The 115,343-nt window shown below is 42.2% G+C and carries 87 protein-coding genes (2 of these 87 running past the window's edge); 36 read left to right on the top strand and 51 right to left on the bottom strand.

Going from position 1 to position 115,343, the window contains the following annotated elements:
• From AACU33_RS13545 to AACU33_RS13520, 6 genes are all read right to left on the bottom strand, one after another.
• Positions 1-695, bottom strand: partial view of an O-antigen ligase family protein gene (locus AACU33_RS13545; protein ID WP_339375989.1) — the 5' portion only. The gene continues 472 nt to the left of window position 1, outside the view; only the first 695 of its 1,167 coding nucleotides appear in the window; the start codon lies at positions 693-695; its stop codon lies beyond the left edge, outside the window.
• Positions 696-924: 229 nt separating this feature from the next.
• The gene (locus AACU33_RS13540; protein WP_096589192.1) at positions 925-1,953 is read right to left on the bottom strand and encodes a glycosyltransferase family 2 protein; all 1,029 of its coding nucleotides are present in this window, start codon (positions 1,951-1,953) and stop codon (positions 925-927) included.
• Positions 1,954-2,124: 171 nt separating this feature from the next.
• Entirely contained in the window at positions 2,125-3,564 is a 1,440-nt protein-coding gene (locus tag AACU33_RS13535) for a sugar transferase (protein WP_096589191.1), read from the bottom strand.
• An 835-nt stretch (positions 3,565-4,399) separates the two neighbouring features.
• Positions 4,400-5,638 (bottom strand): aminoacetone oxidase family FAD-binding enzyme, encoded by a 1,239-nt coding sequence (locus tag AACU33_RS13530; RefSeq protein WP_096595248.1) that lies wholly within the window; start codon positions 5,636-5,638, stop codon positions 4,400-4,402.
• 49 nt (positions 5,639-5,687) lie between these two features.
• Positions 5,688-5,852, bottom strand: coding sequence for a rubredoxin (rd, locus tag AACU33_RS13525; RefSeq protein ID WP_086683410.1), 165 nt, complete (start codon positions 5,850-5,852; stop codon positions 5,688-5,690).
• 194 nt (positions 5,853-6,046) lie between these two features.
• Positions 6,047-6,241: a hypothetical protein gene (locus AACU33_RS13520; protein ID WP_096589190.1), complete on the bottom strand. Its 195-nt coding sequence runs from the start codon at positions 6,239-6,241 to the stop codon at positions 6,047-6,049.
• A 321-nt stretch (positions 6,242-6,562) separates the two neighbouring features.
• Between AACU33_RS13520 and AACU33_RS13515 the strand changes: the two genes are divergently transcribed.
• The gene (locus tag AACU33_RS13515) at positions 6,563-7,120 is read left to right on the top strand and encodes an SRPBCC family protein (RefSeq protein WP_096589189.1); all 558 of its coding nucleotides are present in this window, start codon (positions 6,563-6,565) and stop codon (positions 7,118-7,120) included.
• A 5-nt stretch (positions 7,121-7,125) separates the two neighbouring features.
• Positions 7,126-7,701 (top strand): DUF924 family protein, encoded by a 576-nt coding sequence (locus AACU33_RS13510; RefSeq protein WP_096589188.1) that lies wholly within the window; start codon positions 7,126-7,128, stop codon positions 7,699-7,701.
• Between the two features lie 269 nt (positions 7,702-7,970).
• Here the strand turns inward: AACU33_RS13510 and AACU33_RS13505 are convergent, their stop codons facing one another.
• Both AACU33_RS13505 and clpB read right to left on the bottom strand, forming a co-directional pair.
• Positions 7,971-8,207 (bottom strand): Nif11-like leader peptide family natural product precursor, encoded by a 237-nt coding sequence (locus AACU33_RS13505; RefSeq protein ID WP_096589186.1) that lies wholly within the window; start codon positions 8,205-8,207, stop codon positions 7,971-7,973.
• Between the two features lie 519 nt (positions 8,208-8,726).
• Positions 8,727-11,345 carry an ATP-dependent chaperone ClpB gene (gene clpB, locus AACU33_RS13500; protein ID WP_096589184.1) on the bottom strand — a complete coding sequence of 873 codons (2,619 nt, stop codon included), beginning with the start codon at positions 11,343-11,345 and terminating at the stop codon, positions 8,727-8,729.
• Between the two features lie 818 nt (positions 11,346-12,163).
• Between clpB and AACU33_RS13495 the strand changes: the two genes are divergently transcribed.
• Entirely contained in the window at positions 12,164-13,291 is a 1,128-nt protein-coding gene (locus AACU33_RS13495) for an acyltransferase family protein (RefSeq protein WP_096589182.1), read from the top strand.
• Between the two features lie 95 nt (positions 13,292-13,386).
• Here the strand turns inward: AACU33_RS13495 and AACU33_RS13490 are convergent, their stop codons facing one another.
• From AACU33_RS13490 to AACU33_RS13470, 5 genes are all read right to left on the bottom strand, one after another.
• Entirely contained in the window at positions 13,387-19,236 is a 5,850-nt protein-coding gene (locus AACU33_RS13490; protein ID WP_096589180.1) for an ATP-binding sensor histidine kinase, read from the bottom strand.
• 363 nt (positions 19,237-19,599) lie between these two features.
• Complete coding sequence (locus tag AACU33_RS13485) at positions 19,600-20,187, bottom strand: Uma2 family endonuclease (RefSeq protein ID WP_096589178.1); 588 nt, start codon at positions 20,185-20,187, stop codon at positions 19,600-19,602.
• Between the two features lie 10 nt (positions 20,188-20,197).
• Positions 20,198-21,226: a GTPase ObgE gene (obgE, locus tag AACU33_RS13480; RefSeq protein ID WP_096589176.1), complete on the bottom strand. Its 1,029-nt coding sequence runs from the start codon at positions 21,224-21,226 to the stop codon at positions 20,198-20,200.
• Positions 21,227-21,309: 83 nt separating this feature from the next.
• Positions 21,310-22,026 (bottom strand): Mo-dependent nitrogenase C-terminal domain-containing protein, encoded by a 717-nt coding sequence (locus tag AACU33_RS13475; RefSeq protein ID WP_096589174.1) that lies wholly within the window; start codon positions 22,024-22,026, stop codon positions 21,310-21,312.
• Positions 22,027-22,195: 169 nt separating this feature from the next.
• Entirely contained in the window at positions 22,196-23,332 is a 1,137-nt protein-coding gene (locus AACU33_RS13470; RefSeq protein ID WP_096589172.1) for a sulfate ABC transporter substrate-binding protein, read from the bottom strand.
• A 533-nt stretch (positions 23,333-23,865) separates the two neighbouring features.
• Here AACU33_RS13470 and AACU33_RS13465 point away from each other — a divergent pair.
• Positions 23,866-24,972 carry a glutamate--cysteine ligase gene (locus AACU33_RS13465; protein WP_339375987.1) on the top strand — a complete coding sequence of 369 codons (1,107 nt, stop codon included), beginning with the start codon at positions 23,866-23,868 and terminating at the stop codon, positions 24,970-24,972.
• 70 nt (positions 24,973-25,042) lie between these two features.
• Positions 25,043-25,678 carry a class I SAM-dependent methyltransferase gene (locus tag AACU33_RS13460; RefSeq protein WP_339375986.1) on the top strand — a complete coding sequence of 212 codons (636 nt, stop codon included), beginning with the start codon at positions 25,043-25,045 and terminating at the stop codon, positions 25,676-25,678.
• A gap of 5 nt (positions 25,679-25,683) precedes the next feature.
• Here the strand turns inward: AACU33_RS13460 and AACU33_RS13455 are convergent, their stop codons facing one another.
• The 5 genes from AACU33_RS13455 to AACU33_RS13435 form a co-directional block, all read right to left on the bottom strand.
• Positions 25,684-26,379 (bottom strand): class I SAM-dependent methyltransferase, encoded by a 696-nt coding sequence (locus AACU33_RS13455; RefSeq protein ID WP_096589168.1) that lies wholly within the window; start codon positions 26,377-26,379, stop codon positions 25,684-25,686.
• Between the two features lie 177 nt (positions 26,380-26,556).
• On the bottom strand, positions 26,557-27,681 hold the full coding sequence (locus tag AACU33_RS13450; RefSeq protein WP_096589166.1) for an iron-containing redox enzyme family protein: 1,125 nt from the start codon (positions 27,679-27,681) through the stop codon (positions 26,557-26,559).
• A gap of 338 nt (positions 27,682-28,019) precedes the next feature.
• Positions 28,020-29,843 (bottom strand): peptidoglycan D,D-transpeptidase FtsI family protein, encoded by a 1,824-nt coding sequence (locus tag AACU33_RS13445; protein ID WP_096589164.1) that lies wholly within the window; start codon positions 29,841-29,843, stop codon positions 28,020-28,022.
• A gap of 46 nt (positions 29,844-29,889) precedes the next feature.
• Positions 29,890-30,066 carry a hypothetical protein gene (locus tag AACU33_RS13440; protein ID WP_339375985.1) on the bottom strand — a complete coding sequence of 59 codons (177 nt, stop codon included), beginning with the start codon at positions 30,064-30,066 and terminating at the stop codon, positions 29,890-29,892.
• Positions 30,067-30,204: 138 nt separating this feature from the next.
• The gene (locus AACU33_RS13435; RefSeq protein WP_096589160.1) at positions 30,205-30,876 is read right to left on the bottom strand and encodes a hypothetical protein; all 672 of its coding nucleotides are present in this window, start codon (positions 30,874-30,876) and stop codon (positions 30,205-30,207) included.
• Positions 30,877-31,047: 171 nt separating this feature from the next.
• Here AACU33_RS13435 and AACU33_RS13430 point away from each other — a divergent pair, with 171 nt between their 5' ends.
• From AACU33_RS13430 to AACU33_RS13410, 5 genes are all read left to right on the top strand, one after another.
• Positions 31,048-31,308 (top strand): hypothetical protein, encoded by a 261-nt coding sequence (locus tag AACU33_RS13430; protein WP_339375984.1) that lies wholly within the window; start codon positions 31,048-31,050, stop codon positions 31,306-31,308.
• A 358-nt stretch (positions 31,309-31,666) separates the two neighbouring features.
• On the top strand, positions 31,667-31,957 hold the full coding sequence (locus tag AACU33_RS13425; protein ID WP_096589154.1) for a hypothetical protein: 291 nt from the start codon (positions 31,667-31,669) through the stop codon (positions 31,955-31,957).
• A gap of 828 nt (positions 31,958-32,785) precedes the next feature.
• Positions 32,786-33,100: a hypothetical protein gene (locus AACU33_RS13420; protein ID WP_096589150.1), complete on the top strand. Its 315-nt coding sequence runs from the start codon at positions 32,786-32,788 to the stop codon at positions 33,098-33,100.
• 193 nt (positions 33,101-33,293) lie between these two features.
• A complete protein-coding gene (glgB, locus tag AACU33_RS13415) occupies positions 33,294-35,582 on the top strand; it encodes a 1,4-alpha-glucan branching enzyme (protein WP_096589148.1) in 2,289 nt (762 codons plus the stop codon).
• Positions 35,583-35,978: 396 nt separating this feature from the next.
• On the top strand, positions 35,979-36,176 hold the full coding sequence (locus AACU33_RS13410; protein ID WP_339375983.1) for a DUF2795 domain-containing protein: 198 nt from the start codon (positions 35,979-35,981) through the stop codon (positions 36,174-36,176).
• 32 nt (positions 36,177-36,208) lie between these two features.
• On the opposite strand, the gene AACU33_RS13405 is transcribed toward AACU33_RS13410, so the two are convergent.
• From AACU33_RS13405 to AACU33_RS13390, 4 genes are all read right to left on the bottom strand, one after another.
• Complete coding sequence (locus AACU33_RS13405; RefSeq protein ID WP_096589146.1) at positions 36,209-37,312, bottom strand: Kelch repeat-containing protein; 1,104 nt, start codon at positions 37,310-37,312, stop codon at positions 36,209-36,211.
• 124 nt (positions 37,313-37,436) lie between these two features.
• Positions 37,437-37,982: a hypothetical protein gene (locus AACU33_RS13400; RefSeq protein WP_096589144.1), complete on the bottom strand. Its 546-nt coding sequence runs from the start codon at positions 37,980-37,982 to the stop codon at positions 37,437-37,439.
• A 65-nt stretch (positions 37,983-38,047) separates the two neighbouring features.
• On the bottom strand, positions 38,048-39,400 hold the full coding sequence (locus AACU33_RS13395) for a selenium-binding family protein (RefSeq protein ID WP_096589142.1): 1,353 nt from the start codon (positions 39,398-39,400) through the stop codon (positions 38,048-38,050).
• Between the two features lie 114 nt (positions 39,401-39,514).
• A complete protein-coding gene (locus tag AACU33_RS13390) occupies positions 39,515-40,114 on the bottom strand; it encodes an NIL domain-containing protein (RefSeq protein ID WP_096589140.1) in 600 nt (199 codons plus the stop codon).
• Positions 40,115-40,484: 370 nt separating this feature from the next.
• Here AACU33_RS13390 and AACU33_RS13385 point away from each other — a divergent pair, with 370 nt between their 5' ends.
• From AACU33_RS13385 to katG, 3 genes are all read left to right on the top strand, one after another.
• On the top strand, positions 40,485-41,837 hold the full coding sequence (locus tag AACU33_RS13385) for a histidine phosphatase family protein (RefSeq protein ID WP_096589138.1): 1,353 nt from the start codon (positions 40,485-40,487) through the stop codon (positions 41,835-41,837).
• Between the two features lie 84 nt (positions 41,838-41,921).
• Positions 41,922-43,232, top strand: a complete 1,311-nt coding sequence (locus tag AACU33_RS13380) for a dihydroorotase (RefSeq protein ID WP_096589136.1) — start codon at positions 41,922-41,924, stop codon at positions 43,230-43,232.
• 1,056 nt (positions 43,233-44,288) lie between these two features.
• Positions 44,289-46,517, top strand: coding sequence for a catalase/peroxidase HPI (gene katG, locus AACU33_RS13375; RefSeq protein WP_096589132.1), 2,229 nt, complete (start codon positions 44,289-44,291; stop codon positions 46,515-46,517).
• Between the two features lie 12 nt (positions 46,518-46,529).
• Here katG and AACU33_RS13370 read toward each other — a convergent pair whose 3' ends face one another.
• Positions 46,530-46,736 (bottom strand): hypothetical protein, encoded by a 207-nt coding sequence (locus AACU33_RS13370; protein ID WP_339375982.1) that lies wholly within the window; start codon positions 46,734-46,736, stop codon positions 46,530-46,532.
• Between the two features lie 80 nt (positions 46,737-46,816).
• Positions 46,817-48,730, bottom strand: a complete 1,914-nt coding sequence (locus AACU33_RS13365; RefSeq protein ID WP_096589130.1) for a transketolase C-terminal domain-containing protein — start codon at positions 48,728-48,730, stop codon at positions 46,817-46,819.
• 401 nt (positions 48,731-49,131) lie between these two features.
• On the opposite strand from AACU33_RS13365, the gene AACU33_RS13360 reads away from it, so the two are divergent.
• Positions 49,132-49,896 carry a DeoR/GlpR family DNA-binding transcription regulator gene (locus AACU33_RS13360; protein ID WP_096589128.1) on the top strand — a complete coding sequence of 255 codons (765 nt, stop codon included), beginning with the start codon at positions 49,132-49,134 and terminating at the stop codon, positions 49,894-49,896.
• Between the two features lie 132 nt (positions 49,897-50,028).
• On the opposite strand, the gene AACU33_RS13355 is transcribed toward AACU33_RS13360, so the two are convergent.
• Positions 50,029-50,400 carry a hypothetical protein gene (locus AACU33_RS13355; protein ID WP_096589126.1) on the bottom strand — a complete coding sequence of 124 codons (372 nt, stop codon included), beginning with the start codon at positions 50,398-50,400 and terminating at the stop codon, positions 50,029-50,031.
• A 511-nt stretch (positions 50,401-50,911) separates the two neighbouring features.
• On the opposite strand from AACU33_RS13355, the gene AACU33_RS13350 reads away from it, so the two are divergent.
• Complete coding sequence (locus AACU33_RS13350) at positions 50,912-52,045, top strand: serine/threonine-protein kinase (protein WP_096589124.1); 1,134 nt, start codon at positions 50,912-50,914, stop codon at positions 52,043-52,045.
• Here AACU33_RS13350 and AACU33_RS13345 read toward each other — a convergent pair.
• From AACU33_RS13345 to AACU33_RS13335, 3 genes are all read right to left on the bottom strand, one after another.
• Positions 52,039-52,443, bottom strand: a complete 405-nt coding sequence (locus AACU33_RS13345; RefSeq protein WP_339375981.1) for a hypothetical protein — start codon at positions 52,441-52,443, stop codon at positions 52,039-52,041. The genes AACU33_RS13350 and AACU33_RS13345 overlap by 7 nt on opposite strands.
• 115 nt (positions 52,444-52,558) lie before the next feature.
• Positions 52,559-55,885, bottom strand: a complete 3,327-nt coding sequence (locus AACU33_RS13340) for a HEAT repeat domain-containing protein (protein WP_096589121.1) — start codon at positions 55,883-55,885, stop codon at positions 52,559-52,561.
• Between the two features lie 97 nt (positions 55,886-55,982).
• Complete coding sequence (locus tag AACU33_RS13335) at positions 55,983-56,321, bottom strand: hypothetical protein (protein ID WP_096589119.1); 339 nt, start codon at positions 56,319-56,321, stop codon at positions 55,983-55,985.
• 564 nt (positions 56,322-56,885) lie between these two features.
• On the opposite strand from AACU33_RS13335, the gene AACU33_RS13330 reads away from it, so the two are divergent.
• Positions 56,886-57,746 (top strand): DUF4351 domain-containing protein, encoded by an 861-nt coding sequence (locus AACU33_RS13330; RefSeq protein WP_096589115.1) that lies wholly within the window; start codon positions 56,886-56,888, stop codon positions 57,744-57,746.
• On the opposite strand, the gene AACU33_RS13325 is transcribed toward AACU33_RS13330, so the two are convergent.
• A complete protein-coding gene (locus AACU33_RS13325; protein ID WP_096589113.1) occupies positions 57,733-60,255 on the bottom strand; it encodes a sigma 54-interacting transcriptional regulator in 2,523 nt (840 codons plus the stop codon). The two genes, AACU33_RS13330 and AACU33_RS13325, sit on opposite strands and share 14 nt — an antisense overlap.
• 190 nt (positions 60,256-60,445) lie before the next feature.
• Here AACU33_RS13325 and AACU33_RS13320 point away from each other — a divergent pair, with 190 nt between their 5' ends.
• A complete protein-coding gene (locus tag AACU33_RS13320) occupies positions 60,446-60,781 on the top strand; it encodes a XisI protein (RefSeq protein WP_096589111.1) in 336 nt (111 codons plus the stop codon).
• An 81-nt stretch (positions 60,782-60,862) separates the two neighbouring features.
• Here the strand turns inward: AACU33_RS13320 and AACU33_RS13315 are convergent, their stop codons facing one another.
• On the bottom strand, positions 60,863-61,765 hold the full coding sequence (locus tag AACU33_RS13315; protein WP_096589109.1) for an alpha/beta fold hydrolase: 903 nt from the start codon (positions 61,763-61,765) through the stop codon (positions 60,863-60,865).
• A gap of 249 nt (positions 61,766-62,014) precedes the next feature.
• Between AACU33_RS13315 and AACU33_RS13310 the strand changes: the two genes are divergently transcribed.
• Positions 62,015-62,965 carry a class I SAM-dependent methyltransferase gene (locus tag AACU33_RS13310; protein ID WP_096589107.1) on the top strand — a complete coding sequence of 317 codons (951 nt, stop codon included), beginning with the start codon at positions 62,015-62,017 and terminating at the stop codon, positions 62,963-62,965.
• A gap of 196 nt (positions 62,966-63,161) precedes the next feature.
• On the top strand, positions 63,162-63,590 hold the full coding sequence (locus tag AACU33_RS13305; RefSeq protein ID WP_096589105.1) for a hypothetical protein: 429 nt from the start codon (positions 63,162-63,164) through the stop codon (positions 63,588-63,590).
• Between the two features lie 41 nt (positions 63,591-63,631).
• Here AACU33_RS13305 and AACU33_RS13300 read toward each other — a convergent pair whose 3' ends face one another.
• Positions 63,632-64,192, bottom strand: coding sequence for a hypothetical protein (locus AACU33_RS13300; protein ID WP_096589103.1), 561 nt, complete (start codon positions 64,190-64,192; stop codon positions 63,632-63,634).
• The gene (locus AACU33_RS13295; RefSeq protein ID WP_096589101.1) at positions 64,179-64,394 is read right to left on the bottom strand and encodes a hypothetical protein; all 216 of its coding nucleotides are present in this window, start codon (positions 64,392-64,394) and stop codon (positions 64,179-64,181) included. The genes AACU33_RS13300 and AACU33_RS13295 overlap by 14 nt, the downstream gene beginning before the upstream one ends.
• Before the next feature lie 503 nt (positions 64,395-64,897).
• Between AACU33_RS13295 and AACU33_RS13290 the strand changes: the two genes are divergently transcribed.
• Positions 64,898-66,100 carry a serine hydrolase domain-containing protein gene (locus tag AACU33_RS13290; protein WP_096589099.1) on the top strand — a complete coding sequence of 401 codons (1,203 nt, stop codon included), beginning with the start codon at positions 64,898-64,900 and terminating at the stop codon, positions 66,098-66,100.
• A gap of 185 nt (positions 66,101-66,285) precedes the next feature.
• On the opposite strand, the gene AACU33_RS13285 is transcribed toward AACU33_RS13290, so the two are convergent.
• From AACU33_RS13285 to AACU33_RS13275, 3 genes are all read right to left on the bottom strand, one after another.
• Positions 66,286-66,591: a hypothetical protein gene (locus AACU33_RS13285; protein WP_096589097.1), complete on the bottom strand. Its 306-nt coding sequence runs from the start codon at positions 66,589-66,591 to the stop codon at positions 66,286-66,288.
• A gap of 102 nt (positions 66,592-66,693) precedes the next feature.
• Positions 66,694-67,134 carry a hypothetical protein gene (locus AACU33_RS13280; RefSeq protein ID WP_096589095.1) on the bottom strand — a complete coding sequence of 147 codons (441 nt, stop codon included), beginning with the start codon at positions 67,132-67,134 and terminating at the stop codon, positions 66,694-66,696.
• A 400-nt stretch (positions 67,135-67,534) separates the two neighbouring features.
• Positions 67,535-68,389: a DUF72 domain-containing protein gene (locus AACU33_RS13275; RefSeq protein WP_096589093.1), complete on the bottom strand. Its 855-nt coding sequence runs from the start codon at positions 68,387-68,389 to the stop codon at positions 67,535-67,537.
• Positions 68,390-68,610: 221 nt separating this feature from the next.
• Here AACU33_RS13275 and AACU33_RS13270 point away from each other — a divergent pair, with 221 nt between their 5' ends.
• Complete coding sequence (locus AACU33_RS13270; protein WP_096589091.1) at positions 68,611-68,916, top strand: PadR family transcriptional regulator; 306 nt, start codon at positions 68,611-68,613, stop codon at positions 68,914-68,916.
• 87 nt (positions 68,917-69,003) lie between these two features.
• Positions 69,004-70,224: a chromate transporter gene (locus tag AACU33_RS13265; RefSeq protein ID WP_096589089.1), complete on the top strand. Its 1,221-nt coding sequence runs from the start codon at positions 69,004-69,006 to the stop codon at positions 70,222-70,224.
• Here AACU33_RS13265 and AACU33_RS13260 read toward each other — a convergent pair.
• The 11 genes from AACU33_RS13260 to AACU33_RS13210 form a co-directional block, all read right to left on the bottom strand.
• Complete coding sequence (locus tag AACU33_RS13260; RefSeq protein WP_096589087.1) at positions 70,221-72,209, bottom strand: NAD-binding protein; 1,989 nt, start codon at positions 72,207-72,209, stop codon at positions 70,221-70,223. The two genes, AACU33_RS13265 and AACU33_RS13260, sit on opposite strands and share 4 nt — an antisense overlap.
• A gap of 705 nt (positions 72,210-72,914) precedes the next feature.
• On the bottom strand, positions 72,915-73,841 hold the full coding sequence (locus AACU33_RS13255) for a formylglycine-generating enzyme family protein (RefSeq protein WP_445291755.1): 927 nt from the start codon (positions 73,839-73,841) through the stop codon (positions 72,915-72,917).
• A gap of 192 nt (positions 73,842-74,033) precedes the next feature.
• Positions 74,034-76,154 carry a caspase, EACC1-associated type gene (locus AACU33_RS13250; RefSeq protein WP_096589085.1) on the bottom strand — a complete coding sequence of 707 codons (2,121 nt, stop codon included), beginning with the start codon at positions 76,152-76,154 and terminating at the stop codon, positions 74,034-74,036.
• A 1-nt stretch (position 76,155) separates the two neighbouring features.
• Positions 76,156-76,557 (bottom strand): sugar ABC transporter permease, encoded by a 402-nt coding sequence (locus AACU33_RS13245; protein WP_096589083.1) that lies wholly within the window; start codon positions 76,555-76,557, stop codon positions 76,156-76,158.
• Between the two features lie 398 nt (positions 76,558-76,955).
• Positions 76,956-78,221, bottom strand: a complete 1,266-nt coding sequence (locus AACU33_RS13240) for a glycosyltransferase (RefSeq protein ID WP_096589081.1) — start codon at positions 78,219-78,221, stop codon at positions 76,956-76,958.
• Positions 78,222-78,367: 146 nt separating this feature from the next.
• Positions 78,368-79,627, bottom strand: a complete 1,260-nt coding sequence (locus tag AACU33_RS13235) for a glycosyltransferase (RefSeq protein ID WP_096589079.1) — start codon at positions 79,625-79,627, stop codon at positions 78,368-78,370.
• Positions 79,628-79,815: 188 nt separating this feature from the next.
• Positions 79,816-81,045 carry a glycosyltransferase gene (locus tag AACU33_RS13230; protein ID WP_096589077.1) on the bottom strand — a complete coding sequence of 410 codons (1,230 nt, stop codon included), beginning with the start codon at positions 81,043-81,045 and terminating at the stop codon, positions 79,816-79,818.
• Between the two features lie 49 nt (positions 81,046-81,094).
• The gene (locus AACU33_RS13225) at positions 81,095-81,568 is read right to left on the bottom strand and encodes a DUF2141 domain-containing protein (protein ID WP_096589075.1); all 474 of its coding nucleotides are present in this window, start codon (positions 81,566-81,568) and stop codon (positions 81,095-81,097) included.
• Positions 81,569-81,686: 118 nt separating this feature from the next.
• Positions 81,687-82,691, bottom strand: coding sequence for an NAD-dependent epimerase/dehydratase family protein (locus tag AACU33_RS13220; protein ID WP_096589073.1), 1,005 nt, complete (start codon positions 82,689-82,691; stop codon positions 81,687-81,689).
• Between the two features lie 75 nt (positions 82,692-82,766).
• Positions 82,767-83,945: an ABC transporter permease DevC gene (devC, locus tag AACU33_RS13215; RefSeq protein ID WP_096589071.1), complete on the bottom strand. Its 1,179-nt coding sequence runs from the start codon at positions 83,943-83,945 to the stop codon at positions 82,767-82,769.
• Positions 83,946-84,011: 66 nt separating this feature from the next.
• On the bottom strand, positions 84,012-85,211 hold the full coding sequence (locus tag AACU33_RS13210) for an ABC exporter membrane fusion protein (protein ID WP_096589069.1): 1,200 nt from the start codon (positions 85,209-85,211) through the stop codon (positions 84,012-84,014).
• A 764-nt stretch (positions 85,212-85,975) separates the two neighbouring features.
• On the opposite strand from AACU33_RS13210, the gene AACU33_RS13205 reads away from it, so the two are divergent.
• On the top strand, positions 85,976-87,286 hold the full coding sequence (locus tag AACU33_RS13205; RefSeq protein ID WP_096589067.1) for a ParB/RepB/Spo0J family partition protein: 1,311 nt from the start codon (positions 85,976-85,978) through the stop codon (positions 87,284-87,286).
• Between the two features lie 100 nt (positions 87,287-87,386).
• Here the strand turns inward: AACU33_RS13205 and AACU33_RS13200 are convergent, their stop codons facing one another.
• Both AACU33_RS13200 and AACU33_RS13195 read right to left on the bottom strand, forming a co-directional pair.
• Positions 87,387-87,899 (bottom strand): endonuclease domain-containing protein, encoded by a 513-nt coding sequence (locus AACU33_RS13200; RefSeq protein WP_339375980.1) that lies wholly within the window; start codon positions 87,897-87,899, stop codon positions 87,387-87,389.
• A gap of 94 nt (positions 87,900-87,993) precedes the next feature.
• Positions 87,994-88,398 (bottom strand): hypothetical protein, encoded by a 405-nt coding sequence (locus AACU33_RS13195; RefSeq protein WP_096589065.1) that lies wholly within the window; start codon positions 88,396-88,398, stop codon positions 87,994-87,996.
• A 193-nt stretch (positions 88,399-88,591) separates the two neighbouring features.
• Here AACU33_RS13195 and AACU33_RS13190 point away from each other — a divergent pair, with 193 nt between their 5' ends.
• Both AACU33_RS13190 and AACU33_RS13185 read left to right on the top strand, forming a co-directional pair.
• Positions 88,592-88,768, top strand: a complete 177-nt coding sequence (locus tag AACU33_RS13190) for a hypothetical protein (RefSeq protein ID WP_339375979.1) — start codon at positions 88,592-88,594, stop codon at positions 88,766-88,768.
• Between the two features lie 368 nt (positions 88,769-89,136).
• Positions 89,137-92,889, top strand: a complete 3,753-nt coding sequence (locus AACU33_RS13185) for a CHAT domain-containing protein (protein ID WP_096589063.1) — start codon at positions 89,137-89,139, stop codon at positions 92,887-92,889.
• A gap of 610 nt (positions 92,890-93,499) precedes the next feature.
• Here the strand turns inward: AACU33_RS13185 and AACU33_RS13180 are convergent.
• Positions 93,500-93,808 carry a hypothetical protein gene (locus AACU33_RS13180; RefSeq protein WP_339375978.1) on the bottom strand — a complete coding sequence of 103 codons (309 nt, stop codon included), beginning with the start codon at positions 93,806-93,808 and terminating at the stop codon, positions 93,500-93,502.
• Positions 93,809-94,824: 1,016 nt separating this feature from the next.
• Between AACU33_RS13180 and AACU33_RS13175 the strand changes: the two genes are divergently transcribed.
• From AACU33_RS13175 to AACU33_RS13130, 10 genes are all read left to right on the top strand, one after another.
• Positions 94,825-95,103 carry a hypothetical protein gene (locus tag AACU33_RS13175; protein ID WP_096589059.1) on the top strand — a complete coding sequence of 93 codons (279 nt, stop codon included), beginning with the start codon at positions 94,825-94,827 and terminating at the stop codon, positions 95,101-95,103.
• Between the two features lie 236 nt (positions 95,104-95,339).
• Entirely contained in the window at positions 95,340-100,865 is a 5,526-nt protein-coding gene (locus tag AACU33_RS13170; RefSeq protein ID WP_096589057.1) for a type I polyketide synthase, read from the top strand.
• 316 nt (positions 100,866-101,181) lie between these two features.
• Complete coding sequence (locus AACU33_RS13165) at positions 101,182-102,915, top strand: SDR family NAD(P)-dependent oxidoreductase (RefSeq protein ID WP_096589055.1); 1,734 nt, start codon at positions 101,182-101,184, stop codon at positions 102,913-102,915.
• 279 nt (positions 102,916-103,194) lie between these two features.
• Entirely contained in the window at positions 103,195-104,556 is a 1,362-nt protein-coding gene (locus tag AACU33_RS13160) for a beta-ketoacyl [acyl carrier protein] synthase domain-containing protein (protein WP_096589053.1), read from the top strand.
• Between the two features lie 253 nt (positions 104,557-104,809).
• Positions 104,810-108,181, top strand: a complete 3,372-nt coding sequence (locus AACU33_RS13155; protein ID WP_096589051.1) for a PfaB family protein — start codon at positions 104,810-104,812, stop codon at positions 108,179-108,181.
• Positions 108,182-108,474: 293 nt separating this feature from the next.
• The gene (locus AACU33_RS13150; RefSeq protein ID WP_096589049.1) at positions 108,475-110,145 is read left to right on the top strand and encodes a PfaD family polyunsaturated fatty acid/polyketide biosynthesis protein; all 1,671 of its coding nucleotides are present in this window, start codon (positions 108,475-108,477) and stop codon (positions 110,143-110,145) included.
• A 4-nt stretch (positions 110,146-110,149) separates the two neighbouring features.
• The gene (locus AACU33_RS13145) at positions 110,150-111,658 is read left to right on the top strand and encodes a thioester reductase domain-containing protein (RefSeq protein ID WP_096589047.1); all 1,509 of its coding nucleotides are present in this window, start codon (positions 110,150-110,152) and stop codon (positions 111,656-111,658) included.
• A gap of 224 nt (positions 111,659-111,882) precedes the next feature.
• A complete protein-coding gene (locus AACU33_RS13140) occupies positions 111,883-112,149 on the top strand; it encodes a type II toxin-antitoxin system ParD family antitoxin (protein ID WP_096589046.1) in 267 nt (88 codons plus the stop codon).
• The gene (locus AACU33_RS13135; RefSeq protein WP_096589044.1) at positions 112,146-112,445 is read left to right on the top strand and encodes a type II toxin-antitoxin system RelE/ParE family toxin; all 300 of its coding nucleotides are present in this window, start codon (positions 112,146-112,148) and stop codon (positions 112,443-112,445) included. The genes AACU33_RS13140 and AACU33_RS13135 overlap by 4 nt, the downstream gene beginning before the upstream one ends.
• Positions 112,446-112,469: 24 nt before the next feature.
• A complete protein-coding gene (locus tag AACU33_RS13130) occupies positions 112,470-113,258 on the top strand; it encodes a hypothetical protein (protein ID WP_096589042.1) in 789 nt (262 codons plus the stop codon).
• Here the strand turns inward: AACU33_RS13130 and hetI are convergent.
• Positions 113,255-113,974, bottom strand: a complete 720-nt coding sequence (gene hetI / locus AACU33_RS13125; RefSeq protein ID WP_096589040.1) for a 4'-phosphopantetheinyl transferase HetI — start codon at positions 113,972-113,974, stop codon at positions 113,255-113,257. The two genes, AACU33_RS13130 and hetI, sit on opposite strands and share 4 nt — an antisense overlap.
• 45 nt (positions 113,975-114,019) lie before the next feature.
• A complete protein-coding gene (locus tag AACU33_RS13120) occupies positions 114,020-115,084 on the bottom strand; it encodes a YheT family hydrolase (protein WP_096589038.1) in 1,065 nt (354 codons plus the stop codon).
• Positions 115,085-115,237: 153 nt separating this feature from the next.
• Here AACU33_RS13120 and AACU33_RS13115 point away from each other — a divergent pair, with 153 nt between their 5' ends.
• On the top strand, positions 115,238-115,343 hold the start of the coding sequence (locus AACU33_RS13115; protein ID WP_096589036.1) for a response regulator transcription factor. It continues 638 nt past the right edge of the window; only the first 106 of its 744 coding nucleotides appear in the window; its start codon is at positions 115,238-115,240; its stop codon lies off the right edge, out of view.

Here is a 115,343-nt window from a genome sequence, read left to right as displayed (position 1 = left end):
AAAGTGCCTAGTAGAGTCGCTGCATTAGAAGTTATCCACAGAGACAGGCTGCTACTAAAGGTAACTATAGCAATCACAGCAGGAATCATTAGATGATAACGCCAGCGCAAAGTTTGATAAATGGGTATTAAAGTAAAAAGCGTGACTATGTTTATTAGGGATGTTGTTGACTTTGCCAGCAATAAAAAGCAAACCGATAAGCCTAAACCTAGCCAGGGAAACCAACGCTTTTGTTTGGTGCTTGAAGCCTGAAGCCAAAATATTAATGCACTAAGTACCATCATTTTTCCGAAAATATTTTTGTGGACGTAAATTCCGCGCCAAGCACCTGCGTGAATCCCACCCATGATCCCATATTTGGGTAAAGCGACTGCAAATAATAGGCTTAATGTTAGTACTGTGCCAAAAGTCCACATCAGTAACTTTAACTGCTCTTTGATGCTGTATCGAGAAGCTAGGTAAAGCCCGAATAAGCTGCTTCCAACTAAGGCGAGACTGCGCATTCTAGTTATTGCCGGAGTAAAAGACCAAAGAATGGAGACTACAGAAATCCCGATTAACAACCAGATGACAGTCGCTTTATTAAAGACATAAATCGCCTTTTTCCATCGCAAAGTTAGGAGAAAGAGCGTTACTAAATAATTTAACAAGAAGAGCAGCTGAATTTGGGGAAAATCAGGTGGACCTGATATCATATCTCCTTCACTAACACCTCCAGAAAGAATGACAACTAGAGGCCCACCTGAAAAAAGTACCAATGACAAGATTGTGAATACCTGTTCCGCAAGTACTAGAACTTTAAGCATTTGCGCCTCTTAAATGGGAACATTCGATTTAACAGTTAAAAAACTTAACCAAGATTTACTGTTTAGGATTTTCATCGGTTTCGGCATGATTTATTGGACTATATCAGGCGATTTTTGCTCAGTAACGCTCGTGATAACTCAAGCGACGTTTTTGAGCAGCAGAAACAGTCTCGAAAGCCAAGGTTTGCATCTGGCAGTAGAGAGTTTTAGGTAATAGAAAGAGTAAACAGGCAGCAGATAAAGTTAGCATTGTGCGGCGCGGCTCCTCAAGTAGGATACGCCAGTAGGTAGCTAAAGCTCGATAGCTCAGTTTTAGCGCCATTGAACCGTTTCCTTGATTAACTGCCCTCCGAGCTATGGCGGTTAACTGATAGGCTCTCGCAGCGTTCTCCCATTGCGCTATTAGGTCTGGTGCGTAGAAATGGGCTTTTTCTAAGAACTTCTCCCAAGATGTTGCCTTCTTCTCAAACTGGTGAGAATATCCTCCTGAGTGCAAGCGATACTGAATTAGGACTTCTGGAATTCCCTCAAATTTCAGATCGGACTTTAGAGAAATGCGCAGCCAACATTCAGTGTCTTCTGAGGGGTGCAATTGTCGATCTTCGTCAAAATAAAATTTTTCGACTGTGCCATCAATATTGTCTTCAAATCTAATTGCTTCAAAAACTTCTCTACGAGCAACCAAATTGGAGCCGCTGCCGATGGGATCGCGCAATAGGAAGTGAACAGGGGTAATATTGTTGGTCTTAGGTAGCTGATAAAGACCGAGAGGCTTCCCTGTAGCATCAATAAAAGAGGAGTAACTGTAGCTAATTCCTACAGATGTGCAGTTTTCCAGATGATTGACGTGCTTTTCTAGCTTGGTTGGAGCCCAGAGATCGTCAGCATCTAAAAAAGCTATATATTCACCTTGGGATTCTCGAATTCCTTGGTTCCTGGCTGCTGCTACTCCTCGATTGTCTTGACGAATAATTTTAATTCTGGGATCTGTAAATTGCTGACAAATTTCTACGCTTTGATCGGGGGAGCCATCATCAATAATTAGAAGCTCAAAATTTTTATATGTTTGAGCTAGTACAGATTGCACGGTAGCTGCAATATATTTTTCTGCTTTGTAAAGTGGGATAATTACAGAAACTAATTTCATTTTAAAGAATCAGTAGCAGATAGGATTTTTATATAACATATGAACGACAATCATAAATATTCATGCAGGCACAAAATAGATAGATAATTTACGACTAAGAATCATAAAATCTCTGGAATATCTGTTAACAACTTTTGAAAATCCCTGTAATTAGTTAGATTTACAATTTTGCTAGTATGCCCCTTCTTTTGCTAAAACTACCTTGACTGTTTTGAGTAAAATTTCAAAATCTAGCCAAAGTGACCAATTTTCAATGTAGTTAAGATCTAGCTTGATCACTTGTTCAAAGTCTAAGATGTCGGATCTGCCTGAAACCTGCCAAAGTCCTGTAATACCAGGTAAAACTTCATGACGAATAAAATGATGCTCGGAAAATTTATCTACATCTCTGGTAGGTAAGGGACGAGGCCCAACCAAACTCATTTCTCCACATAGCACATTAAAAAGTTGAGGTAATTCATCTAAACTATATCGGCGAAGAAACGAACCAACACGTGTAATTCGAGGGTCATTTTTAATTTTGAAAATAATGCCATCTTTGGTTTCATTTAATGCTTCTAATTCTTTCTGCAACTTATCTGCATCAGACCTCATAGTGCGGAATTTCCAAACTTGAAAAGGTTTACCACGTAAACCTATACGCGTTTGCCTGTAAAATACTGAACCAGGAGAATCTAGCTTGATTGCTATAGCGATCGCTATGTAGACAGGAAGTAATAAAAGTACTACTGTCGCAGCTAGGCAAAAATCCAGACTTCTCTTGATCCAAAAATCTTTACTGGTGAGAATTGGGCAATCTAAGCTGAGACAAGTTATGCCGCCAATTTGATTAAATTCTACATTTCTATAAATATTTTTTATTTCTACCGATAAAAGATGAACTGTGATGCCAGATGCCTGAAATAACCATCTAATAAACATTCGGTTTTTGATAGCACTCCAAGCAATAAAAACTTCTGTTACTCCTAACTGATTGAGCTTTTCTAAAGTTTCCTGGCGATAATATCTATCTAAGCATCTAGCACTTGCTGTTCCACAAATTATGTAACGCTTTTCTTTTTTAATAAAGCTAATAATTTTTTCAGTTTCTTCAGGCTCACAAATAATAAAAACAGCTGACTGTCCTAAAATTTGCCGATGACGAAGATATTCAAGTGCCATGTTTGCTGCTGCTCTTCCAGCACAAACAAAAGATGTACTGAGCAACCAAGACCAGATTAATGTTGAGCGTGTAATATTAATAGGAGGTTGATATAAAAAGCCGACAATTAAGATTAGTCCTTGAGCAAAAGTCAGCGTTTTGATAATGTTCAAATAGTCATAACGCTTTTTACCAGGCTGATAGTTACCTTGTAGTGCTAGCGCGGCTATTTGAATAACAACAGTCATCATTATGACGGAAAAACTACTTGGTGTTTGCCAAGAAAAATCTACAGCATTAGTGTGATATTTTGCTAATATCCAAGCTGCGAATAGAACAGCACAGTCTACTGAAACCAGTGTTGTCAGTCGTAGCCACCATAAACCCTTTCTTACTTGTATAGATACAGATGCTCTTAAATCAAGGGGGACATCTCTTAAGCGGGTATTTGTTACAGTCTTAATCGTCATAAATTTTACTGTGATTATTTAGTCATGAATAATTTTTCTTTTACCTGATTGCTAACTGCGGGTGGCGCGATCGCACTCGATCGCCAAACTAGTAAAGCACTTCAATAGACTCGTTTTTTCCGTCGTACTTTTGAACATCCACAGGTTATATCTGCACAAAGTCCTATATTACTCCCACTGAGCGAGGCTTTACAGCTAGAGAGCTTTTCATACTTTATGCCTATTAGCTTTCTATTTAAACTTCAGTAATGGCAAGACTTAGGTAAGAACTTAAGTGTTTCCTCTTAATTCCAGTGCTTGACTGGACGGTGTATCTGCCGTAGTAATTACGCTTAATGACCAATCTGCCTGTTGATTCCAGTTGTAGCGGTTTTAAGGTATTAAATATAGCGCTACTTTCCTGGTAAGAGGTGACATCGATTCGGATGTTTCAATGTAAATTCAACACAATAGCCTCCGAACAACTGCTTTAATACGTCTTACTAAGCATGACTTCCCCAAATGTAAATACTACTTAGAGATTTTCTCAACAAATAAGAATTAATGAATCTATCTCAAGAGAGGGATGAACTTTAGACGGTAGATACTTCAATGGTTTTAGGGCTACTAGTCTCATCTAACTTAAATTTTGGCTTCACGTAGAATAGCATTGGCTAGTTAGAACTTAGCATTTCTTGCTCCCAGAGCTACAGATTTCATCGCATCTTTACGGAGTATTTAATTTTTCTGTCCTACTCAATTTAGTTTGTGTTGATAATATGAAGAAAAATCTGGCTTACATATTTATGCTAGAGTTCCGTCGGCGCAAGTACTGAGATAGAAGATCTGGTTTTAGTTAATTACTAATTCCCATAGCATTACCAGCTATGTGGGCAGTAGTCCAAGCACTCTGGAAGTTAAATCCACCAGTAACGCCATCTATATCTAAGACTTCTCCAGCAAAGTATAAACCTGAAACCAACTTACTTTCCATTGTTTTGAAGTTGATTTCTTTAAGATTCACACCTCCACAGGTGACAAATTCTTCTTTGAAGGCTCCTTTGCCGTTAATTGAGTATTCTCCCTGAATGAGTTCTCCTACTAACCTATTTAAGGTTTTGTTAGATAGGCCAGCCCAACGCTCTTCTGTATTTATACCAATACGGGTGAGAATGTATTGCCACAGGCGGTGGGGTAAGTCAACTCCGCGATGGAGGGCAATTGGCCGCCTTGCCCATTCAGTCTTAACGGCTAAAATTTTTTGCCGCACTTCTTCTTGCTGCAAATTGGGCAGCCAGTTGATCGATAATTTGCCTTGATAGCGGCTTTCATGTAAAAATCTGGCTCCCCAGGCAGAAAGTTTTAAAACAGATGGGCCGCTTACACCCCAATGAGTAATTAACAATGGCCCGGTTTGTTCTAATAGGGGTTTGTTATTAATAGACAAACGCAACCTTACAGGGTTCACACCGATCCCAGCCAATGCTCTCAGTTTTTGATCTGGAATGTTGAAGGTAAATAAAGAGGGTACAGGCGGTTCAATTTGATGACCTAATTCTTGAGCGATTTTATAACCAGCAAGACTACTTCCGGTTGCCAGCAGTAAGCGATCGCACTTTAGCATCTCTCCCGACTTCAGGACAATCTCAAATCCTGTAGTCTCGGTTTGTTGCTTCACTGCTACTACAGGTGTACCAACACGAAGTTTTACCCCAGCTGCTTGAGCTGCGTTCATTAGACAGTCAACAATAGTTTCGGAATTATCGGTGATGGGAAACATTCTGCCATCGGCTTCAGTTTTAAGCTGAACTCCGCGGGCAGCAAACCAAGCTATTGTATCTTGAGGTTGAAAGCGAGTGAAAGCACCGAGGAGGGCTTTGCCACCTCTTGGGTAATTTTGCACCAACCTCTGCGCCTCAAAGCAAGCATGAGTGACATTACAGCGTCCCCCACCCGAAATCAGAACTTTCGCCAATGGTTGACGGCTGGCTTCGAGTAAAGTAACTTGGGCATGAGGGTTGATATTAGCACAAGCGATCGCACCAAAAAATCCCGCAGCCCCACCTCCAATCACAACAATTTTTAATGGCAACAAGTTCAAAAATCTCTCAACAGTACCTACTTTACTAGGCTAGCTGTTAACTTTACTCTTCTACTAATTCAAATTCATCTTTTGTCGCCCCACAAGCTGGACATACCCAATCCTCTGGGATATCTTCAAAGGCTGTTCCTGGTTCTATCCCACCGTCAGGATCGCCTACTTCTGGATCGTATTCATAGCCGCAAATAGTACATATATACTTTGCCATTGTGCTTCCCCCAGAGAATTGCTGAATTTGCTTGACTATATATATACTGCTGGCAGCACTGTATCATAACTTGGGGGCATTGGTCATAGGGCAAAGAGGAGAGATAGCTAAGAGGGAGAAGAAAACTCCCCGCACTCTTTTGTCTCCCCCTGCTTTTTCTGCCTCATCGTGTTTAATTGATGAAGGAGTAAATGTTAAAAACGCCACCAGATTTTTTGCACGTAGCTGAGAATTCCAATGGCGATCGCTCCTAGTAATAATAGCCAAATAATGCCACCAGGAATAAAAGTCAGCAGACCGAATCCTCTCAGTAGCCACACGGCTATGCCTATGCCTAATAGGATACCAAAAATTTGCGTTAATCTACGATTTAAAGAAGACTGACTCATTTATTCTGCCTATGACCTAAATATTTACTGAATTGAACTTGCATATTTAATGATGTTTGTGCCATTCTATCCTGTAGAATTTTATTTTTGAGCTAAATTTCTTACTGGCGTAAAATTAGCTCTATTTTTTCTTTAATTTGTTTTCATAATAAGTACATATTTTTAAGTATATTCACTAAATATTTACCGAGAAATTACTATTTCCGGAAATTTTATCTGGTTGAGTGGAACTAGAATTGAAGCGGTTAGACTCGATCCAGTCAGATGGCTCGGAGTTTAAACCATGTAAGGTGGTTGATTTGAGGAGTAACTAAAATCAATATGTCTGCGTCTCCTATCTCAGACTCAATTATTATAGGTTCGGATATGCCTTTGAGCCAAAACGAGCAAAAGTTGCTCATGCAGGGTGAAATCTTTGTTAGAACAGAATCGCACACGGCCTGGGGTGGTGCTGTCACAGCTTGGATGTACGTGCCACTAGTGCGATCGCAAGTATGGCAGCAATTAACTGACTACCCCCGTTGGGTACATTATTTTCCAGATATTACTAAAAGTGAGGTTCTGTCTAAAGGCGAGGTGAAACGCCTGTATCAAGCAGCACAAAAAGCTTTTTTATTTTTTACAGCACAGGTAGAAATCTACCTCAATGTTGTAGAAGTATTGGGGCAACAAATCCAATTTCGGATGGAAAAAGGGACTTTTGAAGACTTTAAAGCCAATTTAGAACTGCAAGATTGCGGTAATGGTACATTGCTAGCTTATAATGTCCGAGCTACGCCTAATCTGCTGATCCCATCTATTATTATTCAGCAAGCAATGAACTTTGAGTTGCCTGCGAATATGCGTAAAATGCGACAAGTGCTTTGTAAGGGTCAATAACAGCAATGTCACAGGCAAAAGCTATTTTGGAATTCTGGTTTGGCCATCCTGATGAACCGAGTTACGGCAAACCTAGGGATTTTTGGTTTCGTACAACAACGGATTTCGATCGGGAATTGACCAGCCGTTTTCTTGAAGATTACCGAAAAGCAGCAGCAGGATTTTTAGACGATTGGGTAGATTGGCCGGAAACCTGTCTAGCCTTGATTCTGCTGCTAGATCAATTTCCGCGAAATATGTTTCGTGGAACTCCCGAAGCTTTTGCGACTGACTGGGAAGCGCTTTCAGCAGCACAGCAAGCTGTAGCTAGAGGCTACGATCGGGAATTTTTGCCTGTACAACGCTGGTTTATATATTTGCCTTTTGAACATAGCGAAAACCTAGAGGATCAGCGACGCTGCGTGAAGCTATTTCAGCAAATTAGTCACGATAGAGAAAGTGCTAGTGCAATTAAATATGCTTTTCGTCATATGGAAATAATTGAGCGTTTTGGGCGTTTTCCTCATAGAAATAGTATTTTAGGACGTCCTTCAACTCCAGAAGAAATAGAGTTCTTGCAACAGCCAGATTCTATATTTTAATGCAATTTCTAGCCAAGACGCTTTCCTATAAGAAAGCGTCTTTAAATCAAATAATTTTTTAACTTAGTTTCCCTAAGTCGTTGTGTACTTCTTAGTCTAAATTACAGGAATAACAACCTACTCATCTTCTTCTTCAAAAAGGCTTTGGATGTCTCTTGCCCCATTTATTAATGAAGTTGAAAGAAAGCCCAGGTAAGAAAAAGGGATTTAGCCTAAGCATTGCATACTTTGACAATATTTATGCTTAATTCTTAATAAAAATTGCCAGATTATGCTAAATTTAGAGAATTTTCGGTAAAGCTGGACTCGCCTTCAAACCAGATTTGATCTAGTTCAGTTTCATTGAAGTTATAGCCATGAGTAGCAGCAAATCTGACAATTTTTGTTTTATCCCAATGGTAACTGCCAAAAAATCCTTGGGTACAGCATTTCTTAAAATATTGATCGTAAATTGCTGGGTCTGATGTTAAAAGGTCATAAAAAGCTTTTACCTGTTCTAACGCCATAAGATATTTGCTCCTCTGATGAAAATTATTTAATCTACTCACAACTACATGACAAACAAATCTAATTCCGGGTTGCATATTTTAGCTTTGAATAAGCTTGGTTTGTTTTCTAAGAAAATTCTGTAAAAGCTATGGTGGATTGAGTTTGAGATGCATAAATACAGATAAATAGTCAACTATTAAAAGGATGATTATCAAAAATATATTGTAATTTATTTTAATCTACTACGGTAGAATATTATTGACTAAAAAAGATGATTTAAATTCATGCCTTGGTAATAATTAGACAGCATCAACATATAGATATTGCAAGAACAACCGAATAGCGATCGCTACTTGTAATACCTTGTTAAGTTAATCATGATACAAATATGTGGTAAGGGTTGAGCAATGCTTAAACGCCTACACAGAATGTCTATGTATCAGATTTTTCGATAATTGGTATAACAGGTTACTAAAAAAAATGCCAAGAACTTTGTAGTTTCTTGGCATCTTTGTATAAGGTTAGGAATAACCAGATTAGCTAGTAAACACCTCAACAGGCAAACGGCTGAAGGAAAGGCGTTCATTTTGCACATCTACAAAGATAGAGTCGCCGTCGTGAAATTCGCCGCGCAAGATAGCTTTGGCAATTTGAGTTTCTAATTCTCGTTGAATTGCTCGCTTCAGTGGACGCGCTCCAAACACGGGATCGTATCCAACCTCAGCTAAAAAGTCAAGAGCCGCATCAGATAATCTCAAGGACATCTTGCGATCGCTAAGTCTTTGACGCAATCTATCTGCTTGTAACTGTACAATCTGCCGCAATTCCCGCTTCTGCAAGCTGTGGAAAATAATAAATTCGTCAATGCGGTTGAGGAACTCTGGACGGAAGCTATTGCGCATAGCTTCTAGTACCCGATGGCGCATTTCGTCATAGCGCAGATCGTCTCCGGCGACATCGAGAATGTACTGCGAACCGATGTTACTGGTCATGATAATAATTGCATTCTTGAAGTCTACCGTATGGCCTTGGGCATCGGTAACGCGACCATCATCGAGAATTTGCAGGAAGATATTAAATACATCCGGGTGTGCTTTCTCGATTTCATCAAAGAGAATCACTGCATAAGGACGACGGCGAATTGCTTCTGTCAGTTGTCCGCCTTCTTCGTAGCCAACATATCCTGGAGGCGCACCAATTAAGCGCGAAACAGTGTGCTTCTCCATGTACTCAGACATATCAATTCGCACTAATGCTTCTTCAGTGTCGAACATATATGCTGCTAGGGCTTTGGCTAACTCGGTTTTACCAACACCTGTGGGGCCTAGGAAAATAAAGCTAGCAATTGGACGGTTGGGATCGGCTAATCCAGCACGCGATCGCTGAATCGCATCGGCTACAGCTGTGACGGCTTCATCTTGTCCTATGACGCGACGGTGCAGTTCGTCTTCTAAGTGCAGCAGTTTTTCTTTCTCCGATTCCACCAACTTACTGATGGGAATCCCTGTCCATTTAGAAATGATTTCCGCAATGTCGGCTTCAGTTACTTCCTCCCGCAGCAGTGATTTTCCTGTACCTTGGGCACGTGTCAGTTCGCTTTCGGCGGCTTCTAACTTGCGGTGTAAATCGGTTAACTTGCCGTATTTCAACTCCGCAGCCCGGTTAAGGTCGTAATTCCGTTCTGCTTGCTGAATTTCTAGGTTAACTCGGTCAATTTCTTCTTTTACCGCCTGAATTTTGGTGATGACATCTTTTTCAGATTGCCATTGGGCGTTCAGAGTTCTTTGTTCTTCTTTGAGATCTGCGAGTTCTTTTTCCAGCCTTTCTAAGCGTTCTCTAGAAGCTAAATCGCTTTCTTTTTGCAGAGATAGCTTCTCCATTTCCAGTTGCAAAATCTTGCGATCGATTTCGTCAAGTTCTTCTGGCTTGGAGGTAATCTCCATTTTCAGTCTGGCTGCGGCTTCGTCTACTAAGTCGATGGCTTTATCTGGCAGGAAGCGATCGCTAATATAACGACTGGATAATGTTGCAGCGGCGACTAAAGCACTATCAGAAATCCTCACGCCGTGGTGAACTTCATACCGTTCTTTCAACCCCCGTAAGATAGAGATTGTATCTACCACGCTGGGCTGATCTACATAAACTTGTTGGAAGCGTCTTTCTAAGGCTGCATCTTTCTCTATATATTTGCGATACTCATCCAAAGTTGTCGCCCCAATACAGCGCAACTCGCCTCTGGCTAACATGGGTTTTAACAAGTTACCCGCATCCATTGCGCCTTGGGTTGCACCAGCGCCAACAACAGTATGAATTTCATCAATAAATAGAACAATATTACCGCCAGATTCGGTAACTTCTTTTAATACTGCTTTCAGGCGTTCTTCAAATTCACCCCGGAATTTGGCCCCAGCAATCAAAGCGCCCATATCTAAGGCGATCAGCTTGCGGTCTTTGAGGGATTGCGGAACATCGCCAGCGACAATTCGCTGTGCTAGTCCTTCGGCGATCGCAGTTTTACCAACACCTGGTTCGCCAATGAGTACGGGGTTATTCTTGGTGCGACGAGAGAGAATTTGGATTGTGCGGCGAATTTCATCATCGCGGCCAATCACCGGATCGAGTTGACCTTTACGGGCTGCTTCTGTAAGGTCACGCCCATATTTTTCCAGCGATTGGTATTTACCTTCTGGATTTTGGTCGGTCACTGTCTGGCTCCCCCGAATTTGTTTAATAATATTTTTTAGCTTGCCTTCGTCTAAACCAAATTCTTGGAATAAAGCTTTACCAAAGCGGTCATCTTTGGCATAACCCAACAATAAATGCTCAATTGAAATATAGTCGTCCTTAAATTCTTTACGATAAGCGTCCGCCCGATCTAACAGAGTATCTAAGCTGCGTCCTAAGTAAACAGAAGTGCTGCTACCGGATACTTTCGGCTGACGTTGAATAAATTGTTCGGCGCGATCTCGGACTTTTTGCAGATTCACACCCGCTTTCGTCAAAATTCCGCTAGCTAGACCTTCTTGTTCTAGCAGCGCTTTCATCAGGTGTTCGCTTTCTATCTGTTGTTGTTGATATTGTTTAACAATATCTGGGGTATGGGCGATCGCTTCCCAAGCTTTTTCTGTAAATTGATTTGGATTAGTTGGTTGCATAGGCTTGTGGAGAGGGCTTAACTAACACTCGCATCAGACGGTCGATCCGCGCAAAGAGAATCAAATTAGTTCTTATAGAATCATTTTAAGAAGAGGGTGGTAAATAGCTGGATCGGTCTTCACTCTTTCTCAAGTAGTAGTATTACCTCTATTTTGCTGTGCTGAGTTGTCTGTCTTGAGTTCCGAGTAGTAAACCACTACCATTCGCTTTGTTGTCTCTGAGGTATTCTCTTGCTTCAAGATGACTAATGTGATTTGCTTTACTCAACACTCCTTAACAGTATTGGACATCACTGCATCATTTAAAATGACTTGATAAATTACTAATTAGAAAATATATCTTCAAATAAATTATTAAATGTCATTTTTAGAAACAATTCAACAATTTATCCAATGGATACAAGGTTTTGACTATCGGATTTTAAAAATATAGATGATGTAGATAATTCATAGCAGTAACCCAGTATATAGGAAACCTAATAATTTTAAGAATGCTGTTAGTTGCTAAGAAAAACACGTGCAGAGGATGAATAATGCTGTATACGAAAAAAGATTTAACGCAGATTTATTAACTCAGATATTGATCTGGATTATTATAGAAAATGGAAAAATTAACTGCTCGCAACCTCAGATGAACGCAGCAAAGCAAGCATTGCTCCCACTTTGGGAACAGAGCCATTTTGAAATGCGCCATGTGTACCCTAGTTGTTAAAGGTAAACTTTACAAAATTTTAACTTGTATGTTAGTCTAAAAACTTTACTCGATCGTCTGCAACAGCAGGAGTAATGTTAGATATTTCAAAGATAAATTTCCTGCTATGCGTCTGACCTCACTTGATGTTTTTCGAGGTATTACCATTGCTGGCATGATTCTCGTTAATATGGCGGGAGTCGCAGATGATAAATATCCTCCCTTAGACCATGCCGCATGGAACGGCTGCACACCAACTGACTTAGTATTTCCCTTCTTTTTGTTCATTATTGGTGTGGCAATGACTTTTTCGCTGTCAAAGTACACCGAAGGAGAAAAACCTCAATCGGGTGTTTACTGGCGGATCTTGCGCCGCGCGGCGATTCTTTTTGCTTTAGGTTTGCTACTCAATGGTTTTTGGAATAAAGGGATTTGGACTTTTGACCTGAGCAGCATCCGAATTATGGGGGTGTTACAAAGAATTAGTCTGGCTTACCTATTCGCTTCCTTAACAGTCCTGAAGTTACCGCGTAAAGGGCAATGGATATTAGCAGGCGTACTACTCATTGGCTATTGGTTAGCAATGATGTATGTACCCGTACCTGGTTATGGAGCTGGTGTATTGACACGGGAAGGTAACTTCGGCGCATATATCGATCGCCTGATTATACCGCAAGCACATCTGTATAAAGGTGATGGTTTCAATTTGATGGGAGATCCAGAGGGACTTTTCAGTACGATTCCTGCTATTGTGAGCGTTCTTGCTGGCTATTTCACAGGGCAATGGATACGTTCTCAACCCGTACAATCGCGTACAAGTATCGGTTTAGCTTTATTTGGTATCGGTTGCTTGATTATTGGTTGGGCGTGGGGGTGGACATTTCCCATCAACAAAAAAATCTGGACGAGTTCCTATGTTGTGTTTACTAGTGGATGGGCGTTACTGTTATTAGCTGCTTGTTATGAACTCATCGAAGTTCGGCGAATAAAGCGCTGGGGTAAACCATTTGAAATCATGGGCTTAAATGCGATCGCTCTTTTCGTTGCTTCTGTTTTACTAATTAAAATCTTAGTGAAAACCAATATCGGTACTGGTGAAAAAGCCCCCAGCACCTACGATTGGATTTACCAAAATATTTTCGCCTCTTGGGCTGGCACATTCAACGGTTCGCTATTATTTGCTCTCGTCACCGTCTTGTTTTGGTGGGTAGTTGCAGTAATTATGTATCGCCAACGCTGGTTTTTCAAAGTTTAACAGACACAAATAAGTACCGATCTAACAAATAAATGTTTTTATCAATCTCGCACAGTTACTATGTGCGAGATTAGCTATTTTCTATCTATTTGCACTCACATTGGTAGTGTAATTACAAACTCTGCTCCTTGGTTTGGTGCGGAATTAGCTTTAAGAGTACCCCCGTGTTTTTCAACAATAATTTGACGAGCGATCGCTAATCCTAAACCCGTACCTTTACCAACCATTTTTGTAGTATAAAGATGGTCAAAAACTTTATCTTTGATTTCTTTTGTCATTCCTATACCATTATCTTTGATACTAATATTGACTTGCTTGCCATCCTCACTCAGTTGAGTAGTAATAGAGATGATATTTGGGTGAGCTTGCATCTCAGCAAAGCAACGTCCGACATTTGCATCTTCTAAGGCATCAATAGCATTTGCCAATAAATTCATAAATACCTGATTTAACTGTCCGGGAAAGCACTCAATTGGGGGTAAATTACCGTAATTTTTGATAACTTCAATTGCTGGACGGTTTTCATTAGCTTTGAGTCGGTGTTTAAGAATTAAGATAGTGCTATCTAAACCATCATGAATGTTGAAAGGAACTTTATATTCAGAATCAGCCCGCGAAAATGTACGCAAACTATTACTAATTTCGCGGATGCGTTGCACTCCTTCTTTCATTGAAAAAATCAATTTTGGTAAATCTTCTCGTAGATACTCTAAATCAATATTTTCAATTTCTTCCTCGATTTCTTCACCAGGCTCAGTAAATTTATTTTGGTAAAGGTCGAGCAAATTAAATAAATCTTGGATGCCTTCGTATGCTGGTTGAATATTACCATTAATAAACCCAACAGGATTATTAATTTCGTGAGCAACACCCGCAACAAGATTACCTAAAGCCGACATTTTTTCACTTTGAACAATTTGTAATTGTGCTTGTTGTAAGTTTTGCAGAGCTTTTTCTAGTTCCTGAGATTTTTGCTGGACAGCAGCTTCTGCATGTTTGCGATCGCTAATATCTAAAGCCATCGAAACTCCACCACAAATCTCTCCATTTGAGTTGAAAATAGGAGCATTAAACCACTCACAAATAATACGTTGCCCATCCTTAGTCAAGTTTTCGTTAATTGCATGAGAACCGCCTGTTTGCGCTAAAATTTGTGCGGCTACATCATCTACATAAACATGATATTCTTCAGGAATAATGCAACGGAAATGTCTCCCTAAAACTTCCTCTTCTCGATAGCCAAATACTTTTTCTGCTGCTGGGTTCCAAGCCTGAAATTCAAAACAATTATTCCACTCCATTACAGCTACAGGTGTTCTTTGAATGATCAGTTGCAATCTGGTTTGAGATTGCTCTAGATGATAAGATTTCTCCCGTTCTAAAGCGTGGAGTCGCGCATTTTCAAGAGAAATAGCAGCTTGGGTACAAAGGAAGTTAAGAATGAGGACGCGATCGCTCGTAAATACACCACTAGTTGAGTAATTCTTCAAATACAAAATCCCAATTAAATATCCCTGATTAAGAATTGGCAAGCACATTACACTCTGAGGCTGTCGCTGGGTCAAATATTCGTCAATTACGGGTAGATCGCTTTTGAGATTGTCGATGATAACGATTTCTTTGGTGTTTTTGACGTACTGTATTAGCTTGATCGGTAAGTTAGAATTGCCCTCTAAAGGTTGGGAACAAAGTTCTGTGATTTCAGGTGTAGCAATAGCTCTCAGGTGCCATTTGCCATAGCTATCAGGTAGGATTAAAGCACAGCGATCGCTGCCAGAATGTTTGAGAATAATTTGGCTTAGTTGGTGCAGCAATTCATCTAATTCAATTGTGCTAGAAATGGCTTGAGAGGCTTTGAGAATTGTAGCGAAATCAATGGCTGCATTAATGCTAGTGCTGGACGTGCAGCTGATGGTAGAGGTTTGAATCGTAGTATTGGAAGCCACGATCGCAGCTAAGGTTTCCAAGGGATTTAGGCTTTGGGCTACTTGATGCAAAATTGGGCGCAACAAATTGGGATAGCGGTTTTCCAGATCTTGGGTTTTAGCTAATGCTCCCCACCGCGCATAACAGTAGTAAGCTTCTTGCATATAGCCTGCGGCCACTTTTTCTTTACCCCATTCCAAATAAAACTTGGCGGCGAGTTCATTAGCGATCGCTTCTTCTTGGATATATTCGTTGGCTTTGGCAAAAGCAATGGCGCGATCGTATAAATCTATGGCTTCAATACCCTTGCCAGAAATTTTCAACATTTCCGCAGATAGCAATAGATAGCGATGTTGAAAGTTTTCTGAGCAATTATCCGCCCATTGTTTGATAATTTGCTGATGTTCTTGTATAAGCTGCCAATACTGCTGTTTTTCCTCTGATGTCGCAGTCACATAGAGTGCGGCTAAACACAGAGGGTAATAGAAATGGTATTGAATAATCGGGAAAAATCCAGCGTTTGCAGGTAGAGTTTTCTCTGCTTCTAATGCTGCTGCAACGCCGTCTGCATAGCGCCCATAAATGTATGCAAGTTGTAATTTGAGAAAGCAGTACCAATTAATTCCGTGTTCAAAGTTCTGCTTTTGCCGCCAAACATCTATATATGGAACTTCTTCGTCCTGGTGACTTAATAAATCAGTTTTTTGAGAGGAGTCTTGCAGATTTAGGAGGAACTGTCGTTGTAATGTAAAGGCATACAGCATATTGACATCATTTACCTGCTGTACATAAGCGAGATATTTCTCGGTTTCTGCATAAATATCAGGCAAGCGATCGCCTTTGACTAACATTGCCCAAATCAAAAACGAAACTGCCCAGACACCAAAAACCACATCTCCGGCTTCTCGGCTAGTTTGAAACGATTGCTCAGACACCGCTAAATTCGTTTTCAAATGCCGATTATAAGGATTAATCGTGTGTGCAAAGATATTATTCGTCTTATAAATAAACTTGGTGCTATTGAAATGGCGATCGAGTTTTTGAGCTAATGTGCCGAACTCATAAGCTGTTTGATAATCTCCTTGATTAGCCAAACTCATCCCATAAAGACAGTAAGCAAAACCAGAAGCTTGAGCATTGCCATATTTCAACGATAAATTAATCATCAATAGAGAACTCAGCCCAGCAAGGTGTTGATGACCTGCCATATAAGTAGCTGCCCAAAGGTCGGCTAAAAGACTTATACAGACTTTCCTAACAGGGTCTGTCATTTCCGCTAAATTAAATAAATCTGCTGGCTGAATCTTGGCAAGTTTAGTGTTTAACTCTTCTAGTTCAGTTTTGATAGCGGCTTGTTGTTCTGCAATAGCGATCGGGAGTTGCATCCCCATAACGCTTAAACCTTGCAATCCCGCTTCACAAGCAGCTTGGATATTTTCACCTTGCGTCATTTTCAGATACATCTGAATAGCATAAATATCTGCCTGTTCAAACTGATTTTGAGCATGAATTAAAGCTAAATCGAATAGTTTTTCAGCTTGATTTAAATTGCCAGTTAAATATTCACACTCTGCCAGTTCTCGATATAATCCGAATGTCAGCGTGTAGTGGGTTTGCCAACTATTTTCTAACAGTAATTCTATACCTGATGTCAAGTATTTTACGGCTGCTTTATAAGCTGTAGAAGCTTTAGCTTTTCTCCCAGCTATCAAATTAAGTCGAGCTAAATCGTATTTCTCAGATTGTTGAGTAACGATATCAATTCCTTGATTTAACTGACTAACGATCTCAAAAATACTCGCTTCTAGCGCTTCATTGGATGTGTTTTGTAAAAGTAGCTGTCCAATTTTTAAATGAGTAGATTTCTTGTGAGATTCAGGGATTAAAGAATAGGCAGCTTGTTGAACGCGATCGTGCAAAAATTTGTACGCCACAATCTCAGAACTTTCCTGAGAAACTACTTGATTTACCTCACCCACGTAAAATTTGTATACATTACTTTGGGGTAAAATTAAGCTTTCATGTAAGGCATTCCACAGACAAGTAGCGGTTTCTATATCTGACTTTTCCGAAACAGTGGCCAGTATTTTTAAATCAAATTGATTGCCAATACAGGCAGCTAGTTTGAGAACTTGTTGAGTTGATTGCGGTAGCTTTCGCAGTTGAAATGCCATAAATTCAACCACATCATCAGTCAGCGCTTGCTGATTAATTTGTGTAATGTCACATTGCCAACATCCCTCTAATACATTGAACTCAATTAACCCCTCTTGATGTAGTGCTTTGAGAAACTGAGTAGCAAAAAAAGGATTGCCTTGGGTTTTTTGATAGATTAATTGTGAAAGAGTCCATGCTAACTCTTCTACGCAACTCAATGTATCTGCTACTAACTGATTCAGTTTTAAATAACTGAGATTCTGCAATATAATAGTATTAATCGTTGCATTAGCTTGGGTAATTTTTTCTAGAGTTAACATCAAGGGATGGGTGAGTGTAACTTCATTATCTCTATATGCACCGATTAATAACAAATAACCATTATTTGTATTACCAATCAATAACTCTATGAGTTTCAAAGAAGCAGAATCAGCCCATTGTAAATCATCCAAAAACAGTACTAATGGATGCTCTTTAGTAGTAAATACTTGAATAAATTGTTGCAGTAATAGATTAAAACGGTTTTGAGCAGCACTACCGGATAAATCTGGTGCTGGTGGTTGCTGACCAATAATTAACTTTAATTCAGGTATAACTTCAATAATTACCTGACCATTTTCACCCAATGCTGCGATGATTTTTGTTTTCCATTCTTGAATTATGGCATCTGGCTCTGTTAATAATTGACCCATCAAATTGCGAAATGCTTGCACAAATGCTGAGAAGGGAATATTGCGATTGAATTGGTCAAATTTTCCTTTGATAAAGTATCCGCGTTGTTTGACTATTGGTTTATGAACTTCGTTAACAACTGCGGTTTTACCAATTCCTGAAAATCCTGCTACTAGCATTAATTCGGATGCGCCATTAGCAACCCGTTCAAACGCATCTAGTAATATTTGAACTTCCTGCTCTCTACCATAAAGCTTTTCTGGTATCAAAAAATGATTTTGAATATCTTTTTTCCCAATTTCAAAATCTGAAATTTCTCCTGTTTCTTGTAAGCTGTGTAAGCAAGTTTCCAAGTCATATTTCAAACCCAAAGCACTTTGATAGCGCGACTCTGCATTTTTCGCCATTAGTTTGGTAATAATTTGCGAAATTGTCTGGGGAATAGCAGGATTAATCTGATGAGGTGGTGTTGCTTGTTTTGCTAGATGGGCGTGAATTAATTCAATTGGATCGTCGGAATAAAAGGGTAATTGTCCAGTTAGTATTTCGTAAAAAGTTACACCTAGAGAGTAAAAATCTGTGCGATAGTCAACTCCGCGGTTCATGCGTCCAGTTTGTTCGGGAGATAAATAAGCTAGAGTTCCTTCCAAAACATTAAAACTTTGAATTTCTTGGACTTCTCGCGGTAAAAAAGAGGCAATACTAAAATCTATTAACTTTACTTGTTTTGTCTCTGGATTAATTAAAATGTTGGCTGGTTTAATATCTTTATGAATTACGCCTAGACGTAGTCCGTCGCAGCCATCGCTGTGGAGTTGGTGTAAGATATCTGCAATGGTAATTGCAACTTGTAAGAAATTTGCGATGAATTGCGTATTTTTCTGCTCTATTCCCCATTCTTTGAGAGATATTCCGCCAAAATCTTCCATAACTAAAGCGTAACCGTTATGGTAGTTTTCTAAACTATAAGGCTGAATCACACCAGGTATGCCAAGATTTTTGGCAATTACATACTGGTTGCGAAATTGTAAGAGTTCGTGGAAGCTAGGGTATTCCAAACGCATGAGCTTGATCGCTACTGGTTTTCGATCTTGCTTCCTGATTCCTCGGTAAACTAGCGTCCGCGTACCAGTATAAATTTTGTCTTGAATGCTATAAGCAGGTAATTGAACCTCAAATGTGCTAACCATAGCCACTAACTCTTATGAACCTGGAGTTAGTTTTCCCAGTCCGCATTCCAAATTTTCAAAAAAGCGATCGCCTTTTTGCTTGCGGATGACGTTTATGATACCGTTAGCAAATTCCCCAAATAACTAAACTAAACCGATTAGTTCAGCTAGCAACCTCTATTATTGAACCAACAGACGATTTGGCGATCGCTGTATCAAATATCCGATGAAATTCCTGATTCCGTGTAATACCCGATAAGTTTTTATACCTAACAATATATTCTCAATAATCAGCCCCGATTGACTGGTGACAAGTTCAGATTATTTGGCAGTTTTCAAACCACTTTTAGAATGAGCTTAAAAGAAAAATTGCTCAGTTTCACCTTACTCTTCTTCCACATCAAAATCTACCCGATCGTAAATATCCGCTAGGGAAATTTGAAAAGAAACAGAAGCTAGGGATAAAATTACATCCCCATCTTCATATTCCGAAAATATCCATTTATTGTTTTCTGTTTTAAAATACTGCTCAACGTGCATCCTGTATTGGTCAATCAAAACATACTCTTGAAAGCTAGGAATTGACCGATAAGCAGCAAACTTTTCATCTCTGTCATAACTTTTAGTAGATTTTGATAACACCTCACCAATAAATACTGGATTAATCAAAGTGTCGCGTCTGCCTTCTTGATATTCCAAAGGAGTTTTCACAACCATCACATCAGGATAAGTGTGAATTCGCCTGTTAGGAATCCATAGACGTTGGTCAGTGACAAAGGCTCGATAAGGCTGACGCTTTAAAGCAAAATTAAGCGCACCGCTTAGATTCAAAGCTATTTGATTGTGATTCGGCGTTCCACCTGTCATAGGGATAATTTGACCATCAATGTATTCATGACGTTCCTCAGAATTAACTTCTAATTCTAGGTATTCTTCAGGTGAATAATATTGTTGTGTCTGGGCAATAGTCATAGGATTTCACCTAACCTAATACTTCTACTTCTTCAGCAGCATTAATTTGGTCAAGAATTCCCCAAAGTTCTTGTAACATCGGTTCTAAACCAATGCGAGTAACTGCTGAAATTAAGAAAACTGGAGCATAAGAACGATGATTTAACTCGGTAGCCAACGCCTCTAAATCTACAGTTTCACGATCTACTGCATCAATTTTATTCAATGCCAAAATTTGCGGACGTTCTGCTAAACCCCGTCCGTAGGCTTTTAATTCTTGCTGAATCGTGAGGAAGTCACCTACCACATCTTCACTCGTTGCATCAATTAAGTGCAGCAGCACTCGTGTACGCTCAATATGGCGCAAAAAGTCGTATCCCAACCCCGCCCCATGTGAAGCACCTTCAATGAGTCCTGGGATATCGGCAAAAACTGTACCATCCCCAGAAGGTTTGCGTACTACACCTAAATTGGGGATAAGGGTAGTGAAGGGATAGTCAGCAATTTTGGGACGTGCGGCTGACAGTGATGAAATTAAAGTAGATTTACCAGCGTTTGGTAAACCAATAATTCCCACCTCAGCCAAAAGTTTCAATTCCAAGCGCAGTACTTTCATTTCCCCTGGAAGTCCGGGGAGGGCGTATTCTGGGGCGCGGTTGCGGTTACTCAAGAAATGCTGATTTCCCAACCCGCCTTTACCACCTTCCGCAGCGCGAAAACTTTGCCCGGGTTCGACTAAATCTTCTAGCAAAGCACCTGTGGAAGCATCATAAATAGCAGTACCGCAAGGAACTTCAACGATCAAATCTTTTCCTGATGCGCCAGTGCAATTATTGGGGCCGCCACGACCACCATTTTCTGCTTTAAAGCGATGATTGTATCTGAAGTCCAGCAAAGTTTGTAGGTTTTCTACAGCCACAAAAATTACCGAACCGCCCCGTCCGCCATTACCGCCAGAGGGGCCGCCAGCTGGCACATATTTCTCGCGTCGGAAGGCGACAATCCCATCGCCACCTTTACCAGCTTCTACTTCAATTACGGCTTGATCGATAAATTGCATAGTTTGTCATTTGTCACTTGTCAATCGTCAAGAGTCAATCGTCAAAAACCTTGGACTCCTGACTTTTGACTCTGGACTATTAACTAAATATATGGCGAAACATCCTCACCACATTCATCTGCCAAGTAGGAGAGAGCGCGAAAACGTAAACCTACCATCTGTTCGTAAAGCGGGTTAATTTTACATAATGGCGGAATATGCACAATTTTACGTCCAAACAGTGTGACATCTCGCTCAAAGGGACACTGTGAAGGAATCATTTTACATAAAAAGCGAGCAACTCTGGGATCTTGAATATCAAGTCCATCCATCCAATCACGCAGGGGAGTGAGTGCATCATGGGGAGGTGCATAGGGCGCAATTGTTAAGGACGGTTGCTCGGATGCTTCTCGCTGTAGAAAACTATCTATTGCAGGATCTACATGTTCTGTGTGTTCTAGGGTGTGGCGCAGGGCTTCGATTAAATCTTTTGGTTGTCCTAGGGCTTGGCACAACTGTTGCAGAACTTCATCTTCACTGGGAGAATATATACCATCTGCGATCGCCACCATCACCGCTGTACGTAAGAAATTTTCTGCGGCTGATGTACCTTTACCCAAAATTGTAGCGAGTTCCTCTGGTGCGATCGCTTCCAGCGAATCAAAGTTGATACTGGGAGCTAATTCATTCTCAGTGATACTAGCAATCAATTGCCTTTCATGAGCGTCAAAGTCACCATCTGCCAAGGCAATAGTCAGCAATCCACGTAACCAGGCGGCAACTTGTTCGCTACTATAAGGGGATTGAACGACACTTTTCATAAATCAAACCTCAAGCTGTCCTCAGTCCATACAGTACATACTAAGCTACGTTAAAGGTAATTAAACTGTTACATAATTAACTTTAAAAGCTGTGAAAATTTGTTGCTTATTAGCCTTTACAAGCAAGTAAAGCGAACGAGTTAGCCGATGAAGTCCATTTTAAAAACTGTTAAGCTTTTTGAGCGCGAATTTTGTCGAAGATAGCACCTTCATCAAAGAATTTTTGCTGAATTTCGTCCCATCCACCTAAATCTTGAGCCTTAACAAGAGTTTTAATTTTGGGAAAATTGCTTGCTGTTTCTTTTGCAATTGTCAAATCAACAGGACGAAATCCTAATTTAGCAAACTCTCGCTGTGCGTCTGGAGTGTAAAGAAATTTGATAAATGCCTCTGCAATCGCACGCGTCCCGTGTTTATCAGCATTTTTATCGACAACAGCCACAGGATTGTCGATGGAAATATTTACATCAGGGACAATATAGGAAACTTTTTCACCATATTTTTTTGCCAATAAAATCATTTCATTTTCATAGTTGAGTAACACATCACCCTGACCTTCGTTGAAGAATAGTTCGCTGGCACTGCGAGCAGTTTTAGGTAATAAAGGTAGATTGTTATAAACTTTAGAAATCAAGTTTATTGCTTGATTCTCATTACCACCAGTTTTTGTGACAGCCGCCCAAAGACTCAGGAAGTTCCAGCGCGCACCACCAGAAGTTCTGGGATCTGCTGTCACCACCTTCACACCATCTTTTGCCAAATCTGCCCAAGTTTTGATATTTTTTGGATTGCCAGGACGAGTGGCGATCGCGTCTACAGATTGGGTAACAATTGCATTATTAGGTGCTTCCTTCTCCCAACCTGGTTGAATAAAACCAGCTTTCACAAGTTTATGAATATCAGGCGCAAGTGACAGGTGTACTACATCAGCTTCTTTACCATCAATCACCGCTAGAGTCTGAGAACCCGATCCATCGTAACTCTGATTGAAAGTGATGTTTTGGTTATGTTCTTTTTTCCACTTTTCTTTAAACTTAGGAATAATTTGCTCGTATGCAGCGCTAGTAACTGAGTAAGAAACAAATGTGAGGGTGACATCACTCTGCGCAGCTGCACTGGTATTAACTGTATTATCAACTTTAGCTCCAGAGCAGGCAGCTAGCACTACACTCAAGCTCACTCCAACTAAAAATAGAGACACCATGCTCCACACAGAATACTTGCACCACTTTTGAACGGGGTACAAAGTTGGAATTAACTTGATGAAACGGTTCTTAATTTTAAAATTGTTTTGCCACGGATTCATTAATTTTCTTGCCTTCAAACTGCGTTAAGTTGATCGATTTACAGTATTTTAAGAGCATTATAAAGCCGTAGCTAAATACACATAAATTTCGTTAATCTAACTTTAAGTTATTTTGTCAAAAAACTTATTAATCAAGCTGTAGGAGCAGAAAAATCGCTACTGCACAGCTTTTTAGAGATATTCCCAAGATATTGATAATTTTTCTACTTAAACGGCTACCAGCTTAGGAAGTATTCGCAGTTGGTTAGCTTGGAAAAGCAGATTTAATCAAGCTAAATTGGAAAAATGCTGCCATAATTGCAACAAATGTTACAGTTTTGATAGACTAACTATTGAGAATATATCTCATATAGCTAGCTGTGGCTGAAGAGCAGTTATCTACAACTGGATAGACAAGTACCTCAAGCAGCAACTTAGCCGTGCTTTTGAGATTGCTAGAAGACTTAGTATGCAATTAGAGGGTAATTCTATCTTCTGATTAATTACATGGCATGAGAGTGAAACTAGCTCCACATCTTTAAGGAATATTAATAATGTTTTATTTTGGTATTGAACATGAAGTTGCTTTCCTGAATTCAGAAGGAAATATTGCTGATTTCTCTCTAACTAAGTTTGCCGATTTCCATCAAATTGTCGAACGATTACCCACATACCCCGATGATTATGCTCAATTACGCGTAGGCGATGCTGGTATTAAGAAAAAAAGGTGGTATATTGAGGGATTTGAAAGATTTGCTGACTCTGATAAGGTAATAGATTGTTTACCTAAAGGTATTGAAATTAGAACAACTATACATTCTAGTATTCAAGGTGCGATTAATGAATTATCAGAAAGTTTTAGGTTATTGAGTGAGGTTGCTGCTAATTACGGTTTTTTACCAATCTTGACTAGTTTTCATCCTTACAAAACAGTTTTTGAGCCAGAACCACCATTAAATGAATATGAAATCAAATATTTACAAGCTTATCCTGACGAACATACTGCTAATATTTACATGGTGACATACGGGCCAGATTTAAATTTATCTGTAGCAGACTTGTCGGTAGAAAAACTCATCGATATTGGCAGAAAGTTGACTTATTACAGTCCTTTTATAGTTCCTTTTAGTTATAGTTCGCCTTTTTATAATGGCAGTTTGTGGGACGGACTCTCGGTACGAACATTTGTCCGCACCGGAAAAAGACCAGCAACACTAGTTTTTGTCGAAAAAGAAGAACAATTAATTTCCAGCGTTCCTTCTTTGACGAAAGTAGCGCGTATACCCGCAGAAGTAGGGCGGATAGAATTTAAAGCCTTTGATAGTTGTGATGATTTTTCGCTGTATGCGGCTTTTTTAGCTTTGTTAAAAGGTTTAGTATTAGACGAAACTTTGCTAGGTAGAGCCACTATTCCAGACGCAGAGTTACACCAAATTTCAGCGCAAGTAGGATTTGATAACGAAGATATTTTTGTAAATGCTACCAAGATTTTAAATGCATCTGAGGTTGCTCTTAAAGATGACCCAGATAAAGAGTTATTAATGCCATTGAAAGTTATTTTAAATCAGAGAGAAACCAAAGCTCAAGAACTTATAAAAAAATATCAGCGATCTGGTTCTATAGAAGAAGTGCTGAGACAAACTTACTCAAAGTTTAAGTAATTTTAGTGGAATAACTTATCATCAAATACTGTAGTGTACGGGTTCGCCTAACACAACCTACAAAATTTGTATGATATTCAGTATTAATCAAGAAAAATTATTAGATTGGTTTGCAGCTAATCAAAAGTGCCTAGAAGATGCTTATATCGCAGAGGTCGAACCTTGGAAACAATCTGGCTTTTCGGGGCCACAGAAGCGATGGGAAGTTTGTAGAAAGCCAATTGCTGAGTGCATTGATTCTTCCGGAGCATTTTTAGATATTGGCTGTGCTAATGGTTATTTACTTGAGTGCTTAATACATTGGACTGCTGCTAGAGATATACAAATTCAACCTTATGGTTTGGATATTTCCTCAAAACTCGTTGATTTAGCAAAAAAAAGACTCCCAAAATTGGCTAATCATATTTTTATTGGTAATGCTTGGACATTCATACCACCAATAAAATGTGATTTTGTTAGAGTTGAGTTGGTTTACGTTCCAGACAATCTCAGAGAGCATTTTGTTAGACGAATGCTAGATTTGTTCGTCAAACCTGGAGGTAAATTATTGGTGGCTGATTATCGTTCAAGCAAAGATAATCAGCCAAAGCTTTGGATTGATGAAATTTTGTCAGGATGGGGGTTTAAGCTAGAGGATTGCAAATCAGCCTGCTATGATGGTAAGGAATTAAAAAGAATCGCAGTTATCAAAGATCTCGGCTATTAATTGGGTTACAAACTTGTCATTACCTGAGTCAGTTCTTGAGATAAATTAGTGGTATTTTCTGGGCACTTACTAAATAAAACTCCGGCTAAGAAGTAATATTCACCAGAATAAAACGCCATTTTCTGTTTCCGTAACTCTTCGATATGCTTTTTAACTTTTGGCTCGGAGCTATAGTAACCAAATTTCAAAGGTAAAACTACGAAATTGTTTACTGTATATCCATAATCGTGTGCTTGCTCAATTGTACTTTTGGGGTTGGAAAAGCTAGAAATCAAAAGTAGCACATTTTCATATCCTAAAGATAAGAGATTGTTAGTAACTGTGGCTCCATCTATACCGCCAAAGAGTAATGGCATATAAATATCGGGATCTGGTGCAGGGAGATAGGGAGGATTAGCAACAAGATACTTAGCTTGAGGTTTAGAAGAGTTAAATAAACATGAGTTATTGATAATATATTTGTTGGTCAGATTATACTCATCAATTGTTAAATTTGCGGCTTTCCAAGCTGAGGTATTTAATTCAAATCCATGTATTACTCCATCAAATTTGTTCCTCAGCAATGAGTTGATTACAGGACTACCATCACCCGAACCAAACTCAACAACTGACTCAGATGTTTCACAATTTCTCAGAACTAAGTTTTCTAAACAATTGGAGTAAAAATTAGATTCTTCTGGGCAAAAAAATATGTCTTTCATGTGACCTCTACTCAAGTTTAATGTATAATAAGTTTTGGAGAAAATCAGTTCAATTGCATTCAAGCAAGAGAAACTGTTTCTTTAGCGAACGCACTGCCACTAAAGAAATTGTTTCCTGAGAAAAATAGGTAATTATTGAGTTAAAAATATCAGCGCCGAAGCTGCTATTTTTCAGTTTTACCGATTGTTTGTGGGTGAGGTAGCTTGTTCGGCTTCACGTATCGCTCGCACAACAGCTTGCGCCGCGCGATCGCCCATTAGTTTTTCTTGGTCATAGCCAAGTACCAGTTCCCACGCATCATTGGGATACTTTTCTGCTAAAGGTAAAGCCACATCTTCCAACATCCAACGACCGTGGCGTTCATCTTCGCGAATGTGCAGTTCCCAATAACCCATCGCCGCTTCTGACAACCCTAGTCTTTGCGCCGCTGCTAAATAATTTCTGTAAGCCGCCGGGCCCGCTACTTCAAAATAAGTCAATGCACCACTGTAGCGCAGGAAATAGCGCTTACGCTCTGTCGTTAAGAAATTATGGTTATCACAAGCGAGAACTTCCCAAGGTACTAAATCAAAGTATCCCTCTGGTTCGGTGTTCATCCCAAACTCAGCTAACATTTGGGCAAAAAATGTCGAGTGCTTGCGAGATAAACGACCGTTGCCGTATTCCTCCAAAAATACTCGCACTAGCGTACATTGCACTTCATTTGCCGCACCGCCCAAAATGGAAGTCATACGACTACCTTCTACTAAGCCATCAAACGAACCAATGGCTAATAAGTGGCGGTAGCCAACTTCAGTCATTTCCTCTCGGAGATAACGACTAGTTGGGGATAAAGGTGGATCGACATCTGCATCCGCACGTTCGATGAGCGCTTGTTTGACATCGAGTTTTTGCAGTGCTGACACATCGATTTGTGCTAGTTCCCAAGCTTGCCAAGCGGCTTCGATTTGGTTGCGACATGAAGCCAAGTAAAGCGATCGCTCATTATCATAGTGGCGCAGATCGTCATACCAAAACAACTTCAGCCGATTAATCCGGTAGAGTATTCTTTGCAGAAATCGGTGAGCCTGGTCATCTCCATTACCATTTTTATAAGCTGCGTTAATTGCTGTCGAGAGCGTCTGCTCAAATTCCCAAACTTTACTAGCTTGTTTTTCTAATTGATTATCTAAATTCTCCGTAGCTAGCAGTTCTAAAAATTGCTGCTCGGCATCGTCATACTTGGTAGCTGTTATTGCCGCTATTTGCGTACTATGTTCCCTCCCCTTGAGATTGGGGAATATAACTAGATTGTTTCCCATGAATATTAGATAGCTTTGCCAAGATGTGAAAAATAATTCACCGATAATGTCTAGATTTCCATACTTATAGCCTTTTGCTCATCTTTCCTGGGTTATAAAGAAATATGAAGCGTTGATGAACCGAAAGCTAATTCTATGATTTAGCTCAGTCCTGAGATCTGGCAATTTTTTGTCTAAAGGGCATGAAAAATCCAGTTGCTAGCATCACAGTTGGAATTTTTTCACCAAAATTGGCTTTCTTTCTAGAGTGACGACCCTCATTGTCCACTGTCTTAAGGCAGAGTAGGACAGCGAATAGGCAGTATTTTCGCTGCTATTGCCTATTCCTGTTGATGTTTTTAATTTGGCGGAGTTGTGGGTGTGGGATTCACTGGTAGACTAGGCGGAATTTGTTCAATTGGGATCAACGCTTCGATTACAGCTTTAACAATTGGTGCGGCGACGGTAGAACCATAAGCGTTTTCGCCTTTTGGCTCGTCCACTAATGCCAAAACCACATAGCGGGGAGATTCTACAGGCAAAATCCCTACAAAACTGGTGATTCTAGCGCCAGCTATGTAGCCACCAGAAGCACTAGCTTTCTGCGCTGTGCCTGTTTTACCACCTATGCGGTATCCGGGAATTTGTGCCACCTTGCCAGTACCTTCAGCAACCACAGTTTCCATCATTTCTACTACTCGTTGAGTTGTAGTAGGAGAGAAAATTTGGCGTGGTATGGGGCGAGTTGGTGAATAATGCATCTGTCCCTTGCTATCAATTAATCCGCGGACAACATGAGGTGTTACCAATTTACCGCCATTCGCTAAAGCTCCATGCATCTGTACTAGCTGTAAGGGCGTTAAGGAAAAGCCTTGACCAAAAGAGGTAGTAGCAGGTTCAATTGGCGAGGAAATAAATTCTTCTTGACTTTTGAGGCGACTGCCGACTTCAAAGGGTAAATCTGTATCAACAGTTTGCCCTAGCCCCAAGCGTTCCAGCCAGTTGTAGTAAATATTGGGCTGCAATCGTTGGATAATTTGCACCATGCCAATATTGCTGGAATGTTGCAAAATTTGGGCGATATCGATCTGTCCGTAACTTTTATTTTCAGCATTTTTAATGATGCGATCGGCTACTTTAATTGAACCAGGATCGTTAAATAAATCATTTGGTTTAATTACACCATTTTCCAGAGCGATCGCCACATTTAACGGCTTAAATGTCGATCCCGGTTCGTATAGATCTGCTACCGTCCAGTTTTTAAACAGTTCGATTTTAGCTTTAGAGTATTGATTTGGATCGTAGGTTGGTTGGGAAACTAAAGCCAGCAAAGAACCATCCGATGCATCCATGACAATTACTGCCCCTCGTTTTGCACCAAACTTTTCCATCTGTTGTTTGAGCGCAGAACGAGCTGCCCGTTGCAAGCGGCTATCGATAGTTAGTTGTAGTTGTAAATCATCAAAATGCAAAAATCCTTCGGGTGCGCGATCTGGCATTAATGCACCATTACCCGATCGACTTAGGCGCACAGTTTGTACCGAACGCTCTAATAACTTTTCTTGACTATATTCCACACCTGCCTGACCGCGACGGTCAAGATTCACGTAGCCCACCACATCAGCAGCTAAATCGTCTTGCGGGTAAAAACGCGAGTATTTTTGAATAAATTCAAATCCATTTAAATGTAAAGCAATGAAGCGATCGGCAATTTCTTCTGGTAATGCTGGAGCAAGTGTAATTCCACTTTTTTTACTTTCAAATATTTTGACTAACTCAGCAGTATCTTTGTTTAGTAGTGGAGACAGAAGCTTGGCTATTTCTTCATTAGATTTATCAAACAACTTCGGGTGAGCGAAGACAGTATACACGGGACGGTCGATCGCCAACAAATTGTTGCCGCGATCGATAACTGGGCGACGAGGCATAAAAGGCCTTAAATTCACCATTTGCTGATTCCGGGCCTTCTCTGTTAACTTTACTCCCTGCACAATTTGTAATTTATACAAATTGATCGCTAATCCCAGCCCAGCAGCAATTAATACACCCCAGGCGATGAACAGCCGAGTTCTAGTATTAGTTACGTAGTCTTGGGTTTTAGAGATCGGCTTCTCTCTTCTGCGTTTTGTAAAATCTGAATGCCGAAAGTTTTTGAATTTACTTCTACTTGGTGACTTACGCATTGGGTTTGTCCATTGTTCTTAGTCAAGAGGAGCCAGTGCCGTGGTGTTAGCGTAGCGGTAGCGACGTAGGAGCGTCGGCAGTCTGGTCTTGGGGGTTCCCCCCATGAGGAACTGCCGAAAGGGTTTCCCGACTTGAGGAGCCACTGCGTTGCGGAGGAAACTGCGTTGGGCGGCTCTGCCGACTTAAAGCAAGTGTCCGTTGAGGTTTCCTCCGTTGTAGCAAGTGGCGTGCAACTGGCGTTCAAGAGTCAAGAGTCAAGAGTCAAGTCAATTTTTGAATTTTGAATTTTTTGTATCCCTTCCTCAATTCCCTAGTTCCATGACATAAGCACAAAGGACAAATGACTCTTGACTGTTAAATTTAATATCCCAACGGTGAAGTAGTTTGCTGGGGCGGTTCGGAATCTGGCGTTGTCTTAGGTGGTGTGGAATTAGGGCTGTAAGAGGCGGGCGGCAAAAAAATTGTGCGATCCGGAGTTGGTAATACCAATCCCGCTGTTGGTTGTTCTGCTTCTTCAGCCATTTTGTTGGTTAGTGTGGCATTAGTTGTCGTTAACTGTCGCTCATGACGTTGCAAACTTTGCAGTCTGCGGTATCCTTGGCTCCAAATTTCTTGAGAATATACTGTCCAACCATAGACGACTAGGGTTGCTGTTACTAACAAAAATGTCACAACAGAAGAATAACGATGGAAAGTATAAAACCGCAACAACCACACAGGTAAATTTCCAGAACTCTTTATGCCAGGAAGATTAAGAAAGCCCAACCTCGGACTGTTAAGCATCGTACTTGACTGTCCTTTGAAATTGGCAGCTTTTTGTTTGCCCAACTGCACTGTTGGAGACATTGATAAATTTTTCGATGCTAGCCGTTTTCTTGTGGAGGGTACTGGTGTAGATTCAGCAGCAACTGTAGACGCTCTGGGGGCGGCTGACTGTCGATGTGTGGAGCGTCTCTTTCCTAAAGATAGGGGAGAATTTCGCTGGAACCAATTACTCGTTGCAGAAACAGCTGATTTGCGAACAGCAGCCATAACTTTTTGTTTAGATGGGAAAAACTAGATTTTAGATTGGGTGTCTGTTTTTGCAAAGGTTGAAATCGCCTTTTATGCAATCAGCACAAATAATACCCTAAACTCTTTTCAGCGTTCTGATAGGTAGCTGCACCAAGGTATGCATCACTTGGATATTCCAATACTCGCTGATTGCGAACTGCACTTGGACAGCTTGACCCTTTGGGCATCGTCTATAAAGTATGGCAATGCTTAACAGCAAGCGGCAAGTGTCAGCGACAACATCACAATTTTTGGTATGATAACTTGCTTTGCTGCCAAATTGACAAAAGAACAACACTGACTGTGCGGCTTTGTGACAACTGGATGCGATCGCTGGTCATAAAACTTATGCACAACTACACAACTGCGTTAAATACCTCCCTTTGGAAGGATGCTGTTGGCGAACAATAGATTTTAACTTTCAATAGAAGACTGGGTTAGTAAAAACACTAATTTAATGGCTACCCACTTCTTTGCAAGCTCTATTTCAGACACTTAAGTAGGTGATGGTTTTTATTCTTGAAGAATAGGCTATATACAACGGAAGTAGTCAGATGAGTTTAAAGAAACTTATGTTTAGCGATGAAGTTAGATACTTAGTTAGTAAAAAAATAATTATGGGAGCAGCTTTCCCACGCTACTTTGAAAAAAACTTTTACATTGGGTTTAATATATCTCTCTCAAAGTATTTAAAAAAAAAGCAACAAATAAGGTATCTTATTCATCAGGCGAAAATTTGTTATTGCCCCAATTTGGTGAAAGAGGAGTTATGAAAACAAAAATCTTAGGTTTGGCCCTCCTGTTAAGTCTGGCTGGATTTCTCGGTGCTTGCGAAGGTGGTGGCGACACTGGTGGTACTGGCACTTCAACCAGCAGCCCAGCAGCTACAGGGGAACCAACTGATACAGGAACTACTAAATCCCCTAGCCCAACAGCTACAGGTGCTGCAACTCCTACCACTACAGGTGCTGCAACTCCTAAAGCTACTACTGCTGCTACTTCCACTCCTAAAGCTACTACAGGTGCTACTGCAAGTCCTTCCCCCACAAAGACACCTTAGTAAAGGTAGGCTAGTAACAGCAGTCCTCGCAATCTCTCTTTAGTAGATTTGGTGGGGATTAAAATCGGAAAACCTGGTGTTGCAGAATGCAAACTTGAAGGTTCTCACCTATCTATGAAGTAAGTCAACAACATGGAGGACACTGGTGAAGACGGTTAGTACTGTCACCACGTGTCCTTATACTGCGATCGCATCAAGATCCATAAACAAAAAATTTTATTTGCTTGTAGCTCTTTTGTTCGGTGGTTTGCGATTTATGCCACCCTACGTGAGTTGAAGATTTTAATTGATAACTTTGCACCCGATATTCCTAGTACCGCTGCCTCGGAAGTTAAAAGTATTAAGTTCTAGGATGTTATAGGCAAAGCAGCTTAACCTCAATCTTTCGCACTGCCTGGAAGTTGAGATACGGTAGATTTATGTTAGCTGGTAGCAATAGTGAAGCTCCGTGTTGCTTTGTTTGCCTGAGCATATCGAATGCGATCGCAAATTTTTTACTAGGCATGGGAAGTATTTTTGCCGGGAATGAGCATTAGCAATAAATACCTCAAATGCATATTAACTCAGCTTTTCTTGCTGAAGCTTTCCCTATAATTTGCGATAAATTTATTAGAAATTTCTATCAATATTATTGTTCAATGGTCTTAGCTTATGCTATAAGCAAATTAAATATTACACCCTGATTTTAAACTCCAAAAAATAACGAAATTAGTCCGCCTATTAAATGAATAGGGTCGAAAATGCTTGGGTAGGTTGGAGAGAGAACAAACCTCAGCCAGATAAAATCCAGTTGATGACGATCTGGACTCAAAACTGCAAAGGGTAGCGATGAAGCGGATTATATTTTTTGTTTTGAGCATGAGCATAAGCATTTTAGTCGGGTTGAGTAACCATCTGGGGACAGCAGTTATGGCACTACCGCCACCAGAGGATCTGCCCGAAGAAATCTCACGAACAGAGATAATTATAGAAGCGCGATCGCCAATTGACGGTAAACCCTTAACAGCCGCCCAATACGCAGAATTGCAAGAGCGACTACAAGTTATTCCACCACGTCAATTAGATCCCAAAATTAGAGACCAGATTTTTTTACTGAGAATACGTAAGGCTTTACTTCAGATTTTCCCCTTTCTAGGAATTTAAGAAATTAGTCATTTGTCATTTCTCCCTAGTCTCCCTCCCCACACCTCCACTCTTTCCGACATCAGGTAATAGTTCGTCATTTCTGAGGTAGGATAACGGTGGCGACAAAATTGCAAATAAATGTAAAGAATATATATAAATTACAAAAGTAGTTTAACAATCACTTTATTTCACGTAGGTAGCTTTAATGTCCATGACCACGATCGCCCCTGAACAGGTTAACAGCATCGTTTGGAATCAGCATCAAGATCCTTTTGAAGTACTGGGTTCTCATCTCATAGAACAGAATGGCAAAAATGTCTGGGCTGTGCGAGCCTACCTACCAAAAGCCAGTGCTGCGTGGGTAGTGATTCCTCAAGAACGTAAAGAATATCCGATGCAAACAGTGCATCATCCTAACTTTTTTGAATGCACGATTGAAACAGCAGAACTGGCAAATTACCAGTTAAGGATTAAAGAAGGAGAGCACGAGCGTGTTACTTACGATCCTTACGCCTTCCGTTCTCCACGTTTGACAGACTTTGACTTGCATTTGTTTGGTGAAGGAAACCACCACCGGATTTACGAAAAACTGGGAGCGCACCTGACAGAAGTAGATGGCGTTAAAGGCGTTTACTTTGCTGTTTGGGCACCCAATGCGCGTAACGTTTCTGTGTTGGGAGATTTCAATAACTGGGATGGACGCCAACATCAGATGCGTAAAGGCCCCACCGGCGTTTGGGAATTGTTTATCCCAGAATTAGGAGTGGGAGAGCATTACAAATATGAAATCAAAAATTTTGAAGGCCATATTTACGAAAAATCCGATCCCTACGGATTCCAACAAGAACCTCGCCCGAAAACAGCATCAATTGTTACAGATTTAGATGCATATAATTGGAGCGATCAAGACTGGTTAGAAAAACGGCGACACACCGATCCCCTGACTCAGCCAGTTTCAGTCTATGAAGTGCATTTAGGCTCTTGGTTACACGCTTCTAGCGCAGAACCACCTACACTTCCCAATGGGGAAACCGAACCTGTAGTTATTGTTTCCGAACTGAAACCTGGCGCACGCTTCCTCACTTATCGGGAATTGGCAGATAGACTGATTCCTTACGTCAAAGACCTGGGTTACACTCACGTAGAACTGTTACCAATTGCAGAACATCCCTTTGATGGATCTTGGGGTTATCAAGTAACTGGTTACTATGCTCCTACCTCTCGTTTTGGTAGCGCCCAAGATTTCATGTATTTTGTTGACCAATGTCACAAAAATGGCATTGGCGTGATTGTCGATTGGGTTCCCGGTCACTTCCCTAAAGATGGTCATGGTTTAGCCTTCTTCGATGGTAGCCACCTGTACGAACACGCAGATTCCCGCAAAGGCGAACACAAAGAATGGGGAACTCTGGTATTCAACTATGCGCGCCACGAAGTTCGTAACTTCCTAGCTGCAAATGCGCTGTTTTGGTTTGACAAGTACCACATTGACGGCATTCGCGTCGATGCTGTGGCTTCGATGCTTTACCTGGACTATTGCCGCAAACCAGGAGAATGGCTACCTAACCAGTACGGCGGCAGAGAAAACCTGGAAGCAGCAGATTTTCTGCGTCAGGTAAATTATCTAATTTTCAGCTATTTTCCTGGGGCGCTTTCCATCGCTGAAGAATCTACCTCTTGGCCGATGGTATCTTGGCCTACTTACACTGGTGGTTTGGGCTTCAACTTAAAGTGGAATATGGGCTGGATGCACGATATGCTGGACTATTTCAGCATGGACCCGTGGTTCCGTCAGTTCCACCAAAACAACGTCACTTTTAGTATGTGGTACAACCACAGCGAAAACTTTATGCTGGCTCTGTCCCATGACGAAGTGGTGCATGGTAAGAGCAATATGATTGGCAAAATGCCGGGGGACACATGGCAGAAGTTTGCCAATGTGCGTTGTTTGTTTAGCTATATGTTCGCTCACCCAGGCAAGAAAACCATGTTTATGAGCATGGAATTTGGGCAGTGGAGTGAGTGGAATGTCTGGAGCGATTTAGAGTGGCACTTACTACAATACGAGCCGCATCAACAGTTAAAACAGTTTTTTCACGAGCTGAACCACCTCTATCGCTCCGAACCAGCTTTGTACACCCAAGATTTTGCTGAACCGGGGTTTGAGTGGATTGACTGTAGCGACAACCGTCATAGTGTAGTTTCCTTTATTCGCCGCGATAAAGATTCGGAGAATTTTGTAGTTGTGGTTTGTAACTTCACACCTCAACCTCATTCCCATTACCGCATAGGAGTACCAGAAAAAGGTTTTTATACCGAGTTGTTTAATAGTGATTCCCGTCAGTATGGCGGTAGTAACATGGGTAACTTAGGCGGTAAGTGGACTGATGATTGGTCTTTGCACAATCGTCCTTATTCGCTGGATTTATGTCTACCACCTTTGGGAGTTTTAATTCTCAAGTTAGATAAGCAAAAGACAGCAGAAGCACTGCAATCTTAAGTTAAGAGGGTGGGAAAAACATACCCACCCTTTCAATTTGGATGGGAATGTATAGCGTTGAAGCGATAAGCGATCGCATTATTTTTTTAATTTATATATTACTAATTGACGAGTCCGATCCTCACAAAAGAAGCTAATATTAATAGTTTGTTACTACTGTTGCTAACTAAAAATATACCCTGAGCATGATGGCAATTAGCTATGTAAAACTTGAATGTATATAGGATCGCAAATAGTAGTTCAAAATCTTGCCGATTGGCTCGCCGATCAATTATTCCTGAACAGAATAAACAAGCAAATTCATGTGTTGAATCAATCCAAATACTCAAAATTTAAATCGGCTGACTTTTGACTGCTGATGTTAATTGCAAACCTTGCCTATTTAGGAGAATCACCATGATAAGTACGCTAAATTTGGTGCAGCTAAATAAAAGCTTGAACGAATTTGAATACCCCATCAGTAAGAAAGACTTGATTAAGAATGCAGAAGAAAAAGGTGTTGATGAGAAAATACTTCGAGTTTTGAAGAAAATACCTTATAGAGACTATGAAACCCTCACAGATGTAAGCGAAGCTATCGAAAGATTGAAATAGCGAAGAACTTTCTTGAGTGCGATCGCAAGAGATTATACAATCTCAAGAATATGTACGTCGCGATCGTAGCTATTATTTCCTGTATAAGTGTCAATCCATAAGCCGCCGTAAACAATAGTTTGCCGATTAAACTGTACGGTGGAATGACCAAATCTCGGAGCAGGAAATTTTCCTTCTACTAGTGGAACCATTGCAGTATAAGTTCCACTAGTAGCTTCTTCTACAGAAGGCATATTTAGTAAAATTACATCGCTAATCGTCACATGGCTAACACCATTACCTGGAGCCATCCCTGCAAATAACACTAGGTTATCTCCAAATTCTCCATAGCCATGAACGGTTCGATAGGGAATTCCATCTCCCTCATCATATTCTTCATCTTCCTCTTCTTCCTCATCGCTATTAGGCAATAAAATTTTATATTTATAGTTATCTATTCCTACAAATTTTGCTTTTTGCCACTGCAATGGCAATAAATTTTCGGAATCCAAATCGCCTAGTTCTAAAGTTAGAATATCTGGGCAGAATCCGCCGTAAGCAGCATCGCCCAAAAACTTAACTAATGTATTACCACGAACTTTTAATCCAGCTAACGCAGCACTAGAACATTTATCAACTTGGATATTTATCCAGCACATTTTTGTGATATCGAGTAGATGAAGGTCGTCTAGTGCTGTATACATATCAAAAGAGCCGCCATCAATGAATATTTTATCTTTAAATAAGGCTGCACTATGGTGACAACGAGCTGCGGGTGGCGTTCCCTTTGGAGTAACTTGCGACCATTCCCAAGTTTGAAGATTGAGGATATGAACATCAACATCGCTAAAAATATATCCGCCATCTTTTGCTTGTTGATATCCTCCCCAGACGAGCATTTTATCTCCAGCTAAAACAGCAGTATGAAAGCTTCTGCTTGTGGGAATATCTCCCCATACTTGCGGTTGCATCCAAGTCCAATTTTCTAGGTCTAGTAAGTAAACATCGTTGAGAGTTTTCCCAGTTTCGTTATGTTCTCCACCAAAAATTATTTTGGAGTTTTGATACAAAATTGCCGAATGTCCGTATCTAGGCTGAGGAGAGTTTCCCTGAGTTGGGCGAGTTTTCCAGATAAAGTGAAAGGGTGACGATTGCATTTGTTTGAATAAATTACTTAAGTAAGTCGGTGAGAAACAACCAAGCTATGTAACGAAAAGTAAAATCTCTGTTCGTAGTTGCGCTTTAGCGCTAAAGCGCAACTACGAGCCAGCACCGACTTGCTTAATTCATGACATAAAAGCAAAGAATTTCTGTGACTTTGCCATTTTTAACAGTAAACATAAACCCTGCGGGGCTGGGTTCTTCAACTCCATAATGTAAATTGGTCACTTTCCCATCTTGGGATGGTTCAACTTTTCCGTAGGTGCTAAATACTTTTGATTGTCTATCTCCTACTTTGATACCATTGATGGTGGAATATTTAGAACTGTTGGCTTTTATTTGATAAACAGTAAAGCTTCCTGGTTTAGCACCTTCATCTAAATCAACGGTAATGCCTGCATATTTAAGAGTGCGAACTTTACCAATCGCAGGGATAAAACTATTTTCAACTTTTATCGGTTTACCTAAAATTTTTCTGACTTGGGCTTCTGTCGTCGACAGTTTAATACCACCAAGTCCTAGTTCGTCAATAGTGATTTTTCTGGCTTGTTTAATATTCTGAGAAATTTGATAATTCGTAGTGGTTTTAGCAATTACTAGATTATGGTTGTAAATAGTTAAGGGGATAACAAAAGTAGCGATCGCAAAAGAAATTGCTCTGAACATAATTTAAGGTGTAGGGTGTTAAACTGAGATACTTGTTTCAGTTTTAACACCCCTTCCACTTGAGATTACACCCAAATATCAGAGGTGCAATCACCGCCAGGATAGCGCATCTCATGGGCGCGAGCTGGCCCGGCTGGTTCTTTACCAAAGTCAACGTAGAAATCTTCGTTGATTTTCAATCCGCCGTTTTCTGTATCGCAGTCAATCTGCAATAAATATGAGCCACTCTGAGAAAAGTCTGGATAAAATTGATTATCCCAACTGCTGAATAAAGAATTAGTAACGTAAAGCCGCTTACCATCAAGGCTCAACTGTAGCATTTGGGGGCCGCCAGCTAATTTATGCCCTTGAACTTCTCCGCTTTTACCTAACAAACCACCACACCAAACCTGCCCGGTGAGTTTGGGGTGGGAAGGATCGCTGATATCATATTGGCGAATATCTCCATGCAGCCAGTTGGAGAAGTAAACATAGCGATCGTCCATTGATAACAAGATATCAGTGATCAGGGATGGCACAGGTATCGGCCAGCCTGCTACTTCCACCGATGGAATATCAATTACTTTCTCGACTTGCCAATGGCCGTTAGGTTTGTGCCAATGCCAAACATTACTACTAAGTGCGGCGGCGACAAATCCATGAGTGCTATCGGGATTATGGTGAAAGCGCACTTCTAAAGGAATTAAGCCTTCTTGTCCTAAATCAAAGCTTTGGATAATGTCGCGTTTTGACCAATCCCAGAAATGTATGTGCTGACCGTAGTTACCAGCGCTGACATCCTTGAGGTCAAAACCAGGATAAAAGGTTTTAGGTGCGCCCCACTCGCTGCTTACCATGACGTTATGACGCGGCTGATACCAGAAGTCATAGTTAAACCTCATGCTATCGGCTTTGTGTTCCCAACGTCCTGCAATGTCAAAATTCTCGTCTAGTAATAAAAAGCCGCCAGGGCCATTTCCTTCGCTGTCACCCAGCATAGAAATCATTACGTGACCATCTGCTAGGCAATGGACTGTATGGGGAGCTGTTAAGTTAGTTTTTTGTTTAATTTCTTCAGGTTCAATAACTTTGTGCAGTTTTGGTGCTTTGGCATCTGCTGTATCAACAATGTAAATCCTGCTAGAACGTAGTCCTGGTATCACGGTGAATCTACGGGATTTACTAGGGTTATCGTGACAAGAACTACAAGCATTCCAGCCAAAATGATGTAACTCATCGCCCGTGTAAGGCATAGATAAGCGATGAATTATTTGAGAATAAGTTGGGGAATTGGGGTCAACATCTATGGTAGCGAGATAATCAGGCGCTTCGATTCCTGTACCAGTATAGAGGGCGATCGCATACAGTAATTTTTCCCGTTCTGCTTGAATCGCTGCTGCTGGAGAAGCATAACCAGGGCCACAACAAGCATGAGTCATAGTTAAATACCTTTAAAAGCTATGTATAATTTCCCGGTTCTGTTTTTGATATAGCAGTTCTCAATCGCCGCCTCCACAAAACATCTCACAACTTAATAAAACTTTTGTATCGTTTTACAACCAAATTTGTAAGCCTAGTTCTTTTAGATACCTCAAGCCGAAAATTATTTGTTGTGTACTTCCCCAAATTTCTAAATCAAACCTCCCGTCTTTTTCGCTATTCATATCCATATCAGCTCTAGCAATGTTCACCGTTAAACCATAGCAACTAACTAATCCGCCAATTATCGGAGAAGAACGGTAATTTTTAGGAATGCAGACTTGAAATTTTGCTCGATTTTTCTGAGTAGTCAAATCGATTATGCGTGCATTGCTTGAGATCTTGTGATTTGGCTGGAATTTTCCATCACAATTGTTGTTGCGACATAATAGTTTTAGCGGTTCTCTAGCTTCTGCGATCGCTATCTGCTCGATATCTATATTTAGCGATCGCAGATAGGCTAGTCCTGCTTCTATCTGTTGAGAATTACCGTGAATCTCTAAATTAAACCAACCATTTTCTTGAGTATCTTTTTCTAACAGACCTGCGGTAATATTAACTGTTAAGCCATAGCGAGAAATTAATTGTGAAATCACAGGTTGGGGATGGTATTGCAGAGGAATGCGAATGCAGATATATTTCACTGTCGAATCTACACTTGTGGATAAAACCATGACTTAATTCCTCAAACTATCAGCATCTGACCTTTTATCCGATCTAACGCAAAGATACCTAGAGCGATCGCCGCGCCACTCTCAAAATTACATAATTGGCAGTGGCATATCTACAATAAACGATAAGTTTATCGTTTTACCGTAGTTGATCGTAATTCAATTCTAGTGTTCAAAAAGCCAATTTTCTGCTATGTTGTGAAATTTTGACACTGAGTTTGGCGTTCGTCGCTAAACCATCTCAGAACGCACGCTACTATAGTTAACTTTTATACTTGCTCAAAATACTATACATGACCATCGCCAGAATTGATAATTCTGCCAACCCAGTTTGCAGTAAAATTAGTCCTTTAGATAGAGGAGGGCAAGTCAGATGACTCGTGTCATCATTGTACGCCACGGTCAAAGCAGCTATAACACTGAAAAGCGCATTCAAGGGCGCACTGACGTGTCAAGATTAACAGAAAAAGGTCGGAACGATGCCACTAAAGTAGGTAAAGCCCTCAGCAATATTTTATTTAACGCTATTTACAGCAGCCCCTTACAGCGAGCGAAACAAACAGCAGAGATTATCTATAGCGATTTGGCAAATGCTACTGCAACATCGGCCGTAGTCCAAACCTCAGATAAACTGCTGGAAATAGACCTGCCTTTGTGGGCAGAAATGTTGAGTGCTGATGTCAAGCAAAAGTTTGCCGAAGACTACCGTATCTGGAAAGAAACCCCCGACAAGCTGCGGATGCTGCTCAATGATGGAGAGGAAAGCAGAGAACATTTTCCGGTTCTAGCTTTGTACGCGCAAGCAAGAGAGTTTTGGCAAGAAATTTTGCCGCATCATCAAGGTGAAACGATTCTTATAGTTGGGCATAACGGTATTAATCGCGCCCTCATTAGCACAGCCCTAGGCATTCCTCCCAGTCGCTACCATTCGATACAACAATCTAACTGTGGTATCACAGTTTTAAATTTTGCTGGAGGTTTGGCAGATCCAGTTCAACTAGAATCTTTGAATCAGACCCAACATACAGGAGAAACTCTGCCAACATTGCGACCAGAACACCAAGGCGTGAGATTGTTGCTGGTACGTCATGGCGAAACAGAATGGAATCGCCAAACTAGATTTCAAGGGCAAATTGACGTTCCCCTCAACGATAATGGTAGAAACCAGGCACAAAAAGCTGGAGAATTTCTCAAAGATGTGGCAATTGACTTTGCTATCAGTAGCTCAATGCTGCGTCCCAAAGAAACAGCCGAGATTATTTTGCAGCACCATCCTAGCGTACAGTTGGAATTGCAAGACGGTTTAAGGGAAATCAGCCACGGACTTTGGGAAGGAAAATTAGAAACAGAAATCGAGCAAGAGTTTCCTGGCGAATTGGAACGCTGGCGACTCACACCAGCCGAAGTACAAATGCCCGAAGGGGAAAATTTACAGCAAGTATGGGAACGTAGTGTTGCAGCTTGGCAATCAATTGTGCAAGCCGCATCGGAAAATCAACTCAAAACTGGATTAGTAGTGGCTCACGACGCTACTAACAAAACCTTGCTATGCCATATTCTCGGTTTATCATCAGAAAATTTCTGGAATTTCCGCCAAGGTAATGGCGCAGTTAGCGTCATTGATTACCCATCCGGCCTTGATGGTTTACCAGTGCTGCAAGCAATGAACATTACAACTCACTTAGGCCAAGGCGTATTGGATAAAACCGCAGCTGGGGCATTGTAGAAGTTAGTGTTAAGCTGTCACTCACAAGAGAAATGACAATAGACAAACAGTTGAAGCACTGATAGATAATAGCTGATTGCTCACATGACAACTGAATTGCTACAACAAGTACGGGTAATTGATCCGGTTTCTGGAACCGACCAACTAGCGGATGTGCTAATTGCTGATGGTGATATTCAAGCAATTGCCGCGCACATTAGCAATATTAGCTCTGAAACTCAAATCAGAGATTGTCGGGGGTTAGTTCTCGGGCCGGGGTTAGTGGATTTGTACAGCCACTCTGGCGAACCAGGGTTTGAAGAGAGGGAAACTCTCTCTTCTCTGTTACAAGCGGCGGCGGCTGGCGGCTTTACCAGAGTGAGCATTTTGCCAAGTACATCTCCCGCGATTGATAACCCGGCGCTTGTGGCACAGTTGCAGAAGATGAGAGAGGGACAGGGGGGACAAGGGAGACAGGGAGGACAAGGGGGAATTTCTTCCTTATCTTTCCCTCTTCCCCATCTGCAAATCTGGGGTGCGATTACCTTGGCTCTGGCGGGAAAGCAGTTAACAGAATTAGCAGATTTAGCTGCGGCGGGAGTTGTGGGATTTACCGATGGCCAGCCGAGAGAAAATTTGGGGCTGGTGAGGCGGGTATTAGAATATCTGCTACCTTTGAAAAAACCAGTGGCTTTTTGGCCTTGTGACCAGCAATTAGCGGCAAATGGGGTGATGCGAGAAGGGTCAGATGCCTTACGTTTGGGATTACCGCCAATACCGGAGAGTGCAGAAACAGCTGCGATCGCATCTCTGTTAGAATTGGTATCTGCCACAGGTAATTCCCACGTGCATATTATGCGGGTTTCTACGGCGCGCAGTGTAGAATTAATTGCATCGGCAAAAGCGGCGGGTTTGCCAATCACCGCCAGTACAACCTGGATGCATCTATTATTAGATACTAAAGCGATTAAAAGCTATAATACTAGCTTGCATTTAGATCCACCCTTAGGCAATCCCAGCGATATGGCGGCGTTACGGCAGGGGGTAAGGACAGGAATCATTGATGCGATCGCCATTGACCATGCACCCTACACCTACGAAGAAAAAGTCCAAGCCTTTGCCGAAGCACCACCGGGAGCCATTGGTTTAGAGTTGGCGTTACCTTTGTTATGGCAACATCTGGTAGAAACTGGGGAATTTACAGCTTTAGAATTATGGCAAGCTTTAAGTAGCCGTCCAGCAGATTGTTTGAGAGATAAAATAAATGCGATCGCACCCAATCAAAAAGCTGAATTAACGTTATTTGACCCGCAGCAAAATTGGAAAGTCGAGAGTAAAAATCTGCATACCCTTTCGAGTAATACACCTTGGTTAGGACAACAATTGCAAGGTCGCGTTGTCCAGATTTGGGCTTAAAAAGTGGGGATTTATCGATGCTGTCCCAAAGATTTAGATTAACTCCAACTCTTTTGTTGTGAATGAGTACTCGTTAATAAACAACCCGATCTGGTTGGTCACAAATGCGATCGTGTTCTCTATGGATGAGTACTCGTTAATAAACAACCCGATCTGGTTGGTCACAAATGCGATCGTGTTCTCTATGGATGAGTACTCGTTAATAAACAACCCGATCTGGTTGGTCACAAATGCGATCGTGTTCTCTATGGATGAGCACTCGTTAATAAACAACCCGATCTGGTTGGTTACAAATGAGTTAACAGCAGTTTCTAGGTCATTAAACCACATATCCTCGTAGGGGCACAGCAGTGCTCATTGGTGTCAACTTAACGTGAAACCCGCTTGGTTGCAAGGTTTCGCCCTCACCCCCAGCCCCTCTCCCACAGGGATAGGGGAGCAAGAGATTTAATTCCCCTTCTCCTGGGGGAGAAGGGGTGAGGGCGAGGGTTTTTGTACAACACGCGCCGTATATAGCTTTTAGCTTAAGTTGACACGTATGAGCACTGCTGTGCCCTCCGAATGATTTATCTGTCGCCAACATTATTTGAATTGATATAACTCCTCGGCTAATTCTTCAAGAGTCACTTGCCAAGGTGAAAAATTATGTCAGTAGAGTGTTTCCAGAATTGCTAACACTTAACCTTAGCAATTTCCGCAGCCTTTGATGGTAAATAGATCTGCACTATGCAGGGTTTAGCAATGCTAAACCCTTACAATAGGTGTGTTTTTATATACATATTTTGTATCTAGTGCCATACCTAAGACCTAAAGTTTGGCATTAGATTTATTGTTTAGAAGGCGCTAAAGCGCAACTACGAACATTTTCTATTGCAACATTTTAGCTGTGTCAGTCCACTACAGTGTGTAACCGATTGTTTCAAATCATAACGTTGATTATATTTCTCATCGATTATATTTCTCATCGATTATCCCAATAACTGCCAATGTGTTATTTGTTGGCTATACCAGCGCTACATCAAAAAATCCATACCACAGCATTTGACAGGAGATATTATGAGCAGCGAAAGCGGATGCCCATTTACGGGCGGAGGCCAGAAACCTCAGGCTCGTCATGTGCCGTCGAACCGAGAATGGTGGCCAAATTATTTGAATCTGAGCATCCTCCACCAGCACTCACCCCAGGCCAATCCTATGGGTGAGGAATTCAACTACGCTGAGGAGTTCAAGAGTCTTGACTTAGCTGCCGTGAGGGCAGATATCTACGAGCTGATGACCACCTCTCAAGACTGGTGGCCAGCCGACTACGGTCATTACGGGCCGCTCTTCATCCGCATGGCTTGGCACAGCGCAGGCACGTATCGGATTGGCGACGGTCGCGGTGGCGCAGGTTCGGGTAGCCAGCGGTTTGAGCCGCTTAACAGTTGGCCAGACAATGCCAACCTCGACAAGGCGCGGATGTTGCTTTGGCCAATCAAGCAGAAATACGGCAAGAAAATCTCCTGGGCTGACCTCATGGTCTTCGCAGGCAACTGTGCGCTTGAGTCAATGGGCTTCAAGACGATCGGCTTTGCTGGCGGGCGCGTGGACGTCTGGCAGCCAGAAGAAGACATCTACTGGGGTTCTGAGAAAACCTGGCTTGGCAATGAGCGTTACGAAGGCGATCGCGTGCTTTTGAATCCTCTCGCTGCCGTTCAGATGGGTCTGATCTACGTGAACCCAGAAGGGCCAGACGGCGAACCAGATCCGGTTGGCTCAGGGCGCGATATTCGCGAGACCTTTGGGCGGATGGCGATGAACGATGCAGAAACGGTTGCGCTAGTTGCCGGCGGACATACCTTTGGCAAATGTCACGGTGCGGGCGAGGCGACGCACGTAGGTCATGAGCCTGGGGGAGCCAGCATTGTGGAGCAGGGTCTCGGCTGGAAGAGCAACTTCAACACGGGTGTTGGCGTCGATGCGATCACCAGCGGTATCGAAGGCGCATGGACTCCCACGCCGACGCAGTGGGACAACAGCTATCTCGAAACTTTGTTTAAATATGACTGGGAGGTGGTGAAGAGTCCTGCGGGTGCGCATCAATGGGCACCGAAAAATGGCGCAGGTGCGGATACGGTGCCCGACGCCCACGATCCATCGAAACGGCACGCTCCCATGATGACCACGGCGGATATGGCGATGAAGCTAGACCCCATCTACGAGCCGATTGCGCGGCATTATTACCAGCACCCGGATGAATTTGCCGATGCGTTTGCCAAGGCGTGGTTCAAGCTGACGCACCGCGACATGGGGCCGCGATCGCGCTATCTCGGCCCGGAGGTTCCATCTGAAGAGTTTTTGTGGCAAGATCCCATCCCCGCCGTTGACCATGAATTGATTGATGAGCAGGACATCGCTGCCCTCAAGGCGAAGATTCTGGCTTCGGGGCTATCTGTTTCCCAACTGATTTCGACTGCTTGGGCGTCGGCGTCAACGTTCCGCTGCTCCGATATGCGTGGTGGAGCAAACGGAGCGCGCATTCGTCTCGCGCCGCAGAAGGATTGGGAAGTCAACCAGCCGACTCAACTGGCAACGGTGCTGCAAACCCTAGAGGCAATCCAACAGGAGTTTAACAGTTCGCAATCTGGCGGAAAGCGAGTTTCCCTCGCTGATTTAATTGTTCTGGGTGGATGTGCGGGTATCGAGCAGGCGGCGAAAAATGTTGGTCACGACGTGACGGTTCCCTTCAAGCCGGGACGCACGGATGCGTTGCAAGAGAAAACTGATGTCGAGTCCTTTGCCGTGCTTGAGCCAACCGCGGACGGGTTCCGCAACTACACTAGCGGCAAACACAGCGAATCGCCTGAAGAGTTGCTGGTCGATCGGGCGCAGTTGCTATCTCTGTCAGCTCCGCAGATGACGGTTCTCTTGGGCGGCTTGCGCGTTCTGGGTGCGAACTATGGAGCGTCTAAACACGGTGTCTTCACCCATCGGCCAGAGACTTTGACCAATGACTTCTTTGTGAACCTGCTCGACCTGGGCACGAAGTGGAAGGCGACCTCTGAAGATGAATATGAGTTCCAGGGAAGCGATCGCAAAACCGGCGAACATAAGTGGACTGCTACCCGTGTCGATCTCATCTTCGGCTCAAACTCTCAGCTACGCGCTCTCGCGGAAGTCTACGGAGCTGAGGACTCGCAGCCGAAATTTGTGCAGGACTTTGTGGCGGCGTGGGACAAGGTGATGAACCTCGATCGCTATGACCTTCGCGCAGTCCAAGCGAAAAGCGCTGCGAGAGGTTTCTAAGTGTAATACCAATTACCGAAAACCTTGAGACAGATAGATTTCTCGTAGGGGCATGGCATTGCCCATTGGTGTCAACTTAACGTGAAACCCGCTTGGTTGCAAGGTTTCGCCCTCACCCCCAGCCCCTCTCCCACAGGGATAGGGGAGCAAGAGATTTAATTCCCCTTCTCCTGGGGGAGAAGGGGTGAGGGGATGAGGGCGAGGGTTTTTGTACAACACGCGCCGTATATAGCTTTTAGCTTAAGTTGACACGTATGGGCAATGCCATGCCCTTACTCAACAAAAAAAGTGTGTTTTATCTAAGCGATTAATTCCTTCACCTTGTTGATAATGCCTACGGGGTCGATACCCTGATACGGGTATTGTTCCCACAAGCCACCGCAACCTTCTTTATGAGTGCCCAGGTGAGCGTATTTAGGCGTCAAGCCGCGTTCTAACAGCCAGGAACCGAAACGGCTACCTAAGCCAGTCTTACGGTTGAAGGCTTCCACTACTAAGACAAAGGGTGCTTTGCCAATTTTAGCGATCGCATCTTCATCAACAACATTTAAAGTCGGCTTGTTAATCAAACCCACATCTAACCCTTCCTGCTTTAAACGCTCTACAGCATCCAAAGAACGGTATAAAGCATCGCCAAAACTAACAATGTAGCCTTGGGTGCCTTCGCGGATAACTTCATCTTTACCAGGGACGAATTTGTAACCACTGCCAAAGAATTCATTACCGTTAGTATCGAGAATATTGGGTACTTTGGAACGGGTGGAGAAGATAAACCGCAGTCCGGGTTCAGAGAACACAGCTTCTACACAGGCAGTCATTTGATTGATATCTGCGGGGAAGTACAGCTTTGTGTCATAGCCGTCATCCAAGCCATTATCGGCAAACATATTGTTTAAACCGAAGTGACAGGTATTATCCGCCATGTCATCGATACCAGCATGGGAAAAGTGACACAGAACGTTGGATTTGTTCAGCCGCGCCATTGTGATTTCGGAAATGCACATTTCCAAAAAGGCGCTGAAGGTGGCGAAAATGGCTTGCTTGCCTTTGACCATGCCAAATCCAGCCGCAGCCGAGAAGTTACCTCTTTCCATGATGCCAGAGGGAATAAAAATCTCTGGGTAGGTATCGTGGATTTTCTTCAGTCCGCAGGAGCCTTCTAAGTCGCTATCAATGACTAAGACTTTTTCTTTGCGTTCGGTTTCGCTCATCCGGCTGAGGACTTTTACTACAGCTTCCCCAAAAACGTTGCGATTAGCGCCCCATTTGTCACTGGAACCGATAAATGTATAGGTTTGCTCGGGTTTTTGGATATTTTTGAGGTATTCCACAGCCGCAGTATGTCCGCGAGATTCGAGATATTTAATCGCCAAATCTACGGAAATTACATCATGACCGTGGGTGGAACCTTCTAACCCTTCAATACCGGGGCACATGGGGCGTTTGTTGATAACTGCGATCGCGCCTGGTGTATTCACAGCTTGGCAAAGGCGGCTGTATAAGTCGTCTAAGTCTTCTCCATCTCCCTGAAGTACCTTTAATCCGTGACCTTCTAAGGTTTTGGCGACGGTGAAACCTGGTAAATATTTAGAAGGATGTCCGGCGATCGTCACATCATTATCGTCAATGATGAGCTTGACGTTGAGATGCTGGGCAATAGCTAAACGCGCCGCTTCCGCATCGTTCCCTTCCTGCTGAGAACCATCAGAACCGAGGCAGAATACCACCTTCCCCGGATTCGCTATTGCCACACCATTGACGTAAGGCCAAACGTGTCCCAGTCTTCCAGAACTAAATTTTACCCCAGGAGTTAGTCCTAATTCTGGGTGTCCTGGTAAATGAGAATGTGCCTCGCGATAGCGTAGCAGTTGCTCGGCTGGTAAGTGACCGTGCAGCGTTGCCATGAGATACTGGGTGGCAACGCGATGTCCCGCTTCATCAAAGAAAATTGGGACAAATTGCTCGGATGCGCCTCGGAAAAAGGCATCCAAAATCATTACCTCTGGGACTGTATCGTAAGGCCCGCCAGTGTGGCCGCCTACTCCTCTAGCTGCGCCTGTGGCTGTAAAAAAGACGATCGTATCTCGGCAAAGTTGAATATTTGCTTTTAAGATGTCTCGTTGTTCCGCCGTCAGGGTAGGATTCGCGGGATTGAGTGCCAAATATTTGTAATTACCGAGATCGATAGGAAATTGGGTTTTAGCAATAGTCATGGCTGATTTCTGGAATAGGGACTAATTTGGACAGACCAACTCGATGAGCAATTCACGAAAAATAGATATCCAACCGTTTCCCAAGCAAAAGTAGCCCACTAGGAACCATTATTGAACCATGTGGCTTGAGTTGGCACGCGCTCAAGTGCCAAAATAAATACATTTAATTGTGCATGAATATGCTTGAATTCAATTGAAGTTACGGATAAACGTACAGAAACCTGCACATTCCCGCTAATAAATGAATAGACTACCGAGAAATAGACAGAATACTCCCGCCAACTAGGGTTGGGGGTGATGCCTAGTTCTTGTAATCTGATTGAATTGAATCTGATGCCATAAGTATAAACTCACAAACGTGCAAGTTCAAGACCAAAAACGCAATTTCAGGAAAAATAATTATGCTGACTGCTGAACGCCGACAATTCATCTTGGAAATTCTGCGTCGTGATAAAAAGGTGCTGTCAACAGAACTGAGTGCTGTGCTTAAGGTTTCTGAGGATACGATTCGTCGGGATTTACGAGAATTAGCAGAAGCTGGACTATTGCAGCGAGTGCATGGTGGCGCACTGCTGAGTTCCCCGGCGACAGCGAGTTACGCAGATCGGCAAAAGCAAGCGCCGAAAGAAAAGGAAGCGATCGCACGCGCCGCAGCTAAATTAGTAAGTCCTGGGCAGGTGGTAATCTTAGATGGGGGAACAACAACGCTGCAAGTTACCCGCCATTTACCTCAAGATTTGCAAGCCACAGTTGTCACGAATAGTCCGCCAATTGCGATCGCATTAGCCGAACACCCAAAGATAGAAGTGGTGATGTTGGGTGGAAAACTCTACAACAAAGCTTTAGTGAACGTTGGTACTGTCACCATTGAGTCATTACGGATGATTCGTGCAGATTTGTGTATGTTAGGGGTGTGCAGTTTGCATCCAGAGGTGGGGATTAGCGTCCCAAACTTAGACGAAGCCCACGTAAAACGCGCAATGATTGCTGGTTCGGCTGAGGTAGTAGGATTAGTAACAGCAGCAAAATTAGATACAGCAGCTCCTTATATCGTGGAGTCAATTCATGCACTCACTTACCTGGTAACTGCGCCAACAGTATCTAATCAAATGCTGGCTGCTTATAAGGCTTTAGATTTGACAATTATTCGTGAAGAGTACGAATAATCTACAGATGTATAGCAATCCTAAATTAGTTGTTAAAAATATTTTTTAATCGAACCACGGAGGCACAGAGAACACAGAGAGATAAGCTGCCTCTACGAGTAGGTTGTAAATTAAATCGGATTGCTATGATAATTACGAGTCTCGGCGCTGCGGCTTGCTAGCTAACGAAGTACTACCTAAAAAACTAGACAAACCGACGAACATCCAACCTAAACAGATTTGCTTGCGTGTTTGCCAATCTTGCTGATTGCTGATAATTACCGATTTGGTGTTAGCGTCGATAATTTCCATACCCCAAAAGCCCAACGTACTTATCCCCAACAAGCTAGAAATCACAAGAGAAGAAACTGCAATCGTTTCTAAAATGCGATCGCCAAGAGTCTGTTGCGCAATCAAACGCTTAACAGCACGGCGATTCTGAAGCATCGCCAATGCAGTTTTGTCTATAGGCTTGATATACCCTTGTTGACTTGGATGATAAGCAATTGGTCTATTATTAGCCATTTGTTTTACCTTTGTGCGTTTCTGGGGTGTCAATGCAGACGGCAAAATCTGATAATTTACGTAATTAAGCGCAAACTAACTCTCAAGTTGCTTTTATATCTTGGCTTCTCTAAACTAGAATCTTTTGAGGATAGTAAAAAGAAATACATCTTTATTTTAAAGAAATCTTATTATTTCAGTCAGCTGTTGATTACGCTACGATGTCATGACATTTTCTCAAAGTTTTGAAACTTGCCTAGGATAAACTTTCACCATAGCTGGCACTACCTTCTCTAGATAGATAATTATAAGTTGTTGTGTACCACGGCTATTCTTTTTTATAAGAGAAAATAAGTAGTGCAAAACTACCCATCAATACTTTAGTTGATGGTGGGTATCACAACTGGCGATCGCTTCACCGTAGCGAGTCTCTAGATTTCGGTTATGTTGCTTTAATACTCAGACTGTTACACTCAAAAATGGCGATCGCAGGGCACAATAAAGACAAACAAGAGCGATTTTTTGCGCCACCATGAGCTACTGCCTTAATCCCCGTTGCCCAAGACCAGAAAATTCTGATGATATCAAGTTTTGTCTAACTTGTGGAGCTAAGTTACTCCTCAAAGAACGTTACCGCGCTATTCAACCCATAGGGCAAGGTGGTTTTGGTAGAACTTTCTTGGCAGTAGATGAAGATAAACCCTCCAAACCGCGCTGTGTAATTAAGCAATTTTACCCCCAAGCCCAAGGCACTAATACTGTGCAAAAAGCTGTGGAGTTATTTAACCAAGAAGCCGTACAGTTGGATGAGTTAGGCAAACATCCCCAAATTCCTGAACTGCTAGCGTATTTTACTCAAGAAGACAGACAGTATCTAGTACAAGAATTTATTGATGGCAAAAATTTAGCGCAGGAATTGGTTGAGCAAGGCGCTTTTAGTGAAATACAGATAAAGCAGTTACTAAATGATTTATTGCCAGTGCTGCAATTTTGTCATGCTAGACAAGTAATTCACCGCGATATTAAACCCGAAAATATAATTTTACGCATTAAGGATAACAAATTAGTTCTAGTAGATTTTGGTGCTTCTAAATCTGCCACCAGTACTGCCCTCAACAGAACTGGTACAAGTATTGGTAGCCCCGAATATGTTGCCCCCGAACAAATTAGAGGACGGGCGATTTTTGCCAGCGATATCTATAGTTTGGGTGTTACTTGTATTCGGTTATTAACTGAGCGATCGCCTTTTGATTCTTACGATATTAATAATGATACTTGGGTTTGGCAGCAATACTTGACAACGCCAGTGAGTAATGAGTTGAGTCGCATTCTCAACAAGATGGTAGAAAGTATTCCTGTCCGTCGCTATCAAACAGCAGATGAAGTTCTCAATGACTTACACAAGTTATCACCAGCCACACCAGCAAAGCCTATAACTATCTCGCCATCTCCACCTCAACCTATTGGTAACAGCAAATCTCACAGTCAAATCGATCTAGAGTTAGAGGAGATGAAAACTCAATTTCTAGGTGGTGGTAAGGCTAAAAAACATCAAGTCAACCCACCAAATCCAACCTCACAATCTACTAGTAAAAGCATCATCGATGATGAGTTAGAAGAATTAAGAGCTAAATATCTTGGTCAGAATAATACGCCAAATCAATGAGAAATCCAGATATAAAGAGTCTCTATTACATCACACATATTGAAAATATCACTTAAATAAATTCGGAATTCTACAATACTCATTAACCAAGCTCTGAGGTTCATTAACCAAGCTCTGAGCCTCATTAACCAAGCTTTGAGCCTCATTAACCAAGCTCTGAGGTTCATTAACCAAGCTTTGAGCCTCATTAACCAAGCTTTGAGCCTCATTAACCAGGCTTTGAGCCTCATTAACCAAGCTTTGAGCCTCGTTAACCAAGCTCTGAGGTTCATTAACGAGGCTTTGAGCCTCATTAACCAGGCTTTGAGCCTCATTAACCAGGCTTTGAGCCTCATTAACCAAGCTTTGAGCCTCGTTAACCAAGCTTTGAGGTTCATTAATGAGTTCCAAAGGCTCATGACGAGCCAATCAGGTTTCCCAAATTATCAGACTTGTAATCAAAGATACCTCATTATCTCCGCGTTTCCCCATCTCCGCGTCTCTGCGTCTTCTCCCAGTGTCCCTATCCTCGCTTCAATTCCCCTGCGATCTTGGGCGTAATAATTGCACGAAGGTATCACTCACGGTATGGTCTTTGGTATCGGCGGCGTATTGAATGATTTTCTCCCGTAATTCTTTAGCAGCATCTAAGGGCAGTAGCGTTGCTAGCAAAAAGTATACACCGCGAAAGCGCGGGTCGCCCATGCGATCGATGAGACGTTTTTCTGCTTCTTCATTCTCACCGAGAAAGTTCTGCGCTAAAAAGAATTCCATAATTTTGTCGTGGCGGAAATACCATTCTTTCTTAGCTGCGCCTTCTTCGTTTTGCCATTGACGGCTGACGACCATTTTATATTTCTCGTCTTCTAAAGACTGTAAGACTTGGTAAAATTCATCTCCCGGTAGCGCTTGTTCATCATTTAGCCGCATATCATATACAGCTTGTGAGAATTTCTTGAGGGGGAATTCCTGTTTCCACTCTTGCCGATATTCGCTAGCCATCAAATTATATTGCTGTTGTTGCAGGTGGAATAAATCGGGGTACTCGCCTTGGGATAGCATCAACGCTACAACAGTTAAATCCATTGGGTTAGAGAGAATTCTGTTAACTGCGGCTAACTCTTCTGCTGATGGCTGGTTGTTGAGAGTTTGAGTTAAATAATCAGCGCAGGCTTGCTCGTAATCCTTACCTTGAATTTTGGCCTCTTTGGGCAGGCGTGGCTGACGGGAAATCAAGAATTGCTGAATTTGGGATTGCTCAAGGGGTTGTAATTTATATATCTTCGCTGTTGAGGGTGGTGTCCACTCAAGCGGCTGGGTAGTCATGATGATATTACCCCGGAAGTAGCTTTCGACAAATTGGGTGATTTTTGCCCTGGTGTCGGCGGTAACTTCGTTGAGTCCGTCAATGCAGATATCTAAAGCACCACTGTAAATCAAGTTCTTGAGAAAATCAGCATCTTGTGCTTGTCCGTGCAGCTTGGCTTGAATCGCTTCAATTACCCCCTTGTCACACTTGCGTGCGGGGAGATAAACCACAAGGCGCGGAGAGGTTTTCACCAAATGGCGGAGAAACATCGATTTACCCAAGCCGGAATCGCCTTCGAGGACAATTTGCCCGTTGATATTGGGTAGTACCTGGGTAATGGCTACGGGTTCCTCGATATTGGGAAGTTTGACTTTCGATTCTGGGAAGTAAGCTTGGGGGTTAAAATTATCTAACCCAGCATCGGCGAGTAGGGAAGGCTGGAACGGTTCAAATAACTTGCGGCGGAAGGGAGGAAACCAGGTGAGGAGAAAACCGACATAGCCAACACCGAGAATGCGCCTTACCCAAGGGTTCCAGAAGAAGATGGCTTGGACTTGAGGAAATTTGGGATAAGCGAAGATGAGGGCAAGCCAAAAGGCAGCGTGAATTAATATAGTAGTTCTGGCGTTGAAAAACCACTGCCAACCTTTGAGATTAACTATTACAGATTGTAGGGAATCAGCTTCGTTGTATCCAGCTTTTTTCAGGTTGTTATAGTGAATTTCTAAAATTACAATATCTTGGGGTTGCCAAGTTACTTTTCTGGCGACTACCGCAATTTGCTTCGCTAAGTCTTCCCGTAATCGTGGAAAATTTTGGCTAGGTTCCCAGACTTGGGCAAAGATTTTGAGAGTTTTATCGGCTTGGGCGTGGGTTAATTTAGCAGGAATCGTTTTAGTGTTAGGAAAACCCAACCATGCGAGCAGGGTTTTGACTTCATCAGTGCCGCCCCCCAGGAAATATGTTAAAAATCGCCACTGCTCAAATTCTGATTGACCTGCGTAATAGATGCTATCCAGAATTACAACAATACTATCCAGGTTGAGTTGTTCTATTCTTCCCAATGCCTCTGCTGCACCTCTACGAACATTATTGTCAACGGTTTTATCCTTGAGGAAGTCGAGGATGTCTTTGACGTAGGGTTTGGCAGTCTCCCCCAGATTTACCAATGCCACTGTTGCAACTCTACGAACATTATTGTCAACGGTTTTATCCTTGAGGATGTCGAGGATATCTTTGACGTAGGGTTTGGCAAGCTCTCCCAGATTGCCCAATGCCTCTGCTGCACTGTAACTAACACTTAAATCAACGGTTTTATCCTTGAGAAAGTTGAGGATATCTTTGACGTAGGGTTTGGCAGTCTCCCCCAGATTTACCAATGCCAATGCTGCACCTCTACGAACTTCTTTGTCAATGGTTTTATCCTTGAGGATGTCAGCGATATCTTTGACGTAGGGTTTGGCAGTCTCCCCCAGATTTCCCAATCCCTGTGCTGCACCGGAACGAACATTTGAGTCAACGGTTTTATCCTTGAGGATGTCAGCGATGTCTTTGATGTAGGGTTTGGCTACATCCCCTAGATTTCCCAATCCCTGTGCTGCACCGGAACGAACATTTGAGTCAATGGTTTTATCCTTGAGGATGTCAACGATGTCTTTGATGTAGGGTTTGGCAGTCTCCCCCAGATTTCCTAATGCCTCTGCTGCACTGTAACGAACATATGGGTCAACGGTTTTATCCTTGAGGAAGTCGAGGATGTCTTTGACGTAGGGTTTGGCCGCCTCTCCCATATTTCCCAATGCCTCTGCTGCACTGGAACGAACATTTGAGTCAACGGTTTTATCCTTGAGGATGTCAACGATGTCTTTGATGTAGGGTTTGGCTACCTCCCCCAGATTTTCCAATGCCACTGCCACACCGTAACGAACATTTGAGTCAACGGTTTTATCCTTGAGGATGTCAACGATGTCTTTGATGTAGGGTTTGGCTACCTCTCCCAGATTTCCCAATGCCACTGCTACACCGTAACGAACATTTGAGTCAACGGTTTTATCCTTGAGGATGTCAAGGATATCTTTGATGTGGGGTTTGGCTACCTCCCCCAGATTTTCCAATGCCGATGCCACATCGTAACGAACATTTGAGTCAACGGTTTCATCCTTGAGGATGTCAAGGATATCTTTGATGTGGGGTTTGGCTACCTCCCCCAGATTTCCCAATGCCGATGCTGCACTGGCACGAACATCAGATTCAACGGATTTATCCTTGAGGATTTTGGCAGCTTTCAGAGCAATATCCTCTGGTTTCTGAACCACCAATTGCAAATTTTTTAGATCGTATTCATTGAATGTATAAAAAGCGAGTTTCTTTACTCCGTTATGTCCATCATCAAGGGCGGCGACTATGCCGTTAATTTGCCATGCTTCTGGCTTAGGCTTGGGTTGTTCTTTCGCACTCACCCAAGGTAAACACAGCAGGAGTGTCAACAGCAGGGTAAAGGGGAAGAGAAAGAAGGGCGATCGCTTTTTAATCTGGTGTAGGTGCTTAGGCATGGTAGAAGCTAATTTGTAATGACGCTCAAATACTCGCTAAAGCTGCACTAACGTAATGGGCTAGACTCCAGCGAGTTGAGCAGATCGAATCGCCAAATTACTGTTCAATTAACTTGAAGCCCCAAGGTTTGAGAACTGCCATAGCTAGTTCTTTATCTACACCTTCATAAGCCTCCCATTCGGAAGGGTGTTCTTTAGGATGTCCGTCGCCAACATTACCTGCAACTTTAATTATGGGACAGTTTGCCAAGCGATCGCGCTCCAGCCCTTTTGGCAGCGCTAGTTTGATTTTGCGCCCGACAAATTTTGTTCTACTTTCCTTTGCTACAGACTCACGTATTAAACAAATATCACCAGTAGTTCCCCAAGTAGTTTCGTAAATATACAGAAAGGATATGTATATTTGTGGTTTGAGAGATCTTTTGAGAACTTGCATTATTTATAATCCTTACACTATACGTAGTTGGTGCGTTAGGCTCCCGCATAACACACTACAAAAATCTACAGGAACTTAAAAATATCGGCTGAGAGATATGATACCAAGCTCCCTGGCTCATAATAGACTGATCGTGAAGATCGCAGGGGGAAAGAGGATTTTCCGATTTTTGCACAGAGGCGAGACTTATAAATATAGCGGTTCTCAATTGCTTAGAACACAGATCGTTCGTAGGGGCACAGCAATGCTCATACGTGTCAACTTAAGCTAAAAGCTATATACGGCGAGTGTTGTACAAAAACTCTCGCCCTCATCCCCTCACCCCTTCTCCCCCAGGAGAAGGGAAATTGAATCTCTTGCTCCCCTCTCCCTCAGGGAGAGGGGCTGGGGGTGAGGGCAAAACCTTTGCACAAAGCGGGTTTCACGTTAAGTTGACACCAATGAGCAATGCTTGTGCCCTATGGTGTAGTGCATCCAAACGAGAACCGCTATATTTAGGCGGAAATAATATCAAACCGCTGCACGAGATAATAAAAATGCCTGTTCACTTGTTTTCTATTGTCAATGTCCTTTGATAACCTCTGTAAACTGCTGTCCGAAAAATATCCAGAACGTTTTGCCAGTTGGGTGTTAGGCACACCGCAAAATTCTGCCAAAGTCCTGAAAACTGAATTGAGCATTGAACCGATTCGCGCTGATTATGTCACATTCTTACAGCTAGAAGGACGCATTCTCCACCTGGAATTTCAAACCAAACTCGAATCTACACCACCCCTACCCCTGCGGATGCTTGATTATTGGGTACGCTTGTATCGGTTGTATCGTCTCCCAATCACGCAAGTTGTTGTCTTATTGCTTCCCCCCGCACCAGGAACGGTGATTGAAAATACCTTTATTGTCGAAAATACTCGTCATGAATATCGGGTGATTTCCATGTGGGAGGAAAATCCCGAACTATTTCTCAATGACGAAGCTTTGTTACCATTAGCACCACTGGCAGCAACAACACAACCCCAAGCATTATTGCAACAAGTTGTAGCCAAAGTTAATCAACTGGAGCCGAGACAACGACCAGAAATTTCAGCTTATACCGAAATCTTAGCGGGGTTAAAATACGATCGGGACTTGATTAGACAATTGTTTCGGGAGGGTATGATGCGCGAGTCAGTGATTTATCAAGAAATCCTTGCTGAAGGCGAACAACGCGGCGAACAAAGGGGCGAACAACGCGGACGGGAACAAGGACGGCTAGCAGAAGGAAAATTGCTCGTTTTGCGTCAACTCACTCGTCGCGTGGGAGAATTACCCCAAGAGATGCTAGAGCGCGTTGAATCTCTCACCTTAGAACAATTAGAAAATCTCGGTGAAGCATTACTGGATTTTCAGGCGATCGCGGATTTAGAAACCTGGTTTACAACACAATAATTACCCACATACTAACAGTTAAAGCGATCGCGGCTAAATGTTGCCAAAGCATCACCTTAAAAGGTTGCCGTGCAATTTTTTGCGTTAACACTATTGTTAATAGTAGGGAAAAAATCAGGGTGCTACCTTGCAAAAAGGCGATTACGGCTGGATGCGCTACTAGTATAGGTAACTGTTCGCTATGCAACCCAAAGGTAGCAAAAGCCACAGGTAATATTTTTCCTCCTTCGCCTAACCCTAAACGCAGATAATGAGCTAAGTTAGCTCCTAATACTAATGGTAGGTAGCCGTAAGCAAGTTCAATAAATCTTTTGGGTTTACGACCAAAATTCCATAGTTGCATTAAGCCGTATGCAACAAAAGGAATTGCAACTGGGATGAGCAAAGCTAGCAGGGATAATCCTAAATGTTGCCAAAAAACAGTTAAATCTAAGTTTAGTCCTAACCAAGCTTGCAATTCTGGTAAACGATGCAGATATACACCACCCAAAAGTAAAAATAACAGTGCAACTTCATAGCTGCGGGGTACGTGAGTTGTCCACAGTTCAATTCCTGGCGGACGCAAGTTAAACTCGACGGAACGATGGGGACAAGCTTTGAGGCAAGTCATGCACAAAACACAATCTCTGTTATCTTCTAACTGGGCTGGGTGCGAGTATAAAGGACACCCGTTAGTTTCCATCCCTTCGCCTTTTTGCGGCCCGCCTTTGTAGCATTGATAAGTTGTGCAAGTTGCCGAACAGATTCCTTGCTGGGCGCGCAGTTCTGTCATCGAGAGTTTGGCAAATAAACCATTCATGCCGCCGATGGGACAGAGATAACGACACCAAAACCGCCGTTCAAAAATTGCAGAGAAAATCATCGCCCCAGCGGTAATTAATAACAGCAAGCAAGCGGAGAGGTAAGCTGTGTTTTCTAAGTGCCACAATTCTTCCCATAAGAAGATCAGGGTAAATAGCCCAAATAAAAACCAGCCGCCCCATTTCTCGGCTTTCTCTCGCGGCCAGCGTTTGAGTTGTCTGGGAAACAACCACAGAGATAACTTCTGCGTAATTTCACCGTAAATCATAAAGGGGCAGACTGAACACCAGATACGTCCTAAAAAAGGAAAGAGAAAGAGAAAGAACGGCCACCACCAAGCCCAAAATAAATTTAAAGCGAAATTGCGATCGCGTGTTTGGGGGCCGATAAATAACACACCTACCAAAAAGGCAAAAGCTGCAAAGGTAAAACCATAATTAATGCGATCGGGCCACCAGTCGCTACGCAAAAACCGCCGCAATCGCGGATACGCATTTAATAAATTCACGCGAAATTGCTTTTTCTTCGGTTCCGCCGACCAAAAAATTTCTTCTGTTAATTCTTTTCCCTCTCCCACCTGAACGATCGCTCGTTCTACCAAGTTCTTCAATTCCTTAAGATTGCCAGGGAAATCGTAAGCTTGCAAGCGACGCAAAGCTTCTGGGGTAATATGCGGTTTCGCTAGCCCGCGCGCGCGACTGTAGAGACTGGTGTAATATTCCACCTGTGCGTTAATATCCGCCTTGCGTACCCTTAGCGGTGGTACTTTAATTACATGACCAACGCAGCGTTCGATCAGCGATTGAGCTTTTTCTGAAACAATTAAAATCCTGGCTTTACTTATACGAGGTTCAGCTTTTGGTTCTCCAGGGCGAGTTACAGGAGTGTATGTATCTGTTTGAACTAGCTGCGCTACCTCTGGTAATAACTCTGGGGGCAATTCTTGGATATTATTCAGAACTAAAGTCCCTTCCCCTAACCATTCTAAAAGTCCGGGTTTACCGCCAGCCCGACCAAATAAATCTGCACCACTGGTTTGGAGAATCCCGCAATTGATTTTAATAATTGGTTCTCGTCGCTTGGGGGAACTAAAGTGAATTAAAGCCGCGATATTATCTTTTTCTAAACCTGGTTCGCCAAAGATGTCTACTGATTGGCGATCGCTTGCGGCTTCGCGAATTTGCTCCCGCAGACGCACTGCATAGCGACTTGTACCCACAATTCCCCGTTGCGCCTTAGTCACTAAATACGGACGCAAGGCTAAAGCACGTTCTTGTTGGTAGCTTAAAGCAGATGTCACCTCAGCTAATTCCTGCGCCAATAGCCGCGAAAAAGCCTGATTAATTTCTGAGTATTGAGTCGCTAAACTGCGAAATTTTTCAGCTGGTATAACCCATAAATGACACTCGTTAAGAGTGGCGATCGTAAATGGCGTTAACTCATCTAAGAGTAATTCTTGGAGGTTAATGACTTCTCCCGGAAGGAACCCACGCGGTAAAGCTGAGTTGGTTTTGCTAGTTTCGCTTTCTAAGTGTCCATCTTGGACTATGTAAAGTGCTTCTGGCTGAGTACCTTCGCTTACTAGGGTGCTACTTTCTGGTACAACTTGTAGTTCCATTACTTGAGCGATCGCCTCTAACACCGCAGGCGAGAGAATTCCTAAAGGCGTGCGTTCTTGTAGCCAAATCACTGTATCTGGAGATGTCATCATCAGTTCTCCGTGCAGGCTGGTTGCTGTATAAAAGGAATTATCCCTGATAATGGCTGCGTATGAGTTTATCCGATCTACCTAATCTCTGGTTTCCTTTGGTACTTTTAGGTTTAATTGTGATTGCGGCGGTGTTTTTTAGTCGTAGCAGTTAATTGTTCTACGATTCGCTTCAGGAGGTAATTGTTGAATGGCAAGAATAGAACAGTATCGCCAAAGCATTGAAAAACTTTTAAAGTCTCACGCCGATTGTGAGACTAGCAATTTAGATATTGAATCTCAGCTGATTGTTGATACAGAACATGACCATTATCAGCTTTTAGAAGTTGGATGGGATGGCATGAAGCGAGTTTACAACTGTGTCATGCATTTGGACATCAAAAATGGCAAGATTTGGATTCAACGCAATATGACAGACGTTGATATTGCACAAGAATTAGTAGAGATGGGTATAGCTAAGGAGGATATTGTTTTGGGGTTACATCCGCCATATAAGCGTCCGTATACAGGATATGGTGTGGCTTAGGAAATGCGATCGCCGTAAACAGCTTCGTTTTTCCTCTAGTATGTAAATCTGAACTTTGTAATTAGTGTTTGTGCCAATATCTCAATTTATATTTGGTTCGCTGCAAAATTCTAAAATATGCTGGGCGGTAATTTGTGGTTGTTCTAAATGTGGAATATGACCGCAATCTTTAATCCAGATGAGTTTACTGTGGGGAATTGCTCGTTTAAATCTGGGAGCATCTTTAGTACCCAAAATTTTATCGCTATCACCCCACAAAATCAGCGTTGGTTGCAGAATTTGGGCTAATTTTTTAAATCTAAAAGCTCGATAACCACCACTTTTAGTAAACGCGATCGCGGCTTTACCCCAATTTGGCATTTGCAGGTGTAATGCTGCACAATCTACAGCATCGTTAGCGATAAGTTGTTGGCTTTTATAAGCAGCGCGGGAAATGCGATCGCGAACTTTGGGATTACGTAAGAACTCTGTAGCTAAGTAATCCAAAGGGGGAAACATAAATTTACTTAAAGGCGAACCTCCCCTCAAACCCGCACTATCCATTAACACTAGTTTTTCCACTACCTCTGGATAGGTGAGTGTAAAATCAATCGCTGCGGCACCACCCATCGACGCACCTACCAAAATTACAGGTTGGTTAATGAGAGTTTTCCAAAAATAATAAAGATGAGTTTTAATTGCGGTTGGGCTATAGTCAATTTCGGCAGATCTATCTGTAAAACCAAAACCCAACAAATCTACTGCCCAAGTTTCATTATCTCCTGCCAACAGCGGTAGAAGACGCCGAAATTCTAATACAGAACTATCAAAGCCATGAATTAATAAAATCGGTGTACCACCACTACCTTGACGTACATAGGTTGTAGCGATCGGTTGATTAGTTAGGGGAGTTGCGATCGCCTGAGATTGAATACTCTGAGCGAGTGCGATCGCGGCGGGTTCTTTCAGTTGCCCAACTGCTGTAGGTAAAAAACTAGGAAACATAAACCCTAGTTTACCGTATAGGCAAGGCGAAAGGTTGTACTGTACATTCGCATTCAGGGATTTTTTGTCCCCTCTAAAACTTAAACTATATATAAGTGTATAGGCATAAATCAATATAATTGCTAGAGATCGCCTTTAGCATTCAGGTAACTCAGTTTGATTTCATAACAACAAGCAACTGATAACCCTGATAATTATGTTGGTTTCCACCTATCTACTTAGTTATCTTGCCTCTATTTTTGCAAGCCGATGAACAACAAGCTAAAACCAGACTGGGCCGGAGAAGATACGCTCTCCAAGTTCGTCAATCTCCTGATCCAGACTAAACCGATCTACAACTTGATGAAACACCAAGCCAGGCAAGTACTCATCAAAACTGCTGAGAAAAACGGCGTTCCCTGGCGCAAAAACTATGAGGCGCTCAAATCATCGGGGGTGACACAGCAGTTAGTACAAGTGACTAACCCTGATGTTGTGTATCCTGACTATTATAAAGTACCTTTCCACGCCTACTCTGAGGGTAATCTTTGCTGGGATGCGGCTTTTGAAACAGAGTCAGCTACTTACGCAATGGCGTTGCGGGTTTGGCCAAAAGAAAATTTGACTTGGGAAGCTGCTCATACGCGGTTAAGAGGCAGCTTTCATCAAGTTCTCGCTACCTACGGGCCGCAGGAAGTTCGGGATATTCTCGATATCGGTTGCTCAGTCGGTGTTTCCACTTTAGCGCTGCACCGTTACTATCAACAAAAGCAGAGTCATCCTGTACGTACAGTGGGTCTTGATTTATCACCATACATGCTCGCTGTTGCACGCGATCGCGATGTCAAAGGTGAGATATCACAATGGATTCACGCGCAAGCTGAAGATACAAAATTACCAGATAACTCCTTCGATTTGGTGACACTCCAGTTTATCACTCACGAACTTCCAGGCTATGCCAGTAAAGCAATTTTCGCTGAAGCTTTGCGATTGCTGCGACCTGGTGGAGCGATCGCACTGGTAGATAATAACCCAAAATCCTCAGTAATCCAAAACTTGCCACCTGTTCTATTTACATTGATGAAAAGCACCGAACCTTGGAGCGATGACTACTACACTTTTGATATTGAAGCCACATTGCAGGCTGTAGGTTTTGCTCAACCAGTTACCGTAGCTAGCGATCCGCGCCATCGTACTATTGTGGCGAGAAAGCCTGAATGAAAACGCAGGAGGTAGATAGCAGTTCGCGTGAGAATTATCGCACAGTAGGGGCAAGATTTTTCCCCCATTTTGCATAATCTGTAAACTATCGCGTGATAGATATGTGTAATATGACCTCCTAGAGTTGATACTCCCCTGCCATCAGGGGTTTTTTGCTCTTTTCCAGCAAAGGTGTTATTAAAAAACCAATGCAACTATGAAGCTCAACAACAAAAGATTCTCAACTGAGCAACATCCAATCAAGCGATCGACATTAATATTTTTGTTCCTAGCTTTTACCACTGGTACTTTCTTAATCGCTTGGCAAAAAGGGGTTCAATGGACAGTAATTTCTACCGCTGTCTCAGGCTTAATTCTTTTACCTTTTGCAGGACTTTCCTTAGCATATATTTTTGATACATTATCTTCAGAATCAGGAAATACATCCAGCTATTCAAGCGGCAGTATTTTCGATCTGATAATGCTGGGATTCTATTTAGTATTATTTTTAATTGGTTATATCACAGCTTTTCGTGCCATGTTCACTAGTGAATATAACTGGCGCAAAGCTGGCATATATTTTCTATCAATTATATTTGGTGCAGTCTTGGGTACAAGCTTGGGCTTTATTTTTAATATGCATTAAATCTAATAATACTTTTGTTAATATACTCGTGAAAGCTTAAGTTAAAACTTAGCCAATTGATATCCTAAGCAAAGTCCTAGCCCTTCTATAAGAACTAGCATAATAAAGCAGTATAGTGGCACAAGTTGTCGTAAGATATCTGATAGCCAGTTGCTTTGGAAAGCGCTAAAAATCCAACATCGAAAGATAGCATTAAGACCTTCAGTAGTTTTATGCCAAGGCAGAGCGATCGCATCCCACAGCGATCCTACAATCAGACTTAGGAAAAAGCTATCTGCTATGAAATCATCTATAAATGTCCACTCTGCAAGTGCTGTAGCGTTCAGTAATAGGGATAACCCAATTGCTAAAATCCACAACATCCAGCCCCAACCCCATATACTTACAGCTAGCCTGAGTAAAGCACCTGTAAGCAGATAAATAATCAATAATCCAGCTATTGCTAGCCAAGGAAATTGAGCGTTAGCAACCTCTCGCTTTTCATTTTCGATTTGTTGTTCGCTCCACTTCACTAATTCATCTGCGCCGCGTCGTAAACCTCGTGCTAACCATTTCCAAGAAGTGGAAGAATTTTGACGAGGTGGTTTCTTACCGTGCTTCATGATGCTTTCCTTGTGCTTGTGGTTCTCTCATAGCAAATGCGGGAGATGCAATTTCTCCACTGTGGAGATTATTCCCAAATTTTGTTTTGATAACTCCTGTAAAGTAAAAATATGCAATCTGAGTGAAAGGATAATTAATTAGGGCAGAATTCAGACTAAACAATAAACCGCTTTGGTTTGTTTCTCCAAAGCGGTTTGCCAAATATATTTGCTTCTTCTATAAGGTGGATCTGAGCATACCATTTGCAGACCCACTTATTATTGTGCCTTACACCAAACTCAATGACTGTGTGGAGAACTGTACCTAATAAGTAGTGGTTTCTGGAAAGTTTTGAAGGCTAGGTACTGATGTGCGTAGGTGTAGCCCGTCGTAGACATAGCTAGTTTTCATTTTAATCATTGAGACTAGGCTTTACCCGATCGCAAAACATTCAAATTCAAGAATTTTTCAGAACTGAATGTTATTTTGCGTAATTAATCTAGAGCACAGTGATTAATAAATACAGAGGCAACGCACAGGCAAACAATAAAACTACTTTCAAGGAAGTTATTTTTTTATTGTCAGCATCATTAACGTTAAACGTTCTGTAGCTTTTGAATAATTGCTTAAGTTCTATTGTTAGCAATTTATTCCTAAATTCTAGAATGATAATTTTGCCTTTAAATTACTAGACTTGAATCATTTAATCCCAGGAGAAACTACCTATGATAAATACTAATATTCCTGCTGAACTCACAGAAGAGGAAATAGCAGCACACGTTATTGCTCCAGAGCATTTAGAGAATATAGAAATAGAGGAGGTAAATGAGCCTAAAGAAGAAAGCTATAAAGTTCAACTGCTCAATAGAGAATTTACGAACCCTCCTAAGTTGAATGTAGATGCCTTTGGTAAGGCTATGCATAATACTTTAAAAGACTCTGTAACTGGCTATATGCTGCAACTTCGCCAAAACGGCAACCTGATTTATAATTTGATTTGGAATTGGGCGCAAACTCCTGCCGATAAAGGTCAAGGTTGGACTGAAAATACACGAATGCACGTTGCCAGTGTTAGTAAGTTTCTGACTGCGGTTGGTTTAGTTAAACTGCTAGATGAAAAGCAAATTTCTTACGATACTAAAATTATTAATTATCTACCGACTTACTGGAGTAAAGGCAATAATATCGACAAGATAACCTTTCGGCATTTACTAACACATACATCTGGCTTTACTACAGGTAGTTCTGCCTCTGATTATACTTTTATGAAAAGTAAAGTTGCAGCCGGAGTTACAAATGTCGGTTCGTATGATTATGAGAATATGAACTTTGGTTTGTGCCGGATTCTGATTCCTATCATCAATGGTAACGTTAGCAAAGATGCCAACTTTCCTGTACCTTTCCCCATCAGCCAAGACCAAGTTTGGGATCTAGTAACTCTTTCCTACTATAAAAACTATATGCAAGCCAATGTATTTACGCCTGCTGGTGTGAGCAACGTTGACTTCAAGCCTATCTCCAGCACTAAAAATGCATTAGCTTACCAATTTCCACATAATAATCAGGAAGGATGGGATTCTGGTGATTTAGCTTCGGTTGCAGGTGGTGCAGCTTGGAGATTATCAACTAGAGAACTGCTGAATGTGATGAACCATGTACGGCGCAGAAACACTATTATTTCTGCCCAAAAAGCACAATATATGCTCGACAATTACTTTGGTATAGATCAAGTTATCAATACTTCAGTAGGTAGAATTTACAACAAAAATGGTTTGTGGCGGAGTAATGGCAGAACTGAGCAAAGTGTTGCTTACTTCCTCCCGAATGACATGGAACTAGTAGTGTTTGTAAATTCACCCATCGGGACAAGCGGTTTGTCTTTGCGAGATCTGGTGAAAGATAAATTTGTTAACTCACTATCAGATTAAGGGTTTTCTACCAATTAGCGATCAAAGGTAGTAGTTCGCCAAACAAATTATTAAGAATAGCTCCCCGACTTTTTGAAAAAGTCGGGGAGCTGAACAATTTTTGTAATCAGCACTTCAGTGCTTCAACATTACAGAACTGTTCGCGCAGCCTTCCCGTAAGCTAGGCCTGACTACGAATTTATTCTCTACGCAAAATTAATGGGATATATCAGTAATATCTGCGATTTTGTCATGCTTGGTTCCACACCAAAGCGTAAATAGCTAACTTGAAAATCAGGCAGAGGACAGAAGGAAGAAGGGATAATAGCAATTGTGCTTGCCGAAATAGCAATTGAGTACTCCGAAATAGCAGTTGATGCCTCCAAAATGGCAATTGATGACTCCGAAATGGCAATCGAGTACTCCAAAATAGCAATTGAGTAGTCGGAAATAGCAAATGTAGTATCCGAAATGGCAAGTGTAGCCTCAGAAAGAGCAACTGTAGTACGCAAAATAGCAATTGAATACTCGAAAATCGAAGTGCTACCATCTGTCCTAGAAATAGGGCATAGGGAAGAGTTAATAATTCCCTATGTCCAAAAACTAGTAGGTTTTTATCTGGTTCTCAGTCTTGTATATTGCCCATTTAGCCCTTGTCTAATCCAACTCAAGCATTCATATTCTGATTTGAATAATTTCGGTGCGGCAATATTATTCAAAAGTTCTGGTGGGTAATGGTCGTAAAAATATTTACCCTCCTGTTGGCTGACAATAATCAAATTGTGGCGGTAAATATACCGAGATTTAAAGCTATCGCTGTAGCTAACAAAGTCTGATTTTTGATCGATATGTTCTTTGGCAATATCAATGATATTACTGATGGTACTGCCATAGATTCCCGCTGGATTTTCTGTTTTGTGAAATTTGCTTTTATCACCAATCTCTGCCAATAATTTGTATGAATAAATTTCGTAATTATCGGCTTTGCCAAAAACAAATGGAATGATGAGATATCCTTTATATGATACTGAGCTTTCATAAAGAAGACGACTCATCTCAACCTCCTTTGGTGTAACTGCTCTCCGAGTTTTTGCCTCAATGCTCTCTAGCCTAACGAGCGATATATTGCTGTTAGTTACTATTAGAATATATATCTCCAAATTAACCTGGTGCAAAGAGGGCTATCCCCCCTTGTCTTCAGAAGAATAAAAAACCTAGAGGCATATTAGAAAAGTATGCGATCGCAATTATCGCTCTGTTAACAATTAGTAAGTATTCGATATATTGCAAAAGTCAAAAAATCCTGAATTAGATAACTAAAATATAACGCTCGTTTGTAAATTGGAAATCAAAATTGTCAATTTTAATGGTAATATTTATCCTCACTTAAGCTAATGCATATTTAGCTTTTGAGAACAGCATCGATAGGTTTAAATGTCAAATAAATCAGCACGCTTACCATAAACTCAGCTGGTTGGGTGGACGATCGAGGTTATTCCAAGGTAGAGGCGGAACTTCGACGCCACGCTGTTCTAGTAATTTTTGGAAGTAACGGGCGGTGTTGGGCGATCGCTCTTCCATCGGACAATGTACAAAGAAATAAATTCGCACTCCCGCCTGTAACCACTGCTGAATCTGCGTTACCCACTCTTCCATAAAAGGCTGATTCACAGATAAATTAGGATGAGAGATAAACCGAATCAAGCTAAAAGGTGCTGTGACGCTAAATTGCACTGGTAATTTAGGTTTGCGTCGTTCTGAATTTAGCTGCGGATCGTCATCTCCACTATAGATAGGGCGCGAATCTAACAAAACTCTGCCCACATTCAGCTTCTCTAACAGCGCTGTCAACTTACTCGCATGAGGTTCTTTAAACCAATCCTGATGGCGAACTTCTAAAGCCAGAGGTGCGACTGCGTGCGGCCAAGCTTCCAGAAATGAAGCCAAATCTTCTATTAGTGTAGGTGCGTAACTTGGTGGTAATTGGGCAAATATGGGGCCAAGACGCCTGCCTAAAGGACGCATTCCCTCTAAAAACGTTAAAGCGGCGGGAATATAAGGTTGCAACAAACCTTGGTGGGTGATATCTCGCGGCAATTTCAGGCAAAATTCAAAACCTGGGGGCGTTTCTGTTGCCCAACGAGTGACAGTTTCCTGATTCGGGATGGCGTAGAAAGTGGTATTACCCTCAACAGTCGTAAAGCGCCGACTGTAAAGGGAAAGAAACTCAGCTGTGCGAGTTCCTTGGGGATAGAGTTCGCCCACCCATCCTTTATATGCCCAAACTGCACATCCAATAAAAAAATTCACAAGCTTTGCGCCTAAAAGCTTTGGTGTTTCATACTCAATTGTACAAGTAGGATGAGTATGGAGAGAGCGATCGCTCTTGAATCAATAAAAATCCTCCATAAAAGACTTTGTATCTTTGTGGTGAAAAATCGGAACCACAGCAACACAAACACACAGACAGAAGTGGGATTTTGATACTCAATATAAGTGAAAATAAAATCTTCACTTAATGTTGCCGCCTGATGGATGGTCGAGAGTTCTACTCTAGTTTGATTCGGCTTCACATTCTGCATCATGCAGTTCGGGAGCCAATTTTTGGGCTAGGTATTATTGAAGAACTGGCACGTCACGGCTACAAACTCAGTGCTGGCACGCTTTACCCGATGTTACACGATATGGAACGCAAGGGATATCTCTACTCTGTTGAAGAGCGAGTGGGGCGGCAGAACCGACGACTCTACCAGGCTACTGATTTGGGAAAAATGATGTTAGAGGATGCCAAACAAAAGGTGCGGGAATTATTTGGCGAATTGTTCGAGGAGCAGTGATACGCTGTGCTTCATAATATAGAATTTCGTTATCGGATTCCGATATAGTGGTTCTGTCAAGGATATGACAAAATCAGGAGCATCGCAGTGACGCAGGAAGCTGAGGATATCCAAAAAGAACCGGAAGCTGCTTCTTATAACGCTCTCACTCCCAACCAACAGCAGCAGCGATTAATGGAACTGGCGAAGGTATTTTTGCGACTGGGAGCGATCGCCTTTGGTGGCCCTGCTGCCCACATCGCCATGATGGATAATGAGGTGGTGAATAATCGTCAGTGGATGAGTCGGGAGAAGCTGCTGGATCTGCTGGGAATTACGAATTTGATTCCTGGCCCCAACTCTACAGAATTAGCCATTCACATTGGTTATGAGCGAGGCGGATGGCGTGGCTTACTAATTGCGGGAAGTTGCTTTATTTTGCCTGCGATGGTGATTGTTTGGATGTTAGCTGCTATTTATGCACGCTACCAAACAGTTCCCCAGGTAGGATGGTTGCTTTACGGTATCAAGCCTGTGATTATTGCGATCGTGCTGCAAGCGGTGTGGAATCTGGGTAAGAAAGCAGCCAAAGATATACCAACAATCGTTGCAGGAGTAGTGGCGATCGCGGCCTACTTTGCCGGATTGAATGAAATTTTGCTACTGATTCTCCTAGGTATTGCCGTGATGTTGGTGAAGAATTGGCAAGCTAGAGGACAGACAAACGGTGCATTGCTCCTACCTTTTTCGGGTATTTTGGCACAGGTTGGTACTACAGCCGCAGCAGTTACATCAGTCAGTTGGGTGAGCGTGTTTCTCTTCTTTCTCAAGATTGGCTGTGTTCTTTATGGTAGCGGTTATGTATTGCTAGCATTTCTGCAACGGGATTTAGTCGAACGCAACCATTGGCTAACCTCACAACAGCTGTTAGATGCGGTGGCGATTGGACAGTTTACACCAGGCCCGGTTTTTACGACTGCTACATTTATTGGGTATCTATTAGCTGGAAATGCCGGAGCGATCGCAGGTACAATTGGAATCTTCTTACCAGCTTTTGTATTGGTGTGGGTAGTTAACCCTTGGGTTCCTAAGTTGCGTCAATCGCCTTGGGCTAGCGGCTTTCTCGATGGTGTAAATGCAGCTTCTTTGGGATTAATGGCAGGTGTCACCTACACCTTGGGACGAGCCGCCTTGGTAGATTGGTTAACAATTATCGTGGCAATTTTGAGCGCGATCGCAGTATTTCGATTCAAAATCAATTCTGCCTGGTTAGTACTAGCAGGCGGTGCGATTGGGCTGGGCTTACACCTATTAAACTTCATTAGCTAAACTATGTAAGCTTGCACCTGCGATTTACTCAATTCGCTCACCAAACGATGAGCTTGGTGCTTGTAGAGTGGATACTGTAAAGTTCCTGGCAGTTGACTCATCAGTGTTCTGGCTAGATGCATATCACAACCAGAAATCCGTGAAATTACGGCTGCTCCTTCAAAAGCTGCTTCTGATGTCAGCGCAGATTCAACTCGCACAAGTAATTGCGGCGATGCGATCGCTCCCCGTTCGACTCGTTGCAATCCTTCAATGGTTGCTAAAACTACTAGGCGATCGCCTACAGCCAACTTGATATCATCAGATGGCATAAACTTAGAACTAGATTGGCTAGCTTTGGCATGGAGAATTGGCACGATCCCATAACCATAAGCAATTTCAGCCAGCAATTTGCCATTGAGGGTATCGTCAGCTTCAATTTGATATTCAGTCACTAGTGTAGTTTGGCCGTTGAGACGAAATAGATTCAGAACATTTTCACCAAACGCCGCCGCCACAAACGCTTCAGCAGCTAAAGCATAAACGCCCAAAACTCTAGCATAGGGTAGCAGACGAGCTACATTTTCGCTAAAACGCGGGTCTACGGTGCGAATTACCAAATTAGCTGTAGGATTGCTAGCATGAGTCATCAATGCAATTTCTAAATTAGTTACCTCATCATCGGTGACGACAACAACGCTTTTAGCAGTAGCAAGATTAACTCGGCTGAGGGAATTTTTGATATTGCCAATAATTAATGGCATTGTGGAGAGTATATCTGTTTCCAATTCAGTCGCATGAACGCCCACCAAAGGTTGTTGAAGTTCTTGCAATAGCTGGGCGACACGCTTACCAACTCTGCCTAAACCAATTATTACTATATGATCTGCTTTGGGTACTGGGAGACGCCGCCGAGAAAACTGGAATTTAGCAGCTAAGACACGTTCAGTCATAATTGCATAGAGAATACCCACAAAAACTGTACCCGCTACAGTCTGACTGATACTGAATAAATGCAGCCACCAAGGAATCTCGAAAGGTAACTGTAGCTGTCCAAATAAGTTGTCGTAGCCGCCGATGCTTAAAACTAAAGAGACATTCAGCGCATCTTGGAAGCTGATTTTGGGATATTGCAGCTTGTACAGCAAAGTCCCGCATAAGAACCAACTCACCATAAAAATACCGCCAACTAAAGCTACGCGACGGGTTTGGCTACTATCTTGCCAAAACTGACTTAGCTGGTGTCGCAGATTTTGCCATCTCATCCCAGCAATCCTTGCGCCCCAGGATTGCCTCAGACTGCTAACAGGTTGTACTGTACGCTTAGTAAGGCGATCGCTTACTTCAATATAAGCAACAGTGTCTCCTCTTAAAATTTGAGTGTGAGGTTCCCATTGATAGAATGACTTTAGTAGAGGATTTCCAGCTCTAGCATGAGCTAAAATTCGTCGGTGGGCAGTATTCATTTCGTGAATTTGGGAACGTGTAGCCCAACGGTGGGAAACATCTACCTCTACTCTCACTACTCGCAGCAAACTATTTTCCAAAGTAAAAAATCCTCTGGTTTCACTGCTTAAAGCTGCAAGGGCAAAGCTTTTGGCGGGTAATTGCGTAGCTTCAAAAGCGACAAAATTACCCAGGTTGTGACTGAGTAATTCATTGAGATTTTCCTGTGCTGACCGAATAACTAAGCGAATTTGGGGATTAAGCGATCGCGCTGCAAATGCGGCGGCAATATTGACTCGCTCATCACTAGTTACAATCAAAATAGCCCGACACTGCCGAATTCCCGCCTGCTCTAAAATTTTGGGTTGGCGACAATCACCAATTACCAGTTTGTCTACTAAATCGGGTAAATCTGGGACTTCCCATCTTGGAATATTTGCAACTTCAATCGCATTTACCTTGACGCCAAATTCTTTCAGCACAGATACACAATACTGCCCCAGATTGCCCAGCCCACAAACTAAGAAGAAATTTGCATCTATAGTTGCATTCTGTCCCATAATTCATCAGAATATATTGCTCTGAAGGCTAAAGCGAAAACTGTAAGTAGTTAAACATAATTAATTACACAATGTCATTGCGAATGTAGCGAAGCGAAATGAAGCAATCGCAAGGGCTGGGATTGCTTCGCTTCGCTCGCAATGACTGTAATTAATTTTGCGTGGTTACTTATCAACTCTACAGCGTTATATTGTGTCTAGTGAAAGGTTGAGCGTTAAGATCGCACAGAAGCAGGGAAAAAGCGGTTTGTTGTCAGAAGTCGCACTACATTCATAAATTAGGTTAGCGTCTGTTGGTTTCTGCAAACATCTGTCGTCACCACTTCATCCGCTAATACTTTGAATGCAGAAGTTGACGTTACTAACGGCGTGATTTTGTAAAGTAAATTTAAGCTGTCGTTACTTCCGTCGTGGTTTTGTAAATAAAGTTTAAGCCGTCGTTACTTCCGTCATGCTTGACGTTACTCCCGGCATGATTTTGTAAATAAAGTTTAAGCTGTCCTTACTTCCGTCGCGCTTGTCGTTAAGACTGCATTTATAGCGCTACTTCGTTTGTCGCTGTGATTCTAAAGTCGTTGATTGTTAGGATTTATATGAGGCGATCGCTTAATTAATGCTACACATCAAAATGGGACAGACATGATTTGATTTACCCATTACTCAGCAGTATCAACTTCTGAGAGATAAGCAAAGAGTAAAGGGATACTAAGTCCTCCGCCGCACCACCACAACCCGAAGACCCACGAAGTCATACGAATCGACACGCGCGAGATAGAGGCGATCTGCCGAACGACAATTCCTGGGAACGCTGCTCCAAGAACCACCACGCAGCAACCTGTATTTATCATCACCGCCAACAAACCAAGCACTGCCGTTTGTTGGCGCTCCATTATAATTTTCGTGCCACTCATCTTGACACCATTCGCAAACATTACCATGCATATCAAATAAACCAAAGGAGTTGGCAGGAAATTTTCCAACATCTGTTGTTTGCTCAGGAAATTCACCCTTTGGTCCTTGAGCGTAATTGCCTGGGTAGAATGTTCTGTGATAATTCCAGTCTGTTCCGCGATAATTGGCTAAATCAGTCGTAATGGTTTCACCAAAATAAAACGGTGTAGTCGTTCCCGCACGACAAGCATATTCCCATTCTGCTTCAGTAGGTAAGCGATAGATTTTCCCTGTCTTGTTAGATAGTCGAGCGCAAAACTCAACTGCATCATCCCAAAAAACATATTCAACAGGTCTATTAGCGCCTTTAAATGTGGATAGGTCGGGATTTAAATCAATATTTACTTTATCAAGAGCAGCCACGGCTTGCCATTGGCTCTGGGTGACAGGAAATTTCCCCATAAAAAACGGTTGAATGGTGACGTTGTGCTGTGGGCTTTCTGAGCTAACTCTTTCTGGCTCATCCTCTGGGGAACCCATGAGAAATGTACCACCAGGAATTGCTACCATTTCCAGCACTACGCCATTACCCAGGCTTTCTGTGAAAAACTCAGCGTGTCCCTGAAGACTGGGTTTGATGCGTTGTCCCTGAGCATTCACTGTCACTATTTCAAACTCAAACAGATTCACTGACTCTACATCTTTAACTGTTGTTGTCTGCACCTGTGGAGTGCAAGTCAATAGTATCACTATCTTTAGCCATTAAACCTTTAGCAAACGCCTATGATTAAGGTTTTCGTTAATTGGTATTAGGATTTATTATGAGGCGATCGCTTAATAAACGCTACACATCAAAATGGAATAGACATAATTTGATTTACCCATTCCTCAGCAGTATCAACTTCTGATAGAGAAGCAAAAAGTAAAGGGCTACTAAGTCCTGCGCCGCACCACCACAACCCGAAAACCCACGTAGTTGTCCCTATCGTCACGCGCGCGCTTGCTGGGAACCGCCGAACGACAATTCTTGGGAAGGTTGAGCCACGAACCACCACGCAGCAGCCTGTATTTATCATTATCTCCAATAAACCAAGCACTGTCGTCTGTTAGCGCTCCATTATAATTTTTGTGCCACTCATCTTGACACCATTCGCAAATATTACCATGCATATCAAATAAACCAAAGGGATTGGCAGGAAATTTGCCAACATCTGTTGTTTGCTCGCGAAATTCACCCTTTGGGCCTTGAGCGTAATTACCTGGGTACAATGTTCCCTGATAATCCCAGTCTGTTCCGCGATAATTGGCTAAATCAGTCGTAATCGTTTCACCAAAATAAAACGGCGTAGTTGTTCCCGCACGACAAGCATATTCCCATTCTGCTTCAGTGGGTAAACGATAGGTTTTCCCTGTTTTGTTAGATAGTCTGGCACAAAACTCAACTGCATTATCCCAAGAAACACGTTCAACAGGTCGATTAGCACCTTTAAAATTGGATGGGTCAGGATTTAAATCAAAGTTTACTTTATTAAGAGCAGCAACGGCTTGCCATTGGCTCTGGGTGACAGGAAATTTACCCATGAAAAAGGATTGAATGGTGACGTTATGTTGTGGGCTTTCATAGCTAAGTCTTGCTGGCTCATCCTCTGGCGAACCCATGAGAAATTTACCACCAGGAATTGCCACCATTTCCAGAACTACGCCATTACCCAGGTTTTCTGTAAAAAACTCAGCGCGTCCGCGACTGCGGTTAATTTCATAAGTTTTTTTTCCCATACCAAAAAATCCTGAGCTTTTTACCGTTAAGATAGCGCTGTCGAACTCAAAAGTCTGAGTTTGAATACTTGGGTGAGACACAGCTTTAGATGATTCGCTTTCTCGTTGTTCTTGTAATTCTGCTTGCTGTTTTTGATACTCCGCCCTTTCTTGTTCCTGGCGCAATCTTTCGGCTTGCTGTTTTTGATATTCAGCTTGTTTTGGGGCAAGCACTCGTTGTTTAATTGCAGCTATATCTTCATCTCGAAGATTTAAGATATTTTGTAAGCGTTGCAATCCATTCTGCTCTCTTTCACCGATGGGGTATTGCCTTTGTAGTACCTGCGATAAAGCTTGCTCATAGCGTTGCAATTTTTCCTGGCGTTTGCGATAGGGTTCCAGAACCTCAAACTCAATTAAATTAGCATCCTCAGGTAATAATCTCAGATTATTCTGCAACTCATTGAGATAAAAGCGATTGCCAATAGAAATCTCTCCTTCATCCTCAAGAGCAATACTATTAAATTCCTTACGATACTTCAGTTTGGGGTCATCCTTAGGCGACTTTGCCAATAAAATTTTATGTCCTTCCTCAACAGGATAGAACTTAGGAGTCATTGCAGGTGAGGCTTCTTGAACTTTCGTACTTGCATACTCATGCAGCTCATCGATGGAAATCCAACCATCTGTATCTTTATCGGCTGCACCTGTTTCAATACCTTCTACTAAATAACGAGTATAAATTGAGAGTTCTGAACCTTCTTGCTCAAATGAATATTGGGTAGAAGTCGAAGAAGTGAGGATTGCTCTTCCTTTTCCACCAAGCTGCTCTTGAACATTGATAATACCATCATCTCTAACAGTCATGCCTTGGGCGATCGCACCACTAAAACAACAGTCTAGAATGATGACTTGTCTTTGAGATCTACTACGACCGATACTTTCATGTACAAAATTGGCTGTAACTGCGGATGCACGAATTAAATCTCCTTTTGCTGTTTTGCGTGTGGTGCGTGTTGCTAGATAAAGCTTGCCTGTGTCATCCTTAATCCCATGACCGGAGAAGAAGAAAAGTACCAAGTCATCCTTTTGGCGCTCCGCAAACAACTTCTCGATTGCTTCCTCCATCTTCTGACGTTCAGGATTTTCCAACACCATAATATTTTCCTCAGCAAAGCCACCTATTTCTGGATTTGCTAACACTCGCCGCATTGCTTCGATATCATTGACCGCAGCAGGTAGAGGGTTTAATCCTGGCTCATATTCACTAATCCCTATCAGCAGTGCAACCTTCGCCATCTTAGCTGTCTTGTGTTTTTTGGGTATTATTCAAAAAATCCTGTGCTTGCTGCATGGCAAATTCAAATTCCTCTCGACTACTGGCTTCTATGTTGAGTTCTCTGCCATCAGGAGCCTTGACTACAAGTTTAATGGGTTTGTTACCGAAGCGATCTCCTAGAAATTTAAACAACGTCTTGATATTCGCCGGATTAATTTCTAAATTTAGTAATCCCAACAAAAAACCGCCGAAAGCCTTTGCACCCCTAGGTGTGTCTTCCACAGCTACTGAATCTACTGCTTCCACGCCATCTACTTCTCTTAGCTGCGGGAGCAGGTTTTGCACTTCTGCTTGCAACTCTTCTTCATCTAAATCCAGTTCGGTTAGAAAAAGAGTCACGTGAACGTTAGATATTCTTGCCATGTTAACGTCTAAGTAGTTTCAATAGTCTTTTTTCAAGATTGTATCGGTTATTTTAATTAATTTAGGCAACATCCGCAAAACGACGCTAAATTTCTTTTAGATCGTAGAAATCACAATTTTTTTGGGATGAGCAGCAAGAAACAGGAGAGTATTTAATTCATGCTTTAGATGAAGATTGATTATCAAATCGTCAGCTATTTCCTATTGAGTTAGAGGGTGTAACTTGGTGAGTCGAGTTATCCTTTTGGATGCAGATTTTTTAGGTAATTAAAGTACATAGGCAAGGGCACTGCCGTGCCCCTACCTGCGTACCTTATTTATCTGAAATAAGCTGTATGATTTTCTTTGTGTCTTTGTGATTAAATAATTTTTGAACACAAAGACACAGAGGTACAAAGTTAATGAACTTTCACTGTGGGCTTAGTTGATAAAGCAACTAGTTGATAGAGCTTTTCTTCAAACTTTTCCATACAAGCTGACCAATCATATTCTAAAATTGATGGGCGAGCGTTCTGGGCCATGTGGGCTTTAAGTTCGGGATTTTCCAGAATAGTAATGACTTTTTGGGCGAAATCTGCTGGGTTGTTTGGTTCAGCAAGAAAGCCGTTGTGTCCGGGAATTACTTGTTCTGTAGTTGAGGGTGCGAAGGCTGCAACTACAGGGGTTCCAGAAGCTAGGGCTTCGTTATTTGTGGTACAGAAGTTTTCGGTGACGGAGGGGTTAATAAAGACATCAGCTCTAGCAAACCAACCTAACAGTTCTGTGCCGTGAGATTCTCCCCAAATTGTAATTCCTGATTTATACTTTTGGGCACGTCTTTTGATTTGTTCGTCAAGAGGGCCGCTACCAACGATAACTAGATGCACGTCAGGAATTTTGGCAGCAATTAAGGGGTATGCATCTATGAGTTGGGTGACGTTCTTTTCGGCGGTGATGCGTCCGACAAACAGCAGGGTTGGTCTCTTGTCGTTGGGGATGGGGTCGTAACAAATATTGCGGGGATGGAATTTTTCGCAATCAATACCTTGATAAGGGACGTATTCGCTACGTTGACATTGCAATTTTTCGTACTTAATTAGCTGTTCCCGCGATGGAAATAAATTGACGTTATAAACTTTGCTGACTTGCTTAACTATCAAGGGAATAATCGGGCGCAGCAAGCTAAAGAAGAAGCTTCCTAGGTAATATTTGATATATGCGACGATATCTGTATGAAACACTGAAATAATAGGAGTGCCTGTTTGTTTGGCATATTTAACTCCTACTGGGCGACCGTAACCTTGCAAGAAAGCTGAGTAAACTCCTTGCATTTGGGCTGATTCTTCCGCCACAATTATATCTGGTTGGAAGTTTGCAAGTAACTTAGTATCGTTCCAATGTTTGTAATTTAACGGTTGAGGCAGAGATTTGTAGAAAATCAACGGTTCGGTAGGGAATGCGTAGGAGGAAAAGTTAGGATAAGCCTGTAACTCTTCTAATCCTGGCATGGGACGACTACCAACTTGTTTGGGGTATTTATCGTTAATTTCGGGATGAATGAGAAAAACTTCGTGTCCTTGCTGGAGTAGCCAACGAACTCGCTGGTGTACTGCAACTGATACCCCTGTGAGGAAGGGTGCGTACAGTCCGGTTAATAAGGCGATCCGCAGAGGTTGGTTTTTCATGGTTAAGGAAATATTTCATGAAAGGGCTGGTTTTGGTTTTAGGATTTACGCAGCTGAGATTTCATGAAAGTCGTCATTGGTCATTGGTCATTAAACAAAAGACAAATGACAAAGGACAGACATCCCCAGTATTTTGATTGCGCTACTTAGAGAGAAAGTTTGCGATCGCTTGGTCGATCTATGATTTGGTAAGGGCGGTAGTCCAGGAGTCGCAGGTTCCAAGGCCCTTTGATTTCATAGGTGATTCCGCGCCATTTAACTCTTGGCATCCACAGGGATGATAGCATTGCTAAACCGTAAACCCATTGGGTAAAGGGAATGCCAAAGAAGATTTTGATGATGGTGGTGGTTGATAGTTTTGTTTCTGGTTCGCTGTGACGACGAAGTACTTGCTGTATTTGTTTTTCTAAGACAAGTACAAGCAAGAGGAGGGCTAGCATATAGCCGCTATAGCAAATAAAGCAGAAGATAGCGGTCTGCCATTGTTGAGTGAATAAAGCGGCTAAAAATAAGAAAGCGATCGCAGTCGGGATGCATATAGTTAAAATTGTGTCACCAACTACAGCTAACCACCAAGGATGATACAGGCGAGAAGCGAGTAATTGCCGTTGCAGCCAGTATCTTAAGCTGGGTAAATCTGATTCTTCCCGATTCAGCATCATTAAGGAAGGTACAAATTTCACTTTTAGCTGATGTTTAGCCAAGACGCTGCGCATCATGGTATCTTCGCCAAAAGCTTTACTCCACTTATCTACAAGTCCTGTTTGGTGGAGAACTTCTGTTTTGACTGCAAGAGTTCCACCCCAAGGAATCCCGTAAAGATACATCTGCACAACTGCGGATACGTTCCAGATGTAACGCACTAAAGAACCGCAATATTTACCTGTGGGTAAATACCAACGATTACCTGTTGTCGCGCCAATTTGGGGATTAGCTAAAGGACTAACTAATTCCCGCAACCAATTAGGATGCACAACTGTATCAGCATCGACTAAAGCAACTACCCGATAAGAATTGTCTAACTCTGACACTGCTTGCACCAGAGAACTGCATTTTAAGCTACAGTTTCTGCGGATAAAGTACAAAGGGCTGATTTGCGCGTTAGTTGCACCTAGTTCTTGAATGGTATCCGTGGCAATTTTCCAAGCTGGATCTTCTTGGCGGTCAATAATCAGCTTGAGATCGTACTGAGGATAATTCTGATTTAATAAAGCACGCAAACAGTTTGCCAGAAAAGGATCTGCACCCCTCAAGCAAAGAACGATCGCAGTTTTGGGTAACTTATCATCTGGTAATAATTTACCCTGGTAAAAACGCAGATTCCAGACAAATATCGCAATTAACAAGACTTGAATGGCCAGCCAACCCAGCAAAACCTGAGACAGCAACACCGCCCAATCGTTCATGCTTCACACCTATAAATTCCATGAAAGTGCTGAACTTAGGATTTACGCAGCAGATTTCATGAAAAGCTTTAGGAGTCATTTGTCATTGGTCATTGGTCATTGGTAAAGAGTCAAGAGTCAAGGGTCAAGCATTTCTTTCCCCCTTGTCTCCCCACACTCCCCACCCTTCCCACACTCCCCATCCTCCCTCATCCCCCGCGATACGGCTTATACTCTTCCAGCCGAATATTCCAAGGGCCAAAGATGCGATAGCTGACACCACGCCATGTAATTGTAGACATTCCCAAAGTTGACAACAGCCCTAACCCATAGATCCATTGAGTTAGGGGAATGCCAATTAGCAGTTTGCAGATTGTGGTCAAGGAAATTTGTGCTTGTGGTTGATGGCGATCGCGTGTATTTTGCTGTACTCCTTGCTCTAAAATCAGCATAAGCCAGAGTAAGCCTACGGTATAGCTGCTATAACATCCCAACAACAGCACAAAATTCTCCCATTGCGAAGCGAACAATGCCCATAGCAAACATATCAACACCATAGTAGGAATTAATATGCTGGAGATAGTATCGCCAATAATAGCCGTTGGTTGGGGATGATAAAGTCGAGAACAAATCAGTTGGCGCTGAATTCGATCTCTTAAACTAGGTAAATCGCAATCTTCCCGATTCACCATTAACAGCGAAGGTACAAATTTTACCCGCATCTTATACTTGCGTAAGACGCTAGCGATCGCAATATCTTCGCACAGAGCTAGACTCCATTTATTGAGAAGTCCCGATTGGTGAAGTACTTCTATTTTGATAGCCAAACTTCCACCCCAAGGCATCCCAAACAGATACTTCTGTATAACTAAGGATACATTGCTGATATAAGGTACTAAAGACCACCAGTATTTACCTTCAGGCAAATACCAAGGGCCACCAGTTGTTGCACCCACCTTAGGATGGGCTAAGGGGTTGACTAATTCTCGCAGCCAATTACGATGGACTACAGTATGGCTATCAACCAAGGCAACTATCTTGTAGGAATCATCCAATTCTGAGACAGCTTGCACTAAAGAACTGCACTTGAGACTACAATTGTTGCGTACATTGCGCAAAGAGCTAATTTCTACGTTAGCTACTCCTAATTTTTGGATTGTCTCAATCGCAATGTTCCAAGCTGGATCGTCTTGATGATCGACTACAACTTTTAATTCATATTGGGGATAATTTTGTCGCAGCAAGGCGCGTAAGCATTGTCTCAGATAAGGATCGGCTCCCCGCAGACAAAGAATCACCGCAGTTTTGGGTAACTGGTCATCTGGTAACAAGTTTTTCTGGCTTGAATGCAGAGACAATAGAAACACCAGGGTTAAACATACCTGAATAGCCAGCCAACCCAGCAACGAGTTACACAGAAATTTCTCCAAATCTGCCATGAATTTTTGAGCCTCCCTTAGGGGCGGGATTTCCCCACCCTTGACTGATTTAGGGGTCGAGAGAATATTTCACAGTGATGTTGACGGTTGTATTTTTATTCACCGCAAAACTAGCATCGCGAAATTTAGGCGTACCAGTTTGGATGGATACAGTGGGGTTTTGGGAAATTCCAAAACCTTCTGTAGGAATACCGAAAAAGTCGCGATTGAGTTTGCGATCGCCATTTTGATCGTCAACAATAGCAACAGCATAATTGCCTGGCTTTAAACCAGCAAACTGGTATTTTAACGTGCTACCTGTGATTTTCTGACAAGCACTTCGCGATACATTAGCAGTATTTAAAGGAAATGCTTTTGCTTTATCTTGAGCGTAAACTCCAATGCAAATTTCTCCTTTCTGGCTGCGGATACCATTCACAACAACAGTTAGGGTTTCAGCAGGTGCAGCATTGACAATTTTAATGAAGCTTAGACTTGTTAAAGCAGCAATAATCAAAGCAGAAATTTTAGAGAGTTTCAACATTTGATTCCTCATAAATAAACTACTTTTTTAGGGATGAACTTTATTGTTTTTACTTTGTGTCTTAGTGTCTCTGTGGTACAATTTTTAAACCACAAAGGCACAGAGAGAAATAACTAGACTATTTCATCAAGTCTTGAATATTGGTCTTTTCTAGCCATTCTTGTATGATTTGTAATCCCTCTTCTAGCCCAATTTTGGGTGTATAATTTAATAAGCTTTGGGCTTTAGCAATAGAACAAGCGTAGGGACGAGTCATAAAATCTATTGACTCTGGCAGAATATCGGCTTTTTTACGAAATAGCTTTTGTCCTTGCACGCGCAGTTTGAGAAATAGTTTGATTTCGTCTTTTCCTAAAGACATGGGTGCAGGGGAACCAGATATTTCAGCTAAACGTGTAAAATACTCTTTCCAAGAAGTTTGTTCGCCGTCTGTAATATTGAAGATTTCGCCGTAAGTTTCTTTTTCAATAGCAAGAAAAATACCATCAATTAAGTTATCTACATATACGTGATTGATAACGCCGTGTTCATCACTAGCATAAGCAAATAACTTTTGACGCATAAAATGAACTGGGCGAACTACCCAAGGGATACATCCCGGCCCGTAAACATCGCCTGCTCGAATGATAATAATGCCAAAATCTGGGGGATTATTTAGCGGTAGTAGGGCAACTTCTGCTTCAATTTTACTTTGGCAGTAAGGGTTTTTTTCTTCAGCTAATGGCTCGGATTCTGTGATGCGATCGCTATAATTAAATCCATAAACCAATACACTCGAAAGATGCACAAAGGTTTTGACACCAGCACTTTTGGCCGCTTTCGCCATAGTGATGGTTCCGTCAACATTCATCTCACGAAAATCTTTGATTGCGCCAGCTTCTTGAGCAAGTTGAGCAGTGTGGAAAACGATGTCTACTCCCTCACAAGCTTTTTGAGCAATCTTCGCATCGTTAATACTACCAACAATCACCTCAACGCCTAAGTTTTGCGCTTTTTTATCGCCAACAGCAGAACTTTGTAGCCCTCGGACTTTCATTCCCTTAGCGATGGCTAACTCAGCCGCACGCCAACCGATAAATTCGTCAATTCCGGTGATTAGGAGAGTTTTGTTTTCCAGGTTCATAAAGCAGAGATGATTGATTAATTTTGTAGGGGCGGGTCTCCCCACCCTTTACGACAATCCGTATATCGCAATAATTTAGAAAATATCGGCGGGGTCTGCGGAACGCAGTTTATTGATAGCTAACGACCCAGAAGTTAAGCACATTAAAATTGCGGAAACTAAGACCAAGAACGCATTGTTAAAGGTCATCATAATTGGCAACTTTGTGGCTTTCATAGCAAAATCGTAGAGCAGCACGGATAAAATAAATCCGGGAATAAAGCTTAAAATTGCCAATAATAAAGCTTGCTGAAAAACCACATTCAATAAGTATCTATTGGCATAACCCATAGCTTTTAAAGTTGCATAAGCCACAAATTGAGTCGAAATGTTGCTGTAGAGAATTTGGTAAACAATTACGACACCTACAACAGAAGCCATTGTCAGCATTAGACTCAGAATAAAACCAATTGGGGTTCTGATAGCCCAATATTGTTTTTCAAAATCAATAAAACCTTGGTAAGTAAAAACTTGAACGTCATTAGGTAATGAAGCTTGTAAACTTTTCAGAACCTTCTCTGGATCTGTACCAGGTTTTAAAGTGATTACGCCTACATCTATCATTTCTGCGGGGCGGGTATTGGGATTGATGCGCAGAAAAGTTGAATCGCTGACAATTAAGTTACCATCTACCCCAAAGGAAGGCCCTAAACTAAATAAGCCGCCAACTCTGACACGATAACCAATTAATGAATTAAAGGGAAATATTTCAACTGTCTGTTCAGTTTGACCTCGATTGAATCTTTCTGCAATCGGCCCAAATTCCGAACGTGAATCCCGGTCGAAAAGCATCATATCCGGAATTTTGAGTTTGTCTAAATTTTCCTCAACTTCAGGAATATTTAAAACCGATCTCCCAGGATCGAACCCAATAACATAGATTGAATATTTCTCGCTATTTACAGGGTTTTTCAACTTGGCAAATTGCAAATAGATTGGGCTAACTGACTCGACACCATCAAACCCCAATGCTTGATATAAACGAGTTCGAGAAAAGCTTTGATTTGAGGTCAAAGACTTATATTGAGAACTAACTAAAAACAAATCTCCTTTCAAACTTTGATGTACTGCGGTAGCACTAGAATAAAGTGCGTCTTGAAACCCTAGCTGAATAAACATCAGCAGCACAATAAAAGCAATCCCCGCTATAGCTACCAGAAAACGCACTTTTTGCTGGACTAGCTGTAGCCATGCTAAAGGAATTTTAAAATTCATGAATTAAGAATTGTCAGTTGTCATTTGTCATTGGTCATCTGTCATTCGTCATTTGACTCTTGACTCTTAAATATGAATCGCAACATCAACTTGTAAGTTGGTGAGCCTTGATACTTTGGCGCTATCTGCGGGATCGTCTATGCAGATTTTTACCTCAACAATTTTGCGATCTGTGTCCGATCCTGGGTTGAGGCTGAAGATACTTTGCTTGTCAACTTGCCAACCCACTTCTTCTACGGTTCCCTGCAATTTGCCGACAATTGCTGGGCTAGTAATAGTCACTTTTTGACCTTTACGCACTTTTTGAATATCGGTTTGATACACTTCTGCAACCACATACATTTGCGAGATATTACCTATCTCCGCAAAGCCAGAAGTAGCAATTACTTCGCCTGTCCTGGCGTGAACTTTCAAAATTGTGCCGTCAATGGGAGATTTAATGTAAGTTAAATCTTGGTCTGCTTTTGCTTGTTTAACAGCAGTTGTGGCACTTCTGACTTGGGTTTGTGCTAACTCAACATCTACAGGACGTACTTCTTTAACACTGCTGAGTTGCGATTGTGCTTGTTTAATTTGGCTTTGTAGTGTGTCTTGAGTACGCTTCTTGGTGGCTTGGGCTTCCGCTAGCTGCTGTTGTGCAGTTTTGAGTTGCAGTGCTTTGCTATCTGATACAGAAGCGGCGATCGCACCTTGTTTGAACAATTGCTGATAGCGATCGTTTTCGGTTTTAGCGTTTTCTACCTGCGCCAGGAGTCTTGCAACGGTTGCGTCTTGGGTTGCTACGTCACCTTTTAATTGTGACTGTAAACTCGCGATCGTCGCTTTTTGAGCGTCAATATCTCCAGTTTTAGCACCAGATTTTACTTGAGCTAATTGGGCTTTCGCAACTTGCAGTTTATCTAAAGCTTGTTGCAAAGCTGCTGTAGAGCGATTGTAGTCTTCTAGGTAAGCTAAGATTTGTCCAGCTTGTACCTTGTCTCCTTCCTTAACTAATAGTTTTTCAACTCGCACACCGTTAATGGAATGAGGTGCAGACAAATAAGTAATTTCGCCTTGAGGCTGTAAACGCCCTAAAGCAGTGATTGCAACTTTCGCCGGAGCAGCCTTTGGCGGATTTGTTGGGCGACTCTGAATATTAGACCGAAATAATGTTGATAAAGTGTAAAAAGATGCTAGTCCAGTAGCGAAGATGACAGAAACTCCTAAAACTATTTGCCATCTTTGTACGGGCTGTTTGAATAATGGGCTTTCTTTGTTTACTGCCATATTTTCATTCCAATTGTGCTATGCCTGGAGATAACTTCAACGCTTATATCTGTTGATTAGATTAGGCTTATCCCAACTTTTTCGACTTGCAGAAATGGGATAAGTATAAATGTAGGGTGGACAGTACCCACCACAATCCAGATACGGTGGGCTACAAATATTTCAGGAATTAAAAGAAATCCTAGATTTAAATTTTTTACACTTTTGTTGCCAATACAAATTACTAGTTAGGCCGCTAAATTTATCTTAGCTCTATTCCTAAATATCTCAGTTTTATCCACTACAATTATTGAATTTTGCAGCCAATAATTTTGTAGTGCCAGCGATACAATTATAGTGACAGAATAACGCAGCACTGAGAAAATAAGGTGGAAAAACTAGGATAAAGCTTTGTTAAAGTATTGCAAAAACCCTTTAGCTTGTCAATTCGTTTTCGCTGTCTCATTTTTGGTTGAATATCCATAATATCTCTCAGAGAATGATGAGGAAATAGGTAATATATATTAAGTAATTTTCCTCATTTTATTTCCAAATATTATGGTTAATCAACGGACTCTACTATTATCAACGGATTATTGTGAGCTTAGTTGTGTACCATAAGACATTCTTGTCAAATTGAGGATGAGGGAGTGTGAGGAGTGTGGGGAGTGTGGGGAGTGTGGGGAGTGTGGGGGGACAAATGACAAATGACACCTGACCCTTGACTCCTGATATCTTAATGCTATGGTTGGTGTTTGAACTGGTTGCACTGAACAATAGTAATTATGCCTATTGTGCCCATAAATCAAATTCTCGTTGGTCGTAACCGCCGTCCAATTAAGGGTGAGAAGGTTGATGAATTAAAGGAATCAATTAGGGCTAATGGTCTTTTGAACCCGATTACGGTGGATCAAAAGCTGAATTTAATTGCGGGATTGCATCGGTTGACGGCTTGTAAGCTGTTGGGGCTGGATGCGATCGCCTGTAATATTGTGACCTACCAATATGCTGAACAAGCTCGTTTAGCAGAGATTGATGAGAATTTGATCCGTAATGAGCTAGAACCGCTAGAGCGATCGGAGTTGTGGTTGGAGCGCGATCGCATTTTGGAACGTATGGGATTGCGGGCGAAGGCGGGAGATAACCAACATACTCTTAAAGGTGGTGAAATGATTTCACCACCTCTAAAACGAACTGTGGAGTTAGCAAGGGAGGCTGGCTACTCTGAGCGCACCTTTCAGCATGGAAAGCAGATTGCAAAAGGGATTCACCCCGATGTCAAACAAATGATTAAGGGAACTGCGATCGCCGAAAGTCCCACAGCTTTATTAAAAATAGCCAGAGCAGGTAGTCAAGAACGCGCTGTAGCAGAAGCAGCACAACAGGCTTTTGAATTAGCCGAGGCGCAAGGAGATGTACAAGCGGCTGAAAAGCAAGCCAAACTGCTGGCTGAGGCTAAGAATAAGCAAAAAGAGTTACAGACTTTAGCATATAACAGTGCTTTGGCAGAAAAAGAAGTCAAGTCACTGTCCAAAAAAAGCCAGTGTCAGCCATCCAACCCAGCGAAAAATGTAACGGTGGGTGAAGAATGGATGCTAGGAAGGCATTTAGTGTATTGTGGCGATACGGCGAAACAAGAGTTCACGAACTTGCTACCCTCGGATGCAGCATTGGCGATCGCGACTGTCTCCTCAACTTGGAATCATAATTATTTAGTTGGGGAAGCGCGGGTTGTAGCGGTACTGCGATCGCAAGGGCAGATTTATGAATTTTATCAGCGTAATCAAATGCCTTTTCAATACGAATTACTGTTAGGAAATATCTATGTAGGGATTTTTTCTCATCAATCTCTATCCCAGCCACAGACAGAAATTAATGTTGAAGGTGTAGAAGGAATTGTTAATTACTTAATTAATTTATATACCAGTCTCAATAATTTTGTGATTGCACCGTTTATGGGTAATGGTGAAGTTTTAATTGCTTGCGAACGCATGGGGCGAATCTGTTTTATTGGCGACGATCGGCCGGAGTTAGTTAGCCGGGGAATTGGGCGATGGGAGAAGTGGACGGGAAAGCAATCTCAGAAAACGAGGTAATAAAGGACGCAGAGACAGCAGCAGTTTTCAGCTATTTCAACAACATCTGTCATCAGAGTCTACCATTGCTCAGTTCCCCTTCTCCCTGAGGGAGAAGGGGTTAGGGGATGAGGGCTTGAGCAATTGTATGTAAAACTGACTCGATATCATTAAATATTTGCTCATTACTAAAGCGAATAACAGTAAATTGATGAGATAGCAACCAGTTTTCTCTAATATAATCTTCAGCTTGCTGACTTGCATGAATACTACCATCTACCTCGATAATTAGTAATTTTTCGTGACAATAAAAATCAACAATATATCTATCAATATTATGTTGTCTGCGAAATTTTTTATTTAATAAACGTCGATTTCTTAAACATTCCCACAATATTTTTTCTGCTGGTGTTTGTTGTTTTCTTAATTCGCGAGCGCGTTCTAATAATAGATCGGGAATTTGTCGGTTGCTACCTGCTAATTTTGCAATTTCTGCCCTCACCCCTAGCCCCTCTCCCTCTGGGAGAGGGGGATAAGAGTTATTTTTATATTTTTGTTGATTCTCTTGTTCCTGTTCTTTTTCTTTACTCCCTCTCCCTCTGGGAGAGGGAAGGGGTGAGGGTTCATATTCCATAATAAAATCAACTCATCTTATCCTTGACTAACCTTATTGCCAAGCTTTGAGGGATAGGGGTTTAACTCTTCGTGAATTGACCAACAGTCTCATTCTATTCGCTAAAATTCGCGATTTTACTATTATCTGATGCTTGTTGTGCAACATTTTTCAAGCGGCTCGACCTCATTTTGCGAACGCGATCGCTATCTCGAACACCACCTGCTGTTTCATATTGAGGGCTATCTGTGCCGTACTTAATAGCAATTAGCATAAGCATCTTTTGAGAAAGTTTAGTCAAATTTTTTTCCATCTCTTCAACTTCAGCTAAAGAAGAATCAGCTAAAGATAGAGCGTTATTATGAATCTCAAGTTTATTCCGTAACTGTTCCATTGACTCCATCAGTTTTTCTAGACTATAATCATCATCCAGTTTCAGATTTGGATCGACCAATTTCATCCCGGCTGCTCTTGACTCAACTTTTTCTAAAACGCTGTATTTACGTTTTTTGCGACTCATAAATTTGCCCTGTTCAAATATTTCTAAACATAGCTTGCCTTAATTAAATCGCAATCTGGTTCAGCATAAATAGCAATTTTTGAACGTACAATTTTCAGCTAATATCAGTAATATTTCGGTATTTAATTACTCTTCTTAAGAAGGCAAGAGGCAAAAACAAGAGGTAGGAAACATTAGGAAAGCCACTATTGAATTGAGCAAAGCCACCATTGAGTTAAGAATAGCCGCCATTGAGTTGAGAATAGCCACTGTTGAGTTAAGCAAAGCCACCATTGAGTTGAGCAAAGTCACTGTTGAGTTGAGAATAGCCGCTATTGACTTAACGATAGTGGCTTCTGTTGTTGGCGAGTTTGCGATCGCAAATGAATAAGTAGTTACACAAAATTAATTACACAATGTCATAAAAATTGTAGGGGCATGGTAGTGCCCATACGTGTCAACTTAACCTAAAAGCTATATACGGCGCGTGTTGTACAAAAACCCTCGCCCTCATCCCCTAACCCCTTCTCCCTCAGGGAGAAGGGGAATTAAATCTCTTGCTCCCCTCTCCCTCAGGGAGAGGGGCTGGGGGTGAGGGCAAAACCTTGCAACCAAGCGGGTTTCACGTTCAATTGACCTCACTGGGTACTGCCATGCCCTCTAGAATATAACGAAACGCGATCGCCTGGCATTTTTACGGAATTTAGGCTAAAAAGTTTGTATTATCTCAAATAACCCGCCACGCCCACACAGCCGACTATGGAATTAAATCTCCGCTTCCCAGAGAATAATCAAGTCATTGTAACATTTGATGGGCAAGAAACTGAGAGACTGGATTTTGCCTCACCATTGAGTGCAGCAGACAGAGAAGAGATTCGCTGGTACTTAGAAACTTATGCGGCACATTACACAACGGATGTAGATGATAAACGGGCGGAAGGGATAGCAAAAAAATTCCGGCAATGGGGCGAAGATTTATTTAATGCAGTTTTTCAAAATCGGGCTGCTCAACGGCTGTTTAATGATTTTCAAGATGAAAATCAACCAGGACGCTTATTAACAATCAGCGCCAGTCATCCAGCAATTTTATCGCTGCCTTGGGAATTGTTATGCGACCCACAAGGTACTTATTTGTTTCACGAAAATCCCCGCATTTCGATTCGTCGCCGCTTGGCTGGTGCAGGGGGTGGACGCAGACCGTTTAAAGTGCAAGTCAAAGACCGATTGCGGTTATTGTTTGTCATTAGTCGTCCCAGTGATGCAGGATTTATTGACCCCCGTGGTGAAGCAATGGCAGTGTTGAACGCCATTCAACAAGCAGCAGCCGGACGAGTTGAGGTAGAATTTTTGCGTCCAGCCACCTTGGATAATTTAGTAGCGCGGCTAGAAGACTCCCGCCAACCCCCTGTTGATATTGTGCATTTTGACGGTCATGGGGTATTTGATTTAGATGGGCGTTTCCAAGAACAGGCTAAACATAGCGACCCGGTGGGACTAACTAAAGGCGGGAATGAGAACGGCGGCAATATTGGTTACTTGTTATTTGAGGATAAAGAAGGGAAAAAAGCCCTGATTACTGCCGAAACCTTAGGTGATATGCTGAATCGGCAAAAAGTGGGGTTAATTGTTTTGTCTGCCTGTCAGTCGGCGGCGATGGGTGGCGAAGATGGAGAGGATGCAATGGGTAGTGTAGCCGCTAGGTTAACCCATGCAGGTATTCCCACCGTCTTGGCAATGACTCATTCGGTATTAGTGACAACTACCCAACAACTGTTTGCCAAATTTTATCAGGGTTTAGTATCTGGTGCTGGTATGGGTGAAGCATTAGATAATGCGCGGCGAGACTTGTATCTCAACCAACAACGGGGAGAACGGCAACGGGGTGAGAACCGGGTGCAGTTAAAATTGCAAGATTGGTTTTTACCTGCCTTGTATCAAGCAGCGGGTGATACGCCGTTATTGCAGCAGCAAGACTTGAACAACCAAGAAAGCGGCGAGACACCAAAATGGGGAAACTTGCCGGATATACAAGAAGCTGGATTCTTTGGTCGTAGCCGGGAATTGTGGCAGATAGAACGATGGTTTGTCCAGGGAACGCGCCGCCTCACAGTATCGGGTTTTGGTGGACAGGGAAAAACCTATCTTGTCCAGGAAGCAGGACGCTGGTTACACCGCACGGGGATGTTTGAGAAAGTTTGTTTTGTTGATTATGCTGCTTTTGGTGGTGTGGATGCTGTAGGGTGGGCAGTTAGCACCCTGGCGACAGTGTTAGACGAGAGTTTAATTGATGGGGCGGCGGCGACTCAGGCGTTGCGTAAGCAAGCTACATTGCTGATTTTAGATAACTTAGAAACCTTGCAAGGGGAACCTCTAGGGGAACTGTTAACCGTGGCAAAACAGTGGTCTGAGGTTGGGGAATGTCGGGTATTACTCACCACTCGCACACCAGATTTTCACTATCCTGATTATCCCACACAAGGCAGTCGCAAACATATCTCCTTATCTTTGCGAGGTTTGGGACAAGAAGATGCCCTAGCGTATTTCCAGAGTTTGATTAAACTGACGCTATCACCCAAATTTGACCCACCTAAACGCGGTGTGTTGTTGGAATTATTTAAACTGGTGGATTTTCATCCCCTGTCGATTGGTTTGTTAGCGAAACAGTTGGAAAGTCGCCGTCCGGCAGAGTTGGGACAACGCTTAGAAACCTTGATTGCCCAAACACCAAATAATCCCCTATTGGCATCTTTGAATTTATCTTTGGAACGGTTGGATGCTGAAGCAATGCAGTTATTGCCTCGCTTAGGCGTGTTTCAGGGCGGGGCGCTTGAGTATATCTTGCTGGAAATTACAGAAATTTCTGAGTCACAGTGGCAAATTTTGCGCCCTGCCTTAGAAGCCACTGGGTTAATTCAAGTTGATGGGCCTTTTCTCAAATTTCACCCCACCTTAGCCCCTGCCTTGTGGCCGCGCTTATCCCCAGAAGCACAGACACAACTGCTTGCCCGTTATCAACAGTGTTATTATCTACTTTCTCACTATTTGTACAATAAAGATATAAAAGACCCTGATTTTGCCCGTACCATTGCCGAACGGGAATTACCGAATTTACTTTATGCAGTTGATGGGGCGTTGAATGCAGGTGCAGAATGGGCAGTAGAGTTTGTTGACAATGTAAACTTTTTTCTTGGCAAATTTGGACTTAACCGCGATCTCACTTTACTAAATCAACGGATTGCTCAGTTGACTGTGGAAGTAGGTTCCCATACATGGTATCTCAGCCGTACAAGTTCAGGCGAGCAATTATTCAATGCTGGTCGCTATCAAGAAGCAGCACAGGTGTTTAGTGAGATACTGGCAGAGTTGGGCGAGCAACCAAGTTTTAACTACTGCGTTACTTTGGTTAGGTTAGGGCGATGCTTGTTGTTGCAAAGACAAACAGCACAAGCAGCACAAATCTACCGTCAGGGGTTGGCAGTGGCGCAGCATTTCGAACAGTCTGATGATGTAAAGAAACTGATGGGAACGTTGCAGACTGAATTGGCAGATGCACTGAGGGATATGGGAGATTATGGTGAGGCACGCATTGCTTATGAAGCAGGATTAGTTATTGATAAAGAAATTGGAAACCTTAGTGGGGCTGCCGTATCAAATCTTCAACTCGCAACTCTAGCTATGCTGCAAGGCAACCTTTCAGAAGCAGAACAGCGTTACCGTGAAGCACTGACTACTTGTCGGCAACTCAACGAACCAGCACAAGAAGCTGCAGCTTGGCATCAACTGGGTATAGTATACGAAAAAGGTAAGCAGTGGGACGATGCGGAAGATGCCTACCGAACATCAGCACAAATTCAAGAATCTCTAGGAAATCTGGCAGATGCAGCAAGTACTTGGGGTCAATTAGGCAACCTCAATGCACTTGCTGGCAACCTGGGAGAGGCGGAAGCTTGGCTTCGTAAGGCTTTGAAGCAATATCAAAAATTAGAAAATCAAGCAAATGCATCTCAAACATTAAGTAACCTCGCTTTCATACTACAAAACCAACCCCACCGCCTCAGCGAAGCCCGACAATTGGCAGAAGAAGCATTAGCCATTCACAAAACCTTAGACCCGGCTGCGGCTGAGATTTGGAAAACCTATGACACATTGGCAAAGATTGCCGACAAGCAAGGCAACACCACCCAAGCTAAAGAATATCGTCGCCAAGCAAGGCAAGCAAAAGCGGCGTTTGCAGGGACACAGTATGAGTTGCGGCAATATGGGCAGTTTATTGCAAGGGTAGTAGATGCTGTGGATAATGCAGAAATCAGGGAACAGTTAGAAGTTGAGATGGAGAATCTTGCAGAAGTTTGGCAAAATCTCGTTGCTGCCATCCGTCTTATCTTAGCCGGCGAGCGAGATGAGAATATACTGTGTGAGCAGTTAAATTTGGAAGAGTCTATGATTATCTCCGCTATCCTGCGGGGTATTGCTGACCCTCAATCCCTTGAAGCGTTATTAAATAATTCGTAATTCGTAATTCGCCGTAAAAGTAGGGTGTGTTGTCGCGCAGCGCAACGCACCGTCAAGAATCTAATACCAATTCAAATATAGTGCTTCTCAGTTGGATGCAAGACAAAATTATATCGTCGCCTGTAGGGGCATCGGCACTGCCGTGCCCTTAAGAGTGTGTGGACTCAACCGATAACCCCTATAATATTTGCGACACATCAATTATTCTAGAGGGCAAGGCAATTCCCATACGTGTCAACTTAACGCGAAACCCGCTTTGTAGCAAGGTTTTTGCCCTCACCCCCAGCCCCTCTCCCGGTGGGAGAGGGGAGCAAGAGATTTAATTTCCCTTCTCCCGGGGGAGCGAGAGATTTAATTCCCCTTCTCCTGGGCGAGCAAGAGATTTAATTTCCCTTCTCCAGGAGGAGCAAGAGATTTAATTTCCTTAATTCCCCTTCTCCCGGGGGAGAAGGGGTTAGGGGATGAGGGCGAAAGTTTTTGCACAATGCTCGCCATATATAGCTTTTAGCTTAAGTGGACACCCATGAAAAAGACCCCGCCCCTACAGGCTTGACGATTTAAATTCAACTCTTAAAACTCTTACTCTCTGCGCCTTTGCGTGATGCAAAATTCATTTATTATCCACTTCCGCAGAATAATCTTCACAAAAAGCTTTCAACCCAATGTGAATAATAATCACCATGACTGCAACAACTAAAGGAGATAACACATCCCCCGAAAAACCCATCGTTACCAACACCGCACCCAAGCGTTCCACAGCATCCTGATTATCCAAATCGCCCCATTTCTTCCACTGCTTATTCAGCATTCCCCCTTCTTGGCATAAATCACTTTTAGCAGCGCGTCCAAATTTCTGCAAAAAACTCTTAGAGTTTTCTTGTGTCAGATTTGTAATTGCTGCGGTTTGTTTTACCAACAATTTTTCATCTGAGATTTTATCATCTCCTTGTTTTTGCTCTGAATCTGGAGCAGAGCGCAGTTCTATTAACTGGCGGTCAATTTCCGCAGAGAGGGCAGTAATTTCTTCAGGGGTAAAGATGCTGTTTATTACTGATTTTCAAGAGAACTCTGTTAAGAATAATCATAGAGTAGTATATGCCACAATACGGTTCAGTTAACGATCTTTGTAGGGAACACCCAAAATATTTTTCACAACTAGACAATCTTACTAGCGCCGTGCCCCTACGATATAATGCATCTCAGCCTAACTGAACTGTATTGGCACGTCAAACAGCCTGTAGACGGTCTTTTAGAGGATGTCTGAGAAGTATTAAATATCTCGCGCGATCCCCCTTAGGTAAACGAGAGAATGTTTGGAACAAAATTGCTGTTTATCATGCACTTTTAGCAAAATTAAGCTTTGCTTTATAAAACACTTATTTATTTCTTATGTTGATTTATCTTGAAAAAACACTAAAAAATTTTGGGGATTTATGATGTTATGCTGAAAAAAATACGGTTGCGTCTTCATCCAATCTTTGTACTAATTCCAACGTAATTTATTTAACTTATTTATTACGGTTATTATTACAATTATTATTTAATCGATATCTAGCAATTAAGCAAGCAAATATGGGGTTGCTAATTAAGGGACAAGTTGATACTTGTGCTTTCAACTTAATTAAATCTTTTTGTCAGCAACACTCAATTTTCTTTCTTAAATTAATTGAATTAAACAATTCGCTTTATTCAATTTGTGCTAGTCTTTGTATTAATTCAAGTGTTTCAAAGCGGCGGCTAATTTAGTTGATTTCTGCGTAGTAAAAAAGAAATAAACTAAACCAAGCCGCATTGTTATCACCTTAGAAATACTCGAAGATTATTTAAATAAGTGCATCAATTCGGAGTATAGGTAAGGTTTTTTTGGTAACGAACTTGTCAACTTCTATCGGGCGAATTGCATAAAATATATTATCCTGGAAGCTGAAACTGGCTATGACATTTATCAAGATACAGAACGTTGTCATTAACACCAGCTATGTGGCTGCAATAAACTTAGATAGTCAAACTAGTTTGGGAGAAAAAAGCGTTTCTGTCCTAATAGCTACTCCTAAGTTTCCCTTGCTCCAGTGGGATGCAGTTGCCCAAAATCTCTATCACTACGAATGGATTGAATTCACTGGTCAAGCTGCTAACGCGCTTCAAGACTATTTTACTAATTTCAACAACGTTATTGACTTGCTGCCACATTATCAAGAGTCGGGCGTTGTCTAGTATTTTTGCAAAATTACGTTCCCTAAAGTTTGAAGGTCAAAGAATGAATATAAATCACCTTTTAGCCTTAAGCCTTCATTCTTTACACATGGTGTAGTGCTAATTCGCACCAAAAGCATTTAGCTTTTGCAGATAGGATAGCTAGCTGCTCGTCAAACAGATAGCTTTCATTATTGTACAGCAACAGAAATTTCTGTGGCTTTGCAATTCAAAGTCCTTCAGATTCGTTATGTCCTATGTCTGCTAATTCCATTGATGCTGCCTTGGCTGATTTAGAAGCCCAGATTAACAGTTGTGAAAAGACTTTGGTTAAGTTTATAGAGGAGAAAAAAGTGAAGTCGGATAAGCCAATTTCCATTAACAAGATTAACAGACAATTACAACAAAATCCTATAGCCATTATTGGGATGGCATCTTTATTTCCTAAGTCACGGAATTTACGGGAATATTGGCGCAATATTATTAGCAAAGCCGACTGTATTACAGATGTTCCAGAAACTCACTGGAGCGTTAAAGATTACTACGATCCAAACCCCAGAACACCGGAAGATAAAACCTATTGCAAACGAGGTGGGTTTATTCCTGAGGTTGATTTTAACCCAATGGAATTTGGTATTCCCCCCAGCATTTTAGAAGTTACTGATGTATCGCAACTATTAAGTTTAGTGGTTGCGAAAGAAGCAATGGAAGATGCTGGTTATGGAGAAACCCGTGAGTTTAGCCGCGAGAATATTGGGGTAATCTTAGGCGTGGCGATGGCTAAACAATTAGGTATGCCACTTTCCGCCAGATTAGAATATCCAGTTTGGGAAAAGGCGCTAAAAAGCAGCGGTTTATCTGATGAAGATACCGCCAAAATTATAGAAAAAATTAAAAGCGCTTATGTCAAATGGGATGAAAATGCCTTCCCTGGGATGTTAGCGAACGTAGTTGCAGGCAGAATTGCCAACCGTCTCAATTTTGGCGGGATGAATTGCGTAGTTGATGCTGCTTGTGCTAGTTCCTTTGGCGCTTTGAAAATGGCGATTAGCGAACTAGTTGAGTATCGCAGCGACATGATGCTGACTGGTGGTGTAGACACCGACAACACCATCATGGCTTACATCTCCTTCAGCAAAACCCCGGCTGTTTCTCCTAGCGAGAATGTGAAACCTTTCGATGCTAAGTCCGATGGGATGATGCTGGGTGAAGGTATCGGGATGATTGTCCTCAAGCGCTTAGAAGATGCGGAACGGGACAACGATAAAATCTATGCAGTCATCAAAGGTATCGGTACTTCTAGCGATGGCCGCTACAAGAGTATTTATGCTCCCCGCAAAGAAGGTCAAGTTAAAGCCTTAGAACGTGCTTATGAAGATGCTGGCTTTTCTCCCGCTACTGTAGGCTTAATGGAAGCGCACGGCACAGGGACAATGGCTGGCGACCCAACAGAATTCGGCTCTTTGCGTGATTTCTTTGCCGAACATGACTCGAAAAAGCAGCACATTGCGCTGGGTAGTGTAAAGTCCCAAATTGGACATACAAAAGCAGCCGCAGGTGCAGCAAGTTTAATTAAAACTGCTTTGGCATTACATCACAAGATATTGCCACCAACCATTAACATTACCGAGCCAAACCCCAAACTCAACATTAAAAATTCCTCCTTTTATTTGAATACCGAAACCAGACCTTGGATTCGCGCCGAAGGTGACGCGCCAAGACGTGCTGGTGTGAGTTCCTTTGGCTTTGGCGGTACCAATTACCACGTAGTTTTAGAAGAATACGAAGCCGAACAAGATAAGCCTTACCGCTTACATAATGCACCTGCAGAAATTCTGCTGTTTGCTGGGACTTCTGCTCAACTAATCGCTAAGTGCGAAGAAACCTTGGCGAAGTTGCAGTCAAAAGACGGCGAAAGACATTATGCCCAACTGATTCAAGATTCTACAGCACAAGAAATTCCCCAAACATCTGCGAGAGTTGGCTTTGTCGCTGAGAATCTGCAAGAAGCTTGCAAGTTATTGCAAATTAGTTTGGATTGGCTCAAGCACAAAGGCGCAGCTATCTCTTGGGAGCATCCCCAAGGTATTTACTTCCGTTCTTCGGGAATGAATTTGGCTGGTAAAGTTGTGGCGCTGTTCTCTGGTCAAGGCTCTCAATATTTAGATATGGGCCGGGAATTGGTGATGAACTTCCCCCAATTGCGCCGTCTCTACAGCAAAATGGACAGCCTGTTGCTGAAAGATAACTTGCGCTCATTGTCGGAAATTGTCTTCCCCAACCCAGCATTTGAAGAAGCAGAAAAGAATGCTCAAGTAGCAGCATTACAGCGCACAGAATACGCTCAACCAGCGATTGGGGTATTGAGTGCTGGGCTGTATACCATCATGCAACAAGCTGGTTTCAAATCCGATTTTGTTGCGGGACACAGCTTTGGTGAACTGACAGCTTTATGGGCTGCGGGTGTATTAAGCGAAGAAGATTACCTGTTCCTGGTGAAAGCTCGCGGTCAAGCAATGGCGGCTCCCGAAGACCCAGACCACGATCGCGGTAGTATGTTGGCAGTCAAAGAAGACATTGCCAAGGTAGAAGCGATTGTTAGGCATTATCCTCAGGTGTTAATTGCTAATATCAATTCTCCTACCCAAGTGGTGTTAGCTGGCCCCACCGCCGAAATCGCGAAAGTTCGCCAAGTATTACATGACAAAGGTTGTGCGGCTGTATTACTACCTGTATCCGCAGCGTTCCACACCCCATTGATTGCATTTGCTCAGAAATCCTTTGCGATCGCAACTAAGTCTGTCAAGTTCCAAATTCCCCAAATCCCAGTTTTCAGCAATGTCTCTGGGCAAAAGTATCCCCAAGAAGCACCTGCAATTCAAAAAGTTCTGGAAAGTCACCTCTCCAACTCGGTGCTGTTTAAGCAAGAGATTGAGAATATCTACGCTGCTGGTGGTTACTGCTTCGTGGAATTTGGCCCCCGCAGAATACTCAGCAACTTAGTCAAAGATACTTTAGGCGATCGCCCGCACCTGACCATTTCCTTAAACCCCAGCACCCAAAAGAACAGCGATCGCTCTTTGCGCGAAGCTGCTGTACAGATGCGTGTAGTGGGGATGAATTTGCAAAATCTCGATCCTTATCAACTACCTCCTGCACTCCCCGCACCCGAAAACGAGAAGAAAAAAGCGTTAACGGTGAAGTTAAACGGCATTAATTTTGTGTCGGAAAAAACCAAAAATGCCTTCCCGCAAGCTTTGCAAAACGGACATAAAGTTAAGCTAGCTGCATCTGCATCTGAAGTTACCATTACCCCTGCAGTAGCTACACCTGCATCTGAAGTTACTGTTACTCCCGCAGTAGCTGCACCTGCATCTGAAGTTACCATTACCCCCGCAATCTCTGCACCTTCACCTGCACCTGTGAACATAGAACCTGTAAGTCCCACACCCATTCACACTAACGGACATAAGAAAACTGCCCCTACCCCAGTCATGAACGGCGTTGCTTATGCTCCTCAAACCAAGCCTCAAATGAATCCTGCGACCCTTTTACAAACTCCAGCCCAGGAATCAAAGATGCAAACACCTGAAAAACCTGTAAATTATCAAAGAGTTCTAGAAAGTTTAGAATATCTCCTGGCTCAATTTCAGAACAATCAAAGCGAAAATTTACAAGTTCACGAACAATATCTCAATCATCAGATGGAATATGCCAAAACATTTTTCCAACTGATGCAACAACAAAACGCTTTACTCGCTGAAGCTAAAACTTCAACAGAAACCGCCAAGCTCAAGCAAGTTGTCATGGAAAGCTTAGAGCGCAGCATGATGCAGTTTCATTCCCAACAAGGTGAAACTCTACGCATCCATGAGCAATATCTCCAAGAGCAAATCGAATATACCAAAAACTTTTTCCAACTAATTCAGCAAGAGTATTCTCACCTCGTTGCTGGTGAAGAAATCACCCTACCCCAGGTAACATTACCCTTCGTTAGCGAAGCTGTTACCGAAGCACCCGTTCCACCCACCGCCAAAATTGTTGAAACTCTTACTGCGCCTGTAGTTGAGCCAAAAATTGAGCCTGTAGCCAAAAATGGCTCTGCTCCCAAAATTGTTGAACCTCAGCCTGAGCCTGTAGCAGAAATTCCTGCGCCTCCAGTTGTGGAAATTCCTCCTCAACCTGTAGTTGAGATTTCCGTAGCTCCCGTTCAGCCTGAACCTGTAGCCGCACCTGTAGCGGAAACAGTTGCTTTCATCCCTGCACCCGCACCTGCATCCAGCACCGTCGATTTATCTGAATTGGGTAATAACCTGTTAAGCATCACCAGTGAAAAGACAGGCTACCCCATCGAAATGTTAGAGATGGACATGGATATGGAGGCAGACTTAGGTATTGACTCCATCAAACGGGTAGAAATCTTAGGCGGATTGCAAGAATTATACCCCGACCTACCCAAGCCCAACTTGGAAGAATTAGCCGAAAAACGCACCATTGGCCAAGTTGTTGAATACCTGCAAAACCACGCCGCTGGTAACACCTCTGTAGCTGCTCCCGTACAAGAAGTTGCGGAAATTCCCCAAGTAGTCGCCCCAGTTGCAACCGTAGTCACTGCACCTGAACCAGTCGCTCCAGTTGCAGTAGTCGCCCCCGTAGAAACTGTAGTAACTGCACCTGAACCAGTAGTTCCACTCAGCGAAGTAGTTTCCTTCGCCCCCGAAGTAGAAACCACAACTGAAACCACAACCAGCGCTGATTACGCAGACATCGGTCAAACCCTACTGAACATTACCAGTGAAAAAACTGGTTACCCAGTAGAGATGCTGGAACTGGAAATGGACATGGAAGCCGACTTAGGTATCGACTCCATCAAACGAGTAGAAATCCTGGGTGCGATGCAAGAAATGTACCCCGACCTACCCAAACCAAACATCGAAGAACTCGGCGACCTCCGCACCATCGGTCAAATAGTTGATTATCTCCAGAAGCTGGCTGGAGGTGAAAAAAAAAAGCATGAATTTGAGTTTGACAACGAGCCGATAATAGATGTAGAGCATAACGTTCAACGTCTACCCATCAAACTCAAATACCTTCCCCAACCAGATTACTTAGACTTCAACTTACCAGAGGGACACATCGCCTTAGTCACCGATGATGGTTCCCTCACCACCTCGGTGGTAGTGCAATCCTTAGTAGATAAAGGCTGGAAAGTTGTAGTTCTCAGCTTCCCCCAAGCGGTAATTCCCCAACAAGCACTTTTACCCCCAGGCGTTACCCGCATCACCCTAGTAGATTTCAGCGAACAACTACTACAAGATAAATTATCTGCGATCGCAAGTAACATCGGCAGCATTGGGGCATTCATCCATATTCACCCAGTCTTCCAAGTCAGTCACACAAAGACACTTCCTTACATTGAACAAGAAAAGGCGATCGTTAAACACGTCTTTTTCATGGCGAAACACCTGAAAAAATCCCTCAATGAAGCCGCACGTTACGGACGCAGTTGTTTTCTCACAGTAGCTCGTTTAGATGGAGCCTTTGGGTTTGAGCATAACACCAACTTTGGAGTCATCGGAGCCGGTTTAGCTGGTTTAACCAAGACAATGAGATGGGAATGGCCCAAAGTATACACCAGAGCAGTTGATATTAGTCCCGCTCTCGATGCTCAACAATCAGCACAACACATCATTGCTGAACTCCACGACTCTAATCTTTATCTCAGTGAAGTTGGCTACGGCGCTCAGGGAAGAGTTACCCTAATCACTTCATCTGATAAGTAAGCAAATAAGGGAGATCAGGAATAATGTCACCTCATCTCCCTTTCTCTAAAACTCTTCTTTCTCTGTGTTCTCTGCGTCTCTGTGGTTCGTTTGAAATTTTTTTATCTCACGCAAAGGCGCAAAGAAATTTCTTCCTAAAAAACTCTCTTAACCTCATCTTCCTTCGCGTTCTTCGTGTCTTCGTGGTTCGTTTAAAAATCTTTTATCTCACGCAGAGACGCAGAGGCGCAGAGGAGAGAAAACAAGAGTAAAGACTATCAGTAATTATCGGCGTTTATCAGCGTTTATCGGCGGTTAAAAAATCCCAAATTGAAATATGGCAACACAAACACCTATTCGTCCCTCATCAGTTTTTCTAGTTAGCGGCGGCGCTAAAGGTATCACCGCCGAATGCACCATTGAACTCGCCAAAAAACAACCTTGTAAATTCATCCTTTTGGGACGTTCCGAACTATTAGAAACCGAACCAGAATACGCCCAAAATTGCTTTGAAGAACCTGCATTAAAAAAACGCATCATGGAAAATCTTCTCGCTCAAGGTGAGAAGCCCACACCCATAAGTGTACAAAAAATCTATAACAAAATTCACTCCAGCCGGGAAATTAAAAAAACCCTCGCCGCTATTCAACAAACAGGCGCTACCGCCGAATATTTAAGCGTTGATGTCACAGATACCGAAGGGTTAAAAGCAAACTTGGCGGCTGTAGTTAACCGCATGGGGCCAATTACTGGCATCATACATGGTGCAGGAAATTTAGCTGATAAATTAATTGAAAAGAAAACCGAACAGGATTTTGAAAAGGTTTACACCGCCAAAGTTCATGGATTAGAAAACCTGTTAGATTGCGTTCCCGCCGAACAACTCCAGCATTTAGTGTTGTTCTCCTCCGTCACTGGATTTTACGGCAATATCGGTCAATCTGATTACGCGATCGCTAACGAAATCCTCAACAAATCCGCCCACGTAATGAAGCAGTACTACCCCAACTGTCATGTTGTGGCGATTAACTGGGGCGGTTGGGATAGCGGAATGGTGACTCCAGAACTCAAAAAAGCCTTTGCAGAACGGGGAATTGATATTATCCCCGTGGAAGTGGGAACCAAAATGTTAGTTAAAGAACTCAACCCCAAGCATGGCGATACTACTCAATTAGTAATTGGTAGCCCTCTAATTCCCCCACCCGCACCTTTAGATTCTGAACTAAAAACTCATTTTATCCGTCGTCGCATCACAGTTGAAGCCAATCCATTTTTAATGGATCATGTGATTGCTGGTTATGCAGTAGTTCCCGCTACCTGTGCAATGTCCTGGATGATTAATGGCTGTGAAGAAGCTTACCCAGGTTACAGATATTTCAGTTGCAAAGATTTTAAAGTTTTAAAGGGAATTACCTTTAATGACTCGGTAGCCAGCGAACATATTTTGCAACTCAAAGAAATTGCCAAATCTGACGGCGAGTTTATCGAATTTCAAACGACTATTTTCAGCAAAACTCCTGCTGGTAAAACTCACTATCATTTCACTTCTACTATTAAACTGGTGCGAGAATTACCTGATGCACCTATATATGATGCAGTGAATTTGACAGAGGATGGCATTATTACCGCTAGGGGTAAAGATTTATATCAAAATGGCCCATCGACATTATTTCATGGCCCATGTTTTCAAGAAATTCAAAGGGTTTTAAATATTAGCCCCGAAAAAATTACTACAGAATGCTATTGGGCACAAATCACTCCCCAACAACAAGGACAATTTCCAATTCACTGGCACAATCCTTATGCTACTGACTTAAGTACCCAACCTTTATGGGTATGGTTAAGTCATTATCATAATGAAGTTTGCTTACCTGGACAGTTAACAACTTCTGAACAGTATAGAGCAATACCAGTTGATGAAATATTTTATGTTTCTTGTGATATTAAGGAGAAAAAAGCTACTGGTTTAACTGCCGATTTTATTTTGCACGATCGCACAGGTAAATTATACTCACGCATCCTGGGAGCCAAGGCTGTAGTTGCGCCGATGAGTTTACTGCAAGCTAAGTAATGAATTCGTGATATTTATAGCATTTCTTTATTGATGAAATACAAATTTAGATGTATTATAATCAATTCTGAAATGCTATAACTGCCATTTGATTTAGCTTGTTTAACGGCGTAAATCTTGCCATCTTAGGGAATCCAATTTATGCGGTTGTTATCTAGCTTTCCTATTTGATTTGTGAAAGTTATTTTTTTAACAAACCGCCCATAAAGTCAAGGGGAGAATATTGAAGCATAGCGAGCATATCCCCTTTTGTTTAATATCCCAATGAGGACATGAGCAGTGGAGAAAATAGCGATTATCGGGTTATCTTGCCTCTTTCCTGATGCCAATAATCCTGAGCAGTTTTGGCAAAACCTGACAAATGAGAAAGATGCAACTTCAGCTACTACTGTTGCAGATTTGGGTGTAGATCCCACAATATTTTACGATCCAATTAAAGGAAAACCGGAAAAAATTTATTTTCTCCAAGGTGGATTTATTCGTAATTTTCAATTTGATCCCAGCGAATACAATTTACCTGCGGAGTTAGTCGAGAGTTTGGATAATTCCATGAAATGGTCGCTGTATGCAGCCAAACAAGCGATTCAGCATAGCGGCTATTGGGGAAATCGCCAAGTTCTCTCAAAATGTGGGGTAATTCTGGGAACTTTATCCTTACCCACGAAGATGTCTAATCAATTGTTTGCACCAATTTACCAGCAAACAATTACCCCTGCGATCGCAGAACTTGTACAAGATGAAAATTTCCGGTTGGCTGCGTTACCAACCAAAACAAAGGCTTCCCCATATAATGCGATGATAACCGGCTTTCCCGCCGCCCTTGTCTCCCAAGCATTTGCTTTATCTGGTAATCACTTTTGTATAGATGCGGCTTGCTCGTCCTCATTTTATGCCATTAAGCTAGCCTCTTACTATTTGCGATCGCGCAAAGCTGATGTCATGTTAGCAGGGGCGATGAGTTGTGTCGATCCGCTATTTTTACGAATGTTATTTTCGGGTATTCAAGGTTATCCCGAAAATGGTATCAGCCGTCCTTTAGATAAGTCTTCTCGCGGCTTAATTACATCCGATGGGATTGGGATGGTAATGCTGAAACGCTACAGCGATGCTGTGATAGATGGTGATAAAATTCTCGCCACCATTGCTGGTAATGGACTTTCTAATGATGGTAAAGGTAAGCATTTATTAAGCCCCAATTCAAGAGGACAAATTCTCGCTTTTGAACGTGCATATAACGAAGCACAACTTAGCCCGAAAGACATTGATTACATGGAATGTCATGCTACCGGCACATTATTAGGAGATACCACAGAATTTAACTCTGTAGAGACTTTCTTTGGTGAACATCAAGCATCGCCTTTAGTAGGTTCTACTAAAGCTAATGTCGGTCACTTATTAGTAGCGGCTGGTATGGTTGGCTTGGCAAAAACTATTTATAGCATGAATGCGGGTGTAATTCCTGCCACGATTAATGTCAGCGAACCAATTGGGACGGAAAACAGTGTCATTTCTAGCAACAATATTGTGAGAACAGCGACGAAATGGCCTAATAATTCGTCTGTGAAACGTGCGGCTTTAAGTGCTTTTGGTTTTGGCGGAACCAATTCACATTTGATTTTGGAAAAGCAGGATGAAGTATAAGAAGATTTAACCGCAGATAAACGAAGTCTAGATTGTTGCTAAATATCTCTTCTTTTTCTTTCCTTTCTTAGCGCACTTCGCGTCTTCGTGGTTCGTTATTAATTTAGAAAATAAACCGCGAAGGCACGAAGGACACAAAGGGAAGAGGGCTATAGAGAGATTTTGCATAAGTCCTCTCTAATTGCGGCAAATGAAAAACAATCTCTATAACATACTTCATCCTTTATTCTTTGTTATCTACTGTAAATAAACAATGTTTGAACAAGAAATACAATCAGGCAAAATTGCCATTGTGGGCATGGATGCCTTTTTTGGTGAATGTCAAGATTTAGATGCTTTTGAACGTAGTATTTATGACGGCAAACAGCATTTTGTTCCCCTACCTGCTCAAAGATGGTATGGCATCGACGAGAAAGCAGATTTACTCAAAGAATACGGATTACCTGATGGTAAAGCACCAGTAGGCGGATATATCCAAGATTTTGCTATCGATACTTTAGCTTACAAAATCCCTCCCAACGAAGTAGAACAACTCAATCCCCAACAACTGTTACTGTTAACAGTCGCAGATGGTGCGTTAAAAGATGCAGGGATTCAAGAAGGGGCAAATGTTGCTGTTGTGATTGCAGCTGAAGCAGATTTGTCTGTACATCAACTGCAACAACGTTGGAATTTATCGTGGCAAATTAAAGATGGTTTAAATGCTGCGGAAATTGCTTTACCACCAGATAAAATTGCTCAGTTAGAAACAATAGTCAAAGATAGCGTTCACCATCAAGTAGAGATTGGTGAATACCTGAGTTACATCGCCAATATTATGGCGAGTCGGATTTCTTCCCTGTGGAATTTTACTGGCCCATCCTTTACGATGACGGCGGTAGAAACCTCTGCTTTCAAAGCTTTGGAAGTAGCACAAATGCTACTGATAAATGAGGAAGTAGACGCAGTTGTGGTTGGTGCTGTAGATTTGGCTGGCGGGATTGAAAATGTCTTACTACGTAGCCAATGGGGAACGGTAAATACTGGTGCTAACACCTTAAGCTACGACCAAAATGCTAACGGTTGGACAGTGGGCGAAGGTGCAGGTGCAGTAGTTCTCAAGCGTTATGATACAGCGAAACAAAATGGCGATCGCATTTATGCGGTGATTGATGCTGTTAGTATCGGTCAAGCTGTTTCTACTGCTGTAGATGGGGAGACGATTAACCAAGTCTGTCAATCGGCTTTCCAAATGGCGGGAATTCAGCCGTCAGAGGTTAACTATGTAGAAGTGGTTGCTAGTGGTTTCCCCGAGGAAGATGAGGCGGAAATTGCCGGGATGCTGCAAGCTTATCCCTCTGTAGGTGATGGTCTACATTGTGCTATTGGGAGTGTAAAGGCCAATATTGGACACACCTATGTAGCATCGGGAATTGCTAGCTTAATCAAAACAGCTTTGTGTCTCTATCACAACTATATTCCGGCTACTCCCAACTGGTCTGGTGTGAAAACGCCCCAGGTTTGGCAAGGTAGTCCTTTCTTTGTAGCGACGGAATCTAGACCTTGGTTCCTCCATAAAGATAGTACCCATAGAATCGCGGCGATTAATGGTATCGGTTGTGATGGGACTTGCGCCCATGTCATCTTGTCGGATGAACCAGACCAAGTAAATCACAGTAGTAGGTATCTCCAACAACGGCCTTTTTACCTGTTCCCCATAGCAGCTGATGACCGTTCAGCTTTATTCAATCTCTTAGATAATTTGCAACAAGAGATTGAGAAATCAGATTCTCTATCTCATACAGCTAGCCAAAACTTCGTTAAGTTCCAGCAGCATCAAACAGCAAAATACACTCTAGCTATTACCGGACGCAACAAAAAGGAATTACTCAAAGAAATCGCCTCAGCCCACAAAGGGATAAATACTGCCTTTGACAAGGGTAGTGATTGGCAAACACCCATAGGTAGTTATTTCACCTCTAAACCTTTGGGTAAAGAGGGTGAGGTGGCCTATGTGTATCCAGCGGCGGTAAATTCCTATGTCGGTATTGGTCGGACTCTCTTCCGCCTCTTCCCCGATTTGCAAGCTGAACCCTTCGTTAAGAGTCTGTATAAACGAGTCTCGGATGTTGAGAAACTCGTATTCCCCAGAAGCTTGCATAAGTTGTCTACCAGAGAACTAGAAACCCTAGAGAAGAAGTTGCTAGATGATTCCCTAGCAATGTTTGAAGCGGAAATGTTCTTTACTAGACTAATTACTACCGTGATTCGCGATCGCTTTCAAGTCAAACCGAAATATGTGTTTGGCTATAGCCTGGGCGAAACCAGCATGATGGTATCCCAAGGCGTTTGGAGTGATTTCTTTGCTGGTAGTAACAGCTTTAACTCCTCAGCTTTATTTGGCGACAGGTTATCAGGGCCAAAAAATGCGGTGCGGGAATATTGGGGATTACCACCAGCCACCGACGCTTCAGATAATAACTTCTGGGCTAACTATGTACTCATGACTACCCCAGATAAAGTTAGAGAATGTCTGAAAAATGAGAGTCGCGTATATTTGACGCAAATTAATACACCAGAGGAAGTATTAATTGCCGGTGAACCAACAGTTTGTCAGCGCGTTATCAAAGCCCTTGGTTGCAACGCTTTCCCTGCACCCTTCGACCATGTCATCCATTGTGAAGCCATGCGATCGGAGTACGCAGAATTAGTTAAACTCAATACATTACCAACTCAGGATATACCCGGAATCACCTTCTATTCTGCTGCTGGCTATAAACCCATCTCCCTGAACAATGAAGTAGTAGCCCACAGTATCGCCACTGGACTTAGTCAACAACTAGATTTTCCGCGCTTAGTGAACCGCGTTTACGCCGATGGAGTTAAAATCTTTGTCGAAGCTGGTGCTGGCGGTGTTTGTTCTCGCTGGGTAAGCAAAATTCTCGAAGGAAAAGAACATATCACCGTCTCCCTCAATCGTCGAGGTATGGATGACCATACTACGATAGTCAAAGCCCTAGCTAAATTACTCAGTCATCAAGTTGAGTTAGATATTTCATCTCTTTACGACCTCACCCAAGAAAATGGGAAGAAAAATAAATTAACTCAACGAAATATTACCTTGGGTGGTAAGTCAATTACGGCTACAATCTTAAGCGAAGAAAATCGCCAAATTTTCCAAAATTTAACTAGCAAAACCCCAACCAACACCGCCCCAGTTGATTATCAAAGAGTCAATCCAGTATTCAATTCACTGAATACGCCAGTGGTAATTGCTACCAATAATCAACCCGTTGATGATATTTTCCTGCCCACAAATCAGCCAGCAGAAATCGCAGAGAAAAATATCATGGAACACGGTTTAGTCTCAACGGAAGAATTACAATCCTTTGAGATAACTACCACTCTCCAAAAACCAACACAACCCAGCTTTACCCCATCAAATATAACTCGTAAACCCGGCCAAACTATCCGTATGCTCGATTTAAATAAGACTCAATATCAAAAGCTCAATGCTAACAATGCTAACTTGACTAAATCTCATACAGCTTTCTTAAAATCTCGACAAGATTTTAGTCAGCAAATGAGCGAAATCATTCAATTGCAATTAGCTTGCGCGCAAAACTTACTGAAGGAAGAATCTTAATTAGGGATTAGGGACTGGGGACTGGGTACTGGGAAGTCAGAATAAAGATTTGTACTCAGCACCTCAGTCTACTCAAAGTAATACCAATTTTGCAACTCTATCATTTCTCTACTCTCTGCGTTCTCTGCGTCCTCTGCGGTTCGACCTAAAAAAACTTCTGCACTCCACTAATATTTAACGAACTTTACAAAACACAGTAACGCCCAAGATAGAAAAAATTGGTATTACCTCTTTTTCACACTTTACCCTTCATCCTTTAGAAACCTTTGCTTATAAATCGAGGGATAACTAGCGTGACTACTGTAGATGCGCCACTAAGTCAACACGAAAATGGACTAGGATTTACCTGCTATTCCTATGGACAAAACCTCATTTGGAAAGGTTCCCCAGATTGTATTTCTTTTGATCAACCAGGAATAGTAGTTAAATTTCTCAACTTAGATCAACCCTGTTATATTGTGAATGCCGGCGGCAGAATTGGTGTTACCAATGTGGGATATTTATGCCCGCTAGATGGGACTGTAACTGCACCAATAGAACTTTTAGCATCCATTCCCCCAGTTAAAATTCAACAACTAGGTGACCCCTCTTTTCTCTCCTTTTATGGAGTGAAATATGCCTATGCAACTGGGGCAATGGCTGGCGCTATTGCTTCCGAAGAAATGGTGATTGCCCTGGGGAAAGAGAAAATTTTAAGTTCCTTTGGTGCTGGTGGTTTAAGCCCAGAAAATTTGGAAGCTGCTATCAACAAAATTCAACAAGCCTTACCCCAAGGCCCCTATGCTTTTAATTTAATTCACAGCCCTAATGAACCAACAATTGAACGCCGTGCTGTGGATTTATTCCTTAAATATGGCGTGAGAGTAGTTGAAGCATCAGCATTTTTGGACTTAACTCCCAACATTGTTTATTATCGGGCTGCGGGATTAAGTTTAAATGCGGCTAATCAAATTGAAATCAAAAATAAAGTCATTGCTAAAATTTCTCGTAGAGAAGTAGCTAGCAAATTCCTGCAACCAGCACCAGCTAAAATCCTCAAGGAACTTGTACAACAAGGGTTAATCACCGAGTTACAAGCAACCCTAGCAGCGCAAGTTCCAATGGCGGATGATATTACTGTGGAAGCTGATTCTGGCGGACATACAGATAATCGTCCTCTGGTTTGTCTGTTACCTTCGATCATGGCTTTGAGAGATGAAATTCAAGCACAATATCATTACTCTCAACCTATTCGCATCGGGGTAGCGGGGGGAATTGCCACACCACAATCAGCTTTAGCTGCTTTTATGATGGGTGCAGCTTATGTAGTCACAGGTTCGATTAATCAAGCTTGTGTAGAATCTGGCGCTTGTGAACATACTAAAAAGTTACTCGCCCAAGCAGAAATGGCTGATGTCATGATGGCTCCAGCTGCTGATATGTTTGAAATGGGAGTCAAATTACAAGTTCTCAAACGCGGCACAATGTTCCCGATGCGGGCGCAAAAATTGTATGAGTTATACCGCGCTTATGACTCCATTGAAGAAATTCCGCTTGCTGAAAGAGAGAAATTAGAAAAACAAGTTTTCCGCAAAACGATTGCCGAAGTTTGGGAAGGAACTGCGGCTTATTTATCCCAAAAAAATCCGGAAAAATTGGGCAAGGCAGTTAATAATCCTAAATTAAAAATGGCATTAATTTTCCGGTGGTATTTAGGATTATCTTCCCGTTGGTCTAGTTCTGGCGAAAAAGGACGAGAAGTTGATTATCAAATTTGGTGCGGCCCGGCAATGGGTAGCTTCAACGACTGGGTACGCGGTACTTATTTAGCTGAACCACAAAACCGCAAAGTTGTTGATGTTGCTAACCATATTATGACCGGAGCAGCATTTTTATATCGCATCCAAAGTTTGAGATTTCAAGGCTTACAAATTCCCGATTATTACAGTCAGTATCGCCCAGCTAGTTCTACATTGGAGATGTAAAAAAATGAATTCAAAACATTCTTATAGTGCCGCAGATATTCAAGCCTGGCTGGTTGCTAATCTGGCTGAGTTACTAGGGGTAGAAACTGACGAGATAGATGTCAACGAACATTTAGAAAACTACGGTTTGGATTCCGCCCAAGCAATGATTCTCGTCAGCAAATTGGAGAAAATGCTGGGCTTCCAACCTTCACCGTTGCTGTTGTGGCATTATCCCAATATTGCTGCTCTTTCTCAGCGTTTAGCAGAAGATTTACCCGAAGATGCAGTTATTCAAGATACAAATACTGCCCCTGCTAATGCTCCTATCCCGACTTTAGATTTAAACGCCGAGGTAGTTCTTGACCCCACCATTCGCCCTGATGCTTTACCACCAATTACGATTACTGAACCAAAAAACATCTTTTTAACTGGTGGTACAGGTTATTTAGGCGCATTTATTATTCGGGAATTGTTGCAGCAAACTAATGCCAATATATACTGCTTAGTGCGGGCTGCTAACGCTCAAGAAGGTCAGAGCAAATTAGCAAAAAATCTCGAATCTTACGCAATTTGGGATGAAAAATATAAGTCGAGAATTATCCCAGTTGTGGGCGATTTAGCTCTGCCATTATTGGGTATGGGCGCAGAACAATTCCAAATTTTAGCGGCTAATCTTGACACCATTTATCATAGCGGTGCTTTGCTGAATTATGTTTTCCCCTATTCAGCATTGAAAGCAGCCAATGTGTTAGGAACTCAAGAAGTATTGAGATTAGCTAGCCAAATCAAACTCAAGCCTGTACATTACGTTTCTAGCGTGGCGGTATTTGAATCACCTGCTTATGCTGGCAAGGTAGTAAAAGAGCAAGATGACTTCGCACATTGGGAAGGAATTTTCCTTGGTTATTCCCAAACAAAATGGGTAGCTGAGAAGTTAGTGAAAATTGCCCGTGACAGAGGTTTACCTGTAACTATCCACAGACCACCATTAATTTCTGGAGATAGCCAAACTGGTATTTGTAACACCCATGACTTTATCAACTTGATGGTCAAAGGCTGTCTGCAAATGGGATATTTCCCAGATGTGGAATATATGATGGATATGTCTCCTGTAGATTATGTCAGCAAGGCGATCGTTTATCTCTCAATGCAGCCTTCATCTATAGGTAAAGCATTCCACTTACAACATCCCCAACCAGCGCCTTTAAGCACCTTAATTAAGTGGGTACAATCCTTTGGTTATCCAGTGAAGGCGATTCCTTACGACCAATGGCAAGAAGAGTTAATTAATAATGTCTCTTCTGTAGATAATCCTTTGTACACACTGCGCCCATTTTTGTTAGAACGCTGGTCTGATGAACAATTAACAATTCCCGATTTGTATTTGCAAGCAAGAAGACCTCATATTAGCTGCGAAGAAACTCTCAAAGCATTAGAAGGTAGTTCTATTGTTTGTCCACCCATCAGTTCGGAAATGTTTATGACCTATACTGCTTATTTGATTCAGACTGGTTTTCTGAATGTTGCTTAGATGTTAATAGCCAACACCCTCAAGGGTGTGGCTATACGAACAAAACCTGCCAGTCTGCCTTCGTTGGCTCAGATTTTTGATACTTTTGAATCAAGCTAGAAATTAGATGTAGAGACGTAAACTTTTACGTCTCTACAAGAGTGTTTAGCATACACAATTTGAAGATTTACCTAGAAAATTGCTAAACTAATGCATAGCTGATAGTAAATACGCACGCTAGGAAAATGAGTATATCACTGAATCCAACTCACGAGCAATTTGTTCTATCTAAAATTGCAAGTGGAAAATATACAAATGTAGATGAAGTAATTACTGCTGCATTTCAATTGTTGGAAGAACAGGAACAAGAATATGCTCTTTGGCTAAAGGATACTAAGAAGAAAGTAGAAGTCGGTTTAGGAGAAGTTGAACGAGGTGAAGTTCTAGATACAGAAATTGTTATTAATCAACTCAAAGATAAACTACGCCAAAAACGTGAGGCTCAAACATGAGCCGTTCTATCATATCTAAAACTGCCAGCAAGGACTTGACTGAGATTGTCGATTACTTTGCAAATATTAATGTTGAAGCAGGGGAACGCTTTATCCAAGAGTTTGAGAAAAAATGTAAAAATATTGCAAATTTTCCTAATATGGGGCGTAGTTATGAAGAGGTCTCTCCCTTTTTACGAGGAATTCCTATTGATGGACATATTATTTTGTACAAAGTAATTGATGATACAGTTACAATTATCCGCGTCGTTAGTGGAAGGCGAGATTTAAAGTCATTATTTTCAGATTCTGAATGAGAAGATAATTTATCTAACTATCCCATGCAGCAGTCAACTCAAGGCGATAACCGTGATTTTCTCCGTCAGCTTTTAACTCTAGTTGCAATTATCGGCGCTTTCGTTGTTAATGTAATATCAAACATTTTTCCCCTCAATGGGCTGAGTATTGGGCAAATTTCCAATACTTTGTTTAAAAATGTCTCGATCGTGCCTGCTAACTATGCATTCGCTATTTGGGGATTAATTTACCTCGGTTTGTTTGCTTTTGGAATTTACCAATTTCTCCCCAACCAGAAAGATGATGCAGATTTACGCAATACGGGATATTTATTAGTAATTGCCTCTATTGCTCAAAGTATCTGGGTATACCTCTTTCTCTCTCGCCTGTTTGTCCTGTCTGTTGTAGCAATGCTGTTGATTTTGATACCGCTAATTGGTGTTTATTTGCGGTTAGATATTGGCAATAAGCCTGTAACTCGAAATAAAAAGTGGTGTATACACGCGCCTATCAGCATTTATCTGAGTTGGATTAGCGTTGCAACTATTGTAAATGTTGCCTGTGCTTTATATTTTGAGGGTTGGAATGGATGGGGCATTTCTCCTGAAGCATGGACTGTAATTATGTTGGCGATCGCAGCTGCAATTGCTGCTATTATTGTCATCCAGCGCCGAGATATTGCTTACCCAGGAGTAGCAGTGTGGGCAATTTTGGCGATCGCTATCAAGCACTGGAACAATCCTATACTGAGAAATACGGCTTTAGCTTTGGTAATTGCCCTGGTCTTAATTGCCATCTTTAAAAGTTCACGTACCCAGCAAGAACATATTTAATATTGCCAGCACTTCAAATCCCAACCAAAACCGCCTACAGCAACAGCAGCAGCATAATTCTCAGCAGGTTCTAGTTCGAGTAGACTCCAGTCTTTCAATGTCTGCAATTTCGCTGGTTGTGAAGGAGTTAGAGAAATTTCAATTTTCTCTAACTGTGCTATTCCTTCACCTGTGGCTTTTAAATAAGCTTCCTTGCAAGTCCAATAGCGAAAAAATACTTCTGGTCTTTGTTCAACAGGTAGCGATCGCACTACATCATATTCTCTTGGTAAAAAGAACCTTTGAGCAAGAGATTCTAAATCAGACATCGGGCGGATGTATTCTAGGTCTATACCAATTTGGCGATTTTTACTGACTGCACACAAAGCTAAATCTTGAGAGTGAGATAAATTAAAGGCTAATCCACTGTCAGCAAATTTATGGGCTAAAAATGGTTTACCACGGGATTCGTAATCAAACTGCACCTCTTGGGGCGCAACACCCAAGTAACGCCCTAATATTGCCCTGAGACTACCACGACCAGCAATAAAACGTTGGCGATGCTCTTGAAAATAGAATCTTTGTGCGCGCGCAGATTCATCTTCAGAGAGAGTTGCTGCCAAGTTTTCTAACGTTGATTCTGGTTGGTCGAGGTTTATGCGCCAAATATGGACATCATTCGGCAACAAAGTCAAATTTGTCGGCGCAGGGAGCCATAAATACTTAGGAGAACTCATCAAGTTAGAACATTAGCACAGTGGTAAATGAAGCCATTTTACTCCCTATTGCTCTGTTCGCTTTTGCTCCAGCCACTGCAAAACCCGATTCCATGCCCACCAAGGATCTGGATCTCGTGCTTGGCGCTGACCCTCTTTACTATTTAAATAGCCAATATGTCCACCGTAACGGGTGAGTAGCAAATCTATCATAGAATTACTAGCGCTAGCAGCTTTTAATTCCGGGATGATGTCTGGGTGAAAAAATGGGTCATCAGCTGCATACACAATCAATGTAGGCTTTGCAAGATGGGGTAGTAATGGTAAAGCACTGCTGGCTTGGTAATAAGCTTCCACGGAAGGAAAACCCAATCTCTCAATTACCAGTTCCTTGTCAAAATTCCAAATACTGTTTGCTCGTTTAATCGCTTCAGGGTCAAGGCTACCGGGATGAGCATCATGTATCCGCCACGCCAGTTCTTTTAAATTCCGCGTTATCCCTGCCTCGAAATATTTGCCAAAGGGATCTTTAACTAAATAAGATAGCGATCGCACAGAATCCAAATTGGGACAAATCACTGCCCCCCCGCCAATGTCGCTAACTTGGATTCCTAAATCCTCATCACCCTTAGTTAACTCTACAGCAGCTTTTAGCCCCCACAGCGCCAATTGTCCCCCCAAGGAAAACCCCACAAACCAAAATTTCTTTGGACAGCCCATTGATGCTGCTGCTGCTGCAAGGCGGACAAAATCTTCTCCTTCATACAAGCCATCGGATGTCAAAGTCGGCGATAACTCTGCTGTTTTGCCGTGGGCACGCCAATCAAATAACACCACAGCATACCCTTGAGCATAAGCCTTACGTCCGAAGAGTCTCAAATTCCATTCTTTACCCAACTCTCCGGTAATACCATAGGTGGCAATAATTGTACCGCGAGCCTTTTCTGGTATCGCCACCCAACAAAAAATTGGCACGCCTTGCCCACCAATCAATACTGTTTTATGATAATGCGGTTCTGGATGTTGAATTGTACTTTCCCAATAACGGCTGCCCCACAAAGCGGTGTATACAGTCATTGCTACACCATTTTGTAATAAACGAGCCGGATTGTAGGGGGTGTAACACATCATATAAAGAATTTCGTGTACTCTAAGAAAGATTTCTCAATGCTGTTATCTTAAGGTTTATGTTAGATTTAAAATCTTTTTTATAATCAAGACAGCAATCTTTGTATCTACCAAAGGTTCTTATCTATCCTTAATAAGTAGTAATAATTTTTTAGAATGCCGAGGATTCTTGTCATAGACGATGACCCAGCAATTTCAGAACTCGTTGCCGTCAACTTGGAAATGGCTGGCTACGATGTTAGTCAAGCAGAAGACGGGATCA

This window comes from Calothrix sp. NIES-2098, from assembly GCF_963875125.1.
In the GTDB taxonomy this organism is placed as follows: domain Bacteria; phylum Cyanobacteriota; class Cyanobacteriia; order Cyanobacteriales; family Nostocaceae; genus Aulosira.
This window is presented reverse-complemented; position numbering and strand designations above follow the sequence as displayed.

Bases quoted from the DNA above. Each gene is read 5' to 3' on its own strand.
- AACU33_RS13345 (WP_339375981.1), bottom strand. From the start codon at position 52,443: ATGAGCCTTTGGAACTCATTAATGAACCTCAAAGCTTGGTTAACGAGG.
- AACU33_RS13220 (WP_096589073.1), bottom strand. From the start codon at position 82,691: ATGAACCTGGAAAACAAAACTCTCCTAATCACCGGAATTGACGAATTT.
- AACU33_RS13455 (WP_096589168.1), bottom strand. From the start codon at position 26,379: ATGAAAGACATATTTTTTTGCCCAGAAGAATCTAATTTTTACTCCAAT.
- AACU33_RS13425 (WP_096589154.1), top strand. From the start codon at position 31,667: ATGAAAACAAAAATCTTAGGTTTGGCCCTCCTGTTAAGTCTGGCTGGA.
- AACU33_RS13185 (WP_096589063.1), top strand. From the start codon at position 89,137: ATGGAATTAAATCTCCGCTTCCCAGAGAATAATCAAGTCATTGTAACA.
- AACU33_RS13330 (WP_096589115.1), top strand. From the start codon at position 56,886: ATGTCCTTTGATAACCTCTGTAAACTGCTGTCCGAAAAATATCCAGAA.
- AACU33_RS13470 (WP_096589172.1), bottom strand. From the start codon at position 23,332: ATGAATCCGTGGCAAAACAATTTTAAAATTAAGAACCGTTTCATCAAG.
- AACU33_RS13270 (WP_096589091.1), top strand. From the start codon at position 68,611: ATGGATGGTCGAGAGTTCTACTCTAGTTTGATTCGGCTTCACATTCTG.
- AACU33_RS13230 (WP_096589077.1), bottom strand. From the start codon at position 81,045: ATGGCAGATTTGGAGAAATTTCTGTGTAACTCGTTGCTGGGTTGGCTG.
- AACU33_RS13515 (WP_096589189.1), top strand. From the start codon at position 6,563: ATGTCTGCGTCTCCTATCTCAGACTCAATTATTATAGGTTCGGATATG.
- katG (WP_096589132.1), top strand. From the start codon at position 44,289: ATGAGCAGCGAAAGCGGATGCCCATTTACGGGCGGAGGCCAGAAACCT.
- AACU33_RS13205 (WP_096589067.1), top strand. From the start codon at position 85,976: ATGCCTATTGTGCCCATAAATCAAATTCTCGTTGGTCGTAACCGCCGT.
- AACU33_RS13280 (WP_096589095.1), bottom strand. From the start codon at position 67,134: ATGAGTCGTCTTCTTTATGAAAGCTCAGTATCATATAAAGGATATCTC.
- AACU33_RS13380 (WP_096589136.1), top strand. From the start codon at position 41,922: ATGACAACTGAATTGCTACAACAAGTACGGGTAATTGATCCGGTTTCT.
- AACU33_RS13225 (WP_096589075.1), bottom strand. From the start codon at position 81,568: ATGTTGAAACTCTCTAAAATTTCTGCTTTGATTATTGCTGCTTTAACA.
- AACU33_RS13360 (WP_096589128.1), top strand. From the start codon at position 49,132: ATGCTGACTGCTGAACGCCGACAATTCATCTTGGAAATTCTGCGTCGT.
- AACU33_RS13365 (WP_096589130.1), bottom strand. From the start codon at position 48,730: ATGACTATTGCTAAAACCCAATTTCCTATCGATCTCGGTAATTACAAA.
- AACU33_RS13175 (WP_096589059.1), top strand. From the start codon at position 94,825: ATGACATTTATCAAGATACAGAACGTTGTCATTAACACCAGCTATGTG.
- AACU33_RS13390 (WP_096589140.1), bottom strand. From the start codon at position 40,114: ATGGTTTTATCCACAAGTGTAGATTCGACAGTGAAATATATCTGCATT.
- AACU33_RS13245 (WP_096589083.1), bottom strand. From the start codon at position 76,557: ATGGCAAGAATATCTAACGTTCACGTGACTCTTTTTCTAACCGAACTG.
- AACU33_RS13120 (WP_096589038.1), bottom strand. From the start codon at position 115,084: ATGATGTGTTACACCCCCTACAATCCGGCTCGTTTATTACAAAATGGT.
- AACU33_RS13350 (WP_096589124.1), top strand. From the start codon at position 50,912: ATGAGCTACTGCCTTAATCCCCGTTGCCCAAGACCAGAAAATTCTGAT.
- AACU33_RS13310 (WP_096589107.1), top strand. From the start codon at position 62,015: ATGAACAACAAGCTAAAACCAGACTGGGCCGGAGAAGATACGCTCTCC.
- AACU33_RS13535 (WP_096589191.1), bottom strand. From the start codon at position 3,564: ATGACGATTAAGACTGTAACAAATACCCGCTTAAGAGATGTCCCCCTT.
- AACU33_RS13405 (WP_096589146.1), bottom strand. From the start codon at position 37,312: ATGCAATCGTCACCCTTTCACTTTATCTGGAAAACTCGCCCAACTCAG.
- obgE (WP_096589176.1), bottom strand. From the start codon at position 21,226: ATGCAATTTATCGATCAAGCCGTAATTGAAGTAGAAGCTGGTAAAGGT.
- AACU33_RS13195 (WP_096589065.1), bottom strand. From the start codon at position 88,398: ATGAGTCGCAAAAAACGTAAATACAGCGTTTTAGAAAAAGTTGAGTCA.
- AACU33_RS13385 (WP_096589138.1), top strand. From the start codon at position 40,485: ATGACTCGTGTCATCATTGTACGCCACGGTCAAAGCAGCTATAACACT.
- hetI (WP_096589040.1), bottom strand. From the start codon at position 113,974: ATGAGTTCTCCTAAGTATTTATGGCTCCCTGCGCCGACAAATTTGACT.
- glgB (WP_096589148.1), top strand. From the start codon at position 33,294: ATGACCACGATCGCCCCTGAACAGGTTAACAGCATCGTTTGGAATCAG.
- AACU33_RS13200 (WP_339375980.1), bottom strand. From the start codon at position 87,899: ATGGAATATGAACCCTCACCCCTTCCCTCTCCCAGAGGGAGAGGGAGT.
- AACU33_RS13300 (WP_096589103.1), bottom strand. From the start codon at position 64,192: ATGAAGCACGGTAAGAAACCACCTCGTCAAAATTCTTCCACTTCTTGG.
- AACU33_RS13305 (WP_096589105.1), top strand. From the start codon at position 63,162: ATGAAGCTCAACAACAAAAGATTCTCAACTGAGCAACATCCAATCAAG.
- clpB (WP_096589184.1), bottom strand. From the start codon at position 11,345: ATGCAACCAACTAATCCAAATCAATTTACAGAAAAAGCTTGGGAAGCG.
- AACU33_RS13490 (WP_096589180.1), bottom strand. From the start codon at position 19,236: ATGGTTAGCACATTTGAGGTTCAATTACCTGCTTATAGCATTCAAGAC.
- AACU33_RS13420 (WP_096589150.1), top strand. From the start codon at position 32,786: ATGAAGCGGATTATATTTTTTGTTTTGAGCATGAGCATAAGCATTTTA.
- AACU33_RS13505 (WP_096589186.1), bottom strand. From the start codon at position 8,207: ATGGCGTTAGAACAGGTAAAAGCTTTTTATGACCTTTTAACATCAGAC.
- AACU33_RS13410 (WP_339375983.1), top strand. From the start codon at position 35,979: ATGATAAGTACGCTAAATTTGGTGCAGCTAAATAAAAGCTTGAACGAA.
- AACU33_RS13240 (WP_096589081.1), bottom strand. From the start codon at position 78,221: ATGAAAAACCAACCTCTGCGGATCGCCTTATTAACCGGACTGTACGCA.
- AACU33_RS13235 (WP_096589079.1), bottom strand. From the start codon at position 79,627: ATGAACGATTGGGCGGTGTTGCTGTCTCAGGTTTTGCTGGGTTGGCTG.
- rd (WP_086683410.1), bottom strand. From the start codon at position 5,852: ATGGCAAAGTATATATGTACTATTTGCGGCTATGAATACGATCCAGAA.
- AACU33_RS13495 (WP_096589182.1), top strand. From the start codon at position 12,164: ATGCGTCTGACCTCACTTGATGTTTTTCGAGGTATTACCATTGCTGGC.
- AACU33_RS13170 (WP_096589057.1), top strand. From the start codon at position 95,340: ATGTCTGCTAATTCCATTGATGCTGCCTTGGCTGATTTAGAAGCCCAG.
- AACU33_RS13435 (WP_096589160.1), bottom strand. From the start codon at position 30,876: ATGGCTGCTGTTCGCAAATCAGCTGTTTCTGCAACGAGTAATTGGTTC.
- AACU33_RS13465 (WP_339375987.1), top strand. From the start codon at position 23,866: ATGTTTTATTTTGGTATTGAACATGAAGTTGCTTTCCTGAATTCAGAA.
- AACU33_RS13510 (WP_096589188.1), top strand. From the start codon at position 7,126: ATGTCACAGGCAAAAGCTATTTTGGAATTCTGGTTTGGCCATCCTGAT.
- AACU33_RS13250 (WP_096589085.1), bottom strand. From the start codon at position 76,154: ATGGCGAAGGTTGCACTGCTGATAGGGATTAGTGAATATGAGCCAGGA.
- AACU33_RS13540 (WP_096589192.1), bottom strand. From the start codon at position 1,953: ATGAAATTAGTTTCTGTAATTATCCCACTTTACAAAGCAGAAAAATAT.
- AACU33_RS13320 (WP_096589111.1), top strand. From the start codon at position 60,446: ATGGCAAGAATAGAACAGTATCGCCAAAGCATTGAAAAACTTTTAAAG.
- AACU33_RS13485 (WP_096589178.1), bottom strand. From the start codon at position 20,187: ATGACTATTGCCCAGACACAACAATATTATTCACCTGAAGAATACCTA.
- AACU33_RS13395 (WP_096589142.1), bottom strand. From the start codon at position 39,400: ATGACTCATGCTTGTTGTGGCCCTGGTTATGCTTCTCCAGCAGCAGCG.
- AACU33_RS13445 (WP_096589164.1), bottom strand. From the start codon at position 29,843: ATGCGTAAGTCACCAAGTAGAAGTAAATTCAAAAACTTTCGGCATTCA.
- AACU33_RS13340 (WP_096589121.1), bottom strand. From the start codon at position 55,885: ATGCCTAAGCACCTACACCAGATTAAAAAGCGATCGCCCTTCTTTCTC.
- AACU33_RS13130 (WP_096589042.1), top strand. From the start codon at position 112,470: ATGCAGCAGTCAACTCAAGGCGATAACCGTGATTTTCTCCGTCAGCTT.
- AACU33_RS13145 (WP_096589047.1), top strand. From the start codon at position 110,150: ATGAATTCAAAACATTCTTATAGTGCCGCAGATATTCAAGCCTGGCTG.
- AACU33_RS13165 (WP_096589055.1), top strand. From the start codon at position 101,182: ATGGCAACACAAACACCTATTCGTCCCTCATCAGTTTTTCTAGTTAGC.
- AACU33_RS13400 (WP_096589144.1), bottom strand. From the start codon at position 37,982: ATGTTCAGAGCAATTTCTTTTGCGATCGCTACTTTTGTTATCCCCTTA.
- AACU33_RS13315 (WP_096589109.1), bottom strand. From the start codon at position 61,765: ATGTTTCCTAGTTTTTTACCTACAGCAGTTGGGCAACTGAAAGAACCC.
- AACU33_RS13475 (WP_096589174.1), bottom strand. From the start codon at position 22,026: ATGAAAAGTGTCGTTCAATCCCCTTATAGTAGCGAACAAGTTGCCGCC.
- AACU33_RS13260 (WP_096589087.1), bottom strand. From the start codon at position 72,209: ATGGGACAGAATGCAACTATAGATGCAAATTTCTTCTTAGTTTGTGGG.
- AACU33_RS13290 (WP_096589099.1), top strand. From the start codon at position 64,898: ATGATAAATACTAATATTCCTGCTGAACTCACAGAAGAGGAAATAGCA.
- AACU33_RS13135 (WP_096589044.1), top strand. From the start codon at position 112,146: ATGAGCCGTTCTATCATATCTAAAACTGCCAGCAAGGACTTGACTGAG.
- AACU33_RS13140 (WP_096589046.1), top strand. From the start codon at position 111,883: ATGAGTATATCACTGAATCCAACTCACGAGCAATTTGTTCTATCTAAA.
- AACU33_RS13355 (WP_096589126.1), bottom strand. From the start codon at position 50,400: ATGGCTAATAATAGACCAATTGCTTATCATCCAAGTCAACAAGGGTAT.
- AACU33_RS13335 (WP_096589119.1), bottom strand. From the start codon at position 56,321: ATGCAAGTTCTCAAAAGATCTCTCAAACCACAAATATACATATCCTTT.
- AACU33_RS13210 (WP_096589069.1), bottom strand. From the start codon at position 85,211: ATGGCAGTAAACAAAGAAAGCCCATTATTCAAACAGCCCGTACAAAGA.
- AACU33_RS13325 (WP_096589113.1), bottom strand. From the start codon at position 60,255: ATGACATCTCCAGATACAGTGATTTGGCTACAAGAACGCACGCCTTTA.
- AACU33_RS13460 (WP_339375986.1), top strand. From the start codon at position 25,043: ATGATATTCAGTATTAATCAAGAAAAATTATTAGATTGGTTTGCAGCT.
- devC (WP_096589071.1), bottom strand. From the start codon at position 83,945: ATGAATTTTAAAATTCCTTTAGCATGGCTACAGCTAGTCCAGCAAAAA.
- AACU33_RS13520 (WP_096589190.1), bottom strand. From the start codon at position 6,241: ATGAGTCAGTCTTCTTTAAATCGTAGATTAACGCAAATTTTTGGTATC.
- AACU33_RS13155 (WP_096589051.1), top strand. From the start codon at position 104,810: ATGTTTGAACAAGAAATACAATCAGGCAAAATTGCCATTGTGGGCATG.
- AACU33_RS13450 (WP_096589166.1), bottom strand. From the start codon at position 27,681: ATGGGAAACAATCTAGTTATATTCCCCAATCTCAAGGGGAGGGAACAT.